The organism is Sphingomonas fucosidasi, assembly GCF_036663855.1.
Classification (GTDB): Bacteria; Pseudomonadota; Alphaproteobacteria; order Sphingomonadales; family Sphingomonadaceae; genus Sphingomonas; species Sphingomonas faeni_B.
Genome location: NZ_JAXOJR010000007.1, coordinates 172229 through 286112, shown reverse-complemented (window position 1 = coordinate 286112; position 113884 = coordinate 172229). Strand labels below are relative to the sequence as shown.

Below are 113884 nucleotides of genomic sequence, written 5' to 3'. Positions count from 1 at the left end.
CCTTCGATCGACATGCGGCGGATGACGCTGCCGGTAAATTCGATGACGTGGCCGGTACCGCCGGCCGCGCCGATCTTGCCGATGATCGCCAGGATGACGTCCTTCGGGGAGACGCCGAAGCCGAGTTCGCCGTCGACGCGGACTTCCATCGTCTTGGCCTGCGACAGCAGCAACGTCTGCGTGGCGAGGACGTGCTCGACCTCGCTGGTGCCGATCCCGAACGCCAAAGCGCCGAGTGCGCCGTGTGCGGACGTGTGGCTGTCGCCGCAGACCAGCGTGATGCCGGGGAGCGTAAAGCCCTGTTCCGGACCGACGACGTGAACGATGCCCTGCTCGACGGCCATTGCGTCGATATAGTCGATGCCGAACTCGGTCGTATTGCGGCGGAGCGCGTCGAGCTGCTGCGCGCTTTCGGGGTCGGCGATCGGCAGGACACGACCGGCGGCGTCCCTGCGCGCGGTCGTCGGCAGGTTGTGATCGGGGACCGCGAGCGTCAGGTCGGGGCGGCGCACCTTGCGGCCCGCCACGCGGAGGCCTTCGAAGGCCTGCGGGCTGGTGACCTCGTGGACGAGGTGGCGGTCGATATAGATCAGGCAGGTGCCGTCGTCGCGGCGTTCGACGACGTGCTCCGCCCAGATCTTTTCGTACAGCGTTTGCGGAGTGGCCATGATGGGGCGGCGTTAACCGAAACTTGCTGCGACGCCAAGGTTGCAAGTAATTTTCGGTCGTAAGAATGCTTCGACGCGCCGCGTACCCGTCGTCATCCTGACGAAAGTCAGGACCCAGGGTTACGGGCGCCGTCTTTCATGGCTCTGGGTCCTGACTTTCGTCAGGATGACGGAGGGGCGCGCGGCTACCGCGCCGGCATCGCGCGATCGAGGAACGCAACGCTGTCGGCCAACACGGGCGCCTTGCCGCGGAACGGTTTCGACAAGGCCATCGCAACGTTCTCGTGGCTCAAACCCGGGTAATCGATGTGCGTCACCGGTGCGCCGAGCGCCTTCAACCGCGCGGTGAGGTTGATCGCATTGTGCGGCTTGACCTGCGTGTCGTTACCGGCGGTGATCAGCAGCATGGGCGGCGCATCCGCCCGCGCGAAGTGGATCGGCTGGGTCATCACCGGGTCGGAGGCGCCCTGCATCGCGTCGATCGCCCGCTTGGCGGTGAAGGGATAGAAATCATAGGGGCCGCACAGGCCGACCGCGGCCTTGATGACGTGCGGATCGACGCCTTCCGCTTTCAGCCAGCGCTGGTCGAGCGTCAGCATCGCGACGGTATAGGCGCCGGCGGAATGGCCGGCGACGGCGATCCGGTTCGGGTCGCCGCCCGACTGCGCGATGTGGTCGCGGGTCCATTTCACCGCTTCGGCGCCGTCTTGGACGAAGGCGGGGAAGCGGACGTCGGGAACCTTGCGGTAGTCGGGCATGACGACGACGTAGCCGGCCTTCGCATAGGCGCGCGCCGCGAACGCGTAGGCGCCGCGCGAGCCGTGCACCCAGCCGCCGCCGTACCAGAAGATCAGCACCGGCAGACCGGTCTTCGCGCCACCGGACGGCCGCCACACGTCGAGCTTCTGGCCGTGCGTGCCGAACGGAACGCCCTCGCGCACCCGCGCCGTGCCGCGCCCGCCGCCCATCACGCCGTCGAGGACGCTGAGCGTGCCCGGCCCGGCCGTGAACGCCGTGCCCGCGATCAGGATCGCGATCAGCGCTATGACGATGGCGGCGCGTTTCATCAGGCGGTATAGTGCGCCGTCGTCTTCGCCGCGACCTCGTCCGCGGTCACGCCGGGGGCGAGTTCGACGAGCTTGAACGGGGTGTCGTGATCGGGGCGCTGGAATACGGCGAGGTCGGTGACGATCATGTCGACGACGTTCTTGCCGGTGAGCGGCAGCGTACACGACGGGATAAACTTGGGGCTGCCGTCCTTGGCATTGTGGTCCATCACGACGATGATCTGCTTGACGCCCGCGACGAGATCCATCGCGCCGCCCATGCCCTTGATCATCTTGCCCGGGATCATCCAGTTGGCGATGTCGCCGCCTTCGCTGACCTCCATCGCACCCAGCACCGTCAGGTCGATATGCCCGCCGCGGATCATCGCGAAGCTGTCCGACGAGCTGAAATAGACCGACGACGGGAGTTCGCTGATCGTCTGCTTGCCGGCGTTGATCAGGTCGGCGTCCTCTTCGCCCGCATAGGGGAACGGGCCGATCCCGAGCATGCCGTTCTCGGACTGGAGCGTGACGGTCATGCCCTCGGGGATGTTGTTCGCGACCAAAGTCGGGATGCCGATGCCGAGATTGACGTAATAGCCGTCCTTCAGTTCCTGCGCCGCGCGCGCGGCCATCTGGTTACGGTCCCAGGGCATCAGTGCATTCCTTCCTGGATGGTGGTGATGGTCGTGAATTGTTCACGGAGCTCGGTGCCGACGCCGTCGACGATCGCCTGCAACGCGGCATCCTCGTCGAGGCCCCAGGTGCCCGCATAGGCGCGCGCGGCGTGGCGGATCGTGTCGGCGATCAGGTAGCCGAACACGGTCGGGTCCTCGAGTATGCCCGCGTCGATCAGCACGTTGCTGCCCGCGCCGTTGGTGATCCAGATGCGTGCAACCTCAACCGAGTCGCTCGTCAGCTGCGCGCCCTTGTCGAGTGCGATCGAATTGGGGTGGTCGGCCATTAGCGTACGCCTCCAGTCGGAGCCCAGCGGACTGCTGGCGGGAACACCTCGTCGCGATTGCCTTTGAGCGCGGTGCCGTAGACGGGGTTGGGCAGGACGAACCACCCTGCGCCCCATTTGGCCGTGATCGCGGGTGACTGCACCACGGCGCGGCGGGCGGCGGGGGTCTGGCCGGCGTTGAACAGGTCGCTGAAGTCGCCGAGTTGGTCGCCACCCATCGCGACGACGCAGTATTTCGCGGCGATCGTCGCGCGGCGGCCGTCCTTCTTCGAACCGGTCGCGTCGTCGCCGGCGAGGAACAGGGTTTCGCCGTGGCGAGCGGGGCCTAGGCCTGCGGCTTCGATCGCGGCCTCCGTCTGTGCGGCGTTGGCGGCGGAGCGGTTGGTGTTGAAGATCACCGTGACGCCCATCGCGCGGAGGGCGGTTAGTGCGTTGAGGGCGCCCGGGACGGGGGCGACTTGCTTGATGCCGGTGCGTTCCCAGTCCTGCCAACGAGGGTCGGACCAGGGCTGGCCGGAGGAGGCGTCGTATTCGAAGCCGAGGTTGAGAAGGACGGTCTCGTCGACGTCGAACACGGCGGCTTTGGGTTTGGTGCCGCAGGATGTCCAAGTGGGGGCGGCTAGCGAGGCGCCTTGCGCGAGGACGACCGAGGTCGGCGTGCGTTGCGCGCGGACGTAGCCGACGAGCGCGTTCCAGGCCTGGATGCTGACAGCTGCGGCTTCGCCCGAGGCGTAGAGATACTGCATGCCGGCGGAGACGCCGTCCACGGCGACGGGGGCGGCGATGCTAGGCGAGGACGCGATCGAGGTCGGTGCGGAAACGCTCACGCATCCCTGTAGAGCCAGTGCCCCTGCGAACGCAGGGGTCCAGGATATTAACCGCAGCGCCCGTGACCCTGGGCTCCTGCGTGCGCAGGAGAACGGGCCACGCTTGCTGTACACCAACGGGCCTGACTTCACGCCGAGACCCGCTCGCGGACGGTCCGGAATTCGATCTGCTTGTCGTAGGGGGCGCCGACGATCATCCGCTTCACGTAGATGCCCGGCAGATGGATCGTGTCTGGGTCGAGGCTGCCGACGGGCACGATCTCCTCGACCTCGGCGACGCAGATCTTGCCCGCGGTCGCCATCGGCTGGTTGAAGTTGCGCGCCGTCTTGCGGAAGATGAGGTTGCCGCTTTCGTCCGCCTTCCAGCCCTTAATGATCGCGAGGTCGGCGCGGATGCCGCGTTCGAGGATGTATTCCTGGCCATCGAAGACCTTCGTTTCCTTGCCCTCGGCAACCTGCGTGCCGACGCCGGTCTTTGTATAGAAGCCGGGGATGCCTGCGCCCCCTGCCCGGCAGCGTTCGGCGAGCGTGCCCTGCGGGCAGAACTCGACCTCGAGTTCGCCGCTGAGATACTGCCGCTCGAATTCCTTGTTCTCGCCGACATAGGACGAAATCATCTTCTTGACCTGGCGGGAGCGGAGCAGTTTGCCGAGGCCCTGCCCGTCGATCCCGGCATTGTTGCTGGCGATCGTCAGGTCCTTGACGCCGGACGCCTCGATCGCGTCGATCAGCCGCTCGGGGATGCCGCACAGCCCGAACCCGCCCGCACAGATCGTCATGCCGTCGAACAGCACGCCTTCGAGTGCCGTTGCCGCATCGGTGTAGCGCTTGTTCGCCATGCATCCTCCTCTGGTCTTTGGCCTCGCATAAGGCGCTGGTGGTCGGTCGGCAACGTGGCGCGGTAGACTTCTCACGATCCTCCCCCGCCAGGGGGAGGGCACAACAGGGTCAATACGCCAGTACCAACCCTGGCCGCCTCCACCGCGTCTTCACCAGCCGGCCGCTGCCCGAGCAGGTTATGTACGCGTCCATGCCGTCCGCGCCACCCCAGCAGATGTTGGTGGTGAAAACGTCGTCGGTCGCGACGAACTCGACCAGGTCCCCGGCGGGCGAGATCACGCTGATCCCGCATTCGCCGATCGTCGCGACGCAGATGTTCCCGCACGCCTCGACCCCGAGCGAGTCGAAGAACTTGTAGCCGGCCGGGCGGTAGAGCGGCGTGCCCGCGGCGCTGGCAACCTTGCCCGGCGCGACGATGTCGAACGCCATCAGGCGACAGGTGTAGGTTTCCGCTGCGTACAACGTCTTGCCGTCGGGGGAGAGGCCGATGCCGTTGGGGTTTTCGCTCGGGAAGATCACTTCCTCCAGGTGGCTGCCGTCGGCTTTCGCGTAGAAGATGCCGGTGATGTCACGTTCGCGGTCGCGCGATTTGCCGTGGTCGGTGAACCAGAAGCCGCCGTGCGAATCGAAGACGATGTCGTTGGGTCCACGCAGCGAGCAGCCGAAATCGCCGTCCTTGTAGAGGATCTCGACCGCGCCGGTGGCGATGTCGATCCGCTCGATGCGGCCGCCCGAATAGTCGTCCGGCTGGCCGTGCGGGGTGAGGAAGCTGTTCGTCTCGCGCCACGCGAAGCCGCCATTGTTGCAGCAATACAGCTTGCCGTCGGGACCGATCGCGAGGCCGTTGGGGCCGCCGCCGGGTTCGGCTACGGTCGACTTGGTACCGTCTGAGGCGATGCGCGTGATCCGGCCGGCTTCGATCTCGACGAGGATGACGCTACCGTCGGGCATCGCCACCGGGCCCTCGGGGAAACGCAGGCCGTCGGCGACGGTGGTGAAGTCGGTCATGATCCTCTCCGGGCGAGTCGGGTTGGTCCCGGCTTCGATGTCAGCGTAACCGTTTCTCGACTTCGCGCACAACGGACGGCAGGATGCGCCGATGATCACACCACGCACCGGCGGCCGTATCCTGGTCGACCAACTCGTCGCACAGGGCTGCGACCGGATCTTCACCGTGCCGGGGGAGAGCTTCCTCGCCGTGCTCGACGCGCTGCACGATACGCCGGCCATCGACCTCGTGGTGTGCCGGCAGGAGGGCGGCGTCGGGTTCATGGCGTGCGCGGACGGGACGCTGACGCATCGGCCGGGGGTGGCGTTCGTGACGCGCGGGCCGGGCGCGACCAACGCGTCGATCGGCGTGCATGTCGCGATGCAGGATTCTCAGCCGATGATCCTGTTCGTTGGCGATATTGACCGCGGCACGCGCGACCGCGAGGCGTTCCAGGAGATCGATTTCCAGGCGATGTTCGCGCCGATCGCGAAATGGGCGGCGCGGATCGACGATGCGCGGCGGATCCCGGAATATGTCGCGCGCGCCTATGCGACGGCGATGTCGGGGCGGCCGGGGCCGGTGGTGCTGGCGTTGCCCGAGGATATGCTGCTCGACGTCGTCGACGCGGTCGATCGGCCGCGGGTCGAGCGGGTGGCGCAAGGGTCTGACGCCGATACGATGGACCTACTCGCCGATCTGCTGACGACCGCCGAGCGGCCGGTGGCGATCGTCGGCGGGGCGGGCTGGGATGCCGCGGCGTCGGGGGCGTTCTCGACCTGGGCCGATCGTAACGGCATTCCGGTGGCGGCGGCGTTTCGGCGGCAGGATGCTGTTCCGAACGACTGCCCGGTATGGGCGGGAAACTTGGGGTACGGCCCCAATCCGAAGCTGGTCGAGCGGGTGAAGGCTGCGGATCTGCTGCTGGTCGTCGGGCCTCGGCTGGGGGAAGCGACGACCGATGGCTATGCGCTAATCACGCCTGATCATCCGGGGCAGCGGCTGATCCATGTCCATCCCGATCCGGATGAACTGCACCGAGCGTACCGCGCGGATGTGGCGGTGTGTGCGGGGATGGCGGAGTTTGCGGAGGCGTTGCTGGTGGTCGACCTGCCGCCGCGGACTTCTGGGTCCGAGGCGCATGCGGAGTGGGTTGCGTGGTCGACGCCGGCGCCGCGCGATCTGGTCATGGACCTGGGGCCATGCGTGGCGGCGATGCGCGAGCGGCTGCCGGCGGATGCGATTATATGCAACGGCGCGGGAAATTACTCGGGGTGGTGGCATCGGTACTGGGCGTATGCCGGGCCGGGGACGCAGCTTGCGCCGACGGCTGGGGCTATGGGGTACGGGGTGCCGGCTGCAGTGGCGGCGTCGTTGCGGCATCCCGAGCGGACGGTCGTGGCGCTGGCCGGGGACGGGTGTTTCCTGATGAACGGGCAGGAACTGGCGACCGCGGTTGCGCATGGGGCGGACATGCTTGTTATCGTTGTGGACAACGGCGGGTACGGGACGATCCGGATGCATCAGGAGCGGGAGTATCCGGGGCGGGTGTCAGGGACCGGGTTGCGGAACCCGGACTTTGCCGCGCTGGGGCGGGCTTATGGGTGTTGGGCGGAGACTGTTTCCCGGACCGAGGATTTTGCCAGGGCGCTGGACCGGGCGATGGCGCGGAGTGGGGTGCGGTTGCTGCACTTGATGACGGATATCGAGGCGATTACTGCCGGGACTACGCTGGCGAAGGTGCGTGGCGGCTGAGCTTTTCGAGACCACCGCCAACCCACGAAGAGCACCACCCCGGCGAAGGCCGGGGCCCAGTTGGGGGACGGTGATAACGACGCACTGTCCTCCGTTACTCCGGACGTGCCAACTGGGCCCCGGCCTTCGCCGGGGTGGAGATAATTTTACTGCGCTATTTATTGTTCCCCGCGAAAGCGGGGGGCCAGGAGCCAGGGCAGCTACCGGTACTTAGCTGGGCCCCCGCGTCCGCGGGGGAACACGGCTTGAGGTTTGCGTACGACTTCGGCGAGTTTCAGGCGCCCGACGCCTCCAGCTTCGCACGCACCGCAGCAACCGCCTCCGCAGCCTTGTCGCCATCCGGGCCACCGCCCTGAGCCATGTCGGGACGGCCGCCGCCGCCCTGCCCGCCCAGCGTCGCCACCGCGATCTTGAGCAGATCGACCGCGTTGTGGCTCGCGACCAGATCGGCCGTTACACCGACTGCGACCGAGGCGCGGCCGTCGTTGATCGCGACCATCACCGCGATGCCGGAGCCCAGGCGCTGCTTGGCTTCGTCGACCGCGCCGCGCAGGCCCTTCGCCTCGAAATCGTTGAGCACCTGCCCGATGAACGCGACGCCGCCGACCTGTTCAGGGCCAGCCGCTTCGCCCGAACCACCGCCGCCCAGCGCCAGCGCCTTCTTTGCGTCGGCAAGTTCGCGTTCGAGGCGGCGGCGGTCTTCGAGTAACGACGCTACGCGCGCCGGGACCTCGTCGGGGGTCGACTTCAACACCGCCGCCGCTTCACGAAGGCGATCGTCGCGGCTAGTCAGGTAGGCACGCGCCGCTTCTCCGGTGAGCGCTTCGACACGGCGGATGCCGCTCGAGACCGCGCCTTCGCCGACGACCTTGAAAAGGCCGATGTCGCCGAGCGCGGTGACGTGCGTGCCGCCGCACAACTCGATCGAATAGGTCTTGCCGTCATCCTGCGAGCCCATCGACACGACGCGGACCTCGTCGCCGTATTTCTCGCCGAACAGCGCCATCGCGCCCATCGCGATCGCATCGTCGGGGGTCATCAGCAGCGTGGTCACCGCACCGTTGCCGCGGACCTGCGCATTCACGTCGGCCTCGACCTGCGCGATGTCGGCGGGGGTCATCGCGACCGGCTGCGAAAAGTCGAAGCGGAGGCGGTCGGGCGCGACGAGGCTGCCCTTCTGCGCGACGTGCGTGCCGAGCCGTTCGCGGAGAGCCTCGTGCAGCAGATGCGTCGCCGAGTGGTTGGCGCGGATCTGCGCGCGGCGGGCGACGTCGATCTGGAGCTTGACCGGGTCGCCGACCTTGATCTCGCCGGCGTCGACCATCGCGTGATGGACGAACACGCGGCCGAGTTGCTTCGAGGTCTCGGTGACGTTCGCGCGGAGGCCGGTGTCGTTGGAGATGTGGCCGGCATCGCCGACCTGCCCGCCGCTCTCGCCGTAGAAGGGCGTCTGGTTGACGACGATCGCGACGGTGTCGCCGGTCGTGGCGTGGTCGACGCGCGCGCCGTCCTTGACCAGCGCGACGACTTCGCCCTCGCCGGTGTCCGACGCGTAACCGAGGAATTCGGTGCCGCCGGTCTGCTCGACGATATCGAACCAGATGTCGTCCGAGGCCTTCGCGCCCGAGCCCTTCCAGGCGGCGCGGGCGGCGCGCTTCTGCTCGGCCATCGCGGTGTCGAAGCCCTCGCGATCGACCGCGATGTTGCGCTCGCGCAGCGCGTCTTCGGTCAGGTCGTACGGGAAGCCGAACGTGTCGTAGAGCTTGAACGCGACGTCGCCCGCCAGCGTGCCGTCGGTCATGTCCGCGGTCGCTTCGTCGAGCAGCTTCAGCCCCTTGTCGAGCGTCTGGCGGAAGCGCGTTTCCTCCTGCTGCAACGTCGCCTCGATCAGCGGCCGTGCGCGCGACAGTTCGGGATAGGCGGCGCCCATCTCGGTGACGAGCGCGGGGACGAGGCGGTGCATCAGCGGCTGCTTCGCGCCAAGAATGTGTGCGTGGCGCATCGCGCGGCGCATGATCCGGCGCAGGACGTAGCCGCGGCCTTCGCTCGCGGGCAGCACGCCGTCGGCGATCAGGAAGCCGGCGGTGCGCAGGTGATCGGCGATCACGCGGTGGCTGGCGGTGTTGGCGCCGTCGGTCGCGGTGTGCGTCAGGGCTCCGCTCGCGGCGATCAGCGCCTTGAACGTGTCGGTGTCGTAATTGTCGGTGACGCCCTGCATGACCGCGGCGATGCGCTCGAGCCCCATGCCGGTGTCGATCGAAGGCTTGGGCAGGTTGCCGACGATCTCGGCATTCTCCTGCTCGTACTGCATGAACACGAGGTTCCAGATCTCTACGAAGCGATCGCCGTCCTCGTCGGGGCTGCCGGGAGGGCCGCCGAGGATATGCTCGCCGTGGTCGTAGAAGATTTCCGAGCACGGACCGCACGGCCCGTTGTCGCCCATCGACCAGAAATTGTCCTTGGTCGGGATGCGGATGATGCGGTGATCGGGGAGGCCGGCGATCTTCTTCCAGAGATCGAACGCCTCGTCGTCGGTGTGGTAGACGGTGGCGGTCAATTTGTCGGGCGACAGGCCCCATTCGCGCGTGAGCAGCGTCCAGGCGTGGACGATCGCCCGTTCCTTGAAATAATCGCCGAACGAGAAATTGCCGAGCATTTCGAAGAACGTATGGTGCCGCGCGGTGTAGCCGACATTGTCGAGATCATTGTGCTTGCCGCCGGCGCGGACGCATTTCTGGGATGAGGTCGCGGTGGTGTAGGGGCGCGATTCGAGGCCGGTGAAGACGTTCTTGAACGGCACCATCCCGGCGTTGACGAACATCAGCGTCGGGTCGTTCTGCGGCACGAGCGGTGCGCTGGGCACGATCTGGTGCCCCTGCGATCCGAAATAGTCGAGGAAGCCGCGGCGGATGTCGTTCGTCGATGTCATGCGCGGGGACTTAGGCGAGCGAGGCGGTTCGCTCAAGTGGAGGTGTGAGAAGGCCGTGCAGTAGAGAAGGGTGTCGGCGAACGCCCGCGCTGCGCGCATCCAATTGAAACGAAGAGAGCTTGTTTCCCCGCGAAGGCGGGGATCCAGACTGGGCTCCCGCCTTCGCGGGAGAACAAGGAGGCAGGTGCTGCGGTTCGTTGAGGGCCGTCGTTTGCCCCGATGCACCACCCCGGCGAAGGCCGGGGCCCAATTGGAAAGGTGGAAATAATGGAGAGCAGCGCGTCGTTATCGCCGTCCCCCAATTGGGCCCCGGCCTTCGCCGGGGTCGTGGTGTTGGTGTTGGTGTTGGCGTTCCTTGGGCGTCCTTTACCCCAACGGCGCATCCAGCGACTTGGGCGGCTCGCTGAACCATTTAGGGCCCGCATCCGTCATGTGGAAACAATCCTCGATGCGGACGCCATACCTGCCGGGAATGTAGATGCCCGGTTCGTCGGAGAAACACATCCCCGTCGCCAGTTTCGTCGTCTCGTCGCGGACGAGGTTGACGGGTTCGTGGCCGTCCATGCCGATGCCGTGGCCGGTGCGGTGCGACAGGCCGGGGAGCTTGTAGCCGGGGCCGTAGCCTAGCATTTCGTAATGTCGGCGGACCGCGTCATCGACGCTGCCCGCGGTCCCGCCGATCCGGGCGGCGGAGAACGCGATCTGTTGGCCGCGGGCGACCTGGTCCCACGTCTTGCGCTGGTCGGCGGTTGCCGCGCCGTGGACCCAGGTGCGCGAGATGTCGGACTGATAGCCCTGCACGGTGCAGCCGCAGTCCATCAACACGACCTGTCCGTCGGCGACGCGGTGGATCTCGCGGCTGCCGTGCGGGTAGGCAGACGCCTCGCCGATCAGCGCGAGCGCGAACTCGGGGGCGCCGCCGAGCTTCTTGGTCGCGGCGTTCATCAGCGCGCCGATCTCCGGGCCGGTCATGCCCTTCTCGACCCGCGCGTAGGTCCAGCGATACGCGGCGAGCGTGACCTCGGTCGCGGCCTGCATCAGCGCGATCTCGGCGGGGGTCTTGATCATGCGGCAGGCGCGGACGACCGGGTCGGCGGACACGATCTTCGCCTCGGCGAGCACGCGCTGGAGACCGGCATAGGCGAAATAGCGCACCTCCGCCTCCAGCCCGATCGGCCGCGTGGCCAGTTTCCGGTCGCGCAGGAATCCGGCGACGACCGCGAGCGGGTTCTCGTCCTCCTGCCACACGCGCACCTCGGCGGGGACGGCGAGCGTCTCGCGCACCGACGGCTCCTCGAAAAACGGCGTGACGATGCACGGTTCGCCCTCGACCGGCAGGATCGCCAGCGTCAGCCGCTCGCTCGTGTGCCAGCGGACGCCGGTGAAGTATATCATCGACGATCCCGGCTCGATCAGCACCGCACCGATGCCCGCCGCCTTCATCAGCGACTGCGCGCGCACCAGCCTCGCAGCGCGTTCGGCGGCATCGATCGGCCTGGTCGCGCCGGTGATGTCGGACAGCGCCGACAGATCGGGTTCGGCGGCGCGGATGATCGCGGTGGTCGACAGCAACGGCGCCGCGATCGCAAGACCGATCAGGTCGCGGCGCGAGGGGCTGAAGACGGATTTTCGGAATGTGGTCGACATCGCCGGACGATAGGGTCCTTGACCCGGGCGCCGCAATCCCCTTCCCTGTCCGCACTTCTCGGGAGCGATTAATGGCCAAGCGGCTAACCTATTACATCTTGTTCGGCCTCGTCGCGGGGATGGTCGTCGGCTGGGTCCTGAACGCGTCGATCGACGACGGCACGGCCGAGTCCGCCGCGCAGTTGAAGGACATCGCCGGCTATTTCTCGATCGTGACGTCGCTGTTCCTGCGGCTGATCAAGATGATCATCGCACCGCTGGTCTTCTCGACGCTGGTCGTCGGGATCGCGCACATGGGCGACACCGGCGCGCTCGGGCGGGTCGGATTGCGCAGCCTCGGCTGGTTCATCTGCGCGAGCCTGTTGTCGCTCACCTTGGGCATGATCCTGGTCAACGTCTTGCAGCCGGGCGTCGGGCTGGAACTCGCGATCCCGCCGGCGACCGCGTCGAGCGGCGTCGATGCCGCGGCGTTCGACCTCGCCAAGTTCATCTCGCATATCGTGCCCGATTCGATGATCGCGGCGATGGCGAGCAACGAGATTCTCCAGATCGTCGTGTTCTCGGTGTTCGTCGGCGTCGCGATCACCGCGGTCGGCGAGAAGGCCGCGCCGCTGGTCAAGGCGATCGAGGCGCTGGTCGCGGTGATGCTCCAGATCACCAATTACGTGATGCGGTTCGCGCCGTTCGCGGTGTTCGCGGCGGTGACCGCGACGCTCGCCGAACGCGGGCCGACCATCCTCGGCCAGCTCGGCTATTTCATGCTGACCTTCTATATCGGCCTGGCGCTGCTGTGGGCAATGCTGATCGGGATCGCGTTCCTGCTGATCGGGCCGCGGACGCGGTTGCTGGTGCGCTATATCCGCGATCCGCTCATTCTCGCCTTCTCGGCGGCGTCGTCGGAGGCAGCGTACCCGCGGACGCTGGAGGCGCTCGACCGGTTCGGCGTGCCGCCGCGGATCGCGAGCTTCGTGCTGCCGCTGGGCTATTCGTTCAATCTCGACGGGTCGATGATGTACATGACGTTCGCGTCGCTGTTCATCGCGCAGGCGTACGGCATCGACATGCCGATCGGGCAGCAGATCGCGATGCTGCTGGTGCTGATGGTGACGTCGAAGGGGATTGCGGGCGTGCCGCGGGCTTCGCTGGTGGTGATCGCGGGGACTCTGTCGATGTTCAAGATCCCGGAGGCGGGGATCCTGCTGATCCTGGCGGTGGATCATTTCCTCGACATGGGGCGCTCGGCGACCAACGTCATCGGCAATGCGGTGGCGGCGACCGTGGTGGCGAAATGGGAGGGTGGGCTCGACGAGCGTGAGCCGGCCGATCGTGATCCGCCGGTGGCGCCGACCGGGCATGGGCCGAAGGTGAATGTGGACAGCTACGAGAAGATCGGGCCGGGGCAGGTTTGAAGCGATTGGCGATGTTGAGCCGATGACGTCCCAAGGATGCCCTTTTACGCTGGCGGACCACTGAAGAAGTACCGCCCCGGCGAAGGCCGGGGTCCAGTTGGGGGACGCTGATGGTGACCGGCGCGCCTCGTTACTCCAACCTTTCCAACTGGGCCCCGGCCTTCGCCGGGGTGGTGTTGAGGGAAAGGTCGCATTCTCGGCCTCGACGCGGCTCCTGGTCTGCAGCCCTCAAGAGTAGGCGTATGGCCCACCCTTCTTGAGTCCAGCCTGATATGCCGGCCGCGCGTGGACCTTGGCCAGCCAGGCGATCGTCGCGGGGCGCGACTCGTTCAGGCCGCCGCGGCTCCGCGCGGCTTCCAGGGGGAAGCTCATCATGATGTCGGCGGCGGTCATCTCCGCGCCGGCGAACCAGGGGCGCTGCGACAGTTCGGATTCGACATAGTCGAGATGGACGTCGATCATCGGCTGGATCTTCTTGACCGCGACCTTGCCCATGATCGGAATGCGCGCGAGGACGAGCTTCAGCAGCAGTGGCGGCATCATCGAGCCTTCCGCATAATGTAGCCAGAAGCGGTAGCGAAGCACGTCGGCGCGGTTAGCGGGGGCGCCGAGCTTTCCGTCGGCCTTGTCGACCAGATATTCGACGATCGCGCCGGTTTCGGCGACCACCTGGCCACCCTGAACATCGGCATCCTCGATCACCGGCGACTTGCCGAGTGGATGCACCTTCTTGAGTTCGGGCGGGGCGAGCATGGTCTGCTTGTTCCGCTCGTAGCGCTTGATCTCGTAGGGGAGGCCGAGCTCCTCGAGCATCCACAGGATGCGCTGCGATCGCGAGTTTTCAAGGTGGTGGACGATGATCATGCTGGCTTCCCGTTATTCTAATTCGCTGTTTTGCGGGCGGTCCAGATCCAGGCGGCCGCGGGGAATTCTACCGTGACGCCGTCGCTGTAATGCGCGCAGACTTCGGAGAGACGCGCGATGTGGCGCCCGCGTTCCTCGGGGGCCGCGTCGCGGATGGCGGAGGCGGCCGGGCCTATGCGGCGGAAATAGTCGACGGCATCGGCCTCGGGATTGGCGCCCTCGCCGGCTCGGTAGGCGAAATTCAGGCGCTGAGGCGGAGCGGCATTCCAGCCTGCGGTTGCTAGGATTCCGGCGACATATGTCGGATCGGCAAACGCGAAGGGGCCGGGTGCGGTGCTGGCAGGCGCGATGGGATCGCCGCCGGTCGCAGTGACGGTTTCGGTGGCCCAGCGATTGGCGGCGCGTTCGGCGAAACAGGAGAAGACGAGCGAAGCGTCGGGGGCCGCGGCTTCGGCGAGCGTGGCGAAAGCAACGAGGGGGTCGGCGAAGAACATGACGCCGTGGCGCGAGACGTAGAGGTCGATCGGGCCGTGGTTCGGGGCGGCAACGGTGATGTCGGCGCATTCGAAGCTGGCGTTGGACTGGGTTTCGGCGCGGTGTCTGGCGATATCGATCAGCGTTGGTGAGAGATCGATGCCGGTTACGGTCGCGTCCGGGACGGCTTGCGCGGTGGCGAGCGAAGTCGCGCCGGCGCCGCAGCCTATGTCGATGATCTTGCGCGTCTGGGGTGCGGTGGCGGCGAGGATCGCGGCGTTGAGGTGCGGGGTCAGGTTGGTGAAGCTGCGATCTGTCCGGCACCATTCCTCGGCCCAGACGTCGCCTATTCTGCCGGTCCAGTCGTAGGCGGTGGTCATGGGTCGGGATGCCTCATGGTCGGATCTGGGGGGCGACGGCTTGGAGCGAAGTATAGGAAGTATAGACGCTCGCGCGGGTTTGGCGCTGGGGAATTGGACGCTCTGCCGCGCCTGTTGCGCTATTTTTCTGCGGCAGCTCGCGCCTTCTTGTTTCCCCGCGAAGGCGGGGATCCAGACTGGGATCCCGCCTTCGCGGGAGAACAAGGGCGCGCGGGTGCTCCCGTTCGGTGGGAGCCACCACCTCTGCGGGGGCTGGAGATCGGTTGGGTGACAATCGCAACGATAGATCGCGCTTCGTTATTGCCACCTTTCCAATTGGCCCCCGGCCTTCGCCGGGGTGGAGGGTTGGGCGGGGCGGAGCGGTGCGGCGCGATCCAATGCCGATGTTGGTGCAAAGCCGATGCCGATGCCAACGCCGACGTCGCTGCAAAGCCAATCCAGTTGCCGCCACGCCACCGCGCATCATCTGCCGCGTGCCCTCACCCTCCCATTGCGACGGCAATGGGCCCCTCCCTCTCCCCTTAGGGAGAGGGGTGTAGGGGGTTATACGTCGTCTTCGGCGTCGGGGCCGGCCATCATTTCCTCGGCGACCTTGTCGGTGCGCGCGCGGATCTGCTTTTCGAGGCGGTCGGCGGTTTCGGGGTTGTCCTTCAGGAACGTCTTCGAGTTCTCGCGGCCCTGGCCGAGACGCACGCTGTCGTAGCTGAACCACGCACCCGACTTCTCGACGAGCCCGGCCTTTACGCCGAGATCGAGGATCTCGCCGAGCTTAGAGACGCCCTGCCCGTACATGATGTCGAACTCAACCTGCTTGAACGGCGGCGCGACCTTGTTCTTGACGACTTTCACGCGGGTCTGGTTGCCGGTGACCTCTTCGCCGGCCTTGATCGCGCCGATGCGACGGATATCGAGGCGGACCGAGGCGTAGAACTTCAGCGCGTTGCCGCCGGTCGTCGTCTCGGGATTGCCGTACATGACGCCGATCTTCATACGGAGCTGGTTGATGAAGATCACCATGCAGCGCGAGCGGCTGATCGAGCCGGTGAGCTTGCGCAACGACTGCGACATCAGGCGGGCCTGGAGACCGACATGGCTGTCGCCCATCTCGCCCTCGATTTCGGCGCGCGGCACGAGCGCTGCGACCGAGTCGACGACGAGCACGTCGATCGCGTTCGAGCGGACCAGCGTGTCGACGATCTCGAGCGCCTGCTCGCCGGTGTCGGGCTGCGAGACGATCAGCTCGTCGATGTTGACGCCGAGCTTCTTGGCGTAGACCGGGTCGAGCGCGTGCTCGGCATCGACGAACGCCGCGGTGCCGCCGCCCTTCTGCGCTTCTGCGATCACGTGGAGCGCGAGCGTGGTCTTGCCCGAGCTTTCCGGACCGTAGATCTCGATCACGCGGCCGCGCGGCAGGCCGCCAACGCCGAGCGCGATGTCGAGCCCGAGCGAGCCGGTCGAGATAACCTCGACCTGCATGGTTTCCTTCGAGCCCAGGCGCATCGCCGAGCCCTTGCCGAACGCGCGGTCGATCTGCGCGAGCGCGGCGTCGAGCGCCTTCTGGCGGTCGTTGGTTGCGGTTGCCATGCCGGTGTCGATCACTTTCAGATTAGCGGCCATTGATAAGCTCCCATCGCTAAAGCAAGCGCGCGTGCCATTCAACGCGTCAAACCGATGTATTCTATTTGTTCCCCTGGAACAAGTAGGGAACGTTGAGTTTGCGAAGAAAAGGACGCTTGCTTGACAGCAGCAGCCGTCGAGCGCCCCTGCCTTCTTCTGCCGTCATGCCGGGCTCGTATCCCGCCTCAACCGGCCCGCATGCTCAGAGACCGCGGATCCCGTGCCAACGTGGATCCCGGAACAAGTCCGAGATGAAGAGTGGGCTGGGCAGAGTTTGGTCGAGAACGGATCGGCTTGCTCGCGCGTGGGCTTGGCGGTGGTCGGCCCATCAACAGTCTTGAGATGGCGAAAAGACGCGCGGTGTCATTTGTGGCTCTGGGTCCTGACTTTCGTCAGGATGACGGATGTGGCGTGGTGGCGTGACCGCGCAATCGCGTCATCGCTGGTGGCATCTTTTCTTCAGGCCATGGTCGTTGCGAGGGTCCACCAGCCGCAGGCTTGCGCGGCGGTAGCCGCTGCGTCTCGGGCCTGGGTGGTTTCGAACAGGGCGAAGCAGGTGGCGCCGGAGCCGGACATTCTCGACAGGATGACGCCGCGCGCCGCGTCGAGAAGCGTGCGGACTTCGGCGATGATGGGGGCGAGCGTCAGCGCGGGGCGCTCGAGGTCGTTGCGGCCGGCTCTAGCGCGGTCGAGGAGGGGACCTTCCGGAATCGGGCCTCGGTCCTGGCCGTCCCAGGTCTTGAAGACGGCGGCGGTGGAAACCGCGACGCCCGGATTTACCAGCAGGAGTGGCGTGCCGGACAGGCCTTCGAGCGTGGTCAGCGTGTCGCCTTTGCCGGTGCCGAGCATGGTGCAATTGGCTAGGCAGGCGGGGACGTCTGCGCCTAGTTTCGCGGCGATTTCGTGGAGGCGGGGGTCGGTCGGATCTATGCCGTGGAGGCGGACCAGCGCGCGGAGCGTGGCAGCGGCGTCGGCCGAGCCTCCGCCTATGCCTGAGGCAATGGGGAGGTGCTTTTCAAGGGTTATGGCGTGATGGGTGTCGGGGGCGAAGGCGGTGGTGAAGGCGTCGGCGGCGGCGGTTACGAGATTGCCTTGCCAAGGCGCGGCGCCTCGCGCTGCGTCGGCCGAGCCGTGCGCGTCTTCAGGGGCCACCCCTAATTGGGCCCCGGCCTTCGCCGGGTTGGTGGTAGGGGTTGGGAGAAGTGCTGCGGCGAAGGGGCCGGTTATGGTAAAACTGTTAGCCTCGACGGCTTCTACCGTGATGAGGTCGCCGTCGGTGGCGAAGGCGAAGAGGGTTTCGAGGTCGTGATAGCCGTCGAGCCGGCGGCGGCGTACGTGGAGAGCCAGGTTGATCTTGGCGGGGGCGGGTTCGGTGATGGCGGGCATTGCGGTGTCTCGGGGTTTGGCGGCGGGCTTGGTGCGCGCTTTGCCGATTCGCTTAGCCAACAATCGACCGTCATCCCAGCGAACGCTGGGATCTTATCGTTGGCGGGCGATGCGCGCCTCGTGAGAGACCCCAGCGTTCGCTGGGCTGACGGATGTTGGCGGAGCAAGCCCCTTCCCTCTCAGCTTTCAGGGCAAGGGCCGTTGTTTCAGCGGCGAGCTTTTGGGGGGAGGGCGTTGGCGATCTTTGCGGTTATGCGTGCGGTTTCGGTGGGTTCGGCGGTGAGGAGCGCGGCGCGCCAGGCGTAGCGGGCTTCGTAGTTTCGGCCCGTGCTCCAGTATGCGTCGCCTAGGTGATCGGATATTTCGGCGTTGGTGGGTTCGGCCTGCGCGGCGGTTTCGAGCAGCGGGAGCGCGCGCGCGGTGTTGCCCGAGAGGTGGTAGGCCCAGCCCAGCGAGTCGGTGATCGACGCGTTGGTCGGGTCGAGGCGGGTGGCGCGTTCTAGCAACCGGATCGAGGCGGGGATGTCGTCGCCATGCTCGACCTTTGCGAAGCCGAGATAGTTGAGCGCAAGCGGTTGCGCGGGGCCTCGGGCGACGGCTTTTTCCAAAGCGTCGCGCGCTTCGGGCCAGCGACCGGCCTGATCGAGCGCACCACCATATTGCAGCCACGCGCCCCAAGTGCCGCCCTTGTCCCCGTCGGCGGCGATGATGCGCTGGTACCAGGTAGCGGCTTCGGCGGGGTTGCCGGTCGTCAGCAACAGGTCGGCGTAGCGTTGCCAGTCGGCGGGCTCCGCGCCCTGCTGGTCGATGCGGTTCTTGGCGGCCGCGAGTGCTTCGCCGTCGCGACCGGCGTTCGACAGGATATCGATGCGTTCGGCGCCGGCGGCCGCGGCGGATGGGCCCATTGGGTCGATCTCGTCGAGGACGGCGAGCGCACGGTCGACGACCTTGTTGCGGGCGAGCGCGTCGGCGAGGAGGATGCGCGCGCCGTCATAACGGGGGTCGGCGCGCAGCGCGGCCTGCGTCAAAGCGATCGACAGCGGCGAGGGTTCGCCGGCTGCGAGGTCGCTGGCGAGGCGCGCGAGCAGCCGCGAGACGCCGATCGCGAGCGGTTGCTTGGCCGGCGCCGCCGCGATCAGCACGCGCGTCTCGGTGGCGAAGCGATTGGCGACGGGGTCCTTCGCGGCCGTGGCGAGCGACGGTTCGGGGTCGCGTCCCTCGGCGTGCGCGACCCAGGCGTACAGCGAGGGCGCGAGCACCACGAGCGGGCCGGTGGCGAGCGTGGCGATGGCGGCGTTTGCGGCCTTGGTGTCGCCCTTCCGCGCGGCATCGGCGAGTGGCAGAAGCGCGGCGTCGGCGGGGGCGACGCCGGCCTTGTTGAGCACGGCTACGGCACGCGTCGCGAGCGGCATGTCGCCCGCCTCCAGCGCCTCGCGATAGGCACGGATCGCGACGACGGGATCGTCGGGCGATGCCGCCAGCACTTTGGCGTAGCTGGCGGCGGCAAGGTCCGGCCTGCCCGCGGCGTCGGCGGCGCGGGCCTTCAGATAGGCGGAGAGATCACCCGTTCCCGCCGTGGCGGGAGCCGCCACGGCAAGACCTAGTGCGAGAAACAGACGCTTACATGTTGGGATAATTGGGGCCTCCGCCGCCCTCGGGTACGACCCAGTTGATATTCTGGGTGGGGTCCTTGATGTCGCAGGTCTTGCAGTGGACGCAGTTCTGCGCGTTGATGACGAACTTCGGGTCGCCGGTTTCCTCGCCGACCACCTCGTAAACGCCGGCCGGGCAATAGCGTTGCGCGGGCTCGTCGTACATCGGCAGGTTGTATTCGATCGGCACCGCCGGATCCTTGAGCGTCAGGTGGACCGGCTGGTCCTCCTCGTGGTTGGTGTTCGAGATGAACACCGACGAGAGGCGGTCGAACGTCAGGACGCCATCGGCCTTGGGATAGGCGATCGGCTTGACGAGGTCCTTGCGCCACAGGCTCTCATGGTCGGGATGGTGGTGCATCGTGAAGGGCACCTTGATCCCCAGATGCTCGAGCCACATCGTGATGCCGGCGAGCCCCGAGCCGACCAGATCGCCGAACTTCTTGACCAGCGGCACGACGTTGCGGACGACCGACAGCTCCTTCTTGACCCACGACCGCTCAAACGCCTCGGGATAGGCGGTGAGCTCGTCGTGACCGCGCTGCGAGACGATCGCCTCGACCGCGGCCTCGGCGGCCATCATGCCGGACTTCATCGCGGTATGCGTGCCCTTGATCCGCGGCACGTTAAGGAAGCCGGCGCTGTCGCCGATCAGCGCGGCGCCGGGCATGACCAGCTTCGGGATCGACTGCAGCCCGCCGTCGCTGATCGCGCGCGCGCCGTAGCTGACGCGCTTGGCGCCCTTCAGCAGCGCGGCGATCTCGGGATGCGTCTTCCAGCGCTGCATCTCGTGGAACGGCGAGAGATGCGGGTTGGTGTAGTTGAGCCACGTGACGAAGCCGATCGAGACCTGGCCGTTCGCCTGGTGATAGATCCAGCCACCGCCGTTCGAACCGTCGGTTTCGGTCAGCGGCCAGCCCTGCGTATGGATGACGCGGCCGGGGCTGTGGAGCGCGGGATCGATGTCCCAGAGTTCCTTGATGCCGAGACCGTAAACCTGCGGATCGCTGTCCTTGTCGAGCGCGAACTTGGCGATCAGTTGCTTGGTCAGGTGCCCGCGGCACCCTTCCGAGAAGAAGGTGTACTTCGCGTGGAGTTCGAGCCCCGGCGTGTAGTCGCCCTTGTGCGTGCCATCGCGCGCGACGCCCATGTCGCCGGTGGCGACGCCCTTCACCGATCCGTCGTCGTTGAACAGGATTTCGGCGGCGGCAAAGCCCGGGAAGATCTCGACGCCGAGTTCCTCCGCCTTGCCCGCGAGCCAGCGGCAGAGGTTGCCGAGCGAGCCGGTGTACGTGCCCTTGTTGTGCAGGAACGACGGCGTGACGAAGTGCGGCATCTCGCTCTTCTTCGTCTTGGTCAGGATCCAGTGATGGTTCTCGGTCACCGGCACCTCGGCGAGCGGGCAGCCGTCGTCGCGCCAGGTCGGCAGGAGCTCGTCGAGGCTCTTCGGGTCGATGACCGCGCCCGAGAGAATATGCGCGCCGACTTCGGAGCCCTTTTCGAGCACGCAGACGCTGATCTCCGCGTCCTTCTCGGCTGCCAGTTGTTTGAGACGGATCGCTGCCGAAAGCCCCGCCGGACCTGCGCCGACGATCACCACGTCGTAGGGCATCGATTCACGTGTCGTCATCATCGTCTCCCGGGGATCTCCCCTATTTGCCCCACTTCCCGAACGTTACGTTCGTCCGGGCTCGGGCGGACACCGTCTTGGCTAATATGGCGATTGCGCGAGTTGACCGCCACGTCAACCGTGCAGCATAGGTTACCCGATGGGGGCGGACCAAACCATCGATTGGCGAAACGCCGCGGCGAGCGCGCTCGACTGGTGGCACGAGGCTGGCGTCGACACGCTGGTCGACGACGTCCCGCGCGACTGGTTCGCCGCGCCCGAGCCGCTCGTCGTTACCCAGCCCGCACCTGCTACACGGGTTGCTGCGCCGTCGGCCATGCCGCTTACGCTCGCCGATTTCCTCAACTGGCGGACCGGGGCCGAGGTTCCGGAAGCCGACTGGAGCGGGGTTTCGCTGACCGCGATCGGGCCGGCTGACGCTACGGTCATGGTGCTTGTCGATTGCCCTGACCGCGACGACGGCGATGCGGGCGCATTGCTCAGCGGCGCGTCGGGACGGTTGCTCGACAAGATGCTCGCGGCGATCGGGCTGACCCGCGACGAGGTGCACCTCGCGGCGGTCTGCGCGAAGCGGCCGACGGCGGGGCGGATCCAGAGCGAGGTCGAGGAGCGGCTTGCGGAAATCGCCAAGCATCACATCGGCTTGGTCGCGCCGAAGCGGTTGCTGCTGCTGGGCAATGCGGCGAGCCGTGCAATCCTCGGGACGGAATTACAGGCCGCGCGCGGGCGTTTACATGGGTTTAACCATAAGACCGCACAAACAGGGGTCGGTGACGCGTCGCACATGACGAACGTGGTCGCGAGCTTTCATCCGCGGTTTCTGATCGAGAAGCCAGCGGCCAAGGCCGAGGCCTGGAAGGATTTGCAGATGCTGATGCGCGAACAGATATCGCAAGAGGGCATGAGATGATTCGGACCCGATCGGTTTCCTGGGCGGCTATCGCGCTGGGGCTCAGCGCCCTCCCCTTCCCGGCGCTGGCGGCGGCCGTTGCGGGCGAGCCGGGCGGCGATGCGCGGCTCGGGACGCCGCAACTGGTCGGCGCACCGACGCTGGAGCAGATTCCGGACCAGCTCGATGCGGGCCAGCGCGAGGCGTACAAGACGGTGTTCGCGGCGATCCGCGACGGCAAGTGGACCGACGCGCAGATCCAGCTCGACACGATGAAGCCCGGCCCGCTGCACGCGATCGCGCGCGCCGAGATGTACACGGCGAAGGGCTCGCCCAGGATCGAGATGGAGCCGCTCGTCGCGCTGCTCAACGAAGCGCCCGAACTGCCCGAGGCCGAACAGATTTCACGGCTGGCCAAGGTGCGCGGGGCGGTCGATCTGCCGCCCCTGCCTACCGCGCAACGGCTGATCTGGCAGGACGGCGCGCCGCGTCGCGTCCGCGCCAAGAGCCTGCAGGGCGACATGATCGCCGCCGATCTCGCGCTCAAGATGCAGCCCTACGTCAAGGCGGACATGGGCCGCGAGGCGCAGTCGCTGCTCGAGAGCACACCCGGGCTCACCCCCGAGGCGCTGACCGAGTGGCAGCAAAAGATCGCGTGGATCTATTTCCTGCAGGGCGACGACGTGAACGCGCGCGTGATGGCGGCGAAGGCGCAGGACGGCGTCGGCGACTGGGCGGTCCAGGGCCGCTGGGTCGGCGCGCTGTCGGCATGGCGTCAGAATGATTGTGCGAATGCCGAATCCGGGTTCGAGGGTGTCGCGGCGCGGGCCGGTGACGTCGATCTTCGCGCGGCGGCACTATACTGGGCGTCGCGTGCGGACATGGTGTGCTCGCGACCCGACAAGATCGAGGGTCGGCTAAAGGCGGCGGCGCAGTTCGGCGAGAGCTTCTACGGCCAGCTTGCACGCCAGCAGCTCGCAATGAAGGACAAGGGAACGTCGGTCGGTGGCCTGGTCGCCAGCGACTGGAAGGTCGTCGGCAAGCGTCCCAACGTTCGCGTTGCGGCGGCGCTGGTCGAGGTCGGCGAGACCGATCTGGCTGACGACGTCATTCGTCAGCAGGCGAAGATCGGCGACCCGCGCGAGTTCGGTAACTTGGTCCGCGTGGCGGAAGCGTTGAGCCTGCCGGCGACCACCGTATGGCTCGCGCACAATTGCCCGCAGGGTGTGACGTCGACCGCCGAGGCGCGCTATCCGACGCCGAACTGGACGCCGGACAGCGGCTGGCACATCGACAAGGCGCTGGTCTACGCGCACACGCTCGAGGAATCGCGCTTCCGCAATACCGTGAAGAGCCCGGCCGGCGCGTACGGTCTCATGCAGATCATGCCCGCCGCCGCGACCGATTTCGCGCGCGAGCGTGGCACCTCGATCGACGTGAAAGCGCTGACCAAGCCCAGCACCAACATGGATGTCGGACAGCGCCATCTGGAGCGGCTGCGCGACATGGCGGGCGTTACCGGCGGGCTGCTGCCGAAGGTGATCGCGGCGTATAATGCGGGGCCGCGTCCGGTCGGCGACTGGAACGCGATCGTCCGCGATAACGGCGACCCGCTGCTCTATATCGAGAGCATCCCGTATTGGGAGACGCGTGGCTATGTGACCACCGTGCTGCGCAATTACTGGATGTACGAGGCGCAGGGCGGCAAGAAGGCGTCGGTCAGCCGCAATGCGCTAGCGCAGGGCATGTGGCCGCGCTTCCCCGGCCTGCCGGGTGCCACCGCGGTGCGGATGAACGCCCGGCCGAACGCGCGGGCGAGCGCCAGCACGGTTGCGGTGAACGCCAGCGTCGGACCGCAGTCCGCAACCATCACGCGCGCGGACTGAGTTTCATGCCGATCGACGAAAGCCGGATTTTCCTGCCGGTGCGGATTGCCGTGCTGACGGTGTCGGACACGCGCGGGCTGGCCGAGGATCGCTCGGGCGACACGCTCGTCGCGCGACTGACCGAGGCGGGGCATGTGCTCGCCGATCGCCGGATCGAGAAGGACGATGTCGAGACGATCGCCTCGCGGCTGCATGCGTGGATCGGCGATCCGGCGGTCGATTGCATCATCACCACTGGTGGCACGGGCGTGACGGGGCGCGATGTGACCCCCGAAGCGATCGAACAGGTCGCCGACAAGATGATTCCGGGCTTCGGCGAGCTCTTCCGCATGCTCAGCTACCAGACGATCGGGACGTCGACGGTGCAGTCGCGCGCGTGCGCGTGCGTGTCGAAGGGGACGTACATCTTCGCGCTGCCGGGCTCGACCGGGGCGGTGAAGGATGGCTGGGACGGGATCCTGCGCGATCAGCTCGACAGCCGCCATCGGCCCTGCAACTTCGTCGAACTCATGCCGCGGTTGTTGGAGCGCTAAACGCGCCAATATCCTGTATCTCGTGCCAGATGATGGTGCGACGTCCGGATCATGCATTCCATCGACACGGCGGTGCGCGGAAAAATACGCAAGAAGCTGAGTAGCTTGTCCCAGGTGTAGCGCTGTATTATTAAACTGGCACACTCAATGCATCGGTCGTTGCGTAGCCCAATCGGGTTACGCCACCAACGATCCGAAGGACGCCATCATGCCATCGCTCATCCTGAACAGCTTCATCGCCGCCGCCGTTCTCGTCACCGCTGCGCCGAGCCTCGCTGCCGAGACGCAGCCGACGACGAAACTCAAATACGATGCGAAGACGCAGAAATATTGCGTCACCGATCCCGCCGTCACCGGCAGTCATCTTCGGAAAACGACGTGCCGGACCGCAACGCAGTGGAGCGTCGCAGGGCTCAACATGCCGAAGACCGACCTGGCGCAGACGGCGATCCCGAACACCAGCGTGGTGGTGGCGCAGAAGTAGACATAACGGATAGCGCCTGAGGGCGGCACCTTGCCGGTGCCGCCCCGCTCTTCGCAGCGGCCCCCCTGCTGATGAGGGACGCTATATCCGTCGTGAGCCGCCGATCAGTTCGCCAGCAGACGCTCGGCAAACTGCCGCACGGCCGGACCGATGTCGTCGCGCGACAGGGCGATCGCCAGATTTGCCTGGATGTACCCAGCCTTGTCGCCGCAGTCATAGCGCTGGCCATCGAAGGTGAAGCCGTGGAACGGCTGGTTGCCGATCAGCTGCGCCATCGCGTCGGTCAGCTGGATCTCGCCGCCGGCGCCCTTCTCCTGCGTCTCCAGGATTCGCATAACCTCGGGCTGGAGGATGTAGCGGCCCGGGATCATCAGGTTCGACGGTGCGGTGCCGCGCTTGGGTTTCTCGATCAGTGCGGTGACTTCGGTCAGGCGCCCGTCGATCGCGCCCGGCGAGATGATGCCGTATTTGCCGGTCTCCGAATCGGGCACTTCGAGCGCGCCGATGACGTTGCCGCCGACCTGGTTATACGCTTCGACCATCTGCTTCATGAAGCCGGGCTTGCCGACCATGAGTTCGTCCGGCAGCAATACCGCGAACGGCTCGTCGCCGACGATCTCGCGCGCGCACCATACGGCGTGGCCGAGGCCGAGCGGTTCTTGCTGGCGGACATAGACCGGCGAACCCGGTTTCATGCGGATATGGCTGATCGCATCGAGCGACTTGCCGCGCGCGCGCATCGTCGCCTCGAGCTCGTACGAGATATCGAAATGATCCTCGAGCGCGCCCTTGCCGCGCCCGGTCACGAAGATGATCTGCTCGATCCCCGCCTCCAGGGCTTCCTCGACGGCGTATTGAATCAAGGGCTTGTCGACGACGGTGAGCATTTCCTTCGGCATCGACTTGGTGGCAGGCAGGAAGCGGGTACCGAGTCCCGCGACCGGAAACACAGCCTTGCGCAATGGCTTTATGGTCATTCGGATCTCCAGTGATATCTTTGCATCAACACTCCAGCCACCAATTACCGATCGTTACGGTCCCGTGCAAATCGGACCGCCCGATCGAGGAAACGTCGTAGCCGGTTAGCGCGTCATTAAACGCGGTGGGTTAGGAAGGTTCCATGTCAAAGATACTCGTAATTTTCGGGACGCGTCCCGAAGCGATCAAACTCTTTCCCGTCATCCGCGCCCTGGCCGAAATTCCGGGACTTGCGGTGCGGACGTGCGTCACCGCGCAGCACCGGGGGTTGCTGGATCAGGTGCTGGCGATCGCCGACATAACGCCCGATATCGACCTCGACCTGATGGAACCGGGCCAGACCCTGGACCGCCTGACGGCCCGCCTGCTCACCGGGCTGGGCGAAGTGATGGATGCCGAGCGACCCGATCTGGTCATCGTCCAGGGCGACACCGCCACCGCGATGACCGGCGCGCTCGCCGCCTATTACCGGAAGGTCCCGGTCGCCCATGTCGAGGCCGGATTGCGATCGGGCGACATCTATCATCCCTGGCCCGAAGAGGTGAACCGCCGAATCGTGGCGCCGATCGCCGCGCTGCATCTGGCGCCGACCGAAACGTCGGCAGACGCCCTGCGTCGCGAGACGATTCCGGCCGACCTGATCCACGTCACCGGCAATACCGTGATCGACGCGCTGCACTGGACCAGCGCCAAGGTCGCCGCGGACCCCTCGCTCGCCGCCGGGCTCGACGAGATCGCCACGCGGTTCGCAGGTAAGCGGATCATCCTGGTCACGACGCACCGCCGCGAGAATTTCGGCGACGGCATGGCGTCGATCGCACGCGCGATCGGACGCATAGCGGAACGCGACGATGTCGCCGTCCTGTTTCCCGTCCATCCCAATCCCAACGTCGTATCGGTCATGGACGCGATCCTCGGCGATCGCGGCAACGTCGCGCGGATCGAGCCGCTCGACTACCCGCATTTCGTCCGGGCGCTGAGCATGGCCGATATCGTCCTGACCGATTCTGGCGGCGTGCAGGAAGAGGCGCCGGCGCTCGGCAAGCCGGTGCTGGTGATGCGTGAGACGACCGAGCGCCCCGAAGGCGTGGCCGCCGGTACCGCCCGGTTGATCGGGACCGACGAGGCCCGGATCGTTTCCGAAATCTTCACCCTGCTCGACGATCCTGTCGCCTACTCGGCGATGGCGCGCGCGCATAACCCGTTCGGCGACGGCCAAGCAGCCGCACGCATCGCCGCCATCGTCACCGACTTCGTCGGTCTCGGCACCATCGCCACCACCGCACCCGAGACCGCAAAGGGAAACGCCAAACATGCTGACCGAGACTGAACTCACCGTCGTCGTCATGGGCCTGGGCTATATCGGGCTGCCGACCGCCGCGGTGATCGCGCGCACCGGTGCGCGCGTACTCGGCGTGGACGTGACCGAATCGGTGGTCGAGACGATCAACTCGGGACGCGTGCATATCGAAGAAGTCGACCTCGACGGGCTTGTCTCGGGCGTGGTCGCCCGCGGCACGCTGCGCGCGTCGATGACGATCGAGCCTGCGGACGTGTTCGTCATCGCGGTGCCGACGCCGTTCGACGACAATCACGCGCCCGACATCGGCTATGTCCTGGACGCGGCGACGACGATCGCCGGCGTGCTGAAACCCGGCGATACGATCATTCTCGAATCGACTTCGCCGGTCGGCACCACCGAACAGGTCCGCGATCTGCTGGCGACGCTGCGCCCCGATATCCGCGTGCACGGCCGGACCGGCGAACAGGCGGACATTGCGATCGCCTATTGTCCCGAACGCGTCCTGCCCGGTCGCATTCTGGTCGAACTGATAGACAATGACCGCGTCATCGGTGGGATCACGCCACGATGCGCGCGCAAGGCCCTAACCTTCTACCGCCGGTTCGTCCGCGGCGCCTGCGTTACGACGACGGCACGGGCGGCGGAAATGACGAAGCTGACCGAGAACGCGTTTCGAGACGTCAACATCGCGTTCGCAAACGAATTGTCACTGATCGCGGACACGATGGGGGTCGATGTGTGGGAGGTGATCCGCCTCGCCAATCGCCATCCGCGCGTGAACATCCTTCAGCCAGGGCCGGGCGTCGGCGGGCACTGCATAGCGGTCGACCCCTGGTTCCTCGTCCATGCGGCGCCCGACCAGACACCGCTGATCCGAACCGCGCGCGAAGTGAACGACGGCAAGACCGACCACGTCATCGCGCAGGTAGCCGCGCTGGTCGAATCGATGCCGGATGCAAAGGTCGCCTGCCTGGGCCTGGCGTTCAAGGCCAACATCGACGATTTCCGCGAAAGCCCCGCGCTAAAGGTTGCGCAAGCCGTCGCCCGCGCTTTTGGCGACCGCGTACGGATCGTAGAGCCCTATGCCCGAACGTTGCCCGCAGCCCTGGCGGACACCGGCGCGACGCTGATCGACGTCGACACCGCAATCGAAACCTGCCCGATCATGGTCGTTCTGGTCGACCATGACGTTTTCAAATCGATTCCGCTTGAGGAGCGCGTCGACAAGGCGGTGCTCGACACACGCGGAATCTGGCCCGACCAACCGCGACCCTCCGTCAGCGCAACGGCACGTCCCGCGTCGCGACAACCGGCGGGATGATCGGCCGGACCGGGTTCGCCGCGATCGACCGCGCGACGGCTTCGAGCGTGTCTGCACGCGCCTTGGACGACGCGTGCGTACGGCTTCGGAATAGTCCGCCGTCGACCATGCCACCCTTGCTCCGCCAGAAACTGGGTGCCGACATCGGGTCGTAACCAGCGTTGGCGAGGAGATAAATTCCAAGCAGATCGGCCTGGTCCTCGGTCTCGCGGATCAGCCGGCCATTGCGGCCAAGCTCTGCCAGCAACCCGCGATTGATCTTCGCCGCGTCGAGGCGGGCCCGGTGGCGCAGGATATTGTGCGCGAGTTCATGCGACACGACGACCGCGATCTCGGCATCGGTATAGCCATCGAAGAAACGCTCGCCGATCTGTACCACCGACCCGTCCGCGCTGGCATCGAGACCACTGCCGAGCAGGATTTCGAACCGCGATCGGCAGCCCGTTACCGGCATTACGGCGATCGATTGCCGCTGACCTTTCCGCAGCACGGTCAGCCGCAGTGCCTGGCGCAGCGGGGTGTCGGCGATCGCCGCCTCCGCAACATCCCGGCTCGCTGCGTTTTCCGGCACGTTCGCCGCCGGCAATCCCGGCAAGGCGAGATCGCCGATCGCTACCAGCGAGTCGTTCGCGACGACCCCGGCACGATCCGCAGGCCCGCCAGCCACCACGCCCTCCACGCCGATCAGCGATTCGAACCCGAATGCCGCCGCCGCCGCATCGCGGGTGCCAGGACCATATTGGGTCAGCGCATGGATCGGCATCCCAACCTGCGGCTGAAGCCTGTCGCACAACGGCGCGTTGGCCGTCGTGAGGCGATACGCGATCGTCGCCAGGCGCAAATCGGCTGCCCGCAGCGCCTCGAAGAACCCCGGTGCAGGGGCCGCATCCTTGGCAGGGGCCGCAGCGGTCAGCAGGAGAAGCGGCAGCAGTCGGGCGATGAGGGTCATCCACGGGCATTAGACCTGTTCGATCGGCACGTCATGCGCTTCGCAGCGCAAGGGCCGGCAGATCGACACGCGTACATTGCGACCCGCCGCTTTACCCCGTATGCGCCGCGTCTCTACGGTATTGCCGTTCGATACCGGCCTCCACACATTGTTGGCACCATGATCTCCAAGCTTTTCAAGTCCCGTACCGCTTCCAAGGCCTCCACGTCTGTCGTGCCGGAAGGGCAGCGGGTCTATGCCGTCGGGGACATTCATGGCTGTGTCGAACTGCTCGATGAACTGATCGCGCTGATCGATGCGGACGATGCCCAACGCGGGCCCGCCGAGACGACGCTGATCTTCCTAGGCGATATCGTCGATCGCGGTCCGGCTTCCGCCGCCGTCATCGATCGGTTGATCGACCTTTCCAAAACCCGCGGCACCGTCCGTTTTCTGCTCGGCAATCACGAGGAGATTTTCCTGGGCGCGCTCGACGGCGAGCCAAAGGCGCTCCGTCTGTTCTGCCGGATCGGCGGGCGGGAGACCATCCTGAGCTATGGGATGGACGCGACCGAATATGAGCGCTTGGACTATGAGGAACTCGTCCATCGCCTGGCGGAACTTGTCCCTCAGGAGCACCGCGCATTCATCAGCGCGTTCGAGGACATGATCGTCATAGGCGACTATGCGTTCGTCCATGCAGGGGTTCGACCGGACGCGCCGCTGGATCGGCAGCGCTCCTCCGATCTTCGATGGATTCGTGATCCATTTCTCGACCATCGCAACAAGCTCGAGAAAACCATCGTCCACGGTCATACGATGACGGACGAGGTCGAGCATCGCAACCATCGCATCGGCGTGGATACCGGTGCGTACGCATCGGGCAAGCTTACCGCGTTGGGATTGGAAGGCGGCGATGTCTGGCACTTGCAGACGAACGGCTCGGACAGGTCGGATCCGGCCCTCGAGCATCCCGCGAGATAGCCGCGATTTTTGGTAAGGGTCTTATCGGTTTTGCCGCGAAACTAGCCTTTCTCAAACGCCTGCCAGCCGCTATGGATAGCAGGAGGCAGATGCGTGTTGCACTGCCGCAACAGTGCGGAACACTTCGGTTTCGTACCGGTTACCTCGGTTGCCTCGCAATTGGTTTCGTGCCAAGTGCGACGTGACGAGCACAAAGGGAGTTCATCATGCGTCTTGGGAAGTACATCCTGACCGCAGCAGCAGCCACGATGGCAGTTGCTCCGGCCATGGCAGCACCGGCAAATCTGTCGGTTGCAAAGTCGGTTCGTTCGGGTTCGGTTTCGGCTGACAAGAACGAGCTGGCCGGCGGCGGCATCATCGTCGCAGTTCTGGCAGCGGCAGCAGTCGTCGCCGGGATCGTCATCGTTGCAGACAACGACGACGATTCGGACAGCAACTAAGTCTAACGACTTCGTTGAAGGAAATAGCGGTCTTCGGGCCGCTATTTTTTTGCCTGCTGCCTGGGGCCTTGCGGGATAGGCTTGGCCGTCCGAATCATTGCGCCTAAGGAACGCGGCAATCCGCCACCGCCTGCATGCAATCGAAAGGTCAGCGGCATGGACGAATTGACGCTCAGCGTGGTCGGCATCGACTTTCCCAACCCCGACCGCAGCAAGAGCAACCGGCGGATGGAACTCCTGCTCTGCGCGCCAGGCGAGCCCGTCGCGCTGCGCCGCGAGCCGAAGAACCCGCATGACGCCAATGCCATCGCCGTATTCAGCACGAGGGGTGTGCAGATGGGCTATGTTTCCGCCGAGCGCGCGCCGCTGATCGGGCGGCGAATGCAGCAGGAGGAGCATGTCGCGGTGTTCCAGGCGCTGCTCGGTAGCATGGGCTATGTCCGCATCCGCTTCGGCGGCGGCGCGCCGACCTTGCCCGATCTGGCGGAGGGCGAACTGGCGGCACGCTCAAGCAGTCGCGTCGCGCCATTCGATCCGGACGCGTTCTATCCCGATCCCGAAGGCCCGGAGTGGGGGGCGTGAAGCGGCGGTTCCTCACCCTCCCCCGCCAGGGGGAGGTGGCTGGCGCTTGCCAGACGGAGGGGGTGGACACGCAACAGAGGTCGGCACCTCCTCCCCTTCCGTCGCTACGCGCCACCTCCCCCTTGGCGGGAGAGGATAATTAAAAAGCCTAGATACCCTGCGCCGTGACGGTTCGCCCGGTGGCTTCGAGATCGCGCGTCAGGTCCGCGAGGCAGCGATCGACCAGCGCTTCGTCCGAACTCCGCACCACGAAGTTCGCACCCGTCTTGCCGTCGCGGAAGAACGGATAGCTTCCGATCGCCACGCCTTCGTGAGTCTTCTCGGCATCGCGCAACAGGTCGGCGACCTCGCTCTCCGCGACCCAGCAGCCGATCGTCTTCGACACCACCGGGCGCCCGCCCTCGAGCGTGCCCGTCAGCGCGTCGAGCATCCCCGCCGTAATGTGCGGCACGCCCGCCATGATGAAGACGTTACCGATCCGGATCCCCGGCGCGCCCGACACCTTGTTGTCGATCAGGTCTGCCCCGACCGGCACCCGCGCCATCCGCGCCCGCGCTTCGGTCAGCCCGCCGCGCGTCGCGTAATACGCCTCCAGCACCGCCATCGCACGCGGATGATGCTCGACCGCGACGCCCAGCGCCTCGGCGATCGCATCGACCGTGATGTCGTCGTGAGTCGGCCCGATCCCGCCGGTCGTGAACAGATAGTCGTTGCGTTGGCGCAGGATGTTGACCGCCTCGACGATCGCCTCGGTCTTGTCGGCGACCACGCGCACTTCGGCGAGGCGGATGCCCTGCACGTTGAGCCAGGCCGCGATCTGCGCGACGTTCTTGTCTTGCGTGCGGCCCGACAGGATCTCGTCGCCGATGATCGTCAGCGCGGCCGTCCAGATGCGTTCCTCTACCATGCCCCTCGCATAGCCTCGCAAAACCGCCGCCGCCACGCTATATCGCGCGACATGACCGAATATGTAACCGTCACCTCGGACCAGCCCGACGCGCGCACCGGCGCCATCAAGCTCCACGGCCCCGCCGCCTTCGAAGGCATGATGAAGGCGGGTCGCCTCGCGGCCGAGACGCTCGATATGATCGTGCCGCACATGGTGCCGGGCGTGACCACCGCCGAGATCGACCGGCTGATCTACGACTTCATTATTGCAGGCGGCGGCGTGCCCGCGACGCTCGGCTATCGCGGTTACACGCACAGCGTCTGCATCTCGATCAACCATGTCGTCTGCCACGGCATCCCGAGCGAGAAGACGCTGAAATCGGGTGATATCGTCAACGTCGACGTCACGCCCCTGCTCGACGGCTGGCACGGCGACACGAGTCGGATGTACCTGATCGGCGACGTGCCTATCAAGGCGCGCCGCCTCGTCGAAGTCACCTACGAATGCCTGATGATCGGCATCGAGCACGCCAAGCCTGGCAACCGCATGGGCGACGTCGCCAACGCGATCCAGCGCCACGCCGAGAAGCACCGCTACGGCGTGGTCCGCGATTTCTGCGGCCACGGCGTCGGCCGGCTGTTCCACGACGCCCCCGAAGTCGTCCATGTCGGCAAGCCCGGCACCGGCCCCGAGCTGCGGCCGGGCATGATCTTCACGATCGAGCCGATGATCAACATTGGTCGCCCCGATGTGAAGCTGCTCGACGACGGCTGGACGGCGGTCACGCGAGACCGCTCACTGTCTGCGCAGTTCGAGCATTCGATCGGGATTACGGAGACGGGCTGCGACATCTTCACGCTGAGCCCGAAGGGGTACACGCAGCCGCCTTACGGTTGATACGGCGATCGGGAGGGCGTCGCAAACCGCGGTTCTGGCCTATGGTCGCTCATTCACCGCGCCACTCTCACCCCAACCGTCATCCTGACGAAAGTCAGGATCCAGAGCCACAAGGCTCCGCACTCGGTTACCCTGGATCCTGACTTTCGTCAGGATGACGGGATTTTGAGAAGGCCAACGCTGTCCATCGCAACGGACGACGCTTTCGTTTAAACCAATCTGCGCCACGCCCATGCGAAGGAGTTGCGCCGTCATGGCTGGTGATACCCGCAAGGTCGCGTTCGAACACGACAATCCCGAATTGACCGAAGCCGATTTCGCGCGGTCGCGGCCGATCGCAGACTTCCCGGAATTGGCAGCGGCCTTTCCGAACGGCAGCAAGCCGCGCGGTAGGCCGAAGGGCTCCGTCACCTCTGGCAAGTCGCTCGTCTCCCTACGGCTAGACAACGACGTGCTCGAAAGGTTTCGCGCGAGCGGGCCCGGCTGGCAGTCGCGGATCAACGAAACGTTGCGCGCCGCCAAGCCATAACCATAAGCGGCGCAATTACGGTCCCAAACCACATTGTCGTGGTTCGCACAGGTGACGGATGCGTCCCACCCCGCTAAAGCCCGCCCCATGACCGAGATCACACCGCAGATCGTCGCCGACCACGGCCTGTCCCCCGAAGAATATGAGCGCGTCCTTCGCGCGATCGGCCGCGAGCCGAACATGGTCGAGCTCGGCATCTTCTCGGTCATGTGGTCCGAGCATTGCAGCTATAAATCCAGCAAGATCCACCTGATGAAGCTGCCCACCAAGGGTCCGCGCGTCATCTGCGGTCCGGGCGAGAATGCGGGCGTCGTCGATATCGGCGACAACCAGGCGGCGATCTTCAAGATGGAGAGCCACAACCACCCGTCGTACATCGAGCCGTACCAGGGTGCGGCGACCGGCGTCGGCGGCATCCTGCGCGACGTCTTCACGATGGGCGCGCGGCCGATCGCCAACCTCAACGCGCTGCGCTTCGGCCGGCCCGACCACCCCAAGATGCGCCACCTGATCTCGGGCGTCGTCCACGGCATCGGCGGCTACGGCAATTGCGTCGGCGTGCCGACCGTCGGCGGCGAAGTGAACTTCCACGCGGCCTATGACGGCAACATCCTGGTCAACGCGATGACCGTCGGCATCGCCGACCAGGACAAGATCTTCTATTCGGCCGCCAGCGGCATCGGCAATCCGATCGTCTATGTCGGCAGCAAGACCGGCCGCGACGGCATCCACGGCGCGACGATGGCGAGCGCGGACTTTGGCGAGGATTCGGACGCCAAGCGTCCAACCGTCCAGGTCGGCGATCCCTTCACGGAGAAGCTGCTGATCGAGGCCTGCCTCGAACTGATGGCGACCGACGTGATCGTCGCGATCCAGGACATGGGTGCCGCCGGCCTCACCTCGTCCGCGGTCGAGATGGCGTCGAAGGGTGGCGTCGGCATCGAGCTGACGATGGACGACGTGCCGCAGCGCGAGACCGGCATGACGCCGTACGAGATGATGCTCTCCGAATCGCAGGAGCGCATGCTCATGGTCCTGAAACCCGGCCGCGAAGCCGAGGCCGAGGCGATTTTCAAGAAATGGGAGCTAGATTTCGCGGTGATCGGCCGCGTCACCGACACCGGCCGGATGGTGCTGACGTTCAAGGGTGAGACCGTCTGCGACATCCCGCTCGGGCCTTTGGCTGACGAAGCACCACTGTACGATCGCCCGCATGTGCCGACTCCGAAGCCCGCGCCGCTCGAAAACGCGCCGCACAGCAATGACATTGCCGCCGACCTGCTCACGCTGATGGGCTCGCCGGACATCGCCTCGCGCCGCTGGATCTGGGAGCAGTACGACCACATGGTCGGCGCCGACACCGTGCAGCGCCCCGGTGGCGACGCCGCGGTCGTCCGCGTCCACGGCACGCAGAAGGCGCTGGCGATGACCACCGACTGTACGCCGCGCTATTGCTTTGCCGATCCCGTCGAGGGCGGCAAGCAGGCGGTCGCCGAAGCGTGGCGCAACCTGACCGCGGTCGGCGCGCTGCCGCTCGCGGTGACCAACTGCCTCAACTTCGCCAACCCGCAGCGTCCCGAGATCATGGGCCAGATCGTCGGCTGCCTCGAAGGCATGAGCGACGCCTGCATCGCGCTCGATTTCCCGATCGTGTCGGGCAACGTGTCGCTCTACAATGAATCGAAGGCAACGGGCGGCGGGTCCGCGATTTTGCCGACGCCGGCGATCGGCGCGATCGGCCTGCTCGCGGACTGGCAGAAGAATGCGACGATCGCGTTCAAGGGCTCGGGCGACATCATCCTCGCGGTCGGCACGCGCGGCGGCCATCTCGGCCAGTCCTTGTGGCTGCGCGAATGCCACGGCCGTGAGCAGCTCGACGCCGGCCCGCCGCCGCCGGTCGATCTCGCCGCCGAGCGTCGCGTCGGCGACCTGATCCGCGAGGCGATCGCGCTGGGCCAGCTGACCGCGGTTCACGACGTTTCCGACGGCGGCATTGCGGTGACGCTCGCCGAGATGGCGCTGGCCGGCGGGATCGGCGCGATGATCGACCGCAAGCAGCCGTTCGACTGCGCGCGCGCGTTCTTCGCCGAGGACCAGGGCGTCTACATCGTCACCGTCGAAGACCATGCGCTGCTCGACTTCCTCGGCGCGGCGCATGCTGCCGAGGTCGAGGCCGAGCCCTTGGGCCGCACTGGCGGCAAGCGCCTGATCTTCGAACGCCCCGATCGCGACGACGTGATCGCGCTGGATACGCTGCGGACTGCGCACGAGGGGTTCTTCCCGAAACTGATGGGGGTCGACGCGGCGTTGGCTTGATGCATGGCTGCGCTGGTTAATTGAGAGAGCGCCCCACCCCACCGCAAAGCTACCACCCCGGCGAAGGCTGGGGCCCAATTGGGGAAGGCAGCGGTAACGAAGCGCCGCCCCCCCCCAGCCATCACCGTCCCCCAATTGGGCCCCGGCCTCCGCCGGGGTGGTTGGTTTCGGGCTAAGGAAAGTAACCGAGAGCCATAGCATGTGTCCCCGCGAAGGCGGGGACCCAGTCTGGGCTCCCGCCTTCGCGGGAGAACAAGAAGGCGAGCGATGTCGTCCGTTCGAACACCGACGCGCTGTCGATGACGCGCTGAACCTCGGTAAGTATTGTTGCCGCCGGTCCGTTCGCTGTCCGCGTTACCCTATGCCGTTGCGATCGCGTTCACTCGACATCCGTCGCTCGTCACCAAATTCAAGTCGCTCACCACCGAGCTCCGTCACCCATTCCCCCCCCCGTCATCCCAGCGAAAGCTGGGATCTCCCTATTCGGGTCGCAGCACGCGCCAACGGGGATCCCCCAGCTTTCCCTGGGGTGACGGTTGGTGCGGGCCAGAGCTGGGTCAGAGTGCCGAATACGAATACGAGTACGAGTACGAGTTGGCCGGCGACGAACATTTGCCGCTGTGCAGGTGTCGCCAGGAGTTATTCTGTCACGGCAGCCCTGGTACAGTGGCGCGTCGCGTCGGCCCGTCGCTCGGGCTGTCCTACGTCACCCCAATGTGCCAGCGTTGGACTGATGATCGAAGCAGTCCTCCCCTCCCGCACGAACCTCGCGCGTCTGCGAATCCCATGCACCCGCAAAGCGTCAAAAGAGGGTGACACTTCCCGCTTGATCCGCCGCGCCCCCGCCACATCAAAGCGCCACCACGCCGCATCCCAGCCGCCAACTCGCCCCTGCGAAACACCCCCAGAAATGCTGTGCGAGCATCTGCACCTCCGATACTTCACTTTTCCCGCATGACCCCCGCCCCCGCCAGAATCGCAACGCTCGACCTCATCCGCGGCGTCGCCGTCATGGGCATCCTCGCCGCCAACATCGCCGCGTTCGGCTTCCCCGAATTCGCCTACATGACCCCGGCCTCGATGGGCTGGCCGAGCACGCCGGACCTGATCGCCTGGACCACGACCTTCATCGTCATCGACGGCAAGATGCGCGGGCTGTTCTCGTTCCTGTTCGGCGCGTCGATGCTGCTGGTGATCGACCGCGCGGAGGCGAATAGCGAGGATCCGGCGACCGTCCACCTGCGCCGAATGGCATGGCTGTTCGTGTTCGGCCTCGCGCACCTGTACCTGCTGTGGTGGGGCGACATCCTGGCGCATTATGCCTTGGTCGGCGCGATCGCGTACATGTTCGCACGGCTGCCTGTCCGTTGGCTGGTCGCCGTCGGGCTGGCCTGCATCGCCCTCCAGACGGTCGAACTCGCGACGCTCAGCGCGTACACATTCGACCTGCAGGCCTCCGCGCACAGGCCCGGTGCGACTGCGCGCGCGATAGCGAACTGGCAGTCGCTGGCGGATCAGTTCGGGCAACCCTCCCGTACCTCCATCGCGCGAGAGCTTGCCATAGGGAGCGGCGGATGGCGTGATCTGGTCGCGTGGCGTTGGACGCACGCGGTCGGGCCGATCACATCCCTGACCGCCACCGGCCCGGAGACGCTCGGGTTCATGCTGTTCGGCATGGCGGGCCTGCGATCGGGCTTCCTGACCGGCGAATGGCCCCGGCGGCATTATGCCGTGATCGCGGTCGCCGGAGTCGGAAGCGGCTGGCTCGCCTATGCGGGCATAGCGACGTTCGACATCGCCCACGGATTCGACGCGCGGTATGTCGCACTGTCTTGGCTGGCCCTGGCCACGCCGTTCCGCCCCCTCACGATCATGGGCTATGCCGCGGCGATCATCCTGCTCGCTCGCCCCGGCGGCTGGCTGACGACCCGCGTGTCGGCAGCAGGCAGGATGGCGTTCTCCAACTATCTCGGGACGACCGTGATCTGCACGACGCTGTTCTACGGCTACGGGTTCGGACTGTACGGCGCATTGTCGCGTGCGCAGCTCTATCTGGTGGTCGTGCCGATCTGGCTCCTGATGCTCCTCTGGTCGAAGCCGTGGCTAGATCGCCTACGCTACGGTCCGCTCGAATGGGTCTGGCGCAGCCTGTCCCGGTTCGAATGGCAACCGATGCGCGGTTCCGCGTTTACGACTAGCCGATAACGCTATTTGCGAATAAGACGCAAAAGATCTTGCGAGTGGTTCGCATTATCCGTATCCCCGGCTCACAGCTAGGGAGTTCCCATGGTCGTCTGCGTTTGCAATGCCATACGAGAATCCGACGTTCGCAACTGCGCACGCGGCGGTTGCACCACACCCTGTCAGGCGTTCCGTTCGATGGGCCGCCAGCCGAAATGCGGTCAGTGCACATCGGTAGCGCGAGCGATTATCAATGAGGAACGCGCTGCTGCATAAGCGTCGCAACAGCTAAGAAACCGCAGAAATCCGCCATTTTTCGGGTTGCGGTTGCGATATTGCCGGCGCTACATGTTCGTCAGAGGTGACGGAGATATGGCCATGCGCGGCGACCCCCAAGTAATCGAATTTCTGAACGAGGCGCTCAAGAACGAGCTGACCGCGGTCAATCAATATTGGCTCCATTACCGGATGCTCGAGCATTGGGGCGTCTACAAGCTCGCCCAGTATGAGCGGATGGAATCGATCGACGAGATGAAGCACGCCGACTGGCTGTCGGAGCGCATCCTGTTCCTCGATGGCCTGCCGAACTTCCAGCTGCTCGGCCGCCTCCGCATCGGCGAGACCGTCGAAGAGGTCCTGAAGTCGGATCTGGCGCTCGAAGTCGAGGCGACCGTCCAGCTCAAGGGTGCGATCTCGTACTGCGAGGAGGTCAAGGATTATATCAGCCGCGACCTGTTCGCGCGTATCCTCGCCAGCGAGGAAGAGCATGTCGACACGATCGAGCGTCAGTTCGAGATGATCGCGCGGATGGGGATCCACAACTACATCCAGCTCAACTCGATCTCCGAGCATGATTCGCCCAAGGCCGGCGCTGCGCCGTATCTCAAGGGGTGAGTCTTCCCCGTCATCCTGACGAAAGTCAGGATCCAGAGCCACGTGAGACGACATTTGTGGCTCTGGATCCCAGCTTTCGCTGGGATGACGGACGGGATCAATAGTAGGCGCCGAGCAGTAGCACTCGGCGGCGTGTTACTCTTCGCCGAACCCGGTCGGGACGGAGCGACGCCCGAAGCCGCCGGCGGCGGGCTTGCGGGCCACGATCGGATTGGCTTCGCGCTCCAGCAACGTCAGCGTCTCGACGAACAGCGGTCGCAACTGGACGATGTGCTCGAGCGCTTCTTCGGGTGTATCCTGCATCTCCAAGCAGTTGCGCGCGATCACTTCGATCGCCTCGGCAAGGTCTGCCAGCGGTTCCGCCCCGAACTGCCGCGCTTCGCCCTTCAGCGTATGCGCCGGGATCACCATCGCCGCCGCATTGAGCGACCGCATCGCCGCCTCGATCGCGGCGACCGACTTCACGCCGTCCTCGCGGAAATAGCCCAGGATACGGACGAATCCCGCACCCAGCTCACTGCGCGCCTGCGAATATGCCGGCCAGTTGATCAAGGTGCTTCCTTCGAACGACAAGTCGCCTTCTCCTGTTGAGCAATAGCGCCATGAAGATTTGAACAGCATCTTACCCGTTTCAGGTAAACACACTGTTGTCATACTACCGACAAGTTACGACAAAGGTCCGGTAAAATTCATCCAAAATGATCTCTAGCGTCGCGTCGGCTGCCTCGGCGACCGCGGCGATTTCAGTCGGCGCCTGCGGATCGTCCGCTAAAACCTCGACCCGCCGCGCGCCGTCACGCAGCGCGCGGGCGAGCCGCACCGCCGGCCAAGGGCAACGCATACCCCGGGCGTCGATGCGAACCATCCCGGACGCCGCCGCTTAATTGCCGCCGCCGCCCCTGCCATTGTCGTCGTACGGGTTCTTCGGCGCGCGGAACATCAGCCGGACCGGTACCGCGCCGAACCCGAGGTCCTTGCGCATCGAATTGACCAGATAGCGTTCGTAGCTCGCTGGCAGCTGATCGACGCGCGTGCCGAAGATGACGAAGCTGGGCGGGCGAGTCTTGACCTGCGTGACGTAGCGCATCTTGATCCGCTTGCCGCCTGGGGCCGGCGGCGGTGTCGCCTCGATCGCGCGCTCGAACCAGCGGTTGAGCTCGCCGGTGCCGACCCGCTTAGACCAGGCGTCGCGGGTGTCGAAACAGGCCTGGAGCAACTGGTCGATGCCCTTGCCGGTCGCGCCGGACACGGTCATCACGGTGACGCCCTTGACCTGGCTCAGGCCGTCTTCGAGCGCGCGCTTGACGCCGTTGAACAGCGACGAGGCGCTCTCGGCGATATCCCATTTGTTGAGCGCGATGACGAGCGCGCGGCCCTCCTGCAGCACCTTGTCGGCGATCCGGAGATCCTGCGCCTCGAGGCCCAGCGTGGCGTCGAGCAGCAGCACGACGACCTCGGCGAAGTCGACTGCGTGGAGCGCGTCCTCGACCGACATCTTCTCGAGCTTGTCCTGCACCTTGGCGCGCTTGCGCATACCGGCGGTGTCGATCAGGCGGACTTTGCGCGCTTCGCCACCGGTCGGATGCCAGTCATAGTCGACGCTGATCGAATCGCGGGTGATGCCGGCTTCGGGGCCGGTGATCATGCGGTCTTCGCCGAGAATGCGGTTGACGAGCGTCGACTTGCCCGCGTTCGGACGGCCGACGATCGCGAGCTTCAACGGGCCCTCATATTCGTTGTCGGGCTGTTCCTCGGGGGGCTCTTCCTTGCCTTCGAGCAGCGGGAGCAGGCCTTCGAACAGGTCGCCCATGCCTTCGCCGTGCTCGGCCGAGAGCTGGACCGGGTCGCCGAAGCCGAGCGCGAGCGATTCGAGGATGCCGTCTTCGCCCGCGCGACCCTCGGCCTTGTTGGCGACGAGGAGGACGGGGACGTCGGCGGTGCGGAGCCAGCGGGCGATCTCCTCGTCGAGCGGCACGATGCCGGCGCGTGCGTCGAACAGGAACAGCGCGACGTCGGCCTGCGCGACGGCCGCCTCGGTCTGCTGTCGCATCCGGCCGGGCAGCGTCTGCGCGTCGTGGTCTTCGTAACCAGCGGTGTCGATGATGCGGAATTCGAGACCGATCAGCGACGCGTCGCCTTCGCGGCGATCACGCGTAACGCCGGGCCGGTCGTCGACCAGCGCGAGCTTCTTGCCGACGAGGCGGTTGAACAGAGTCGACTTGCCGACATTTGGGCGGCCGACGATCGCGACCACAGGGAGTTTGGACATGGCAGGCCCTTAGCGCGGGAACGCGCTGGCGTCACCTACGCTGGATCGACATTAGAATCCTACGATCCTCCCCCGCAAGGGGGAGGTGTCGCCGAAGGTGACGGAGGGGGAGGTTACGGAACACCGGTTACCCCTTTCCTCCCCCTTCGTCTGGCAAGGGCCAGCCACCTCCCCCTAGCGGGGGAGGATTTCGTGCACCCTCGTTCAGATCACCTGTAGGCGGTGACTTTGCCCTTCTGGTCGAGCGTGTAGAGCGTCGAGTTCGCCACGATCGGCGGCAGCGAGAACGGCGTCTTCGTCTCGATCGTCGAACTTACCGTGCCATCGGTAGGCGAGACGAAATTGATCTCGCCGCGCGAGTTGGTGAGGACCAGGCGGTTGCCGGCCAGGATCGGACCGAACCAGGTGATCGCATTGCTGCGCTTCTTCTCGTTCTGGAAGCGCGGAAGCTGGGCGATCCAGCGGGCCTTGCCGTTCGAGCGCGACAGGCAGACGAGGCGGGCGTCGTCGGTGACCACGAACAGCCATTCGCCCGCGATCCACGGCGTCGAGATACCCGCGAAGTTCTGCTCCCACAGGCGCTGACCGGTCGACAGCTCGAGCGCGACCATGCGCCCCCCCTGCCCGACCGCATAGACGCGGCCGCCGTCGATCACTGGTGCGGCATCGATGTCCGACAGGCTCGACACCGAGGTGGTAACCGAGGTGCGCGACAGCGCGTCCTGCCACAGGATACGGCCATTCTCGTAGCGATAGGCGCTGAGTTCGCCGCTCGAGAAGCCGGCGACCACGGTGCCCTGGCTGACCGCGGGGGCCGCGACGCCGAACACGCCCTGCGTTTCGAGCGTGCCCGACTGGACCCACTGGACCTTGCCGTCGGCCTGGTTGAGCGAGAACACCTGGTTGTCCTGCGTCAGGACGTACACCGCGCCGTTCGCTACGGTCGGCGATCCACGCAGCGGTGCACCGGGCTTGGCCCGCCACAGGATCGCGCCGTCGGCCGCATTCATCGCGACGACGTCACCGACGCCATCGGTGGCATAGAGCTTGCCGTCGTCATAGCTGACCCCGCCGCCGAAGCGGGCCGCGCGGTTGAGCTTGCCTTCGGTGACCCCTGCGCTCCACAGCGCAGCACCGGTATCGGCGGCAAACGCGTGCACCGTCGCGGTGACATCGGTCACGAACAGCTTGTTGTCGGCAACGACCGGTGCCGCGCCGAGGCGCTGGCGGTTCGAGCCGCCGTCGATCGAGGCCTGCCACGCCCGCTGGGGCTGATCGCCGAGCGCGAGCTGGCCCAGCGACTTCGCCGGGTTGCCGCCGGGCTGAGTCCAGGCGTCGTTGACGGCGGGCGCGGGCAGCAGGACCTGGACGTCGGCGATCGTCTTGTCGGTCTCGACCTCGTTCTCGGAGACCAGAATGGAGACGCGGTCGCCGACAGTCGGCGTCTTCTTCACGCCACCCTTGAAGATTCCGCAACCGCTGAGCGCCACGAGCGCGGCGACGGCGACCGTCACCCGATATGTCTTCATCATTGCGCCTTGGTATCCTCGTTTGATGCAGCCGGAGTGATCACCCTGGCAGTAGCGCCCGTGCTGGCAACAGCGTCCACACCCAGTACGCCGGCCATCTGAACCGCGCGTTGACGGATCGTCTCCGGCACGCCGGTATCGCGCGCGATCTGGCCGAACAACGTCCCCGCCTGCTGGCGCTGGTTCATGCGGAGATAGGAGATCGCGACCATCTCGCCCGCGCTGCCGAGCCACGGCCCACCGGGGACAGCGAGCGGACGAAGTCGCTCGACGATGACCTGCGGCTTCAGCGTGTCGAACTCGGCCGAGGTCTGGCGAACGAGTGCGAGATCGCGGAACGGCTTGGCCAGCGACGTGTCCGCGGCGATCGCACCGAGCTTGGCGGCGGCGCCCTTCAGGTCGTCCTTCTGGAGCAGGACGTCGGCCTGCGTGAACAGCGCGAGAGCGCGGTAGCCGTCGCGGTTCGACTTGGCGAGTTCGGCAAGCGGCTTGGCCGCAGCTGCGGCGTTGTTGGCGCCGAGCGAGTCGTAGGCGGCCTGAAGCTGCTCACCCTCGACGCCGGCAGCCTCGCCATTGTGATGCTGCCAGTAAAGGAAGCCGGCCAGTGCGGCGAGCGCGGCGACGACGCCGATCGCGACCCAGATACCCCAGTTCGTCCAGAACCCGGCGAGTTTGTCGCGACGGAGTTCTTCGTCGACCTCGCGCAGGAATGCTTCATCGGTTTTCGGCGGGAGGGCCAAGGACAACTCCGGAATGTTGGGGGGATGGACGGCGCGGACCTTAGCCGCGCCGGGACCGAAACGGAAGCGGATCAATCCTTGGGCACGTAGACCTGCTCGGGCCCCGGGAATGTGCGCGATCGGACATCGTCCGCATAGGTCTGCGTCGCGGACGAAATGGTGTCGGCGATGTCGGCGAACCGCTTCACGAACTTCGCGGTACGCTCGAACATGCCGAGCATGTCTTCGGTTACCAGCACCTGGCCGTCGCACTGCGCCGAGGCACCGATGCCGATCGTCGGGCACGCGATGGTGTTGGTGATCTCGATCGCGATCGGCTCGACCACGCCCTCGATCACGAGTGCGAAGGCGCCTGCCTCGGCGATGTGCTGCGCGTCGGCGACGATCTTGGCGGCTTCCTCGGGCGTGCGACCGCGGGCGCCATAGCCCCCGAGCACGTTCACCGCCTGCGGCGTGAGGCCGACATGACCCATCACCGGGATACCCCGCTCGGTCAGAAACTTGACGGTCGGCGCCATCGCGGTGCCGCCCTCGAGCTTCACCGCCGCCGCGCCGGTCTGCTTGAGCAAGAACGCCGCGCTCTCGAACGCCTTTTCGGGCGACGCCTCATAGCTGCCGAACGGCATGTCGATGACGACGACCGCGTGATAGCTGCCCCGCACCACCGCCGCGCCGTGGGCGGCCATCATTTCCAGCGTGACGGGCACGGTCGACGGCAGGCCGTAGATCACCTGCCCCAGGCTGTCGCCGACGAGCAGCATGTCGCAGTGCGGATCGAGCAGTTGCGCCGTACGAACCGTGTAGGCGGTGAGCATGACGAGCGGCGTCTTGCCCTTTTGGCGGCGGATCGCGGGGATCGTCAGCCGCTTCAGCGGGGCTGGCGTGGGGTTTGCGCGACTCGTCGCGGTGTCGAGGGTGTAAGTCGTGGACATGGCGATGCTAGTAGCGCGCGCGTCGGGGCTCGCCCAGCCTTCGGATCATTGGCCCGGGGGCGATCAAACCGCCCATCCCTTCTGCCGGGCATGGCCGACGAGCCAGAGCGTGAACGCCGCGATCCCGACGACGACCAGGGGCAATCCGAGCGTTTCGCCGGCGCCCTTGCGCGCGACGATATCGGTCGATGCGAACAGCCAGCCGAACTGTACGATCGTGGCACCCAGCGATGCGATCAGGAACGGGCGGGCGCTGGCACGGCGCATGAACAGCAGCACGGCGCCGATCAGTCCGGCCAGCACCGCGACGGCGAACAGCGGAACGTACCAGTTGGGCAGGGCCGCATAGAGTGCCCGGTCATAGGCACTCGCCCTCCCCACGGCATCGGCGCCGAGCCGCACCTGTTGCAGGAACATGAAGCAGCCGATGAGCGCCCAGGCGACCAAGGCGCCCGTGGTCAGACGAAACCACAATGGCCCCTGTCGTACGAAGAACATGCCGCCACCCTTGTTAACCCGGCCCGATGGGCCTGCGCCTATTGCTTTAGATCAACAGACTGCGCTTCGAAGGGGCTGCGTGCAAGGGGATGGCATCGGACGCACGTCGAGACAGCGTAAGCATGTCGATTGCGCCGAACCGGAGAGACATCGGGAGCTTCCGACTGCGATGCCTCTCCGGGCCGTATCCCGCTCTATAAAACGTCAAACCTGAACGCGCCGTGACGATCAGGGGGCGACGATCAGGGGGCGACGATCGGGGGGCGACGATAAGGTGTGACGATCAGGGCGTGACGATCAGAACGACCGCGAGACGGTCAGGCCATAGGTGCGCGGATCACCGGGCTGGCCGACGATCAGGCCGGTGCTGCCCGACTGGAGCGCGAGCACTTCGTAATAGTTCTCGTCGAACGCGTTGCGGAGCCAGCCGAAGACGTTCCAGCTGTCCTTCGCTTTGAACCCGAGGCGGAAGTTGCTGAGCGCGTAGCCGTTAATGTCGGTATAGGCCGAGCGCGACGGGTTGGACGAGAAGGTCGACCGGTAGCTGCGGTCATAACCGAGATAGACCTGGCCATCGAGGCCGCCAAGCGTTGCCGGCAGGTCATATTCCGCCCCGTACGAGAACGCCCATTTCGACACGCCGGGCAGGCGCTGGCCGGAGATGTCGCAATTCTGCGGGCTGATCCCGCCGGCGGTGCCGGGTGCGCTCGGCGTCTGGCTGGCGGTCGCGGTGGTGCCGCCGGAAAGTTCGGGCGGGCATGGCGCATCGACGAACTTCACGTATTTCGCGTCGGTGTAGGCGCCGTTCGCGTAGACACTGAACCGGTCGGTGGGGCGGAACGCCGAGTCGAATTCGAGACCGCGGGTGCGGACCTTGCCGGCATTGGCGAGATAGCCGCGCAGCACGCCGAGCTGGCCGTTGGTGACGGTTGCCTGGTAATCGCTGATTTCGGTCCAGAAGCCGGCGAGGTTCAGCGTCAGCCGGCGATCCAGGAACTGGGTTTTCAGGCCAAGCTCGAAATGGTTCACTTTTTCGGGCTTTACCGTCGCGGCGGACAGGATCGGGTTGTTGCTGGCGTCGAGCGGCAGGCCGGACAGGTTGATCCCGCCCGATTTGTAGCTGCGTGCGTAGGTCGCATAGGCGTGGATGTCTGACGTTACGGTGTAGGCCGCCGTGATATCCCCCGACAGGTTCCAGTTGTCGAAATCGGGCTGATAGCTCTGCGGCGCGAGCACGCCGCGCTGGTCCGCGGTCAGCGCCGTGCCCGTGCCGTTGGTGACGACCGAGACATAGTCGCCCTTCTTCTTGTCGTAGTTCAAACGCAGGCCCGGCGCGATCTGGAACCGGTCGCTGACGTTCCAGGTCAGCTTGCCGAACAGCGCCGCGCTGGTGTTTTTGAAGCCGATCGTGTTGCGTGCGGTCAGGCCGTTTAACGTCGCCGGATTGCGCCCGCCCGCGCTGGTCGGATTGAGCAGGAACGCACTCGCCGCCGGACCCTGCACCTGAAGCCCTTGGGTATCGATCGTCTGGTAGAAATAGAACGCACCGAGCACGTAATCGAGCGTGTGCTTGCCGTTCGAGGCGATCCGCAGTTCCTGGCTATACTGCGCCTGCTGTGACGGATTGGCGGAGACGGTGGTGATCGGCAGGCCGATGAAGTCGCGATCGTTCGACGGATCCCAGTTCCAGAACCGCCACGCGCTGACCGAGGTGATCGTCGACGCGCCGAGGTCCAGATTGCCGAGCAGCGATACGCCGCCCAATTCCTGCCTCGCGCGGAGCGGCGTATCGACGTCGGTCACCCGGTCGAACGCGTTGGTGGACGGCACGACATAACCCTGCGCGGCGGCGAGTGCAGCATATTGCCGGTTGAGCGGCCGCTGGGTCGCGCCGGTGCGCGCGTAATATTGCACGCAGCAATTCGGGTTCTGCTGGCCATAATCGCCCGACAGAGCGAGATCGAGATTGTCGGTCGGCTTCCAGTAGAGCTGCCCGCGGATGCTCTTATTGTCCTGCGCATTCAGATCTTTGCCGGTCACGACGTTGTGGATCGTGCCGTCACGTTCGGTCACAGATGCCGACAGCCGGATCGCGAGCGTGTCGGGGATCAGCGGCCCCGACACCGAGGCCTTGGCCTGGATGAACTGGTGGTTGCCCGTGGTGAGTTCGATCCGCGCCTCGGGCGTGAAGCTGGGCTTGCGCGTCGTGATGTTGATCGCGCCGGCGGTAGTATTCTTGCCGTAGAGCGTGCCCTGGGGCCCGCGGAGGACTTCGATCCGCTCGGTATCGGTGAAGTCGAACGTCGCCGAGGCGATCCGGCTGTAATAGACCTGGTCGACATAGATGCCGACGCCCTGCTCGATCCCGTCGTTGGTCAGGCCGAACGGCGCGCCGAGGCCGCGAATGTTGGCGGCGGAATTGCGTGGGTTGGTGGAGTAGAATTGCAGCGTCGGCTGGAGTTGTGTGAGGCGGCTGACATTGTACGCGCCGGTCTCCGCCAGCGCGGTGCCGCCGATCACCGACATCGCGATCGGAACGGTCTGGATGGTCTCTGCGCGACGGCGTGCGGTGACGACGATATCGCCGCCACCCTGTTGCTGATTGCCGAGACGGCCATTGGCCGGCTCGGGCGCCTGATCCGCGGCGGGCGTCTGGGGGGTGACCGATGGCGGCGTGACGGTAGCGGCCTGACCGGCGAGCAACAGCGCGAGCGTAAGCGACATGAATTTTTTCCCCTGAACCTCGGCGGACAAAGTCTACCGATTTGGGGGATATTCAATGCGAGCTTGTCTTTGGGGGCGGAAAGCGCGGCTTCGCGGCGCTCGTGCCAGGCTTAAAAAGAGACGAAGCTAAGTGAAGTCTGTCACCCCGGACTGGTTCCGGGGGCCACGGTTCCGCGAACTCACGACTCTCGACTGTGCGGAGCCCTGGGTGCCGGAACGAGCCCGGCATGACGGAGGGAAACAAGGCGGGGCTTGCTTAACACTGGCTGCGATCCTGCCCCGCCAGGGGGAGGTGTCTGGCCCTTGCCAGACGGAGGGGGAGGTAAGGGTAACGGCTGTTCCGTATCCTCCCCCTCCGTCACCTTCGGTGCCACCTCCCCCTGGCGGGGGAGGATCGAAGGTCAGACCAGGCGGCTCTGTTTCACCGCGGCTTCGATGAAGCTGGCGAACAGCGGATGCGGGTCGAAGGGCTTGGACTTGAGTTCCGGGTGGAACTGGACGCCGACGAACCAGGGATGATCCGGACGTTCGACGATCTCGGGCAGCGTGCCGTCTGGGGACATGCCGGAGAAGACGAGGCCGCCCTGCTCGAGCGCTTCCTTATACCCGGTGTTGACCTCGTAACGGTGACGATGGCGCTCCGAGATTTCGGTGCCCCCATAGATCGAGGCCACCACGCTGTTGCCGGTGAGCTTCGCGTCATACGCGCCGAGCCGCATCGTGCCGCCCATGTCGCCCTCGGCCGCACGCGTTTCGAGGCCTTCGCGGCCCATCCACTCGGTGATCATGCCGACCACCGGCTCGTCGGTCGGGCCGAACTCGGTTGACGACGCATTGGGGATGCCGCCGAGATCACGCGCACCCTCGACGCAGGCCATCTGCATGCCGAAGCAAATGCCGAAATACGGGATCTTCCGCTCGCGCGCGAACTTGACCGACGCGATCTTGCCCTCCGCACCACGTTCGCCGAACGCGCCGGGGACAAGGATCGCATCGCATGGTTCCAATTGTCCGGCGATGTCGCTTTCGGCATTCTCGAACAGCTCGGCGTCGATCCAGCGGACGTTGACCTTCACGCGATTCGCGATGCCGCCGTGGACCAGCGCCTCGTTGAGCGACTTGTACGCGTCCTGGAGGCCGACATATTTGCCGACCACGCCGATCGTGACTTCGCCCTGCGGGTTGGTCAGTCGGTCCATGATCTCGGTCCAGCGCGACAGGTCGGGCGCCTCGGCGGGTTCGATCCCGAACGCGCGGAGCACTTCAATGTCGAGGCCTTCGCCGTGATACTGAAGCGGCACCGCGTAGATGCTCTTCGCGTCGAGCGCGGGGATGACCGCGCTGGCCGGCACGTTGCAGAACAACGCGATCTTGGCGCGCTCCGACGGCGGCAGCGGGTGTTCGCAGCGGCAGACGAGGACGTCAGGCTGCACGCCCAAGGCGGCAAGTTCGCGGACCGAATGCTGGGTCGGCTTGGTCTTCAGTTCGCCCGCGGCGGCGATGTACGGCACCAGCGTCACGTGGATGCTGATCGCGTTGCCGCGACCTTCCTCGTTCTTGAGCTGGCGAATCGCTTCGATGAACGGGAGCGATTCGATATCGCCGACGGTGCCGCCGATCTCGCAGAGGATGAAATCGATGCCGTCGGTCTCGGCGCGGGCGAACGCCTTGATCGCGTCGGTGACGTGCGGGATGACCTGCACGGTGGCGCCGAGATAATCGCCGCGACGCTCGCGGGTGATGATCTGCTGATAGATGCGGCCGCTCGTCACGTTGTCCGACTGGCGCGAGGGAACGCCGGTGAAGCGCTCGTAATGGCCGAGGTCGAGATCGGTCTCGGCGCCGTCGTCGGTGACGTAGACCTCGCCGTGCTGATACGGCGACATCGTGCCCGGATCGACGTTAAGATACGGATCGAACTTCCGAATCCTGACGGTATATCCGCGTGCCTGGAGGAGAGCGGCAAGCGATGCCGCCATGAGACCTTTACCGAGCGACGAAACCACGCCCCCGGTGATGAAAATGTACCGAGCCATGGGAAGAGTCTCGTAGCGTGTGTTGGGGACGAACGACAAGAGCCCCGCGGTTCACGCAGGGTCATTTGTCGGCGAATGGAGTGTTTAGTTGGCTAGCGGGACCGCGCCGTTATCGGCCGGCGTGGTCGTGCCGGCGGGGACCCCGGCGTTTTCTGCGCCACCGGCGAACGGTGCAGCGTCGCCCTTTGGCTGCGCGGTCGGAACGGCGGTTGCCGCCGCCGGAGTACGCGCGAGCGACGTGTCGATGGTGGTGGTGCGGTGATTCGCCGCGAGGACCGCGAGCAGGATCGAGAACAGCACGAACATCGTCGCCAGGACGCCGGTCGCGCGGGTCAGGAAATCGGCCGCGCCGCGGGCCGACATCAGGCCGGACGGGCTACCGCCCATGCCAAGACCGCCGCCTTCCGACCGCTGCATGAGGATCACCGTGACGAGGGCGGCCGCGATGATCGCGTGGATGACGAGCAGAAAGGCGAACATTGCGCGGAAAACCCCGGAACTTTTGCGAAGGCGCGCACATAGGCGACACCGAGGTTTCGATCAACCGCAACACGGGCTCCGCATATCGCAAGCCAATCGCAAAACGACGGAAACATGACGTCCGGGGGGCGTTGTGACCCCGTAATGACGCTCATGACTGGGTATCGTGCATATAAATTCAGATGGCGGATCAACGCTGTGGCATCAATGGCAGCCAATACCTTATCGACCTGGATGACCGCTCTGGTGGATTATGTCCGCTCGGGTGAACCCGATCTGACCAATCGTCAGATGGCATTGCTACTGCTCGTCTACCTCAAACCGGGGCCGCACACGGTGCGCGGCCTTGCCCGTGCGCTGAACGTATCGAAGCCGGTCGTCACGCGCGCCTTGAACAGATTGGGTGCCCTCGGCTATCTGCGCCGGCAACGCGACGACAGCGACAAGCGCAACATCTTCGTCGCGCGCACCACCGAAGGGGCAGATTTTCTTGAAGAGTTCGGGCAATTCATCGGCGACGGCCCCGCCCCAGCCGGCTCCAACGGTCACGCCGCTCACGCTTGAGCCGTTCGACGACAAGGCCCGGACCAGCTTCGCGCTGACGGGCCGTTCGGTCGAGCTCGACCCGCGCACACACGCCGTTCGCCGCGATATCGCCGATATTCGCCTCGCCGAATACGTATTCGCTCCACACTATGCGGTGCCGATGATACGTCCCGTCGCGCGCACAGCTTTGTTGCGCAGCGGACGAGACGAAGCGAGCGATACGATGGTCGACCTCAAGCCTGGCGACAGTTTCGAAGTGCTGGAGATTGCCGGCGTTTCCGCATGGGGCGTTGCGCGTCCGAGCGGGCTGGTCGGCTATGTCAAGGCGGCGGCACTCGACCTTTCGACGACTGACGCTGCATGACCACGGTCTTCATCGACGGCGCGGTCGGCACCACCGGTCTCGAAATCCGCGAACGACTTTCGGGTCGGACCGACATCACGCTGGCGTTGTTGTCGGAAGATCGGCGCAAGGATCCTGCGGCGCGGCGGGAGGCACTGAACGACGCCGATTTCGTCATCCTCTGCCTGCCCGACGACGCGTCGCGCGAAGCCGTCACGTTGATCGACAATGACCGCACCCGAGTCATCGATGCATCGAGCGCACACCGCGTAGCCGCTGGCTGGACTTACGGCTTCCCCGAATTGCCGGGGCAGGCGAAGAAGGTGGCGACCGCGATGCGCGTGTCGAACCCTGGTTGCTATCCGACCGGCTTCCTCGCGCTCGTCGCGCCATTGGTCGGCGCCGGGCTTATCCCCGCCGACCTCCCACTCAGCGTCAACGCGACCTCGGGCTATTCGGGTGGCGGCAAGGCCATGATCGCCGCGTTCGAGAATGGCGAGCCCGCGACGGCGTTCCGCGCCTACGCGCTAGGCCTCGCGCACAAGCATATCGCCGAGATGACGCAGCATGCGGGCCTCACCCATGCGCCTATCTTCGCACCTGCCGTGGCGAACACCTATCGCGGGATGGTCGTCGAGGTACCGTTGCATCTGCACGCCCTGCCCGGCCGCCCGTCGCTCACGGCGATCGAAGACGTGCTGCGCGCGGCGTTCGATGGCTCGAAGCTCGTCTCGGTCGCCCCCGGCGATATCGGCACGGTCGATATCGAGGAGAATGCGGGGACCGATCGGCTGACGCTGCGGGTCTGCGGCAACGATGCGGTCGGCCATGCAAGGCTGGTCGCGACGCTCGACAATCTGGGCAAGGGCGCCGGCGGCGCCGGGGTCCAGAACCTCAACATCATGGCCGGGGTCGACCCGGTCGCCGGCCTCGTTTTCTAAGATCCGCGTTTTCTAAAGAAACCGGCTAGTTCCAGGAGCTTTCATGCACCGTAATCCCGTAGCCAAGCTGCTCCTGTTCGGCGCGACCGGCGATCTCGCGCAGCGCATGCTGCTGCCGTCGCTCTATGGCCTGCACGCCGACGGCCTGCTACCCGAAGAACTGACGATCACCGGCGCCGCGCGTCACGAGCATGACGACAAGGATTACCGCAAGTTCGCCAAGAAGGCGCTCGACGAGTTCCTGCCCGAGGATCGCAAGGACGAGAGCGCGATCGGGACGTTCCTCGACCGGCTATTCTATCAGGCGACCGATCTGTCAGACCCCGCCGCGTTCCAGCCGCTGGCGGACAAGATCGGCGATATCTCCGGCGGCCTCGCAATCTACCTCTCGACCGCGCCGTCGCTGTTCGAATCGGCGATCGAAGGGCTGCACAAGGTCGGCCTCGCCGGCGAAACGGTCCGTGTCGGACTCGAGAAGCCGCTCGGCTACGACCTCGACACCAGCCGCGAGATCAACGACGCGGTGGCGAAGGCCTTCCCCGAGGACCGGACCTATCGAATCGACCATTATCTCGGCAAGGAAACCGTCCAGAACATCCTCGCGCTGCGCTTCGGCAACTCATTCTTCGAGCCGGTGTGGAACGCGCAGGGGATCGACAACGTCCAGATCACGATCTCGGAGACGGTCGGGCTGGAGGAGCGCGCCGGTTATTACGAGAGCGCCGGCGCGCTGCGCGACATGGTCCAGAACCATATGCTGCAACTGCTCGCGCTGATCGCGATGGAGCCGCCCGCACGCTTCGAGGGCACCGACGTCCGCGACGAAAAGTCGAAGGTTTTCCGCTCGCTGCGCCTGATCAAGCCCGAGGAAGTGCCGAACGTCACGGTCACCGGCCAGTACGGCGAAGGCGCGGTCAAGGGGAAGTTCGTCAAGAGCTACTCCGACGAACTCGGCGAGGCCTCGAACACCGAGACGTTTGTCGCGATCAAGGCGCATGTCGACAATTGGCGCTGGCGCGGCGTGCCCTTCTATCTGCGCACCGGCAAGCGCATGGCCGCGCGCCGCAGCGAGATCGCGATCCAGTTCAAGTCGGTGCCGCATTCGATGTTCGCCGGGCGCGGCGGGCTGTTGCAGCCCAACATGCTGATCATCCGCCTCCAGCCGGAGGAATATGTCCAGCTGCTGGTGATGGCGAAGGAGCCGGGTCTTGACCGCGACGGCGTCCGCCTGCGCGAAGTGCCGCTGAACCTCAGCATGGACGCCGAGTTCGCCGGCACGCGTCGGCGGATCGCGTATGAACGCCTGCTGCTCGATCTGATCGAGGGCGACCAGACGCTGTTCGTGCGCCGCGACGAGGTCGAGGCGCAATGGACCTGGATCGACGCGATCCGCGAGGGCTGGAAGGCCAACGCGATGAAGCCCAAAAGCTATGCGTCGGGCAGCTGGGGTCCGTCCGCCGCGATCGCGCTGACCGAACGCGATGGCGTGACCTGGCAGGACGACTAACCGTCACCCCGGACTTGTTCCGGGGTCCACCGTGCAACATGAGCGCGGTGAGTTTGGATAAGTGGATGCCGGAACAAGTCCGGCATGACGAATGGATTGATATATGACCGAAATCGAATGGTGGGATTACGAGGATTCCGATGAGCTCGCCAACGCAGTCGCGGGCGATATCCAATTCGTCATCGAAAGTGCACTCGACGCACGCGGCTCGGCGGTGATCGCGCTCGCGGGCGGCAAGACGCCGTTCGCGGCATATGAGAAGCTCGCGCAGGCGAAGCTCGACTGGAAGAAGGTCACGATCATCCCCGGCGACGAGCGTATCGTGAAGCTCGGCGATCCGCTGTCGAACGTCACCGCGCTGGCGAAGATCTTCCTCCCCAAGGGCGCGCGCGTGAAGCCGATCGTTCCCGAGGCGATGTCGGACTACAAGGCTGCCGGTCGCTCGGCGGATGCGCTGATGCAGGACCTGCACTGGCCGCTCGACTTCTGCCTGCTCGGCATGGGCGGCGACGGGCATACCGCGTCGATCTTCCCCGGCCCCGATTACGACGAGGCGCTGAGCGGTCCGAAGGAACGTCGCGCGCTGGGCGTGATGCCCGATCCGCTGCCGCCCGAGGCGCCGCTGGCGCGCGTGACGCTGTCGGCGGCGGCTATCGCATCGTCGAAGGCACTGATGATCATGATCACCGGCGACGCGAAAAAGAAGGTGCTGGAGCAGGCGATCGAACAGGGGCCGTCGTCGTCCTATCCGATCGGCCGCGTGCTCGCTGAAGTCGAGCTGCCAGTCGACGTGCACTGGGCGCCGTGACGATGCTCAACGCCGTCGTCTCCGCGGTCACCGACCGGATCATCGAACGCTCGCGCGACAGCCGCGCCGCGTATCTCGCGCTGATCGAGCGCGAGGCGGCGGCGCAGGTCCGGCGCCCCGGCCTCGGCTGTGCGAACCTCGCGCATGCCTATGCCGGGACCGAGGAGGACCGCGACGCGATGAAGGCCGATGCCGGCATGAACATCGGCATCGTCACTGCGTATAACGACATGCTGTCGGCCCACGCCGTCTATTATCGCTACCCCGAGCTGATGAAAATCTGGGCACGCGAGGCCGGCGCGACCGCGCAGGTCGCGGGCGGCGTGCCGGCGATGTGCGACGGCGTGACGCAGGGCTATCCGGGCATGGAGCTGTCGCTGTTCAGCCGCGACACGATCGCGCTGAGCACCGCGATTGCGCTGTCTCATGGTACGTTCGAGGGTGCCGCGTTGCTCGGCATCTGCGACAAGATCGTCCCCGGTTTGCTCATGGGCGCGCTGCGGTTCGGGCATCTGCCGATGGTGCTGATTCCCGGTGGACCGATGCCGACCGGGCTGCCGAACAAGGCCAAGGCCGCGGTTCGCGAGAAGTTCGCTGAGGGGCTGGTCGGGCGCGACGAACTGCTCGAGGCCGAGATCGGCGCGTATCATTCGAAGGGCACGTGCACCTTCTATGGCACGGCCAACACCAACCAGATGATGATGGAGGTCATGGGCCTCCACATGCCCGGCGCGGCGTTCGTCAATCCAGGCACCAAGCTGCGCCAGGAACTGACGCGGGCGGCGGTGCACCGCTTGGCGAAGATCGGCGCGCGCGGCGATTCGTATCGGCCGCTCGGGCATTGCGTCGACGAGAAGGCGATCGTGAACGCCGCGGTCGGCCTGCTCGCGACCGGTGGCTCGACCAACCATCTGCTCCATGTGCCAGCGATCGCTCGCGCGGCGGGGATCATCATCGACTGGGAGGATTTCGACCGCCTCTCTTGCGCGGTCCCGCTGATCGCGCGCGTGTATCCCAACGGCTCGGCGGACGTGAACGCGTTCGAGGCGGCGGGCGGCATGCCCTATGTGATCCGCGAACTGCTCGGCGAAGGTCTGCTCCACGGCGATATCATGACGATCGGCGGCGACGACCTGTCGGCGTACGCGAAGACCGCGGTCGTCGAGGGCGACACGCTCGCCTGGCGCGATACGCCCGATAGCGGCGACGAGACGATCCTGCGCCCTGCCACTGCGCCGTTTTCTCCGGACGGCGGGATGCGGATCCTCGCGGGCAATATCGGCCGGGCGTGCATCAAGGTGTCTGCGGTCGAGCGCGAGCGGTGGATCGTCGAGGCGCCTGCGATGGTGTTCGACGACCAGCTCGATGTGATCGAGGCGTTCAAGCGCGGCGAACTGGAGCGCGACGTCGTCGTCGTCGTCCGCTTCCAGGGGCCGCGCGCGAACGGCATGCCGGAATTGCACAAGCTGACACCGCCGCTGGGCGTGTTGCAGAATCGCGGGTTCAAGGTGGCGCTGGTCACGGACGGCCGCATGTCGGGCGCGAGCGGCAAGGTGCCGTGCGCGATCCATTGCTCGCCCGAGGCGCTGCTCGACGGCGCGATCGGGTTGATCCGGGATGGCGACATGATCCGGGTGGATGCGGTCAATGGAACGCTGGAGGCGATGGTCGATGCGGATGTATGGGCCACGCGCCAGATGGAGGCAACGCCGCCGCCGGTGAGCGGCATGGGTCGTGAGCTGTTCGGCATGTTCCGCGGGCTGGCCGACGAGGCCGAGAAGGGCGCGTCGGCGATGCTGGCGGGCGCTGGGCTTTAAAACGCATCTCACACGCCGCCGTCGCCTCAGCCACACCCCCGTCATCCCGGCGAAAGCCGGGACCTCGCGCCACGGGGACGGACTATGCGGCCTGAGATCCCAGCTTTCGCTGGGATGACGGGGAACAATAATAACGGACGGAGGATGACATGGAAATCGTAGCGGCAGATATCGGCGGGACGCATGCGCGCTTCGCGATCGCCGAGGTCGAGAATGGCCGCGTCGTGTCGCTCGGCGAGCCGGCGACGCTCAAGACCGCGGACCACGCGTCGCTCCAGACCGCGTACCAGGCGTTCGAGGCGGGGCTCGGCCGCCCCCTCCCCCGCGCGCTCGCGATCGCGGTCGCGTCGCCGGTCGCGAACGACGTCATCCGGCTCACCAACAACCCGTGGATCATCCGCAAGTCGCTGATCACCGAGCGGCTGAAGGCGGACCAGTGGGTGGTCGTCAACGATTTCGGCGCGGTCGGCCATGCCGTCGCGCAGGTGCCGAGCAGCGACTTCATCCACCTCTGCGGCCCCGATACGCCGCTGCCCTCCGAGGGCATCACGACGATTTGCGGCCCCGGCACCGGGCTCGGTGTCGCGCAGTTGCTGCGCCGGAAAAACGGCTATCAGGTCCTCGAAACCGAGGGCGGGCATATGGACTTCGCCCCACTCGACGGGATCGAGGACGCGTTGCTGAGCCGCCTGCGGAAGACTTTCACGCGCGTCTCCGCCGAGCGCGTTGTCGCTGGGCCGGGCATCGTCGCGATCTACGAGACGCTTGCCGCGCTGGAGGGCCGCGCGGTTCCCAGCCATGACGACAAGACGATCTGGACCGAGGCGATCGACGGCACCGATTCGATCGCACTCGCCGCGCTCGACCGCTTCTGCCTCGCGCTCGGCGCGGTCGCGGGCGATTTAGCGCTCGCACAGGGCGCCAAGGCGGTCGTGATCGCCGGCGGCCTGGGCTTCCGGATCAAGGATCGCCTCATTCGGTCGGGCTTCGACCAGCGCTTCGTCGCCAAGGGCCGCTTCCAGGGCATGATGGCGGCGATGCCCGTCAAGCTCATCACCCATCCCCAGCCCGGCCTGTTCGGCGCCGCGGCCGCCTTCGCACAGGAACACACCCAATGACCGTCACCCCCTCGCCCACAATTGCAGACATCATGCAGACCAGCGCCGTCATCCCGGTGCTGGTGATCGAAGACGCGGCGCTCGCCCGTCCGCTCGCCGAGGCGCTCGTCGCCGGCGGCCTGCGCGTGCTCGAAGTGACGTTGCGCACCGGTGCCGCGCTTGAGGCGATCGCCGAGATGAAGAAGGTGCCGGGCGCGATCGTCGGTGCCGGTACCGTCGTCAACACGCAGCAGTTCGCGCAGGTCCGCGATGCGGGCGCGGAGTTCATCGTCTCGCCGGGGCTGACCGAACGCCTCGCCATGCCGATCATCGAGAGCGGTATTCCGTTCCTGCCGGGGATCGCCAATGCGGCGGATATCATGATCGGGCTCGACCTGGGTCTGACGCACTTCAAGTTCTTCCCGGCCGAGGCGAATGGCGGGTTGAAGGCGCTGAAGGCATTGGCCGCGCCGTTCTATCAGTGCAGCTTCTGCCCGACCGGCGGGATCACCGAAGCGAGCGCGCCCGAGTGGCTGGCGTTCAAGCCGGTGCTCTGCGTGGGCGGGAGCTGGGTGACCGGCGGGACGATGGCCGAGATCGAGATCAAGGCACGCGCGGCGAACGCGTTGCGGGCCTAGTCGTCATCCCAGCGAAAGCTGGGATCTCGTGCCATACATTCCGTCCCTGCCGCATGAGATCCCAGCTTTCGCTGGGATGACGAGTGTGTGTCGGAACGCCTCGCCCTACATCTCGCCGCGGGCTTTGCGGATGGCGTACCATTTCTTCACGTTGGCGTTGTGTTCGGCCAGCGTGTTGGCGAACACGTGGCCGCCGGTGCCGTCTGCTACGAAGTAGAGCGCTTGCGTCTGCGCCGGGTCGAGCACCGCGTCGATCGAGGCGCGGCCGGGGTTGGCGATCGGGCCGACCGGCAGGCCGGCTTCGGCATAGGTGTTGTAGCCGTTCTTCGCATGCAGCTCGGACCGCAGGATGCGGCGGCCTAGCGGGCGGCCCTTGGTAATCGGGTAGATCACGGTGGGATCAGCCTGAAGCGGCATGCCGTTGCGCAGGCGATTGCCGTAGACCGCGGCGACGGTGCGGCGTTCGGAGGGCTTGCCGGTTTCCTTCTCGACGATCGAGGCGAGGATGATCGCCTGTTCGGGCGAGCTCACCGCGATACCGGGTTTGCGCGCCGCCCATGCCTTGGCGAGGTAGGTCTTCATCGCCGCCTGCATCCGCGTGACGACCGATGCGCGGGTGTCGCCGGCCTGGAAGGCGTAGCTGTCGGGGAGGATCGAGCCTTCCGCCGGGACGGGCACGGTGCCGGTCAGACCGTCGGCCTTTATCAGCGCGTCGTGGACAAGGACCGAGGGATAGCCTTCGGGGACGACGACGAGGCGCTGGACGACCTTGCCGCCCTGCATCAGCTTGAGGATGTCGGACTGGCTGGTTTGCGGCGCGATGCGGTATTCGCCGGCCTTGATCGGATCGCCCGAGCCGAACACCCGCGCGTAAAGGCGAAAACGTCGGGCCGAGGGGATCGCGCCGGCCTTTTCGAGTTCGGTGGCAGCACCGGCCAGCGTGCTGCCTTCGCCGATCTGCACGGTCAGCGTGCGAGGGGCTGGGCCTGCGCCGCCCCAGCCCTGGACGACCAGGAACAGCGCGACAACTGCCGCCAGGCCTAAGACGAGTCCGAAACAGCCGACCTTGCGCATCACTACCTCTTGTTCTCCCGCGAAGGCGGGAGCCCAGTCTGGGCCCCCGCCTTCGCGGGGGAACAAACTTATTTAGCGGACCTTCGTCATCACCAGCGAGGCATTCGTGCCGCCGAAGCCGAACGAGTTGTTCAGTACCGCACGCACTTCACGCTTCTTTGCGACATGCGGGACGAGGTCGACGCCCACGCAGCTATCGCTCGGATTGTCGAGGTTCAGCGTCGGGGGCACGATCTGGTCGCGCAGCGCGAGGATGCAGAAGATGCTCTCGACCGCACCGGCACCGCCGAGCAGATGGCCGATCGCCGACTTGGTCGACGACATCGACAGACCCGAGATCGCATCGCCGAACAGGCGACGGACCGCACCGAGTTCCAGCTCGTCACCGAGTGGCGTCGAGGTGCCGTGCGCGTTGATGTAATCGATGTCCTCGAGCGCGAGGCCCGACTTCTTGATCGCCATCTGCATCGAGCGGAACGCGCCGTCGCCTTCGGGATGCGGTGCCGTCACGTGGTACGCGTCGCCCGACAGGCCGTAGCCGATCACCTCGGCATACATCTTCGCGCCGCGTGCCTTGGCGTGCTCGTACTCCTCGAGCACCAGCACACCGGCGCCCTCGCCCATTACGAAGCCGTCGCGATCCTTGTCGTAGGGACGCGAGGCCTTTTCGGGCGAATCGTTGAAGTTGGTCGACAGCGCGCGGGCCTGCGCGAACCCGGCGATGCCGAGCGGGCAGACGGTGCCCTCCGCGCCGCCCGCAAGCATCACGTCGGCGTCATCCATCGCGATCATCCGCGCGGCGTCGCCGATCGCATGCGCGCCGGTCGAGCAGGCGGTGACGACCGCGTGATTCGGACCGCGCAGGCCGTATTTGATGGAGACCTGGCCCGAGATCAGGTTGATCAGGCGACCATGGACGAAGTGCGGCGAGACGCGGCGCGGGCCCTTGGTGTGGAGCACGATCGATTCGCTTTCGATCCCCGGAAGCCCGCCGATGCCCGAGCCGATCGAGACGCCGGCACGCCAGCTCTCTTCCAGCGTCATCTCGGTCAACCCGGCGTCTTCCAGAGCCTGGCCGGCGGCGTCGATGCCGTAGATGATGAACGGATCGACCTGGCGCTGAACCTTGTGGTCGACGCGCTTGCCGGGGTCGAAGCCATATTCGTGGTCGGCGGGCTTCACCTCGCAGGCGATGCGGCACACCTGATCCGACGCGTCGAAGCGCGTGATCGGGCCCGCGCCCGACTTGCCGGCGAGGATATTCGCCCAGGCCGTTTCAACATCCGCCCCCAGGGGGGTGACCAGGCCTAGCCCGGTTACGACGACACGCCGCATGGCTTCAAACTCCGTCTGCTCTCAAAACGAAACGGCTCCCCGCCCTCTTTGCCCAAGGACGGGGAGCCGCTCAAATCACACCCTTCAGGGCAGGTCCAAAGGTTTGAACCCTAGACCCTGATCAGGCCTTGTGCTCGTCGATATAGGTGATCGCATCCTTGACGGTTGCGATCTTCTCGGCGGCATCATCGGGGATCTCGACACCGAATTCTTCCTCGAACGCCATGACGAGTTCGACGATGTCGAGGCTGTCTGCGCCCAGGTCGTCGATGAAGCTCGCGTCCTCGGTCACCTTGTCGGCTTCGACGCCGAGATGCTCGACGACGATCTTCTTCACGCGGTCAGCGGTCTCGCTCATGGTAGTTCCCTCTTCAAATCTGGGGGTTTTCGGTAATTCCTGAACGCACCTAGAACGCGGCAGTTCAGCGCGCAAGTTCAGATCATCGCCATCCCACCGTTCACGTGCACGGTTTGTCCCGTGACGTAGCCGGCTTCACGGCTTGCCAGATACACGATCGCCGCGCCGATGTCTGCGCCTTCGCCGAGGCGACCGGCCGGAATCCTGGTCGTCAGCGCGGTCTTCTGCGCCTCGGGCAGCGCGTCGGTCATCGGCGAGGTGATGAAGCCGGGCGCGACGCAGTTTACGGTAATGCCGCGGCTGGCGAGCTCCTGCGCCATCGATTTCGACATGCCGATCAGGCCGGCCTTCGACGCGGCGTAGTTGGCCTGGCCGGGATTGCCGGTGACGCCGACGATCGAGGTGACCGAGATCATCCGGCCGAAGCGCGCCTTCATCATCGGCTTGGCGGCGGCGCGCATGAGGCGGAACGCGGCTTCGAGATTGACGCGGATGACGCTGTCCCACTCGTCGTCCTTCATCCGCATCGCGAGATTGTCGCGGGTGACGCCGGCGTTGTTGACGAGGATGTCGAGCTTGCCGAGCTTCTCCACCGCCTGAGGCACGAGCGCGTCGACTGCGGCTGCGTCGGAGAGGTTGCAGGGGAGCGCGACGTGGTCGCCTTTCAGGGTGGCGCGGAAGGCTTCGAGCTTGTCGGCGTTGGAGCCGGATACGGCGAGGCGCGCACCTTGGGCGGCTAGGGCCTTGGCGATCTCGGACCCAATCCCGCCGGATGCCCCGGTGACGAGGGCGGTCATGCCTGTGAGGTCGAACATTTTAACTCCGATCTAGATTTGTTCGCGCAGAGGCGCGGAGGACGCAGAGGGGCGGTAGTTGTTGACGAGGCGGCGGACGCCTTCTTTTAGGGTTGCGCCACCGAAGTTGATAAGCAGCCCGACGGGCTGTTTGGTCAGTCTGAGATAGGTCAGCAATTGCTTGGCGTGGACGGGAAGGACGCACTCGACCGATTTGATCTCGACGACCAAACGGTCGTCAACAAGCAGATCGATCCGGAACGCTGCCTCGAAGCGCAAGCCTTCGAACTCGATATCGATCGATCGTTGCCGCGCCACAGTGTAGCCCATTGCAACCAATCGACCGGCAAGGACTGCTTCATAAACGCTTTCCAGTAGCCCTGGCCCAAGATCTCGATGCAGTCGCAGAGCGACATTCAGGACGTCGCCGCTAACCACATCGATATCTTTCATGGGCTCTGCGTCCTCTGCGCCTCTGCGCGAAAATCTACAGTACCTTAATCAACGCCTCGATGTCGTCCATCGTGATGACGCTGGTCGTCTCGACGTCGGGGGTGATGCGCTTGACCATCGGGCTGAGCACCTTGCCGCCGAATTCGACGAAGTGGCCGACGCCCGCCGTATGCATGGCCAGCACTGATTCGCGCCAGCGGACCATGCCGGTGACCTGTTGCACCAACAGGTGACGGATCGCGCCGGGGTCGGCGACGGCGACCGCGTCGACGTTGGCGAAGACCGGGACCAGCGGCGCGCGGAGGTCGGCGTCGAGGAGGGCGGCTTCCATCGCTTCGGCGGCGGGTTGCATCAGGGGGCAGTGGAAGGGGGCGGAGACGGGCAACAATACCGCGCGCTTGGCGCCGAGGTCCTTGGCCAGCGTGATCGCCTTTTCGATGGCGAGGCGGTGGCCGGAGATGACGACCTGCGACGGGTCGTTGTCGTTGGCGACGGTGCAGATCAGGTCGGGGCCGCCTTCCGCGAGAATCGCGTCGACTGCGGCGCCGGCGATCAGCTGCGCCTTTTCGAGGTCGGTGCCGAGCAACGCGGCCATCGCGCCCTCGCCTACCGGAACGGCGGCCTGCATTGCGCGGCCGCGGAGTTTCAGGAGGCGCGCGGTGGTCGACAGGTCGAGTGCCCCTGCTGCGCACAGGGCGGTATATTCGCCGAGGCTGTGGCCGGCTACGTAGTCGGCCTTGTCGGCGAGGCGGAGGCCGCCTTCCTTCTCGGCGACGCGCAAGGTGGCGATCGCGTTCGCCATGATCGCGGGCTGCGCGTTCTCGGTGAGGAGCAGGTCGTCGGCGGGCCCTTCGCTCATCAGGCGGAACAGATGCTGGCCGAGCGCCTCGTCGACTTCGGCGAAGACCTCGCGGGCGGTGGCACTGGCGTCGGCGAGCGCCTTGCCCATGCCGACAGACTGGCTCCCCTGGCCGGGGAAGATGAACGCGCGCATGACCTCTCCTCTGTGTTCGGTCTTCGTTTGAGCGCGGGGCCTATAAAGGTGCGGGCTGAGTTGCAACTGCGCGAACCTGAACGAAGCCCATGCGTTTGCGACAAATGGCGACCATTTCGCGCAGGCTGCGACATGCACCTGCGACAATCGGGTCCCAGATTAGTGATGACGCCGCACAACGGCGCCGTGTTTCAAACGGGAGATTACCCATGAAGAAGTTCATCCTCAGCGCGCTTGCCGCCACCCTCGTCGCCAGCCCGCTGCTCGCCGCCGCCCCGGCCGAAGCGCAGCAGCGCCGCGAAGTGACCACCGTGCGCCAGAACAACAACGGCCGCACCGTCGTCACCAGGAAGACCGTCGCCCGCCCGAACCAGTATCGCAACTGGCGCGCTGGTCAGCGCTTCGATCGCCGCTATGCGCAGAACTATCGCGTCATCACGACGTACCGGAACTACCGTCTCGCCGCCCCGCCGCGTGGCAGCCAGTGGGTCCGCTCGGGCAACGACGCGATCCTGATCAACGCCCGCGGCAATGTGGTCCAGGTTCGTGGCGGCGCGTTTCGCCGGTAACGCCCACACCAACCTTGCCTTTGCCGGGTAATCGGCTAAGGCCACTGCAACCGGGGGGAGAGATTCGCGTCTCTCGCCCCTGTTTGCATTCTAGACGACAGCCGGAGGGGTGCACGCATGGGGCGTGTATCAGCGATCGGCCAAGACGAAGGACAAGACATGGCTCTTTACGAGCACGTGTTCCTTGCGCGCCAGGATCTGGCACAAGCGCAGGTGGACGCACTGGCGGAAATCGCCACCAAGATCGTGAACGACAACGAAGGTCGGGTCGTAAAGACCGAGAACTGGGGCCTGCGTTCGCTGGCGTACAAGATCGCCAAGAACCGCAAGGCGCACTATGTCATGCTCGAGATCGATGCCCCGGGCAGCGTGATCGCAGAGCTGGAGCGCCAGACCCAGATCAACGAAGACATCATCCGTTACATGACGGTCAAGGTCGACACCCTCGAAGAGGGCCCAACCGTGATGATGCGCAAGCAGGATCGTGACCGCGAGCGTCGTGGCGACCGTGAAGGTGGCCGCGAGGGCCGTCCCGATCGTGGCGATCGTCCGGACCGTGGTCCCCGTCGTGACCGCGAAGAGGGAGCTGAATAATCATGGCACGTCCATTCTTCCGCCGCCGCAAGAGCTGCCCGTTCTCCGCCAAAGACGCTCCCCGGATCGACTATAAGGACGTCCGGTTGCTGCAGGGCTTCGTGTCCGAGCGTGGCAAGATCGTCCCGTCGCGTATCACTTCGGTGGCCGCAAAGAAGCAGCGCGAACTGGCCCAGGCCATCAAGCGTGCGCGTCATCTGGGCTTGCTGCCCTACATCGTTAAGTAAGGACACGCCCACATGGACGTCATTCTGCTTGAGCGCGTCGAAAAGCTTGGTGCTATCGGCGACGTGGTGAAGGTCAAGGACGGTTACGCGCGTAACTTCCTGCTTCCCAACAAGAAGGCGCTTCGTTCGAACGAAGCCAACCGCAAGGTGTTCGAGTCGAACCGTGCGAAGATCGAATCGGACAACGCATCGCGTCGCAGCGATGCCGAAGCCGAAGCGAAGACCTTCAACGACGCGACCGTGACCCTGATCCGTCAGGCGTCGAACACCGGTCAGCTCTACGGTTCGGTCGCGGTTCGCGATCTGGTCGATGCGCTGGTGGCCGACGGTCACAAGGTCGGCAAGTCGGCGATCGTGCTCGACAAGCCGATCAAGGCGATCGGCGTGTACACCGTCAAGGTCGCGTTGCATCCTGAAGTGTCGGTGGCCGTCAAGGTCAACGTCGCACGCTCGCCTGAAGAGGCCGAGATGCAGGCTTCGGGCGTCGACGTGATGTCGTCGATGTTCGAGCGCGACGAAGCCGGCTTCGTCGAGGATTACGATCCGAAGGCAGAGCCCGGCGCCACCGCCGAAGCCCCGCGCGACCAGGAGGAAGAAGCGCAGGGTTGATCCCTTCGCTTCCCTTCTAGCCGATACAGAAAGGCCCGCCCGGAGTGATCCGGGCGGGCCTTTTCTTTTGTGTCTGCGCGACGGCGGTTAGGGGCAGGTAACGCAGGCGCCGATCATCGCGGCGAAGGGGATCAGGGCGCAGAGAACAGGGACTAGGGTTTTCATGACCTGGCGACTCTTTGGGGGTGTTGCCGGAGTTAATGCGCGGGGTCGGGAAAGGTTTCCGGGAGGTGAACGAATTTTGTACCGATCGGTTTTTGGTACGGCCCCTTCGTTTTTCCCCAACCTCCCTCCGTCACCCCGGACCTGTTCCGGGGTCCACGGTTCCGCAATCTCTCCGGCCGTTGAGTTCGCGGAACGGTGGATGCCGGAACGAGCCCGGCATGACGGAGTGGTACAGTACCGCGGCCCTAGCTGTTCCCCCGCGAAGGCGGGGGTCCAGGATAATGGAACGCAGCACTGCTTGATCCTGGGCTCCCGCCTTCGCGGGAGAACATTAAGTGGTGGCGTCTTCTGGCTTCTCGATCAGCGCTGGCCCCTCGCCTAGCGCCAGCGCGTCTACCGACGACACATCCTCCAGGTCACGCGCGCCGGTCTCGATATTCAGGTCGCGGAACTTCCGGCCCGTCACCATCAGGCGCCCGTTGAACGAGTTGGTGAAGCCGTTGAAGTTCTTCACCGCGCTGTTGAGACCGACGCCGACCTTGCGCAGATCGTCTGCAACCTTCGCGAGTCGATCGTGCATTTCCTTGCCGAGTTCGCCGATCTTTCGGGCTTCGTTGGCGAGCTTTTCCTGGCGCCAGACCGCAGCGACCGTGCGGGCGATCGCGATCAGGTTCGTCGGGGTCGCGAGCAGCACGCGCTTTTCGAACGCGAAATCCCAGAGCGTCGGATCGTGTTCTAGTGCGGCCGAGAGGAAATGCTCGCCGGGGACGAACATGATGACGTAGTCGGGCGTGTCGGCGAACTGGCTCCAATAGGCCTTGTTGCCGAGGCCGTTGACGTGGGCGCGCATCGACGCCGCATGGGCGGCGAGTCCGATCAGGCGTTCGGCGTCGTCGACCGCCCCGAACGCATCCTGGTACGCGTTGAGCGAGACTTTTGCGTCGATCACCAAAGCGCGGCCGCCGGGGACGCGGATGATCGCGTCGGGACGCAACCTTGCCCCGTCGTCGCCTACCGCGACCGAGACTTCGGTCTGGAAGTCCGTGTGCTCGCTGAGACCGCAGGTTTCGAGGACGTTCTTCAACTGCTGCTCGCCCCAGCGACCGCGCGACTTGGGGGCGTTGCGGAGCGAGTTGACGAGCTTGGCGGCTTCGGTGGAGACCTTTTCCTGGCCGAGGCGCATCTGTTCGATCTGCCCCTTGAGGTCGCCGAACGCGTCTCGGCGCTCGGCCTCGACCTTGGCGACGCCTTCTTCATAGCGTTGCAGGCGGTCGCTTACCGGTTGGAGCATCGACTTGAGGTTGAGGCCGGCGGATTCCTCGGACTGGCGGAAGCGGGCGTCGGCACGTTCTAGGAAGGTCTTTTGCGCGTCGCTGAGCAGCTTGTTGGCGACGTCGCCGAACTGTGCGGCCATGACGTCTTTTGCCTCGCGGAGTTCGAGGAGGCGCGCTTCGAACGCCTCACCTTGTGCCTTCAGCGTCGCGATTTCGGTGCGGGCTGCGTCGCGGTCGGCGCGGATCGTCGCGAGGTCTATGCGGAGGCGATCGGTGTCGGTGGCGCGCTCGGCGTTCTGCGCGCGGAGCGTGGCGAGGTCCTGCATCGCGGCGTTGCGTTCGCGCTCCACGGCGTCGCGCGCGGTGCGGATTAGCTCGGCGTCGGCAACCTTGGTTTGGGCGACCGCGAGTTCGCTGGCTAAGGTGGCGGCTCGGCGGGAGGCCAGGAGCCAGCCGAGGAGGAGGCCGGCGGCTAGCGCTAGGACGGCGATGATGGCGAACTCAGCCATTTTGCGCGGCCGGGATCGGAGTGAAGTATAGGAAGTATAGACGCTGGCGAAGCATTTCCTGGGGGGGAGATGGACGCGTGAGCGTGCGAGCTTGGGAGGGGGATGGAGACGTCATGCGTGGAACATACGTCGAACGGTTGATGTAGGACAATCGGAATATTGTACGCTGCGGTGGCGGGAGTCTGGGGTTACGGGCGGTGGCGTTCGTGGTCCTGGGCCCCCGCCTTCGCGGGGGAACTAGGGGGCGCTTCCGCTTCCACGGAGAAGAACACCACCCCGGCGGAGGCCGGGGCCCAATTGGAAAGGTCGCAGTAATGGAGAACTGCGCTTAATCAGCACCGTTCCCCAATTGGGCCCCGGCCTTCGCCGGGGTGGTTGCGTTTGGGGTAAACGAGCCGCGCTGTCAGGCACGCACTTTCAGCGCAGACAGCGCCGACACCCACGCTCCCTCACCCCAGCTTGCGCTGCTTGGCCAACTTCTTCAGCACCATGTCGCGCTTGAGGCGGCTGATGTGGTCGATGAACAGGACGCCGTCGAGATGGTCGATCTCATGCTGCATGCAGGTCGACAGCAGTCCGTCGAAATCCTCTTCATGCGCCGCACCGGTCTCGTCGAGCCACTTCACGCGGCACCGCGCCGGACGCGCGACCTCGGCATATTGCTCGGGAATCGAGAGGCAGCCCTCGTTGTAGGTGGAGACTTCGTCGCTGACCGACAGGATCTCGGCGTTGATGTACGCCTTGGGGTTCTTGATCGGCTTGTCCTCCTCGTCCTTCTCCTCCTGGAGATCGATGACGAGGACGCGCTTCTGGACGCCGACCTGGGTCGCGGCGAGGCCGATGCCGTTGAAGTCGTACATCGTCTCGATCATGTCGGCGACGAGCGTGCGGATGGAGTCGTCGACCGTCTCCACCGGCTCGGCGACGAGGCGCAGGCGGGGATCGGGGACTTCGAGAACGGTCATGACGGTCATAGCGCGTCCGCTAAGGTACGCATGCCGGGTGCGTCAAGCCATTGGCCTTCTGGCCCTTAGTGCCTGCGCCAATGTGCCTTCGTCGAGATAGTCGAGTTCGCCGCCAACTGGGAGGCCATGCGCAAGCTGCGTGACGCGGACGGGGAAGCGTGCGATGCGCTCGGCGATGTAGTGCGCGGTGGTCTGGCCTTCGAGCGTGGCGTTCATCGCGAGCACGACTTCGTCGATGCCGCCAGCTTCGATGCGGCGGACGAGGCTGTCGATGCTGAGATCCTCGGGGCGGATGCCTTCGAGCGCGGACAGCCGCCCACCGAGGACGTGGAAGCGGCCGGGGAACAGCCGCGAGCGATCGAGGGCCCATAGATCGGCGACTTCCTCGACCACGCAGAGCGAGCGTTGGTCGCGACGCGGGTCGGCGCAGATCGCACACGGGTTGGTGGTGTCGACGTTGCCGCAGGTGCTGCAGTTCTCCAGCCGCTCGTCGACCGCGGTCAGTGCCTCGCGCAAAGGCCCCAGCGCCGCGTCGCGCTTCTTTAGCAGATGCAGCACGGCGCGACGTGCGGACCGGGGGCCGAGGCCGGGGAGCCGGGCCAGCGCCTGCGTCAGCGCCTCGATCTCGGGGGATGCCATATGGAACAGATAGGGGGTTGCGCGGCTCCCCGCCAGCGTGTTCGAGAGAGGCCATGCGGATCATCTTCATGGGAACGCCGGACTTCGCGGTACCGGTGCTGGAGGCCCTCGTCGCGGCGGGGCATGAATTGGTGGCGGCGTATTGCCAGCCGGCGCGACCGGGCGGGCGGCGCGGGCGCGAGCTGGTGCCGTCGCCGGTGCAGGTTCGGGCGGAGGCGCTCGGGATCGAGGTGCGAACGCCGGTGTCGTTCAAGGCGTCGTTGCCGGACGGGCTGGAGGCTCGCGAGGCGTTTGCCGCCTTGAACGCGGATGTGGCGGTCGTTGCGGCCTATGGTCTTATTCTGCCGCGCGCGGTGCTGGAGGCGCCTCGGTTCGGCTGCCTGAACGTGCATGGGTCGCTGTTGCCGCGGTGGCGCGGGGCGGCGCCGGTGCAGCGGGCTATCCTCGCGGGCGATGCGGAGACGGGGGTCGGGATCATGCAGATGGAGGCGGGGCTCGATACCGGGCCGGTCCGGCTCGAGGGGCGGACGCCGATCGTTGGAAAGACCGCAGGCGACTTGACCGCCGAGCTGTCCGCAATGGGGGCGCGGTTGATGGTCGAGGTGCTGGGCGATCTCGACGCCTACCCTGCTCGGCCGCAGCCCGAGGAGGGCGTCACCTACGCCGCCAAGATCGACAAGGCGGAGGCGCGGATCGATTTCGAGCGGTCGGCGGTCGAAGTCGAGCGGCTGGTCCGGGCGATGAACCCGGCGCCGGGGGCGTGGTTCGAGCATGCGGGCGAGCGGGTGAAGGTGCTGGCGGCGGACGTACTGCCGTTCACGTTTCTTGGGTGCGAGGGGCTGACGGTCAATGCCGAGCTGACGATCGGGTGCGGCGACGGGGCGATCCGGCCGACCTTAGTGCAGCGGGCGGGGCGCGGGGTGACCTCGGCGACGGACTTGCTGCGTGGGTTTGCGATCCCGTCGGGGACGCAGCTTTGACGCGGTTCGCGTTGACGGTGGAGTTCGACGGGCGGCCGTTCATGGGCTGGCAGCGGCAGAAGCACGGGCCGAGCGTGCAGGCGGCGCTGGAAGCCGCGGTGCTGAAGATGACCGGCGAGACCGCGTCCGTGCAGGCGGCGGGGCGGACTGACGCCGGGGTGCATGGACTCGCGATGCGCGCGCATGTCGATATCGAGAAGCCGGTCGCGGCGTTTCGGCTGATGGAGGGGCTGAATGCGCTGGTGAAGCCGGCGCCGGTTTCGGTGCTGGCGTGCGAAATGGTCGACGACGATTGGCATGCACGGTTTTCGTGTGTCGGGCGGTCGTACGAGTACCGGATCGTCAACCGGCGCGCGCCGCTGACGTTCGAGGCGGGGCTGGCTTGGCAGGTGCCTCAGCCGCTTGACGCTGATGCGATGGCAGAGGCTGCGGGCGCGCTGGTCGGGCGGCATGACTTCACGACGTTTCGGTCGGCGCATTGTCAGGCTGATAGTCCTGTGCGGACTTTGGATCGGCTTGAGGTGGTACGCCAGGGGGAGCGTCTATTCGTTTATGCGGCGGCGCGGTCGTTTTTGCATCACCAGGTGCGGTCGATGGTCGGGTGCCTCGCGCTGGTCGGTATGGGGCGTTGGGCGGTTGGCGATGTCGCCAAAGCGCTGGCGGCGAAGGATCGGGCAATGCTGGGGCTCAATGCGCCGCCCGATGGGTTGTTCTTCGTGAGCGCCGTGTACCCTTCTCCGTCATCCCGGACTTGATCCGGGACCCAGAGTTACGAAGCGCAACGTTCGGTACCCTGGGTCCTGACTTTCGTCAGGATGACGGCTAGGGGGCCTCGCGGACGAACTTCGCGGCGAGTTCGACATGCGTCGACCAGCGGAACTGGCCGACCGGCTGGACCCAGTCGATCCGCCAGCCGGCATCGCACAGCTCCTTCGCATCACGCGCGAAGCTGGCCGGGTTGCACGAGACATAGACGATTACCGGCGTCTTGCATTCCGCCAGCGCGGTCGCCTGTTCGCGCGCGCCGGAGCGTGGCGGGTCGATCACTACCGCGTCGAAGCGGTCGAGTTCGGCGACAGTCAGCGGGCGGCGATAGAGATCGCGGTGCTCGGGGTAGACCGGACGCTGGGTGCGATGCGCGGCGGCTTTCAGCGAGCCTAGCGCGTCGCGCGCGCCCTCGGCCGCGTAGACCTTGGCGGGGATCGCGAGCGTGAAGGTACCGAGGCCAGCGAAGAGGTCGGCGACTGTGGCGGGCTTCCCGATCGCTTCAAGAACTGCGGCGGTGAGTGCGGCTTCGCCATCGGGCGTTGCTTGGAGGAACGACGCGGGCGGGAGCGGTACGGGGACGCCGCCAAGCGTGATCGTGACCGCGTCCGGCTCCCAGCGCGTCTCAGGGCCGAGGCCGTCATCGAACGCTACGCGGGCGATACCGTGGTCTTCGCAGAATTTAGTGAGTGCTTCGGCGGCGGGGAGGCCTTCGGGGGCGAACCCGGTGATCAGGATGTCCGCACCCTGGTCGGCGAGCGTCAGGTGGATGTCCGCGCGGCGGCGGAAGTTGAGACGCTTGAGCAGCTGGCGCAAGGGTTGGACGAGCGCGAACAGGCGCGGATCGAGGATCCAGCATTCCTTGATGTCGACGATCGTGTGCGCCTTTTCGGCGGTGAAGCCGAGCGTGATCTTGCCGCCCTTGCCCTCAGCGTGGAGCGTCGCGCGGCGGCGGCTACGTTCGGGGGAGATGTGCGGGGTGCGGATCGGGGCCGACAGGTCCTGGCCGTCGAGCGCGGAGACGATGCGGTCGGTGACGAACTCGGCATAGGCCTGGTCGTCGAGATGCTGGAGCTGGCAGCCCCCGCAGGTCGGGAAATGCACGCAGGGGGGAGTCTGGTGGTGCGGGCCTGGGATCACGGTGCCGTCGGGCGCGAGCGTGTCGCCGGGCGCCGAGAAGGCAGCGTGGCGGCCGTCGGCGGTCATGCCGTCGCCGCGGGCTGCGACGCGGATGATTGTGTCGATATTCGATTCAGAGGTCATAACGATGCTCTGGCGGACCGAAGCGCTTCCGCCAAGTCGTCGGCGATGAACGCGGGCCCCAATCGGCGGGCAGCGTCACCGTGGAGCCACACTCCGGCGGCCGCGGCCTGCAGCGGTTCGAGCTTCGCGGCGAACATCGCGCCGATCGCGCCGGCGAGGACGTCGCCTGTGCCGGCGGTGGAGAGCCAGTTGCTCGCATCCTGCGCGATGCGGACGCGGCCGTCGGGGGCGGCGATGACGGTGTCGGCGCCTTTGAAGACGACGACCGCGTTGGCGCGGACAGCTGCGTCTCGGGCTCGCGTGATCTTATTGGCCCCCTTGGAAGATGGGTCGGATTTGCCGAAGAGCGCGTCGAACTCGCCTGAATGCGGGGTGAGGATCACGGGGACCCTGAGCGCCTTGATCCGGTCAGGGTCGAGCAGGCGGAGGGCGTCGCCGTCGATGATCAGTGGGTGGTTTGAGGTCAGCGCCGCTTCGAGACGGGCCTTGGCGACATCGTCGCGGCCGAGGCCCGGGCCGATCACGAGCGCACCGATCCGGTCGTTGGCGAGGGCTTGGTCGGAGAATGGCGCGCGGACGAGCGCGTGCGGGGGGCCTTGGCTGTCGCAGAGCAGGGTTACGTAGCCGGCGCCGGCACGCATCGCGGCGAGCGCTGCGAGGTCGGACGCGCCTGACATGGTGCCGGCGATGATCGCGACCATGCCGCGGGTATATTTGTGCGAGTCCGGGCCGGGAGTTGGGAGGCTCGGGGCTTTCAGGACTTCGGCTCGGCTGGCGGAAGCGACGCCGATGTCGAGGAGGCGAATATGGCCGCAATAGCGCGCGGCGGGTTGGAGGAGGTGCGCGGGTTTCACTGCGCCGAGGGCTAAGGTGAGGTTGAAGACTGGCGGTTTGCTGAGTGCCTCCCCAGAGTCGGTCGCAAGGCCACTGGGAAGGTCGACGGCAATGCTGAGCTGCGCGGAGTTGGCGAGGAAATGGAGGCGCCCGACAACAGACTGTTCCCCCGCGGACGCGGGGGCCCAGAATAGGCCGTTGAGTGAGCGCTCGGGACTTAGCTGGGCCCCCGCGTCCGCGGGGGAACTGATTAGGGTGGGGGCGGGCTCGGAATCGAGCGGGCGGGTCAGGCCGGTGCCGAACAGCGCGTCCACCAGGATCGCCGCAGGTTTTGCCGCCGCCAGTGTCTCGACCGGGCCGGACCACCCTGCCCTCGCCGCCTTCGCCGCATCCGTCTTCGGCGCCGACAACGCCGCCACGCGGACCGACATCCCCATCTCCGCCAGCACCCGCGCCGCGACGTATCCGTCCCCGCCGTTGTTGCCGGGGCCGCAGACTATCAGGACTTCGTTCGTACCCGCCAACCGACGAACCGCGTGCGCAATCGCAGTGCCGGCGCGGTCCATCAGCGTTTCGACCGAGACGCCGGTGGCGATTACCGCATCCTCCGCCGCGCGCATTTCGGCGGCGGTCAGGATCGCGTGGCCTTCGATGCGGATCATGACGTCTTGGTCACGCTCTTAACGGTGGCCGGGAGGCGGTAGCGAGCGTCGCCGATCGACACCTCGATACCGTTGCCCTCGATCAGGCCGACCTTGGCGACCTCCGCTCCGTCGGCCGCGACGACGCCGCGGCCGTCGTCGGTGATCAGGAGGCGGCGGAACGCGCCATCGGGGTGGCGGATCGTCAGGATTGGACCAGCCTCACCCTTGGCCTGTTCGATCGTGCAGACCGTTTCGAGCGCGGCGGTCCCGCGGGCGCAGGGGATGCGGAGGTCGCCGGCGGACTCCTTGGTCTGTTCGGCTGCGACCTGTCTGCTGGATGGCTTGCCTGGCCCGCATGCCGCGAGGGGGAGCGAGATGAGGGCTAGACCGAGAAGGCGGTTGAGCGTCTTACCGAAGTTGACGAACACCCTACCCCCCGTCATCCCAGCGAAAGCTGGGATCTCCCCGTTCGGGTCGCGGCGCGCGCCAAGCGGGAGACCCCAGCTTTCGCTGGGGTAACGGGTGGAGCGCGTGTCTCGTTTACCTACCCGCGTGGGCTCAGATATCCGCGTAGACATGGGTTTCGGCTGCGGCTCCAGGGTGCGTGACGGCACCCTTGTAGGCCGGGCCGACGGTCTTCGCATAGCGCCACAATGCGCCCGAGCCGTAATCGGTCTTGCGCGGAACCCAGGCCGCACGGCGCGCCGCCATCACGTCCTCGGGAACGTCGAGGTCGATCGTGCCCGCTTCGGCGTCGATGTGGATGATGTCGCCATTCTCGACCAGCGCGATCGGGCCGCCGTCCGCGGCTTCGGGGCCGACATGGCCGATGCAGAAGCCGCGGGTGCCGCCCGAGAAGCGGCCATCGGTGATCAACGCGACGCTCTCGCCCATGCCCAGGCCGTAGAGCGCGGCGGTGGTCGACAGCATTTCGCGCATGCCGGGGCCGCCTTTGGGGCCTTCGTAGCGGATGACGATGACTTCGCCTTCGTTGATCTCGCGGTTTTCGACAGCGGCGAAGGTGTCTTCCTCGCAATCGAACACGCGCGCTGGCCCGCTGAACTGCAGGCGGTGCATGCCCGCGACCTTCACGATCGCGCCATCGGGGGCGAGACTGCCGCGCAGGCCCACGACGCCGCCGGTCGGGGTCAGCGGGGTGTTGATGTCGTAGATGACCTTTTGGTCGGGGTTCCACGTCACCTGGTCGATGTTCTCGCCGAGCGACTTGCCGGTCACCGTCAGGCAATCGCCATTGAGGAACCCGCCCGCGAGCATCGTCTTCATGAGCATGTAGACGCCGCCGGCCTCGTACATGTCCTTGGCGACGTACTTACCACCGGGCTTGAGGTCGGCGATGTATGGCGTGGTCTTGAAGATCTCGGCGACGTCGAACAGGTCGAACTCGATGCCGGCTTCGGACGCCATCGCAGGGAGATGCAGCGCGGCGTTGGTCGAGCCGCCGGTCGCGGCGACGACGCGGGCGGCGTTGATGAACGCCTCGCGCGTGCAGATGTCGCGCGGACGGATATTGTCGGCGAGGCATTCCATGACCTGCGCGCCGGCAGCGACGGCGATCTGTTCGCGCGTGGTGTAAGGTGCCGGCACCATGTTGCTGTTCGGGATCGACAAACCGATCGCCTCGGCGACGCAAGCCATCGTGTTGGCGGTGTATTGCCCGCCGCAGGCGCCGTGGCCGGGGCAGGCGACCTTCTCGAGCGCGTGGACTTCGGACAGCGGGCATGCGCCGGCGGCGTATTTGCCGACGATCTCGAACACATCGACGACGGTGACGTCGCGCTCCTGATAGCGGCCGGGGAGGATCGAGCCGCCATAGACGAACACCGACGGGATATTGAGGCGGAGCATCGCCATCATCATGCCGGGGAGCGACTTGTCGCAACCGGCGAACCCGACGAGCGCGTCGTAGCAATGGCCGCGGACCGAGAGTTCGACCGAATCGGCGATGACTTCGCGGCTGACGAGGCTGGCCTTCATGCCCTGATGGCCCATCGCGATGCCGTCGGTGACGGTGATCGTGTTGAACCGGCGCGGCATGCCGCCGCCCTGGATGACGCCCGCCTGCGCGGCATCGGCCTGCGCATCGAGCGTGGTGTTGCAGGGCGCGGAGTTGTTGCCGGCCGAGGCGAGCGCGACAAACGGCCGCGCGATCTGCTCCTCGTCGAGGCCCATCGCGTAGTAATAGCTGCGGTGCGGGGCGCGTTCGGGACCGACGGAGACATGGCGGCTCGGCAGGCGCGATTTATCGAATGTGCGGGTCATGGCGAACGCCTATGTCGCGGGAGGGGGTATTTACGCAAGAGAGTTGCGTCGAATTTTAGATGAGGAGGGTGATCCTCTTTTCATCATCCTGACGAAAGTCAGGACCCAGGGTTACGAACGATGCGCGGATTGGCTCTGGGTCCCGACTTTCGTCAGGATGACGGGGGAATGCGGTTGTCGTCATCCTCCCCAAGCGGCCGACCCACGCCCGGCCCCTCCCCTCCAGGGGTGAGAAGCAAAAACGGTAGCGTTCTCAGCGCACCGCCACGATGATCAGAGGCCTTCGAGGGCCTTGGCCACGCCGTCCATCGTGAACGGCTTCTGCAAACGGGGACGGTCGCGGAATTCTGGCGCAACACCGTCGTCGCCGCCGCCGGTGGCGAAGACGAAGGGGACGCCCTTGGCCGCCAAGGCTTCGGCGACAGGGGTGCTCTTTTCGCCACCGCGAAGGTTCACGTCGAGGATCGCGCCGTCGACGCCACCCTCTTCGATCCGCTTCAACGCGTCCGCGACGGTGTCGACAGAGCCAGCCACGCCCTTGTCCAGTACCTCGAGAAAGTCCTCGAGCATCATGGCGATCAAGGGTTCGTCCTCGACGATAAGGATCTGCGGGGTAGCGTTCATACTCTGCGCATAGTCGGGATTGTTACGACTTGCCAACATCTTGTTCGAGTCAGCGCGCGGCCAGCACGTCTCGCGCTGCTTCGGCGAGTTCCTGCACCGAGAAAGGCTTTGGCAGGAACGCGACGTTGTCGAGATCTATGGACTTGCGCAACTGCTCCTCGGCATAGCCCGACATGAACAGGATCGGCAGATCGGGATATTTCTCGCGTGCATGGCGGACCATCGTCGGGCCGTCCATCTGCGGCATCACGACATCGCTGATGAGCAGGTCCGGGCGCCCGTGTTTCTCGAGCACTTCCAGCGCGATCTCGCCGTTCTCCGCGGTAAGCACGGTATAGCCCTGCCGCGCGAGCGCACGTTCGGCGACCGCGCGGACCATGTCCTCGTCCTCGACCAGCAGGATCGTGCCGGTGCCCCACAGGTCGACCGGCTTCGGCGCGGGCTTCACGACCGCGGCGCGCGTCGCCGCCGGCGCCGAGTGAACCGGCAGGTACATGGTAAAGGTGGCGCCCTGCCCCAGCTTGCTGTCGGCGAAGATGTAGCCGCCGGATTGCTTGACGATGCCATAGACGGTGGACAGGCCGAGGCCTGTGCCCTTGCCGAATTCCTTGGTCGTGAAGAACGGCTCGAAGATCTTGGGCAGCACGTCGGGCGGGATGCCGGTGCCGGTGTCCTGGACGATCAGCGCGGTATAGTCGGCGACGGGCAGGATGTCGGACGCCATCGCGCGGACTTCGGACGCCGGTACCGCGCGCGTGGTGATCGTGAGCACGCCGCCGCCACGCGCGTTCGCCGAGACGATCGCGTCGCGCGCATTGACCGCGAGGTTGACGACGACCTGTTCCAGCTGGCCCGGATCGGCGCGGACCGGGCCGAGATTGCGGCCGTGGGTCATGTCGAGGCGGACGTTCTCGCCCATCAGGCGCTTGAGGAGGTTGGAGACTTCGGAGACGACGTCCGGGAGCTGGAGGATTTGGGGACGAAGCGTCTGCTGGCGCGAGAAGGCGAGCAGTTGCCGCGTCAGGCTGGCGGCGCGGTTCGAGTTGGTGCGGACCTGCTGGATGTCGTCGTAGTCGCTGTCACCGGGCGAGTGGCGCATCAGCATCAGGTCGCAGTGCCCGATGATCGCGGTCAGGATATTGTTGAAATCATGCGCGACGCCGCCCGCGAGCTGACCGACCGCCTGCATCTTGGTAGCCTGCGCGACCTCGCGCTTGAGGCGGCTTTCCTCGCTATTGTCCTTGAGGCTGAGCAGCACGGCCGCGTCGCCGAGCCCGCGCGCGCCGGCGATGGTGAGCGCGACCGGCTCGTCGGGGTGATCCTTGAGACGGACCGCCATGTCGGCGGAGTGCGTCGCGCCGTTTGCGAACTTGCGGATCGCGTCGGCGACCGCGGCCTTGTCCTCGCGGACAACCAGGTCGCCCGGATAGAGCGGCGGGGCGACCGCGTTCACGCCGGCCGCGCGCAAGAACGAGTCGTTCATCTGCAGGAAGCGGCCGTCGCGATCGACCAGCGCCATCCCGAACGGCATCATGCTGACCAGGCTGCGGACGTGCGCGGAGGCACTGGCGCCGAGTGCGGGCGCGTCCTCCTCGTCGTCGAGCAGCGCGACCAGCACGGGCGCGTCGTCGCCTTCGAGGAACGGGATCTGCAGGACGCGGAGCGGCGTGCCTTCGAGGCCTTCGCGCTCGAACCGGACGAGGCCGCGGCTGTCGGTGATCAGGAAGCGGGCGAAGTCGCGGCCTTCGATCGGGTCGTATTCGTCGCCGCACGCACGCGCTCTCAGCACGCGGTTGGCGGAGCGGACGCGGCCGTCGGGGGACAGCAACGCGGCCATGATGCCGCTGCCGCCGAGCCGGTCTCCGGTCGGTCCGGTCAGCAGCGCGGCGAGCGTCTCGGCGAGGTCGTGCTCCTGCGCGGTGACGAAACGCCAGACGAGCATGTCGGCGTCGTCGCCGGCGCGGGCGATCTGCGCGGAGAGCTGGATGCCCTGCGTGTTGAGGCGCTCGACCTGCGCGGTGCCGTCGCGCCACGCGGAACGGCCGGCGTCGGCGAGCGCGGCGATGCCGGCTTCGTCGAGCGGCAGGCCGGGGGGCGTGGGGAAGCCGGCGAACAACGCTTCGTAGGCGTCGTTGGCGCAGACCAGGCGACCGGCGCGGTCGGTGATGGCGATGGCGTCGGCGCCGGCTTCGGCGACGGTGCGGGTCAGGTCCCAGTCGACCGGACGGGGGGCATCCTTGGCGACCGGATTGAGCAGGCGCCAGGCGATCAGCGCGCCGATGACGATGATGGCGGCGGCGAAGAAACCGGCGGCGGCGATCCAGCTGCCGACGAGCAACAGCACGATCGCGGCGGCGGCAATCCCGGAGGCGATAGCGACGAGCGCAGCGTTACGGGCCGGGGTGGATAAAGCGAACGATGCCATCGGGGGAGTCATCCGCTCAAGCGGGGCTGGGCGTCAAGCGGGATGCTTGATTTGGGCGTGTTCCGAGCACGCACGGCGTTGCGCGTTGGAAGCACCACTCAGGCGGGCGTCATAATCCGAGCGGAACACGGCGTTCAAGCGAAGCACGTCCCCCACCCAACCCCGTCATCCCAGCGAAAGCTGGGATCTTGTCGGTAGGCGCGCGTCGCGTGCCCCGAGGGATACCCCAGCTTTCGCTGGGGTGACGTTGATCAGGTTGCGATGTCCGCCGCGTTGCGAGGCGCTTGTGATCCTGGGCCCCCCGCTTTCGCGGGGGAACAGGGCTTACGGTAATCTCCGGAAAGCCCTTTACCAGATCCGGACGCGCTGCTCCGGGGTCAGATACAGCTTCTGCCCCGGCGTCGGCTTGTACGCTGCATACCAGGGGTCGAGGTTCCGCACGACCCACGCCCGCTGCTGCGACGGCGAGTGAGGATCGGTCAGCAAACGATTGCGCAGGTTCGCTTCACGGTAGTTGCGGCGCCAGACCTGCGCCCAGCCGAGATAGAAGCGCTGGTCGCCGGTGAACCCGTCGAGGACGGGCGCGGTCTTGCCGCCGAGCGCCGTGTGGTACGCGTCGTACGCCACCGTAAGGCCAGCGAGATCGGCGATATTCTCGCCCATCGTGAGTTGGCCCTTCACGTGCATGCCAGGGAGCGGCTCGTACGCGTCGTACTGCGCGCCGAGCTTGCCGGTGAGCGCGTTGAAGCCGGCGATGTCCTTGGCTGTCCACCAGTCGGTGAGCTGGCCCTTTGCGTCGTACTTCGAGCCCTGGTCATCGAAATGATGGCTCAGTTCGTGGCCGATCACCGCACCGATGCCGCCGTAATTGACCGCGTCGTCGGCCTTCGGATCGAAGAACGGCGGCTGCAGGATCGCGGCGGGGAAGACGATCTCGACCATGCCGAAATTGGCATAGGCGTTCACCGTCATCGGCGTCATGCCCCATTCCCAGCGCTGCAACGGCTTGCCGAGCTTGGAAATATTGTCCTGGTGCTGCCATTCGTTCGCGCGCCATTCGTTGCCGAACGCGTCGCCCGACGTGATCGTCAGGCCGGAGAAATCCTTCCACTGGCTCGGATAGCCGATCTTCGGCGTGAACGCGGCGAGCTTGGCGTGCGCCTTGACCTTCGTCTCGGGCGCCATCCATTCGAGCTTGTCGATCCGACGGCCCATCGCGGCGAGCACGTTCTTGACGAGCTTGTCCGCCGCGGCCTTGGTCTCGGGCGGGAAATACTGCGCGACGTAGAGCTTGCTGACCTCGTCATCGAGCGCGCCCGAGGTGAACTGCACGCCCCGCTTCCAGCGCGCCTCCTGCTCGGGCGTGCCGCCGAGGACGGTGCCGTAGAACGCGAACTGCTCGGCGTCGAACGCCTTGGGGAGGACGTCGGCATAGCCGTCGAGCGAGCGGAGGATCAGCTGGTCCTTGAGCACGCCGATCGGCGCGGTCGAGACGAGCTTGGCGATGCCGGTGATCGCGGAGGGCTGCGCGACGATGACGGTCGGGACGGGCGTGCCGATGCCCCTGAAATAGGCGACGAAATCGAAGCCGGGCGCGCGCTTGGCGAGATCGGCGACGGTCATCTTGTTGTAGGTCTTGGTGGCGTCGCGGCTGTCGACGCGGGTCCAGCTGACCTTCGCGATCTCGGTCTCGAACGCGAGCAAGGCGGTGGCGCGGGCCTCGGCATTGGGTTCGCCGGCGAGCGTCAGCATCTTGACGATGTGCGCGCGGTAGGCGTTGCGTGCCTCGACGAGCTTGGCGTCGGTGCTGAGGTAGTAATCGCGGTCGGGGAGGCCGAGGCCGGACTGGCCGAGCGAGAGCGCGTATTGCTCAGGGGACTTGTCGTCCTGGCCGACGCCGCCGCCGAACGGGCCGCGAATGCCGGCGCGGTCGGCTTCGGCGAGGAGGGCGGGATATTGCGCGCGGTCGGTCAGCGCGGCGATTGTCTTCAGCCACGGGCGGATCGGCGCGAGACCCTTCGCCTCGATCGTACCGGTGTCGAGGAAGGTCGCGTAGGCGCGGCCGATCTTCGAGTTCGGGTCCTTCGCGGCGGTGTCAAGGATGCCGCGGGTACGTGTTTCGGACAGGTCGGAGAGGAGGTTGAACGAGCCGTAGTTCGACTTGTCGGCGGGGATCGGGTTGGTCTTCGCCCAATTGCCGTTGGCGAAGGTGTAGAAGTCGTCACCGGGCTGGACGGTCTTGTCCATGCCCTTCTCGTCGAAGCCGAACGTGCCGTATTGGGCGCCGGTCGAGGTGGCTGGAGCGGCTGGCGTTGGCTCAGCCGTTTGCGAGATGGCGGCGGTGACGCCGGTGATGGCGGTTGCGGCGAGCAGGCCGGCGACGATGAACGACTTCATGTTTCTCTCCAAACTTCGTCATCCTGACGAAAGTCAGGATCCAGAGCCGACAGCGGCGCGCGCGTGGCTCTGGATCCTGGGTCGAGCCCAGGATGACGGGGCTCTATGGGACGGCGTCAGTTACCAGATACGGACGCGATTGGCTGGGGCGAGGTAGCTCTTCTCACCCGGCTTGGCGCCGAACGCGGCATACCAAGGATCGAGGTTGCGGACCGTCAGGACGCGCTGATGGCCCGGCGAATGCGGGTCCGACAGGAGCGCCTGCTGGAGCGCCGCGTCGCGGAACTTGGTGCGCCAGACGCCCGCCCAGCCGTAATAGAAGCGCTGGTCGCCGGTCGTGCCGTCGATGATCGGCGCAGGCTTGCCGCCGAGCGACTTGTGATACGCGTCGTAGGCGACCGTGAGGCCGGCAAGATCGGCGATGTTCTCGCCGAGCGTCAGGCCACCCTGGATGTGCTGACCGGGCAGCGGTTCGTACGCGTCGTACTGCTTCACCAGCGCATCGGTGAACACCTTGAAGCGCGCGACGTCCTGCGGCGTCCACCAGTCGGTGAGCTTGCCGTTGAGGTCGTATTTGCGGCCCTGGTCGTCGAAGTGATGGCTGATCTCGTGGCCGATCACCGCGCCGATGCCGCCGTAATTGACCGCCGGGTCCGCCTTTGGATCGAAGAACGGCGGCTGGAGGATCGCGGCCGGGAAGACGACCTCGTTCATCGTCGGGTTGGCGTAGGCGTTGATCGTCATCGGCGTCATGAACCACTCGCCGCGATCGATCGGCTGGCCCAACTTCTTCAGGTCGCGGTCGTATTCGAACGCATTGGCGCGCGCGACGTTACCGACGAGATCGCCGCGCTGGATCTGGAGCGCGGAATAATCGCGCCACGTGTCGGGATAGCCGATCTTCGGGGTGAAGGCGGCGAGCTTGGCGAGTGCCTTGGTCTTGGTCTCTGGCGCCATCCATTCGAGGTTGCGCAAGCGCTCGCCCATCGCGGCGATGACGTTCTTGACGAGGTCGTCGGCCGCGGCCTTCGATGCGGGCGGGAAATACTTCGCCACGTACTGCTGGCCGATCGCCTCGCCCATCGCGCCCGACACGGTCGACACGCCGCGCTTCCAGCGGACCTGCTGCTCGGGCGTGCCGGACAGCGTGGTGCCGTAGAACGCGAAGTTGGTCTTGTCGAAATCGCTCGACAGATACGGCGCGTACGACCGCAGCACCTTGAGCATCGCATAGTCCTGGAGGACATTGATCGGCGTATCGGCGAACACCTTCGCCTCGCCGGTCAGCGCGCTCGGCTGTGCGACGAGGTAGAACGGACGGCCGGTGACGCCCATCGCGGTCATGTACTGCGCCCAAGGGAAGCCCGGTGCCTTCGCGGCGAAATCGGCGGCGGTCCATTTATTGTAGGTCTTGTCCGCGTCGCGGCTCTCGATCCGGGTCCAGTGCGCGGTCGCGAGGCCCTTCTCCATGGCGAACACGGCGGCGGCGCGGGCGGCGGCGTTGGGCTCGCCGGCGAGCGTCAGCATCCGCGTGAGATACGCCTGGTAGGCGGTACGGATGGTGGCGAGCTTCGCGTCGTCCTTGAGGTAGTAATCGCGGTCGGGGAGGCCGATACCGCTCTGGCCTAGGCCGACGACATAGGTGGTGGGGTCCTTATCATCCTGCTGGACGCCGACGCCGACGAGGCCGCCGACGCCCTGGCGCTGGAGCTTTGCGATCTCGGTGACGAGCGCGGTCTTGTCCTTGGTCGCCTTGATCGCGGCGAGCATCGGCTTGACCGGCGTTGCGCCCTTAGCGTTGACGGCGGTCTCGTCCATGAAGCTGGAGTAGAAATCTCCGACCTTGTCGCCGGGCGTCTTCGCCGCGGCATCGAGGATCGTACGGGTGCGTTCGAGCGACAGGTCCTGGAGGACGTGGAACATGCCATAGGACGAGCGATCAGCGGGGATCGGCGTGGTCTTCACCCAGCCGCCATTGGCGTAATCGAAGAAGTCGGTACCCGGCGTCACGCTGGTATCGCGGCCCGCCATGTCGAAGCCGAAATCGCCGATCTGCGGCTTGTTGGCATCCTTTGGCGCGACGGGGCCTTTGGCGGCCTTGGCGAGCGTCGGCGACGGAGCAGCCTGGTTGGTCTGCGCGAAAGCGGAAGCGGCGGACGCGAGCAGGATCACGGTAACAATCGACTTACGCATCAAGGGACCTCGGGAGAAGACTTCAGGATGCGGCGTGTTCTACGCCGATAGGACGGTCCGTCAATTCCAAGCGGTGTCAAATGTTACGAAATACTACGCCGCACGATTATCGTGCCGATGCCGCCACTTGCGCGCGATCCACAGCCGCCAGCCGAGCGCGCTGAGCGCATAGCCGCCGACCGAACAGACGACCGTGATGACCAGAAGACCCAGCGCGGTGGCGGGCCCCGCCTGCATCAGCCACGGGATCCATTCGGTGCGCGCGGCGGCGTTGGCAACGGGCTGGCCGGGAACATGTTCGTCGAGCCGCAGCATCGACGAGCCGATCCAATAGGCGGCGATCCAGAGCGGCGGCGTGGTCAGCGGATTGGTGATGAAGGTGGTCAGCGCCGCGGTTGGCACGTTAGCGCGAAACGGCAGCGCGAAGATTGCGGCTACCGGGGTCTGCGCAACCGGGATCAGGATGCCTGCGACCATGCCGAGCGCAACGCCGCGGGGAACCGATCGCCGTGTGAAGCGCCAGAGTTCGGGCGCGAGCACGCGGTGCGCGACCGGACGCAGCAGCCGGTTCCGCTCCATCGATTCGCGGGTCGGCAAGTTGCGACGCGACCACGCCGCGAGGCGCCCGAAGATACTGCCCGGCGCCTTCGACACAGGCTATCCGCGATCCCGCATGATCCGGCCCTGCTCGCGCTTCCAGTCCTGTTCCTTCACCGAATCGCGCTTGTCGTGGTTCTGCTTGCCCTTGGCGAGCGCGAGTTCGATCTTCGCGCGACCCTTCGAATTGAAGTAGATCATCAGCGGTACGAGCGTCATGCCCTGGCGTGCGACCGCGCCGAACATCTTGTTGATCTCGCGCTCGTGGAGCAGCAGTTTGCGCGGCCGCTTGGGCTCGTGGTTGAAGCGGTTGCCGTGGCTGAATTCGGGAATGTTCGAATTCACCAGGACGACGTTCTTGCCCTTCACCTCGGCATAGGCCTCGGCGATCGATCCCTCGCCGCCGCGCAGCGCCTTCACCTCGGTGCCGGTGAGCGCGATGCCCGCCTCGAACACCTGCTCGATATAATAGTCATACCGCGCGCGCCGGTTCTCGGCGACGATCTTGGTCTTCTCGAAGGTCGGGGGTTTGGGACGTGCCATGGGACGCGCGATGTAGGAGGTCGCGAGGCTTAGGGGAAGCGGGCGCGGTGTTTGCGCTTCCGTTTATTCCCCTGCGCGCCGTCATCCTGACGAAAGTCAGGACCCAGGATTACGGAGCGACGCCCTGCTTGGCTCTGGGTCCTGACTTTCGTCAGGATGACGGAGTGGGTTTCAGGCGAGACGCGCGTGCGCCACGGCCGCATCAACCGCCGCGCGTGACGCCTCACCGGCGGGGGTCATCGGCAGGCGCAGGGTCTCCGGGAAACCTGCCCGTACCTTAGTCATCGCGTATTTCACCGGCCCGGGCGAAGCGTCAGTGAACAGCGCCTCGTGGAGCGGGTAAAGCTGATCCTGATACGCCAGCGCCTTGACGAAATCGCCGGACTGACACGCCGCCTGGAACTCGGCGCAGAGCTTCGGCGCGACGTTGGCCGTCACCGAGATGCAGCCGGTGCCGCCCATGACGTTGAACGCCAGCGCCATGTCGTCATTGCCCGACAATTGGCAGAAGTCGGGACCACACGACGCGCGGTGCTGGGAAACGCGGGCGAGGACGCCGCTCGCATCCTTCACGCCGACGAACACGTCGGGGAACGCCTTCACGATCCGCGCGAGAGTCGCGGGCTGGATGTCGGTCACCGTCCGCGCTGGCACGTTGTAGAGGATGATCGGCAACGGCGTCGTCTGCGCGAGCGCTTCGAAATGACGGAAGATGCCCTCCTGCCCCGGCCGGTTGTAATAGGGCGGCACCATCAGCGCGGCGTCGGCGCCGGCTTCCTTCGCGGCGCGCAGGTTCGCGGACGCGACGCGCGTATCGTTCGAGCCTGCTCCGGCGATCACCGGCACGCGGCCTTTCGCCTGGTCGACGCAGACGCGGACGACGTGGAAATGCTCGTCATAGGACAAGGTCGCCGCCTCGCCGGTGGTGCCGCACGCGACGAGGCCCGACGAGCCCTCGGCGATCTGCCATTCGATGAAGTCGCGGTAAGCCGGTTCGTCGAAGCTGCCATCGGCGGCGAACGGCGTGACGAGCGCGGGAATCGATCCTGAAAACATGCGGTAGCCTGCGTCCATACTAGAAGAGAAGTCTGGCCTGTTGCGCCAAATACCGGGCGAAATCCGGATTTCGTTCAGGACAGATACGGGTTGGAGGCGTATGCTGTCCACATGGTAGCATCGATGTTGAAAACGAGCCTTCTTCTTGCAGTCGTCGCACAGACCGCTGTCTCCTCAGGCGCCATTGGGGATGGGGGTCAGCAGACGCTAGATCGATACAGCACGCAGCTCGCCAATATGGGGCCCAACGCGCAGCCGATGGCGACCGACGGCGCGATCGCCTCGACCATCGCACAGTGGCGGGCGTTGCAACAGACCGACGCGCTGCCGTTCGACAGTTATGCAGGCTTCCTGATGGCGCATCCGGGCTGGCCGAACGAAGCGGCGAACCGGCGTGCGGCTGAGCGCAAGGCGACGACGGGTTCGCCGACCAGCGTGGTCGCGTTTTTCCGCCGCTATCCGCCGCAATCGGCTTCGGGCGGGGTCGCCTATGCGCGCGCTTTGCAGGCAACCGGTGCGCGGGATCAGGCCTATGCCGCAGTCCGGACAGCATGGCGCAGCGCCGGGCTGACGCCGACCGACGAGGCGATGGTGACGTCGGGCTTCCCCGGTGCGCTGAGGCCGGACGACCAGGACGCCCGGATGGATGCGCTGTTGTGGGCGGGTCAGACCGGCGCGGCGCAGCGACAGATCGTTTGGACCAGCGCTGCGCGACGGCCGATATTCCAGGCGCGGCTGGCGTTCCGGATGAATGCGCCGAACGCGTCGGATATCTCGGCCTCGACGCAGAGCCTGTATGCGAACGACGCGGGCTATGTCGCCGACCGGGCACAGTGGTTGCGCAATTCGGGGGCGAGCCCTTCGGCACGGGCGTGGCTGGCGCGGCCACGGTCGCTTGTGACGCGGCCGGGCAATGCGGCGGAATGGTACGAGGTGCTCGTCACCAACGCGAACGGCGCGGCGAACGACGGGCAGTATCAGGTCGCCTACGACATCGCGCGGCAGATCGACGACGCGTATCCGGTTGGTACCGACGTCTCGACGAAATCCTATGCCGAGCGCGACGAATACACCAATCTCGCGTGGCTCGGCGGACGAGTGGCGATGAAGCAGCTCGGGCGGCCGGCGGATGCGATGACGCTGTTCGACCGGTACGCGCGCGGCTCGCGCTCGCCTCAGGTGCGGTCGAAGGGCTATTACTGGGCGGGCCGTGCGGCGGAGGCAGCCGGGTTGGCGCCTCAGGCGGCGGCATTCTACGGCCAGGCGGCAAGCTACCGCGATCAATATTACGGGCAGCTGGCGAACGAGCGGACCGGGCGCCCGCTGGTCGCACCGCCCTCGGTCGCTTCGGTGGCAGTCGATCCAGCCGCACGCGCCGCGTTCGAGCGGCGCGAGACGGTGCGCGCGGTCAAGTTCCTCGGGCAGATCGCCGACTGGCAGGACCAGACCGCGTTCGTCCGCCAGATCGCGGCGGATGCGACGACCGACACCGATCACCTGCTCGCCGCGGAACTGTCGAAGAGCATCAACCGGCCGGATCTGGGCGTAATGGTCGGGCGCAGCGCGCTGGCGAACGGGCTCAGCGATTACTCCGCGGTCGGCTTCCCGATGGTGTCGGTGCCGGCGGGGTATGAGAATAACTGGACAATCATCCACGCGATCTCGCGGCAGGAGAGCCAGTTCGATCGGGCGGCGGTGTCGCATGCAGGAGCTCGTGGGTTGATGCAGCTAATGCCGGCGACCGCGCGCGAGCAGTCGGGGAAGATCGGGCTGGCGTATAACCAGGCGGCGCTGACGACCGATCCGAACATGTCGATCATGCTGGGGTCGAGCTATTTTCAGCGCGTGTACGCCAATTACGGCAGTTATCCGTTGGCGGTGGCGGCGTATAATGCGGGCGGCGGCAACGTGAACAAATGGCTCCGCGCGAACGGCGACCCGCGGACCGGCTCGGTCGATATCATCGATTGGGTCGAGGCGATCCCGTACCAGGAGACGCGCAACTACGTACAGCGCGTGCTGGAGAATGCGGTGGTCTACGACCTGATGAACCCCGCGCGGGCGAAGAGCCGGGGGGCGGCGCGGCTGTCGTGGTATCTGGGGAAGAACCGGCCGGGCTGATCACTTAGTTGATCACTTAAGAGTGTTCCCCGCCCCAAACACTCGTCACCCCAGCGAACGCTGGGGTATCCCGGTTGTCGGTCGGACTGGAGCCGCGGGAGGCCCCAGCTTTCGCTGGGGTGACGGGCGTTGCTGCCGAGATGACAGATGTTGCGGTCGATGTGACGGGCGTTGTGGTCAAGAAGACGGTTGTTGCGGCTAGGGTGACCGATCTCGAGGCGGTATAGCCTCGCGCATGGACCGCCCGAACTACATCACCCCTGCCGGCTACGCCGTGCTCCGCACCGAATACGAGCAACTCCTGTCGACCGAGCGGCCCGCCTTGGTCGAGGTCATCTCCTGGGCCGCGGGCAATGGCGATCGCTCCGAGAACGGTGATTATATCTACGGCCGCAAGCGTCTGCGCGAGATCGACCGCCGGCTTGGCTGGCTGTCGAAGCAGATGAAGGCGGCCAAGGTCGTCGATCCCGCGCAGCAGGAGGACCGCTCGCGCGTGTGGTTCGGGGCCTGCGTGACGGTCGCGGACGAGGATGACGTCGAGCGCGTGCTGACGCTCATCGGTGACGACGAGACGGATGCGAGCAATGGGCGGATCGGCTGGAACTCGCCGTTCGCGCGCGCTCTTCGCGGTGCGGCGATCGGCGATGTGCGCCGGGTGGACCTGCCCGCCGGCGAACGCGAATATGAGGTGATCGCGATCGCGTATCCCTGACTTCACGATCCTCCCCCGCAAGGGGGAGGTGGCTGGCTCTTGTCAGACGGAGGGGGAGGAAAGGGAAACGGTCGTTGCGCGTTCCTCCCCCTCCGTCACCTGCGGTGCCACCTCCCCCTGGCGGGGGAGGATCGTGAGTTGCCCTCGCGAACGATCCGTTTCGATTTACGCGAATTGACCCTGCCCCGCGCCCGTGTGACGTTTCGCCCTCGCAACGACACCCAAGGACGTCCGCCATGCCGATACCCGCCACCTGGTCCGCCCGCCTGCTCAGCGTCATGCGCATCGTCGTCGCACTCGTCTTCTTCAGCCATGGCATCTCGAAGTTCTTCGGCCTGCCCCCCTTCCCGATGCCGATGAACCCGCTGCTCTACGTCGCGGGGATCCTCGAAGTCGTCGGCGGCGGCATGCTGATCATCGGCCTGTTCACGCGACCGGTGGCGTTCGTGCTGTCGGGGATGTCCGCGGTCGCCTATTTCCTAGCGCATTTCCCGCAAGGCCCCTTCCCGATCGCCAATGGCGGCGAGCCAGCGGTGCTCTACTGCTTCGTCTTCCTGTACCTCGCCGCAGCGGGTGGCGGCGCGTGGAGCGTGGACGCGGGGCGCGGGCGCGGCTAATCCTGCGCGCATGATCGATACCACAACGCGCAACGTCGCCCTCCTGATCGACGCGGACAACGCGTCCGCCGCCACGCTCGACCCGGTGCTGACCGTCCTTGCCGAACTCGGCACGGTCAACGTCCGGCGGGTCTATGGTAATTGGTCGAAGCCTGCGCTGAAGGCGTGGAGCGACATGTCGATCAAGCATGGCATCGAGCCGCAGCAGCAGTTCGACCTGACCAAGGGCAAGAACGCGACCGACATGAAGATGACGATCGACGCGATGGACCTGCTGTTCCGCGGGCGCATCGACGGCTTCGGCATCATGTCGTCGGACAGCGACTTCATGCCGCTCGCCACGCGCATCCGCCAAGATGGCATCCCGGTGTACGGCTTCGGCACCAGCCGCACGCCGGAGGGATTCCGCCAGGCGTGCACCCGGTTCATCGACGTCGGCGCGCTGAACGAGACGTCGCAGGCGATGCCCGCCCCGGCCCCCGCCGCCGTCGCTGGCGAGAAGGCAGCGGCGCCAGCGCCCGTCGCTCGGCCGAAGACCGCACAGCCGATCGACGAGCAGGTCATCAAGCTGCTGATCGACGCCTACAACGCCGTAAAGCGCGACGAGAAGGGCTATGCCAGCGTCGCCGAACTCGGTCAGCTCGCAGGCAACCGGTCGAGCTTCGACGCGCGCAACTACGGGTTCAATCGGCTGTCGGACCTGATCGAGACGATCCCGAACTTCCAGCATGAGCGCCGCGAAGGTGGCCGGTCGTTCGTCAAACGCCTGCGGTAATCTTCCCCCCTCCCTGGAAGGGAGGGGTCGGGGGTGGGTCGGCTTCCGTATCATCGAACGTCGGCGGCAAAGCTGCCCTACCTACCCCCAGCCCCTCCCTTTCAGGGAGGGGAGCGCGTTTCGCCTTAACCCGTCGGGTGCAACCGCCCGCCCGGCTCGCTCATGCCGTGCGCCTGTTCCTCGCTGTCGTCGGGAACCACCAGCGCGCCCTTTCGCCAGTTGCCATAGCGATAATACCACGCCGCGATCGCCAGCGTCGCAAGCGACCCCAGCGGGAAGCTCCACCACAACGCATCCGCCCCGAGCCACGGTTTCGCCAGCAACGCAAAGCCGATCCGCACCGGATACAGCGCAACGATCAGCGCGATCAGCGGCGCGATCACCGCCCCGTTCGCGCGGACCGTCGAGAACAGCACCATCGTCATGCCGAACAGGATGAAGTTCCAGCTCGCGATCAGCTGGATATGCCGCGCGATCGGCAGCGCGGGGCTATCGCTGCCGATGAACAGCGTCATCACCGGGCGGTCGAACAGGATCACCACGCCGACCATCGCGCCGGTCAGCGCCACGTTGAACAGCAGGCCGTACTTCGTGATGTCGCCCACCCGGTCCCAGCGGCCTGCGCCGATATTCTGCGCCGCCATCGAACTGACCGCAGCCCCGATCGCCAGCGCAGGCATCTGGATATAGGTCCACAACTGCTGCGACACCGCATAGGCCGCCGCGGTATCGACACCGAGTCGGTTGACCAGCCCGACCATCGCCAGCCCTGCGGTCGACATGACGAGCATCTGCGCGCCCATCGGCAGGCCCTTCCGCACGATCGTCCCGGCCAGCGCGCGCTCGGGGATCAGGTAGCGGAGTTCGTTGCCGCGCAGCCGCAGCGGCAAGTCGCGCTTGTAGATGTAGACGATCAACCCGAGCAGCGAGACGTGGCTTGCGATCAGCGTCGCCATCGCCGAGCCGGCAATGCCCATCTGCGGGAACGGGCCGATTCCGGCGATCAGCAACGGATTGAGACCGCTGTCCAGCAGCGCGCTGAGCAGCATGAACCAGAGCGGCGTCATCGAATCGCCGGTGCCGCGCAGGCCCATCATCAGCAGCACCATCATCATCGACGCGGGCAGCCCGAGGAAGATCACGCGCAGATAGGCAAGTGCAAGCGGCATCGCGTCGCCGGGTGTGGCGAGCAGATGCAGGATTTCGGGCGCGAACACCCAGCCGAGCGCGGCGATGATGATCGCCCCGCCCAGGACCAGGCCGACGGCGGAGCCGAACGCGCGGCGTGCGCCTTCGAGATCGTGGCGGCCGAAGCTCTGGCCGACCAGGATCGTCGCAGCCATGCCGAACCCGAACACCGCGCCGAAGGTGAGGAACATGATGATGTTGGCGTTCGAGGTGGCGGCGAGTGCGCCCTCGCCGAGATAGCGCCCGACCCAGATCGCGTTGATCGAGCCGTTGAGCGACTGGAGGATGTTCGAGCCAAGCGTCGGGAGCGCGAACGCCAGGAGTGTGCGGCCGATATGCCCGGTGGTGAGGTCGCGCTGGCCGGGTTTGCCGCGGGGACGACTAGGCGATCCCGCGTTGGAGGGCTCGCTTGGGACGGCGCCAAGCTGCCGGTCGGATTGCAGATCGCTCACACAGTCACTCCGTCATGCCGGACACGTTCCGGCATCCACCGATGTACGCGCGCGCCTTATCGGCGGTACGCCTAGCCGCGGAGTGAACGCCGGGACAAGCGGGTAGGTCCCCCGCTCCGAACTAAGCGCGCCTTGTCTCCCCCGCGAAGGCGGCGATCCAGATTGGGCTCCCGCCTTCGGGGGAGAACAATACGTAGGGCGTGGCATGGCCAGCACACACAATCCAACGTTCCACCCAAACCGTCACCCCAGCGAAAGCTGGGGTATCCCCGTTGTCGGGTAGCCGTTGCGTTTACTCACCGGGATACCCCAGCTTTCGCTGGGGTGACGGGCGGATGGACGAACGGACGAACGGACGGATGGCCGATTGGACGTACGGGCGGATGGTTGGTTAGCGCGGGGCTCTGTCCAACCACGCATTCCCCTCCCGCTCGCGGGAGGGTCAGGGGAGGGCGCGACGTACGTACTGGCGTCCGGTTCTTGAGGCACGCCCCTCCCCCAACCCCTCCCGCAAGCGGGAGGGGAGCAGGTCAGCCCAGTCGTCCCAATGCTGCGTGCAACCGGGCGGCCTCGGCGGCCTTGTCGGCGTGGTCGGCCTTGGCCTTTTCCACCGCTTCGGGCTTGGCGCGTTCGACGAAGCTGGCGTTGCCGAGACGGCCGGACAGCGCATCGCGCTCCTTCTCCGCCGCCGCGATCGCCTTGGTCAGGCGCGCGCGTTCGGAGTCGAGGTCGATGACGCCTTCGAGGGGCAGGACGAAGGTCGCCTCGTCGACCACGACCTGCGCCGCGCCGCCGGTGGCTTCACCGTCCGCGTGCGTGACGCGGGCGAGACGGGCGAGCGCCGGCGCCTGGCGTTCGAGCCGCGCCAACGTCGCCGCATTCGCATCGCGGACGTGAAGCGGCAGGCGCGCGCCCGGCGGCACGTTCAGTTCGTTGCGCGCGGTGCGGATTTCCTGAACCAGCCGGATCAGCCAATCGACCTCCTTGCTCGCTTCCGGATCGAGCGACCGCGCATCCGCCATCGGCCACTGCGCGACGATCAGGTCGTGCTCGCGAGCGCCCATCGCGTGCCAGAGTTCCTCGGTGATGAACGGCATGAACGGATGCAGCAGGACCAGTATCTGGTCGAGCACCCAGCCCGCGACCGCCTTCGATTCGTCGTCGATCTGCCCGCGCTCGTCACCGACCATCTGCGGCTTGATCAGTTCGAGATACCAGTCGCAGAACCGGCTCCACGCGAACTGGTAGATCGCGTTGGCGGCACCGTCGAAGCGGTAGTCGGCGAGCGCGAGGTCGACCGTCTGGACCGTCGCGATCGTCTCGGCGATGATCCACTTGTTGACCGCGAGTTCCGCCCGCGGAGCCTCCAGCGTCGTACTGGCGACGATGCCGTTGGCCTGTGCGAACCTAGCCGCGTTCCACAGCTTGGTCGCGAAGTTGCGATAGCCCTCGACGCGCTTCTCATCCATCTTGATGTCGCGCCCCTGGCTCTCCATCGCCGCCATGAAGAAGCGCAGCGCGTCGGCGCCGTACTGGTCGATCAGCCCGAGCGGGTTGACGACGTTGCCCTTCGACTTCGACATCTTCGCGCCGTCCGCCGCTCGGACCAGGCCGTGGAGGTAGAGCGTGCGGAACGGCACGTCCTTCATGAAGTGCAGCCCCTGCATCATCATCCGCGCGTTCCAGAAGAACAGGATGTCGAAGCCGGAAATGAGCACGTCGTTCGGGTAGCGCCCGCCGAGCGTCGGATCGGATTCCTCCGGCCAACCCATCGTCGCAAACGGCCAGAGGGCGGACGAGAACCACGTGTCGAGCACGTCGGGATCGCGCGTGAGGCTTACGCCATCGCCGGCAAGAGCCTGCGCTTCCGCCTCGGTTTCTGCTACGTACGGCGTACCGTCTGGCGAGAACCACGCCGGGATCTGGTGCCCCCACCAAAGCTGGCGAGACACGCACCAGGGCTGGATGTTCTCCATCCAGTTGAAGAACGTCTTCTCCCACGTCTTCGGGACGATATCGATCGCGCCGGTCCGCACCGCCTCGATCGCCGGCTGCGCGAGCGTCTTCGCGTCGACATACCATTGGTCGGTCAGCCACGGCTCGATCACCACGCCCGAGCGGTCGCCATACGGGGTCTGGATCGTGCGCGGCTCGGCGTCGTGCTCTTCGCCGTCCTTGTCGACGTGCGGGATCAGAAAGCCCTCTGCCTTCAACCGCGAGACGACGGCCTTCCGCGCCTCCGCCGTCGTCAGCCCGAGCAGGTCGTCTGGGATCAGCCCGTCCGACACCTGTACGACGCGCGCCTTCGCATCGAGCATGTTGAGCATCGTGCCCGCGGCCATTCCGGCGCGCTTGCCGACCTCGAAATCGTTGAAATCATGCCCCGGCGTGATCTTCACCGCGCCCGATCCGAGTTCGGGATCGGCATGGTCGTCGGCGATGATCGGGATCAGGCGTCCGGTGATCGGCAGCTTCACCTGCTTGCCGATCAGATGCGTGTAGCGTGCGTCCGACGCGTTCACCGCGACCGCCATGTCGGCGAGCATCGTCTCGGGCCGCGTCGTCGCCACCTCGATCAAGCCCGACCCGTCGGCGAGCGGATAGCGGAGGTGCCAGAAACTCCCCTTGATCTCGCGCGTCTCGACTTCGAGGTCGCTGATCGCGGTGCCGAGGCCCGGGTCCCAATTCACCAGGCGCTTGTCGCGGTACAGGAGCCCCTCCTTGTGGAGGTCGACAAACACCTTCAGGACGGCCTTCGAAAAGCCCTCGTCCATCGTGAAGCGTTCGTTCGCCCAGTCCATCGAGCAGCCGAGCCGGCGAAGCTGCTGCGTGATCTCGCCGCCGCTCTCTTCCTTCCACGCCCAGACCTTCGCGACGAACGCCTCGCGCGTCAGGTCGGTGCGCTTCTGCGGCGGAGTCAGCGCGCCCATCTGGCGCTCGACCACCATCTGCGTCGCGATGCCGGCGTGATCGGTGCCGACCACCCAAAGCGCATCCTTGCCCTTAAGCCGCGCGTGGCGCGTCGAAATGTCCTGCAGCGTGTTGTCGAGCGCGTGGCCGATGTGCAGGCTGCCCGTGACGTTGGGCGGCGGGTTGACGATCGTCCACGGCTCGGCGTCCGGGCGATCGGGACGGAACTGGCCGCTCGCCTCCCAATGCGCATACCAGCGCGATTCGATGGAGGCCGGGTCGAAGGTTTTGGGAAGCTCGCTCATGCACGGAGCCTTAGCGAGCGTGTCCGGGCTAGGCCAGCCTCACGTCCGCGCGCCGGGCTTGTCGAGCACCTGGCGAATCCGCTCGTTCAATTCGTTGCGCCGATACGGCTTGCGGATCAGTTCGAACGACCGGCTGCCCTCGTCGATCGCCTCGTCCGCAAAGCCGGTCGTCAACAGCACGGCGGTGCGGGGATAATCGCGCCGTACCGACTGCGCCAAGGTGACGCCGTTCATCCCGCCGGGCATCAGGATGTCGGTGAACAGCAACGCAAAGTCCGAATCGCGCGCCAGCGTGTCGAGGGCCCCGCGCGCGCTGTTGACCAGCACGACGTCGTAACCGAGATCCTCCAGGATCGTGCGCCCGAGCTCGCCGACTTCCGCCTGATCCTCGACCATCAATACCCGCTCGGCGCCACCGGACCGCGGCGCGACGGGTACCGAAGGCTTGCGTTCGACCGCGCCACTCGCACGCGGGAAATACAGCGAGAACTCCGCCCCGCCATGGTCGCCATTTCGCACGGTAGCGAGGCCGCCCGACTGGCGCATGAAGCCGTAGACCATGGCCAGCCCAAGCCCGGCGCCCTTGCCCATTTCCTTGGTCGTGAAGAACGGCTCGAACAGCTTGTCGGCGGTAGCGAGGTCGATGCCCGGGCCGTCGTCGCAGATGCTGACGACGACATATTCGCCGGGTTCGAGCTTCGCGACGCTGGCGTCCTCGGGAAGCACCGCGTTGCGCGTCGCGATCGTGACCTTGCCCGTGCCGCCGGTCGCGTCGCGCGCATTCGAAACGATGTTCAGCAGCGCCATCTCGGCCTGGACCGGATCGACACGGCAGTTCCACAGGTTAGCGGCCAAATCGCGCTTGAGCGTAATGCCGGTGCCGATGCTGCGCTCCAGGATCGCACGGAAGTCGCCGATCAGCTGGTTGAGGTTCATCAACCGATCGCGCAATTCCTGCTTTCGCGCGAACGCGAGCAGTTGCTGCGTCAGCGTGGCCGCGCGCGAGGCCGAAGTCGAGATCGCGTCGACCGCGCGTCGGGCCGAGCGATCGTTCGCATCGATCCGCGCGTCGAGGATATCGGCATAGCCCTGGATGACCTGCAACAGATTGTTGAAGTCGTGCGCAATGCCGCCGGTCAGCTTGCCGACCGCCTCCATCTTCTGCGCCTCGTGCAGCGCTTCCTCGGCCTCGCGACGGCGCGAAATGTCGAGCTGGCTGGCGAAGAAATAGCGCAGCTCGCCATTTTCGGCGAAGACCGGCGACACGAACAGCGCGTTCCAGAACGTCGATCCGTTCTTGCGGTAGTTGAGCAGTTCGACCGCGACTTCCTCGCGCTTTTCGATCGCCACCCGGACCTCGGCGACTGCAGCCCGGTCCGTCTCGGGTCCCTGAAGGAAGCGGCAATTCTTGCCGAGGATCTCGTCCTGCGAATAGCCGCTCATGAACGAGAACGCCTCGTTGCAGAAGATGATCGGGTTGTCGTCGCGGTGCGGGTCGGTCACGACCATCGGCATCCGCGTGGTCTGTACGGCGGCAAAGAAGATGTCGCTGCCCGCGTCGGCCGGCGCGATATGATTGCTCGCCCTTGCCCCGACCGGAGCAACAGTCGGGGCATGCTGGGCTACCGGATTTCGCGTGCTCGGATCGGACATGGAAAGCGTAACCCCGGCGGAACCACGCTGGTTCCCGCTGGGACGACGCGGAGATTAAGGCTGCTGGTTCATGATCTTGGCGATTTCTCGCGCGACCATGTCCTCGACCATATGGGGCAGGTTCGCATCGATCCACTCGCGCAGCATAGGCCGCAGCATCTCGCGGACGAGCCCCTCGAGCGTACCGTCGCTGTTGGTGTCGGGTTTGATCATCATCCGCGTCAACGCTTCGAGCGGCGCGCGCGTTGCGGCGGCGGTTTCGCGCGACACGATCGACTCGGACGTCGCCTCCGCGGGCGGCGCATGGACCTGTGCCTGCGGCTTGGCTGCTGCCTGACGCGGTTCCGGCGCGGCATCGACCGACGTCAGTACCGGGGATTTCGGCGTGCGGGGTGTACGGTCGACCATCGGCATCGGATCGCTCAATTCGAGAATTTCATCGTCGTCGATCTCGTCGTCGAGATACGCGGCGTCCCGATAGGCGGGCTCCTGATAACCCTGGGCAGGCTCGACTGGTGCCGACATCGTCCGCGACGGACGGCGCGACCGGCCGGGCGTGTCGCCCTCTTCGGCGATGATGCGTTTGATCGACGAGAGGATTTCCTCCATCGACGGCTCGCCGTTCACGTCCCCCATCCGGACCATCCCAAACCCCGTAGCCGCGCGCACCCCTATTGGCGGCTCGGCGCCGCCATACCTGTCGTCAAGGCGGGGTTCCTGTCAACCGGCGTATCGAGCAGCGGGTCGCGTTGCGGCGCGACGCGCGCATCCTGTGCGGGCGATTGCGCTGTACGGGTCGCGACCGGCACCGGCTCGCCATCGCCGCCGAAATCCCAGATCTTGTGGCGGACGCGCTGATAATTGGCGACCGGATCGTACAGCACGCCGCCGTCGAGCCCGAGATCGCGCGCCTCGGCCTGCCCCATCGCCGCCAGCAACGCGAAGCCCGCGACATACGCGTCGCGTCGCGCGGTCACGAGAGTGACCTGGCTGTTGAGCAATTCCTGCTCGGCGTTGAGGATGTCGAGGATCGTGCGCGTGCCGACGCTGTTCTCGGCGCGGACGCCTTCTAGGCTCAGCTTGTTCGCGCTGACCGCGGTCTCGGACGACTGGATCACCTGTTCCGACGAACGCCAGACGGCGAAGGCGGATCGCGCCTGCGAGATCACGTTGCGTTCGGTCGCGGTGACGTTCTCGATCGCGCGGCTCTGGAACGCCTCGGCCTGGCGGACCTGCGCGGCGGGGCGTCCGCCTTGGAACAACGGCAGAGTCAGCGACAGCCCGGCCTGGACCGCCTTGTTCACGTTGGGAAACGTGTTGATGCTGCCGTCGGTCGTCGATGCCGAACCCAGATAGTTGGTGTAGCTTGCCCCGCCCACTGCACTGATCTGCGGCAGGCGGCTCGCGCGCGCGACACCGACATCGTAGCGGGTCGCATCGCGCTCCTTGGCGGCGGCGATCAGGACCGGGTTGTTCTCGATTGCGACGGTTACGGCCGAAGCAGGGCTGTCGGGCAGATGCGGCAGGGTCGGCGGCGTCTCGAGCGTACCGGCTGGCGTGCCGACGTACCGGATGTAATTCTCGCGGCTGGAGATCAGCTGCGCCTCCGCCGACTGGAGCTGCGCACGGGCAAGCGCGAGCCGCGCTTCGGACTGGGCAACGTCGGTACGGGTGAGATCGCCGACCTGGAAGCGATCCCGGCTGGCTTGCAGGTTGACGTCGAGGACGCGGACGTTTTGCGTGTTGAGTCCAACGATCGCCTCGTCCCGGATCACATCCATGTACGCCGCGACGACGTTGGTGAAGAGATCGGCCTCGGTGCCGCGCAGCGTAGCGCGGCCCGCCTCGACGCGCGTTTTGGCGGCGGCGACGGAATTGCGGACCTGCCCGCCCTGATACAGCGGCACCGACACGTTGGCGCGCGCCACGGCCTGCCGGGGCAAAGCGATAAAGCTGTTCGCCGCGGTCACGACGAATTCGGTATAGTCGCCGGTCGCATTCGCCGATGGCAAACCGGCGGCGCGCGCGATCGGCACGTTCTCGTCGGTCGCGCGCAACGTCGCGCGCTGGCCGGTGATGATCGGGTTGGTGGTGTAGGCCTTGGCCAGCGCCTCGCGAAGCGTCTCCGCACTTGCTGGTGCAGCGATATAGATCAGCGCAACACTCGCAAGCAAGCGGCGGCAACGAGCGGTGCGCAACATCATAGGCTCAGAACCTGAAAGGCTTGGGGGTTTCGAAACCGGGGAGCACGACGCACTCGACATCGACGAACGCGACAAGCGCGAAGCCGCCATCGGTCTTACGTCCCGACGCCAGCCGGGTGAGCCCGCGCTCGGCGATGCCGGCGGTCACGCGACCATCCGGGCGGACCTGCGCGATCAGCGCGTCGGGCACCGACTCGACCGCGCCGTCGACGATCAGCACGTCATACGGTGCCCCGGCAGCGTGACCGTCCTGCATCGGGCCCTCGACCAGTTCGACGTTGCCGACACCGGCAAGCGCAGTGCGCGCGATCGCCAGCAATGCGGGATCGCTTTCGACGGCGACGACCGACCCGACGATCTCGCTCAGTACCGCGGCGGTGTAGCCGGTGGCGGCGCCGATAAGCAGCACGCGGTCGGTCGCGGTCAGATACGCCTCGGTCAGCAGCCGGCCGGTCGCCATCGGCACGTTGACATGACGACCGCCACCGAGCGGGATAGCCGCGTCGCGATAGGCGATCGAGCGCACGCCCTCGGGCATGAACTGCTCGCGCGGCACCCGCGCCATCGCCGCAACGACACGCTGGTCGTTGACCGCGTTGGTCCGGAGCTGGCTCGCGACCATCGCGTGACGCATGGTCTCGAACGCCGAAGCGGGCGCCAAAATAGGGTTTTCGGTCTCGAGGCTCATCGTCGTCATAACCCATCCTGTCGCACAACTGTTTTAGTTGCGCAATACACTAGTTGTCGCGTCGATGTGTATCGCGCACCAGCGACCGCGCCAAGCCGGAGTTACGCTCAGCGGGTCCGAGATAGAACGATTTTGCGATGTAGACGCCCCGCCCGCCCGTGTGACACCGAAGATGTCGCGGGCGGGACGTCGAGGGCGCATGCGGAAGTCCACGGCACTACCTCTGCGCCGATTATTAGCAGCAAACGCCGCCCCCGTCGCCAAAAATGGGACATGGGTGGCTTTCGGACCATCGCAAAGCGGCTTGCCAACCTTCATTGTCCGTGCGCCGGACATCCTTCGCACGCTATCGGATCACGATAATTCGCGACATGCAGCACGTCACGGTTGACCGCGCGTACAAAACGAAGCATTTGCGCCGTCCGCATCGAGGCCCGATGGCGGAGTGGTGACGTAGAGGACTGCAAATCCTCGCACCCGGGTTCGATTCCCGGTCGGGCCTCCAACTTCTGCAGCGCCAGACCGCGGCATACCCGAGCAAATTGTACGATGGGCTTCATACGCCGACTGACCGCGCACGATTTCGGCGGTCATCGAGCAGGGTGTCGACGAGAAGACCGAAAACGGCTCGCTCGAGAAAAGGGAATATCTCGCGCGAGCCGCGGTCCAACGCCCGCGTGCGGTCTTGGGGACGCACGCTGGAGGTCGTGGTTTGCGACACGGGTCGCACCAGATCAAGCGCATAGTGTCCTACTCAAGGCGTGCCGGGCGCATGCAGTCGACATTGTCCGATTTCGGCACATTGTGCTGTCAGATCAAAGCGTCCAGCAATCCGATCAACGGACGATCAGCCGGTGGCATCGGCAAGGCATGCATCGCGCTGGGCCGCACCCACTGCAACGCCGTTGCCTCGAGCGCGCGCGGGACCCCCGTCCATTTCCGCGTGACGTATAATAAGAGCACGAGATGGCGATCCCCGAGCGGCGCGCTTGCAAAGGCCGCGGGGGCGAGGCAGGCCTGCGGTACCGCAATGCCAAGCTCTTCTTCAAGCTCGCGGATCAGCGCGCCCTCTGGCGTCTCGCCGGGTTCGATCTTGCCGCCGGGAAACTCCCAAAGTCCCGCAAGCGACTTACCCTCGGGACGTTGTTGAAGGAGCACGCGCCCCTCCAGATCGACCAGCGCGGCGGCAACGACCGGCAGGAGCGACGATGTGGTCGAACGGAGACGATCGTTGGTCATTCCTTAATTCACCTCGGTTATACTGTTGCTTATGAAGGCTGTACTCTCCGTGGCGACGATCGCCGGTCGAACGCTCTCGCGTTTTTTGCGCAACACTCGAGGCGCGACCGCGATCGAATATGGCTTGATCCTGGCCTTTGTCGTGATCGCGATGATCGTCGGTCTGACCGCCTTGGCCAACTCGACCACGGGTATGTGGAACACCGTCGACACCAAGGTCAGGACCGCTCGCTGACCCGAAAAAAACCGGGCCAGCTTAAGCCTTTCTCAACGCACGGCTCGTAATTCTTGGTCTGCTGACCCGGCCTGTCCGGTCCAGCCGGGTGACACTGAAGCAATCCAACCATGGAGACCGGAATGAAGACGATTCGCAAGTTTTTCAAGAATTCCAAGGGCGCGACCGCAATCGAGTACGGCCTGATCGCCGCACTGATCGCCGTTGCCGCGATCGCTGCCATGCAGGGCCTGGGCAACAGCCTGAACAAGACGTTCAACAACGTCGCGACCCAGCTCAACAAGTAAGCGTACCGCGATTCACATCGCGGCCGATCAGGGCGGCTGGACTACGGTCCAGCCGCCCTTTTCATTGGGCATTCACCTCAGTCGCTGCAGCGCAACGCTTAGAGTCGGCCCATCTTCAAGAACTTGGCTTGGCGATCCTTCCGCAGGTCGGCAGGCGCAAGCGTCACCAGATCGTCGAGCGCCGATGCCAAGGCATCGCCCAGCGCATCGATCGCCGCGACCCGGTCGCGGTGCGCGCCACCCAGCGGTTCGGCGACGATGTCGTCAATGACGCCGAACGCCTTCAGGTCCTGCGCGGTGATCCGCATCGCTTCGGCCGCCTCGGGTGCCTTATCGGCGGTACGCCACAGGATCGACGCGCAACCCTCGGGGCTGATCACCGAATAGACCGCATGTTCGAACATCAGCACGCGGTTGCCCGCGGCAAGCGCGACCGCGCCGCCCGAGCCGCCTTCACCGACGATCGCCGCGACGATCGGGACGCCCGCATTGAGGCAGGCTTCGGTCGAGCGGGCGATCGCTTCTGCTTGGCCGCGCTCTTCGGCCTGAATACCGGGAAACGCGCCGGAGGTATCGACCAGCGTGACGATCGGCAGGCCGAACCGGTTGGCGAGTTCCACCAGACGGATCGCCTTCCGGTAACCCTCCGGTTTGCCCATGCCGAAATTGTGACGCAGGCGGCTCGCAGTGTCGTCGCCCTTCTCGTGGCCGAGCACCATGATTTTCCGCCCGCGAAAGGTCGCGAAGCCGCCGATGATCGCCTGGTCGTCGCCGAACGCGCGGTCGCCGGCGAGCGGCACGAACTCGTCGAACAGCGCGGCGACGTAATCCTTGAAGTGCGGACGCTCGGGATGGCGCGCGACCTGCGTCTTCTGCCACGGGGTCAGCCGCGCGAAGGTGTCCTTCAGCAGCTTGTCGGACTTCGCCTGCAAGCGAGCGATGTCGGCGGCGAGGTCGACGCTGCCTTCGGCGGCGGTGTCGCGGAGTTCGTCGATCCGGCCCTGGAGTTCGGCGATCGGTTTCTCGAAGTCGAGGAAGCTTGGCATAGGCGGCGGTTACGGCGCGGGATCGCTCGCGTCAACGCGGCGGCAAGTCCGCCAGAGGGTGGCGGGTGTTGACGAGCTCGACGAGGCGGCTCGAATCGACGTGCGTGTAGATCTCCGTGGTGGCGATATCGGCATGGCCGAGCATCGATTGCAGCGCGCGCAGATCGGCGCCGCCTGCGAGTAAATGCGTGGCGAAAGCGTGACGCAGGACGTGCGGGCTGACGCGATCAGGCGGGATGCCGGCCTCGGCGGCGAGCGCCTTGACGAGCTGATACAGGCGGATGCGTGAGAGATGCCCCTTGCCCGAGGGGAACAGCCACAGGCGATCCGTCGCGACATGGGTTCGCCACACCGCCACCGCCGCGCGCGCGCGATCGGAAATCGGGACGAGCCGCTCGCGCCCCCCCTTGCCGCGCAGGATCAGGAACGGACGATCGGGGTGAACCGCATTGCGCGGCAGGCTGACGAGTTCGGTCGCGCGCAGGCCGGAGCCGTAGAGCAGCTCGAACAGCGCGGAGAGCCGCAGGTCGTTGGGGTCGAGCGGATCGCGCACGGCGCGCTCGGCGATCGCGGCGAACAATCGGTCGATATCGGCGTGGCTCAGCACTTTGGGCAAAGTGCGTGCGGTGCCGGGTCGCGGGAGTGCCTTGCCGGGATCGTCCGCGCGGTGACCTTCGTCGGCCAGGAACGCGAAGAAGCGGCGGAGCGAGGCGGACTTTCGTCCAACGGTCGAGCGGGACAGCGCCGACCAGCCACCGGCGAGCGTCGCGAGCGCATCCACATCCGCCTCGACCAACCGCCCTTCGAGCACCTGCGAAGCGAGCGTCAGGTCGCTGCGATACGCGGCGACGGTGTTGGGCGCCGCCCCCGTTTCCGCCGCCATCATCTCCAGAAACCGGTCGATCAGTGCGCGGTCGGTGGCGTGGGTCACGCCCGTGCGCCCGGCGTGATCACGCCCGCGCAATCGCCTCGGCAGCGATCATCCGCGCCTCGCCACCGAGCCCGACTGCGCGCAAGGCGCCGACGATCCGGTACAGCGCCTCGGGCGGGATGCCCTTCCAGTCGGGCGCCTGCATGCCGATAGCGGCGAGCACGACCACCGTACCAGCCTGCCCGTCGCGCGCGGCGCGATCGAGCGCACGCGTCCACGCATTGTCCGCGCCGATCCGGACGCCGAGCGATTGCGCGGCACGTTCGATGTCGCCCGAGTTGAGACGCCCTAGCCCTGCCAGCCCCGCGAACAACATGCGCTGCTTCAAGGCCGAATCACCTTCGCCGCCCGAATAGGAGGCGAGGTCGGAGTAGCTGAGGCGACGATATGCGTCGGGATCGCTGAGCATGATCATCGCCCATGCGTCCCCGCCAGCCGGAACGGTCCCAAGCCAGCGCGCCGCAGTGCGATCGAGCCCGGCGGACAGCATCGACGCGACCAGATGATCCGCCTCGTCCTTCGCCAGCGTCGGGTTCATCCGCGCCGCCGCCCGCGCGGTCAGCACGAGGCGCGCATAGGGCGGCTGCGTGGCCGCGCCGCCCCACAACTGGCGGAGCGCATTCAGCCGGGCATCGGGACTGCGATCGGCATAAGCGGTCTGCAAATCGTTCGCGGTCGCCGCCGCCGCACTCTGCGCATCGTCGTCGTTGGCGGTCGCCGCATACAGGTCGACCAGCGCCGCGCTGGAAAGCACGCCCTGCCCCGCCGCAGCCTCCGCAGGTGCCAGCCGAGCATTGAGTGGGACCGAAGGTGACAGTGCCTGCCAGTATCGCACCTGCGGGCCGGCACTCGCATAAAGCTCGTCGGGCACCGCGACACCGGTCGCCATCGCCAAGCCGAACCGCCATGCGGTAAGCTGGTCGACGCCGTCCCATTCTATCGTCACCGCCTGTCGCCCCTGCGCACCGGCCCCGACGACCTTCTGCGAGAGCAGCATGTCGACGCCGCTCGCAACGTTGCGGCGCTTGGCGGTCGCAATCAGCGGCGTCGCCTGCGCAGGGTTACCCGACAGCCCCGCGCACATCGCCTGCGCCATCGTCCAGCCCCGCGCCGGCGCATAGCGCATCGCACCGGGAACGAGCGGGCAGAACCCCGCCGGATCGCCCGTCGCCAGCGAGGCGTTCATCGCGACCTGATATAGTTTCGGCGTATAATTGTCGGTGTCGACGCTCTGCGTGACCGCCCGCGCCGCGACCGATTCACCCATCCGCAGCAACAGCCACGCGCGTTCGGCGGCGAAGTCCGCGCCGTTGGTGCGACTCGGCGTATCGACGCGCGACACCAGCGCACGTCGCAACAGGATCGACATCCAGCGCGACGGCAGCGGCGCAGTCAACCGCCGCATCAGCGTCTCGACATACTGGCCGTCCACGGCGCCGAACGCATCTGTATCGAGCCCGCCTTCGCTCGCCATAACCGGACCGACCGTCGCGAGCGAGCGACGCGCGGACTCCGGCATCTCGTACTGCGCTAGCACGGCCGGATCGATCACCGCCGGGGGTGCGACAGGCGGCACCAGGGGTGCGTCGCCCGGCGTCGTCGGCGGCAAAGGCTGGATCATCGCGCCCGGCTGTGCCGGTGCGGCGCTGGGCGGCGGGGTAGTCGGCTGCGATGGCCCCGTCGGGCGCGTTGGCTGCGTCCCCGCCGGAGTGGTCGGGCGCGGCGCAGGCGCGGGCGTCGGCTCGCCGAACCCCGGCGGAAGGATCGATTCAGGCCGGTCCTGCCCGATTGCGGGAGCAAGCGCGATCAAGGCGCCGACGGCAACGGCCGCCGTCAGGGACGCCTTAAGAGAGGTTCGCAAGCGTCACGGCCTTTTCGACGCGGCTCTGCGGGCGCTCGGTGACGCGCCCTGCCAGCAGGAACAGGCCGCCGACCACCACGACAAGAACGACGACGACCGAGACGATGAAACGGGACATACGACGTAACCTTGTAGTGGACGGGGTAGTGGACAAAACAGGCGCCAAGAGCTTTTGCCCTCGCGCGGTGCCGCTGTATAGCGCCCCTCACGATGTTGCAAAGCCACAACCCCTCAGGCGGGCCCGCAGGCGGCCCCGCCCCAGCCCCGATCGATCGACCGATCGTGCTCGTCGGGCTGATGGGCGTCGGCAAGACTACCGTAGGCCGCCGGCTCGCGTTGCGCATGAACCTGCCATTCGTCGACGCCGACCACGAGATCGAGGCGGCGTCGGGCATGACCGTAGCCGAGATCTTCGCCAAATACGGCGAGGAGTATTTCCGTGACGGCGAACGCCGGGTGATCGCGCGGCTGATCGACGGTACGCCGAAAATCATCGCGACCGGTGGCGGCGCGTTCATCAACGACGACACGCGGGCGCTGATCCTGCGCGACGCCATCTCCGTCTGGCTCAGTGCGCATCCCGACATCCTGGTCGAGCGCGTCGGGCGGCGCGATACGCGACCGCTGCTCCGCAACCGCGATCCGGGCAAAGTGCTCGCCGAACTGGCGCGCGTGCGCAACCCGATCTACGCGCAGGCGCATATCCATATCGTCAGCAACAAGACGCCGCACGAAGCGACCGTCGCCGCAATCCTGAGAGCGCTTGGCCGATGAAGACCGTTATTGTTGAGCTGGGTTCGCGGACCTATCCGATCCATATCGAAGCGGGGATTCTCGCACGGGCCGGCGAGTATCTCGCACCGCTCGCGAAGGGCCGCCGTGTAGCGATCGTCACCGACGAAAATTTGTTGCTGCATCTGGCGACGCTGCAGGCTTCGTTGAGCGCGGAGGGGATCGAGTCCGAGGCGATCGTCCTTGCGCCGGGCGAAGGCAGCAAGAGCTGGGCGACTCTGGAGACACTGTGCGACCGGCTGCTCGAACTCGGCGTCGAGCGCGGCGATCATGTCGTCGCGCTCGGCGGCGGTGTTATGGGCGATCTTGTCGGGTTCGCCTGCTCGATCATCAAGCGCGGGTGCAAGTTCGTGCAGATCCCGACGAGCCTGCTCGCGCAGGTCGACAGTTCGGTCGGCGGCAAGACCGCGATCAACACGAAGGCCGGCAAGAACTTGATCGGCGCGTTCCATCAGCCGGTGATGGTGTTGATCGATCCGCAGGTGCTCGACACGCTGCCGCTCCGCGAACTCCGCGCAGGCTATGCCGAGGTCGTGAAATACGGCCTGATCGACGACTTCGCGTTCTTCGAATGGTGCGAGGCGAATGGCGCCGCGTTGCTGGGCGGTGACATCGGCCTGCGCGAATACGCGATCGCCCACAGCGTGTCCGCAAAGGCGCGGATCGTCGCGGCGGACGAGCATGAGACCAACGGGACGCGGGCGCTGCTCAACCTCGGCCACACGTTCGGGCACGCGCTCGAGGCGGAGACCGGGTTCTCACAGGCGCTGATCCACGGCGAAGGCGTAGCAGCGGGCTGTGCGCTGGCGTTCGGCTTCTCGGCCTCACAGGGCATCTGCTCGGGCCAGGACGCCGCGCGCGTGGCGGCACATTGGCGCGATGTCGGTCTTCCCGACGGGCTCGCCGCGGCGAAGATCGGCGCGAGCGGTGCGCGGCTCGTCGATCACATGCGCCACGACAAGAAGATGGCGGCGGGCACGCTGCCGTTCCTGCTCGCGCGCGGCATCGGCCAGACCTATCTCGACAAGACCGTCGACCTCACCGATGTCGAAACCTTCCTCGACGCGCAGCCCCGCTGATGCCCAACGGTATCGCCAAGCAGAATTTGCCGACCAAGATCTGCCCGGCGTGCGAGCGCCCCTTCACCTGGCGGAAGAAATGGGCGCGCGACTGGGACAGCGTGATCTATTGCTCGGACGCGTGCCGCAAGAAGCGGTGACGCGCGCCGGTCAGACCGCGTGGGCCGGATTGCCGACGTCGCTCCTGCGCCGGCCATAGGCAAAATACAGCGCCAGCCCCGCCGCGTTCCAGATCACGAACCGAACCAGCGTCGAGGTTGGCAAACTCGCCAGCAGATACAGGCAACCCAGCACCGTCACCGCACCGACCGCATAGGCCGCCGGGCAGCGGAACAGGCGCGGCAGTTGCGGCGCGGTCCGGCGCAGCACCATCAGGCACACGCCGACCGAGATGAACGCGATCAGCGTGCCCGCATTGGCGAGTTCGGCGATCTCGTCGAGCCGGAAGAAGCCCGCGACCGCGGCGATCGACAGCCCGGTCAGCAGCGTGATCAGCGTCGGCGACCCCGTCCGCTTGCTGATCTTGGCGAGACCGCGCGGTAGCAGCCCGTCGCGCGCCATCACGAAGAAGATTCGGCTCTGCCCGTACATCATCACCAGGATCACCGACGGCAGCGCGATCACTGCGGCCAGCGCGATGATCTGCGCCGCGAATGGCTGGCTCAACTGGCGCAGCACGAGCGCGAGCGGCTCGGGCGAATTGGCGAGCTGCGTGAACGGCAGCGCGCCGATCGCGCTGACCGCGACGGCCATGTAGATCACCGTGCAGACCAGCATCGAGCCGACGATGCCGATCGTCAGGTCGCGCTTGGGGTTCTTGGTCTCCTCCGCCGAGGTCGCGACCGCGTCGAAGCCGTAGAACGCGAAGAACACGATCGCCGCCGCCGCCATCACGCCGCGCTTATGCCCGCCAAGCTCGGTGGAGCCGAAGCCGTAGGGCATGAACGGATGGAGATTGTCGGCCTTGAACGCGGGCGCCGCGTAGACGACGAAAATCGTCAGCGCGACCAGCTTGATCAGCACCAGCACGATGTTCAGCGTCGCGCTCTGCCGCGTGCCGAGGATCAGCATCCCCATCACCGCCAGCGACACCAGTACCGCGGGCATGTTGACGAGCCCGCCGCCATGCGGCCCGACCAGCAAGGCGTGGGGCAAATGGATCCCCGCCGCCTCGATCCAGCCGACCAGATAGCCCGACCAGCCGACCGCGACGGTCGAGCACGCCAGCGAATATTCGAGGATCAGGCTCCACCCGACCACCCAGGCGATCCCCTCGCCCAGCGCCGTATAGCTGAAGGTATAGGCGCTGCCCGCTGCCGGGATCAGCGTCGCGAGTTCGGTATAGGCGAGCGCCGCGCACGCGCAGATCACGCCGCAGATCACGAACGCGAGGATCACGCCCGGCCCTGCCCGCTCGGCACCGACGCCGACCAAAGTATAGATCCCGGTGCCGACGATCGCGCCCACCCCGAGCGCGATCAGATGCGGCCAGCTCAGCGTCTTGGCGAGGCTGTGTTCGCGGCTATGGGCTGACGATTCGAACGATTTACGCGGTCCAAACATAGCCCATCCCCTGTGATCTCTAGTCGCGCGCTGTTGCGAACTGGAAGCGCAGATCGGTCAGCGTCGATTGAATATGGCTGTTCAGCAGCGTCAGCATGCGATCGTCGTCGCGCGCGAGCCACGCATCGAGCATTTGCCGATGCTCGAGATGCGCACGATCCTCGCGTCCCGCCGGCCGCAGATGCGCGACGACGTAACGCTCGGCGAGGATCGCCAGCCGCTCGACCATCTGCGTGGTCAGCAGGCGACGGCCCGGCCGGACCAAAGCGGTGTGGAACACGCGGTTGCGGATCGCGACTTCGGCGAGCCGCTCGCTCGCCGCACTGTCGAGCTCCTCGAAGGCGAGGATCGCCGCATTACGGTCGTCGTCATTGGCGACGGTCGACGCATAGGCGGCCGCCTGCGGCTCGATCGCCAACCGTAGCGCGAAGATATCGTCCGCCTCGTCCGCCGACATCGGCTGGACCGAGTACCCCCGGTTCGCGTGGCTGGTCAGCAGGCCCTCCTGCTCCAGCCGCGCCAGCGCCTCGCGCAACGGGATCTTGCTGACGCCGAGTTCGGTCGCCAGCGCATCCTGGCGGATCGCGGTATGGCCGGCGAGCTTGCCGGTGACGATCTGCTCGCGGACGATCTCGAACACCTGCTCGGACAGGGTGCGGACGACGATGCTCATGGATGGACGGCTCCGAAAACGGGAAGACCGCACCAGCATAGCCGAAATGTCATGAAACTTGGAAACCGTTCCAGAAACGATCGTCGCGATCGATCCAGATTGTGTTGAACCCGGTCGCGATCGCCGATCCCTCGATCGACGGGATGATCGCCGGAGTGTCGCCAAGCGACGTTTCCGCCTCGACGCGGCCGATGAAGCGGCTGCCGATATAGCTCTCATGGACGAACCGGTCGCCGACGCCCAATCGCCCCTTGTCCGCCAGATGCGCGAGCCGTGCCGACGTGCCGGTGCCGCACGGGCTGCGGTCGATCGCCTTGTCGCCGTAGAACACAGCATTGCGCCCGTCGGCTCCGTCTCCACGGGGCACGTCCGCCCACAGCACATGACTGACACCACGGATCGTCTGGTCGAGCGGATGGACCGGCTCGAACTGCGCCCGCACCGCCTCGCGAACGCGGCCGCTAAGGGCGATGATCTCTGCGGCACCGAGGTCGTCGAGCCCGGTATAGCGCCCCTGCGGCTCGACGATCGCGTAGTAATTGCCGCCATAGGCGACGTCGATGCTGAGCGGACCGATACCCTCGATGTCCACCGCGATCCCGCGCGCCGCGACATAGGCCGGCACGTTGGTGATCCGTACCGAGGTCACTTTCGCGCCCTCGGTCTCGTACGCCACGTCGATCACGCCCGCAGGCACCTCGATCCGCAGCCGGCCCGGTGTGGCCGGCTGGATCAGCCCATGTTCGAGCCCGAACGTCACCATACCGATCGTGCCATGCCCGCACATCGGCAGGCATCCGCTCGTCTCGATGAACAGGATGCCGATATCAGTATCGTCGCGCGTCGGCGGGTAGAGGAACCCGCCGGACATCATGTCGTGGCCGCGCGGTTCGAAGCAAAGCCCGGTGCGGATCCAGTCGAACCGCGTCATGAAGTCCTGTCGCCGCTCCGACATCGACGCGCCCTTCAGCAGCGGCGCCCCGCCCGCGACGAGGCGGACCGGATTGCCGGCGGTGTGGCCGTCGATGCAGAAGAACGTGTGGCGCATCAGTTCGAGAGAGTCGGGCGCGTCGCCGCAGCCTTCTCGACCATCGCGATAACCTCGGCGCGACGTTCGCCGATCAGCGGATAGCGCGGCGGCAGGACGCGCTCGGAGCCGCGCCCCATGACCTGCTCGGCGAGCTTGATCGACTGCACCAGGTCATGCTCGGCATCGAGATGGAGCAGCGGCATGAACCAGCGATAGATCTCCATCGCCTTGGCATGATCGCCGCGCGCGAACGCGTTGACCAGCTCGACCGATTCCCGCGGAAACGCATTGGTGAGCCCGGAGACCCAGCCCTGCGCGCCCAGATACAGCCCCTCGAGCGCAACATCGTCGAGCCCGGCGAACAGCACGTAGCGATCCCCGAACGCGGTCTTCACGTCGGTGAAGCGCCGCGTGTCGGGAGCCGATTCCTTGACCGCGACGATATTGGCGACGTCGACCAGCGCAGCGAGCACGTCGTTGTCGATCAGCGTGCGATACGCTGGCGGGTTGTTATAGAGCATGATCGGCAGACCAACCGCGGTCGCCACGCCCTTGAAATGCGCGACCAGCTCGTGCGGCTTCGGCACATAGACCATCGGCGGCAGCAGCATCAGGCCATCCGCACCGACCTTCTCAGACGCCTGCGCATACCGTACTGCGCGGCGCGTGTCGTATTCGGAAACGCCGGTGATGACCGGCACGCGGCCGTCGACCGCCTCGACGATCGCGGTCAGTACCTCGACCTTTTCCTCATACTCGAACGAGTTGTTCTCGCCCACCGTGCCGAGCGCGATCACCCCGGTCACGCCGTCGCGGATCAGGTCGTCGACGACACGTTGCGTATCGGCGAGATCGACTGTCATATCCTCGCGGATCTGAGTCGTTACGGCCGGAAATACACCCTTCCACTCGACAGACATTCGGTATCGACCTTCCTGCGTTTCAATATATATACCGTATACGAAAACGATTGATGCGGTGCAACAGGAGAAATGGGTTGGAAACGGTCAAGCCCACGATCGGGATAGTCGGCGGCGGCGTGATCGGCTTGTGCTGCGCCGTCGCTCTGCTCGATCGCGGATATGGCGTGAGTGTGTTCGAACGCGACGCCGATTACAACGCCGCATCCTGGGGCAATGCCGGCCACATCGCGGTCGAACAGGTCGAGCCGCTTGCGTCGCCAAGCGCGCTTAAATCCGTGCCGAGGCGCCTGTTTAGCGCGGGCGGGGCGCTCGGGCTGCCACCGTCGATGGCGCGACGCTGGCTGCCGTTTGCCGCACGGCTGGTCGCTGCGTCGACGCCGGCGAGGTTCGCGGCGGGAACGGCTGCGCTGACGCCGTTGCTGGCTGGCGCGATGCCCGCGTGGCGCGATCTGGTCGCAGCGATCGACGCACCGGATCTGTTACGCGAGGAAGGCCATATCCTGGTCTGGGATTCGGCCGCGAGCGCACGGACCGGCCGGCAGCGCTGGTCGCGAACCGCGATCGGAACCACGCGGATCGTCGATGCCGAGCCCGAACTGCTGCGCCGGCTAGGCTTCCTCGCCGATCCGGTCGGCGGTGCGATCCGATTTACCGGCAGCGGCCAGATCGCCGATCTCCGCCGTCTCGCGACGACACTCGAAGCTGCGGTCGAGGCGCGCGGCGGTCGGATCGCCCGCGGAGGCGTGCACCTGATCGACGACGGCGGACGGATCGTCGTACCCGGCCACGATGTCGATCAGGTGCTGGTGACCGCCGGGGTCCGGTCCCGCGATCTGCTCGAACCGCTCGGCTACCGCGTACCGATGATTGCCGAGCGCGGCTATCATATCCGCGCGCGCGCCGATGGCTGGCCCGCGGATTTGCCCCCGATCGTGTTCGAGGACTGTTCGATGATCGTCACGCGCTATGCCGATTGTGTGCAGGCGGCGAGTTTCGTCGAACTCGGCGATCCCGACGGCCCGCCCGATCCGCGCAAATGGGAGCGGCTGGAACATCATGTCCGCACGCTCGGCCTGCCGATCGAGGGGCCGTTCACGCGCTGGATGGGGGCCAGGCCGACGCTGCCCGACTATCTCCCCGCGATCGGCCGCTCGACGCGTCACGCAAATCTCGCTTATGCGTTCGGTCATCAACATCTCGGGCTGACGCTCGCGCCGGTGACCGCGACGCTCGTCGCGGCGATGCTGGCAGGAGAAACTCCGGCGGTGGCGCTCACGCCGTTCGACCTCGATCGTTTCGGTAAAAAAGGACCTCACGCATGACCATCGGCGGATCTTCCATAGCCGACGAACTCGCGACCATCGTCCCCTGGGCGGACCCCGCGCCGCGCATCACGTCGACCGAGCGCACCACGCGGCTGGACAAGGCGCGCGCGCTCACCGAGGCGGCGGGTGCCGACGCCCTGCTGATCGGCGCCGGGGCGAGCTTGCGCTATTTCGCGGGCATCCCGTGGGGGCCGACCGAGCGCCTCGTCGCGCTGCTGCTCCCCGTAAAGGGCCAGCCGATCCTGATCTGTCCACGCTTCGAACAGCGCTCGCTGGACGCGGCGGTCGAGATCGACGCCGACCTGCGCCTCTGGGAGGAGGACGAGAGTCCGTACGCGCTGGTCGCCGATGCCGTCGGCGGCAAGCTGCTACTCGAACCACAACTCCCTTACGGCATGGCGACCGGACTTGCCTCGACCGGTCTCGAACTTGGCGATGGCGCTTCGGTGATCGACGCGTGCCGCATGATCAAAAGCCCGGCGGAGATCGCGCTGCTCGCGCAAGCCAAGGCGATGACGCTCGACGTCCAGCGCCGCGCCGCGCGCATCCTCCAGCCCGGCATCGCCGCCAGCACGGTGATCCGCTTCATCGACGAGGCGCACCGCGCAATCGGCTCCTCGGGCTCGTATTTCTGCGCCGTCCAGTTCGGCCGCGCGACTGCCTTCCCGCACGGCATCCCCGGCGACCAGCTGCTCGAGGAGGACCAGCTCGTGCTGATCGACACCGGCTGCCAGGTCGAGGGCTATCATTCCGACATCACGCGGACCTATGCGTTCGGCAACGTCGGCGACGAGGCCCGCGCGATCTGGGACATCGAACACGAGGCGCAAGCCGCCGCGTTCGCCGCGGTCCAGCCCGGAATCCCGTGCGAAGCGATCGACACCGCCGCCCGCGTCGTACTGGAGAAAGCCGGTCTCGGCCCCGACTACCGCCTCCCCGGCCTGCCGCACCGCACCGGCCACGGTATCGGCCTGTCGATCCACGAACCCGCCTATCTGGTCCGCGGCGACCGCACGCCATTGGCGCCGGGCATGTGCTTCTCGAACGAACCGATGATCGTCGTCCCCGACCGCTTCGGCATCCGGCTGGAGGATCATTTCCACGTCACCGAAACAGGCGCCGCCTGGTTTACCGAACCGCAGCCCTCGATCGACCGCCCGTTCGGCTAACGCAGGATACCCCGCTCTCCGTCATCCTGGGCTCGACCCAGGATCCAGAGCCACGCAAGCCAGCGTTCGTGGCTCTGGATCCCAGCTTTCGCTGGGATGACGGGGGGGTGACGGCGCGGTGACGATCGCCAGCCCGCCCTCACTCCTCGTCGGGATACGGCCCCTTGCCGCCTGCCGCGATCAACTGGTCGGTCCGCGCCTCGATCACCGGCACCGGTACCGATCCCATCTCCAGCATCGCATCGTGGAACGCGCGGATGTTGAACTTCGCGCCGAGCGTGTCCTGCGCCTTCTTCCGCGCGGTCTGGAACGCGATCTGCCCCATGTAATAGGACAGCGCCTGCCCCGGCCACGCGATGTAGCGATCGACCTCGGTCTCGATCTCGTGGTTCGACAGCGCGGTATTGTCGTGCAGATAGTCCTGCGCCTGTTTCCGGCTCCAGCCCTCGGCATGGATCCCGGTATCCACCACCAGCCGCGCCGCGCGCCATGCCTGATAGCTCAGCATCCCGAACAGGTCATACGGCGTCTCGTACATCCCCATGTCCTCGCCGAGCGTCTCGCAATACAGCGCCCAGCCCTCGCCATAGACCGACAGATACGTGTCGCGCCGGAACGCCGGCAGGGTCTTGTTCTCGGACGCGAGCGGCATCTGGAACGCGTGTCCAGGTGCACTTTCATGCAACGTCAGCGCGACCTGCGAATAGAAGGGCCGCGACGGGAGGTCGTAGGTGTTGACCAGATAGATCCCCGGCCCGCCGCGCCCACCGGTGTAGAACGGCGCGATGTCGGCGGGCACCGGCTTGATTGCGAACCGGCTGCGCGGCAGATGCCCGAACCACTGCGACGCCTTGCCGTCGAACGTCTTGACGATCCACGCCGCCCGGTAGAGCAGCTCGTTCGGCGTCTTGGGATAGAATTGCGGATCGGT

The 113884-nt window shown here is 66.2% G+C and carries 106 protein-coding genes and 1 tRNA gene (2 of these 107 cut by a window edge); 43 read left to right on the top strand and 64 right to left on the bottom strand.

Annotated features, from left to right (window positions below; genetic code table 11):
- From leuC to U1737_RS14610, 7 genes are all read right to left on the bottom strand, one after another.
- Positions 1-668: the beginning of a 3-isopropylmalate dehydratase large subunit gene (gene leuC / locus U1737_RS14640; RefSeq protein WP_443027133.1), read on the bottom strand. 769 nt of this gene lie to the left of the window's left edge; 668 of the gene's 1437 nt are visible here — the first part of the coding sequence; its start codon is at positions 666-668; the stop codon falls past the left edge of the window.
- Positions 669-853: 185 nt separating this feature from the next.
- Positions 854-1735 carry an alpha/beta hydrolase gene (locus tag U1737_RS14635; RefSeq protein ID WP_332797270.1) on the bottom strand — a complete coding sequence of 294 codons (882 nt, stop codon included), beginning with the start codon at positions 1733-1735 and terminating at the stop codon, positions 854-856.
- Positions 1735-2370 (bottom strand): 3-oxoacid CoA-transferase subunit B, encoded by a 636-nt coding sequence (locus U1737_RS14630; RefSeq protein ID WP_332797269.1) that lies wholly within the window; start codon positions 2368-2370, stop codon positions 1735-1737. Before U1737_RS14630 ends, U1737_RS14635 begins: the two co-directional genes overlap by 1 nt.
- The gene (locus U1737_RS14625; protein ID WP_332797268.1) at positions 2370-2678 is read right to left on the bottom strand and encodes a DUF5076 domain-containing protein; all 309 of its coding nucleotides are present in this window, start codon (positions 2676-2678) and stop codon (positions 2370-2372) included. Before U1737_RS14625 ends, U1737_RS14630 begins: the two co-directional genes overlap by 1 nt.
- A complete protein-coding gene (locus U1737_RS14620; protein WP_332797267.1) occupies positions 2678-3505 on the bottom strand; it encodes an HAD family acid phosphatase in 828 nt (275 codons plus the stop codon). Before U1737_RS14620 ends, U1737_RS14625 begins: the two co-directional genes overlap by 1 nt.
- A gap of 128 nt (positions 3506-3633) precedes the next feature.
- Complete coding sequence (locus U1737_RS14615; RefSeq protein ID WP_277983031.1) at positions 3634-4344, bottom strand: CoA transferase subunit A; 711 nt, start codon at positions 4342-4344, stop codon at positions 3634-3636.
- Positions 4345-4453: 109 nt separating this feature from the next.
- Complete coding sequence (locus U1737_RS14610) at positions 4454-5353, bottom strand: SMP-30/gluconolactonase/LRE family protein (protein ID WP_332797266.1); 900 nt, start codon at positions 5351-5353, stop codon at positions 4454-4456.
- 91 nt (positions 5354-5444) lie between these two features.
- Here U1737_RS14610 and U1737_RS14605 point away from each other — a divergent pair, with 91 nt between their 5' ends.
- Positions 5445-7088 carry a thiamine pyrophosphate-binding protein gene (locus tag U1737_RS14605; protein WP_332797265.1) on the top strand — a complete coding sequence of 548 codons (1644 nt, stop codon included), beginning with the start codon at positions 5445-5447 and terminating at the stop codon, positions 7086-7088.
- A gap of 274 nt (positions 7089-7362) precedes the next feature.
- Here U1737_RS14605 and alaS read toward each other — a convergent pair whose 3' ends face one another.
- Together alaS and U1737_RS14595 are read right to left on the bottom strand one after the other, a co-directional pair.
- Positions 7363-10017, bottom strand: coding sequence for an alanine--tRNA ligase (gene alaS, locus U1737_RS14600; RefSeq protein ID WP_332797264.1), 2655 nt, complete (start codon positions 10015-10017; stop codon positions 7363-7365).
- Between the two features lie 366 nt (positions 10018-10383).
- Positions 10384-11664 carry a M24 family metallopeptidase gene (locus U1737_RS14595; protein ID WP_332797263.1) on the bottom strand — a complete coding sequence of 427 codons (1281 nt, stop codon included), beginning with the start codon at positions 11662-11664 and terminating at the stop codon, positions 10384-10386.
- A gap of 71 nt (positions 11665-11735) precedes the next feature.
- On the opposite strand from U1737_RS14595, the gene U1737_RS14590 reads away from it, so the two are divergent.
- Complete coding sequence (locus tag U1737_RS14590; protein WP_248523206.1) at positions 11736-13073, top strand: dicarboxylate/amino acid:cation symporter; 1338 nt, start codon at positions 11736-11738, stop codon at positions 13071-13073.
- A gap of 228 nt (positions 13074-13301) precedes the next feature.
- Here the strand turns inward: U1737_RS14590 and U1737_RS14585 are convergent, their stop codons facing one another.
- The 6 genes from U1737_RS14585 to U1737_RS14560 form a co-directional block, all read right to left on the bottom strand.
- Positions 13302-13937, bottom strand: a complete 636-nt coding sequence (locus U1737_RS14585) for a glutathione S-transferase family protein (protein ID WP_248523204.1) — start codon at positions 13935-13937, stop codon at positions 13302-13304.
- A 17-nt stretch (positions 13938-13954) separates the two neighbouring features.
- A complete protein-coding gene (locus U1737_RS14580; RefSeq protein WP_248523202.1) occupies positions 13955-14791 on the bottom strand; it encodes a class I SAM-dependent methyltransferase in 837 nt (278 codons plus the stop codon).
- Between the two features lie 543 nt (positions 14792-15334).
- Complete coding sequence (recA, locus tag U1737_RS14575) at positions 15335-16408, bottom strand: recombinase RecA (RefSeq protein WP_132739051.1); 1074 nt, start codon at positions 16406-16408, stop codon at positions 15335-15337.
- 459 nt (positions 16409-16867) lie between these two features.
- On the bottom strand, positions 16868-17794 hold the full coding sequence (locus U1737_RS14570) for a 4-(cytidine 5'-diphospho)-2-C-methyl-D-erythritol kinase (protein WP_248523200.1): 927 nt from the start codon (positions 17792-17794) through the stop codon (positions 16868-16870).
- A 206-nt stretch (positions 17795-18000) separates the two neighbouring features.
- A complete protein-coding gene (locus tag U1737_RS14565; RefSeq protein WP_332797262.1) occupies positions 18001-19386 on the bottom strand; it encodes a tetratricopeptide repeat protein in 1386 nt (461 codons plus the stop codon).
- 28 nt (positions 19387-19414) lie between these two features.
- Positions 19415-21076 (bottom strand): electron transfer flavoprotein-ubiquinone oxidoreductase, encoded by a 1662-nt coding sequence (locus U1737_RS14560; protein WP_332797261.1) that lies wholly within the window; start codon positions 21074-21076, stop codon positions 19415-19417.
- 139 nt (positions 21077-21215) lie between these two features.
- Here U1737_RS14560 and U1737_RS14555 point away from each other — a divergent pair, with 139 nt between their 5' ends.
- From U1737_RS14555 to U1737_RS14540, 4 genes are all read left to right on the top strand, one after another.
- Positions 21216-21986 carry a uracil-DNA glycosylase gene (locus tag U1737_RS14555; RefSeq protein WP_332797260.1) on the top strand — a complete coding sequence of 257 codons (771 nt, stop codon included), beginning with the start codon at positions 21216-21218 and terminating at the stop codon, positions 21984-21986.
- A complete protein-coding gene (locus U1737_RS14550) occupies positions 21983-23851 on the top strand; it encodes a lytic transglycosylase domain-containing protein (protein ID WP_332797259.1) in 1869 nt (622 codons plus the stop codon). The genes U1737_RS14555 and U1737_RS14550 overlap by 4 nt, the downstream gene beginning before the upstream one ends.
- Before the next feature lie 5 nt (positions 23852-23856).
- Positions 23857-24384 (top strand): molybdenum cofactor biosynthesis protein B, encoded by a 528-nt coding sequence (gene moaB / locus U1737_RS14545; protein WP_332797258.1) that lies wholly within the window; start codon positions 23857-23859, stop codon positions 24382-24384.
- Between the two features lie 208 nt (positions 24385-24592).
- Positions 24593-24868, top strand: a complete 276-nt coding sequence (locus U1737_RS14540) for a hypothetical protein (RefSeq protein WP_248523190.1) — start codon at positions 24593-24595, stop codon at positions 24866-24868.
- Between the two features lie 104 nt (positions 24869-24972).
- On the opposite strand, the gene galU is transcribed toward U1737_RS14540, so the two are convergent.
- Positions 24973-25845, bottom strand: coding sequence for a UTP--glucose-1-phosphate uridylyltransferase GalU (gene galU, locus U1737_RS14535; protein ID WP_332797257.1), 873 nt, complete (start codon positions 25843-25845; stop codon positions 24973-24975).
- 143 nt (positions 25846-25988) lie between these two features.
- On the opposite strand from galU, the gene wecB reads away from it, so the two are divergent.
- Complete coding sequence (wecB, locus tag U1737_RS14530; protein WP_248523179.1) at positions 25989-27176, top strand: non-hydrolyzing UDP-N-acetylglucosamine 2-epimerase; 1188 nt, start codon at positions 25989-25991, stop codon at positions 27174-27176.
- Positions 27160-28470 carry a UDP-N-acetyl-D-mannosamine dehydrogenase gene (gene wecC, locus U1737_RS14525; protein ID WP_332797256.1) on the top strand — a complete coding sequence of 437 codons (1311 nt, stop codon included), beginning with the start codon at positions 27160-27162 and terminating at the stop codon, positions 28468-28470. Before wecB ends, wecC begins: the two co-directional genes overlap by 17 nt.
- Here wecC and U1737_RS14520 read toward each other — a convergent pair.
- Positions 28427-29419 (bottom strand): M48 family metallopeptidase, encoded by a 993-nt coding sequence (locus tag U1737_RS14520; RefSeq protein ID WP_332797255.1) that lies wholly within the window; start codon positions 29417-29419, stop codon positions 28427-28429. The genes wecC and U1737_RS14520 overlap by 44 nt on opposite strands.
- A gap of 33 nt (positions 29420-29452) precedes the next feature.
- Here U1737_RS14520 and U1737_RS14515 point away from each other — a divergent pair, with 33 nt between their 5' ends.
- The 3 genes from U1737_RS14515 to U1737_RS14505 all read left to right on the top strand — a co-directional run bounded on the left by U1737_RS14515 (position 29453) and on the right by U1737_RS14505 (position 31404).
- The gene (locus U1737_RS14515) at positions 29453-30382 is read left to right on the top strand and encodes a metallophosphoesterase family protein (protein ID WP_332797254.1); all 930 of its coding nucleotides are present in this window, start codon (positions 29453-29455) and stop codon (positions 30380-30382) included.
- A 206-nt stretch (positions 30383-30588) separates the two neighbouring features.
- Entirely contained in the window at positions 30589-30822 is a 234-nt protein-coding gene (locus tag U1737_RS14510) for a hypothetical protein (protein ID WP_248523174.1), read from the top strand.
- A 156-nt stretch (positions 30823-30978) separates the two neighbouring features.
- Entirely contained in the window at positions 30979-31404 is a 426-nt protein-coding gene (locus U1737_RS14505) for an HIRAN domain-containing protein (RefSeq protein WP_332797253.1), read from the top strand.
- 148 nt (positions 31405-31552) lie between these two features.
- Here the strand turns inward: U1737_RS14505 and U1737_RS14500 are convergent, their stop codons facing one another.
- Entirely contained in the window at positions 31553-32311 is a 759-nt protein-coding gene (locus U1737_RS14500; protein WP_248523170.1) for a competence/damage-inducible protein A, read from the bottom strand.
- Positions 32312-32362: 51 nt separating this feature from the next.
- On the opposite strand from U1737_RS14500, the gene map reads away from it, so the two are divergent.
- The 6 genes from map (at position 32363) to bfr (ending at position 39110) form a co-directional block, all read left to right on the top strand.
- Positions 32363-33190: a type I methionyl aminopeptidase gene (map, locus tag U1737_RS14495; protein ID WP_248523168.1), complete on the top strand. Its 828-nt coding sequence runs from the start codon at positions 32363-32365 to the stop codon at positions 33188-33190.
- 253 nt (positions 33191-33443) lie between these two features.
- Positions 33444-33719 (top strand): BrnA antitoxin family protein, encoded by a 276-nt coding sequence (locus tag U1737_RS14490; protein ID WP_248523166.1) that lies wholly within the window; start codon positions 33444-33446, stop codon positions 33717-33719.
- 87 nt (positions 33720-33806) lie between these two features.
- The gene (gene purL / locus U1737_RS14485) at positions 33807-36035 is read left to right on the top strand and encodes a phosphoribosylformylglycinamidine synthase subunit PurL (RefSeq protein ID WP_332797252.1); all 2229 of its coding nucleotides are present in this window, start codon (positions 33807-33809) and stop codon (positions 36033-36035) included.
- A 954-nt stretch (positions 36036-36989) separates the two neighbouring features.
- The gene (locus U1737_RS14480; protein WP_332797251.1) at positions 36990-38240 is read left to right on the top strand and encodes a DUF418 domain-containing protein; all 1251 of its coding nucleotides are present in this window, start codon (positions 36990-36992) and stop codon (positions 38238-38240) included.
- A gap of 81 nt (positions 38241-38321) precedes the next feature.
- Positions 38322-38492, top strand: coding sequence for a (2Fe-2S)-binding protein (locus U1737_RS14475; RefSeq protein ID WP_248523161.1), 171 nt, complete (start codon positions 38322-38324; stop codon positions 38490-38492).
- 102 nt (positions 38493-38594) lie between these two features.
- Positions 38595-39110, top strand: coding sequence for a bacterioferritin (bfr, locus tag U1737_RS14470; protein ID WP_128454522.1), 516 nt, complete (start codon positions 38595-38597; stop codon positions 39108-39110).
- Between the two features lie 135 nt (positions 39111-39245).
- Here bfr and U1737_RS14465 read toward each other — a convergent pair whose 3' ends face one another.
- The 10 genes from U1737_RS14465 to secG all read right to left on the bottom strand — a co-directional run bounded on the left by U1737_RS14465 (position 39246) and on the right by secG (position 50318).
- Positions 39246-39683: an Hpt domain-containing protein gene (locus U1737_RS14465; RefSeq protein WP_248523159.1), complete on the bottom strand. Its 438-nt coding sequence runs from the start codon at positions 39681-39683 to the stop codon at positions 39246-39248.
- An 82-nt stretch (positions 39684-39765) separates the two neighbouring features.
- The gene (locus U1737_RS14460; RefSeq protein ID WP_248523157.1) at positions 39766-39975 is read right to left on the bottom strand and encodes a sulfurtransferase TusA family protein; all 210 of its coding nucleotides are present in this window, start codon (positions 39973-39975) and stop codon (positions 39766-39768) included.
- A 15-nt stretch (positions 39976-39990) separates the two neighbouring features.
- Positions 39991-41379, bottom strand: coding sequence for a ribosome biogenesis GTPase Der (der, locus tag U1737_RS14455; protein ID WP_332797250.1), 1389 nt, complete (start codon positions 41377-41379; stop codon positions 39991-39993).
- Positions 41380-41588: 209 nt separating this feature from the next.
- Positions 41589-42911, bottom strand: coding sequence for an outer membrane protein assembly factor BamB family protein (locus U1737_RS14450; protein ID WP_332797249.1), 1323 nt, complete (start codon positions 42909-42911; stop codon positions 41589-41591).
- On the bottom strand, positions 42908-43648 hold the full coding sequence (locus tag U1737_RS14445) for a tetratricopeptide repeat protein (protein ID WP_187503217.1): 741 nt from the start codon (positions 43646-43648) through the stop codon (positions 42908-42910). The genes U1737_RS14450 and U1737_RS14445 overlap by 4 nt, the downstream gene beginning before the upstream one ends.
- A gap of 71 nt (positions 43649-43719) precedes the next feature.
- Entirely contained in the window at positions 43720-44580 is an 861-nt protein-coding gene (panB, locus tag U1737_RS14440) for a 3-methyl-2-oxobutanoate hydroxymethyltransferase (RefSeq protein ID WP_248523149.1), read from the bottom strand.
- Positions 44581-44643: 63 nt separating this feature from the next.
- Positions 44644-45078, bottom strand: a complete 435-nt coding sequence (locus U1737_RS14435; RefSeq protein ID WP_332797248.1) for a hypothetical protein — start codon at positions 45076-45078, stop codon at positions 44644-44646.
- A 297-nt stretch (positions 45079-45375) separates the two neighbouring features.
- Positions 45376-47802 (bottom strand): TonB-dependent receptor, encoded by a 2427-nt coding sequence (locus U1737_RS14430; RefSeq protein WP_332797247.1) that lies wholly within the window; start codon positions 47800-47802, stop codon positions 45376-45378.
- Between the two features lie 401 nt (positions 47803-48203).
- Positions 48204-49838: a CTP synthase gene (gene pyrG, locus U1737_RS14425; protein WP_332797246.1), complete on the bottom strand. Its 1635-nt coding sequence runs from the start codon at positions 49836-49838 to the stop codon at positions 48204-48206.
- Positions 49839-49922: 84 nt separating this feature from the next.
- Positions 49923-50318, bottom strand: a complete 396-nt coding sequence (gene secG / locus U1737_RS14420; protein WP_332746268.1) for a preprotein translocase subunit SecG — start codon at positions 50316-50318, stop codon at positions 49923-49925.
- Between the two features lie 234 nt (positions 50319-50552).
- Between secG and U1737_RS14415 the strand changes: the two genes are divergently transcribed.
- The 8 genes from U1737_RS14415 to eda all read left to right on the top strand — a co-directional run bounded on the left by U1737_RS14415 (position 50553) and on the right by eda (position 58015).
- Positions 50553-50882 (top strand): MarR family transcriptional regulator, encoded by a 330-nt coding sequence (locus tag U1737_RS14415; RefSeq protein WP_132897785.1) that lies wholly within the window; start codon positions 50553-50555, stop codon positions 50880-50882.
- Positions 50809-51228 carry an SH3 domain-containing protein gene (locus U1737_RS14410; RefSeq protein WP_332797245.1) on the top strand — a complete coding sequence of 140 codons (420 nt, stop codon included), beginning with the start codon at positions 50809-50811 and terminating at the stop codon, positions 51226-51228. Before U1737_RS14415 ends, U1737_RS14410 begins: the two co-directional genes overlap by 74 nt.
- Positions 51225-52148 (top strand): N-acetyl-gamma-glutamyl-phosphate reductase, encoded by a 924-nt coding sequence (gene argC, locus U1737_RS14405; protein ID WP_332797244.1) that lies wholly within the window; start codon positions 51225-51227, stop codon positions 52146-52148. The genes U1737_RS14410 and argC overlap by 4 nt, the downstream gene beginning before the upstream one ends.
- Before the next feature lie 43 nt (positions 52149-52191).
- Positions 52192-53655 (top strand): glucose-6-phosphate dehydrogenase, encoded by a 1464-nt coding sequence (zwf, locus tag U1737_RS14400; RefSeq protein ID WP_132739127.1) that lies wholly within the window; start codon positions 52192-52194, stop codon positions 53653-53655.
- Between the two features lie 103 nt (positions 53656-53758).
- Positions 53759-54463, top strand: a complete 705-nt coding sequence (pgl, locus tag U1737_RS14395) for a 6-phosphogluconolactonase (protein ID WP_132739130.1) — start codon at positions 53759-53761, stop codon at positions 54461-54463.
- 2 nt (positions 54464-54465) lie between these two features.
- Positions 54466-56280, top strand: a complete 1815-nt coding sequence (gene edd, locus U1737_RS14390) for a phosphogluconate dehydratase (protein ID WP_332797243.1) — start codon at positions 54466-54468, stop codon at positions 56278-56280.
- 149 nt (positions 56281-56429) lie between these two features.
- On the top strand, positions 56430-57398 hold the full coding sequence (gene glk / locus U1737_RS14385) for a glucokinase (RefSeq protein ID WP_132739136.1): 969 nt from the start codon (positions 56430-56432) through the stop codon (positions 57396-57398).
- Positions 57395-58015, top strand: a complete 621-nt coding sequence (eda, locus tag U1737_RS14380; protein WP_332797242.1) for a bifunctional 4-hydroxy-2-oxoglutarate aldolase/2-dehydro-3-deoxy-phosphogluconate aldolase — start codon at positions 57395-57397, stop codon at positions 58013-58015. Before glk ends, eda begins: the two co-directional genes overlap by 4 nt.
- Positions 58016-58120: 105 nt before the next feature.
- Here the strand turns inward: eda and mltG are convergent, their stop codons facing one another.
- The 6 genes from mltG to fabD form a co-directional block, all read right to left on the bottom strand.
- On the bottom strand, positions 58121-59089 hold the full coding sequence (gene mltG / locus U1737_RS14375; protein WP_332797241.1) for an endolytic transglycosylase MltG: 969 nt from the start codon (positions 59087-59089) through the stop codon (positions 58121-58123).
- 72 nt (positions 59090-59161) lie between these two features.
- On the bottom strand, positions 59162-60424 hold the full coding sequence (gene fabF / locus U1737_RS14370) for a beta-ketoacyl-ACP synthase II (RefSeq protein ID WP_060526942.1): 1263 nt from the start codon (positions 60422-60424) through the stop codon (positions 59162-59164).
- Between the two features lie 121 nt (positions 60425-60545).
- Complete coding sequence (locus U1737_RS14365) at positions 60546-60782, bottom strand: acyl carrier protein (RefSeq protein WP_031393971.1); 237 nt, start codon at positions 60780-60782, stop codon at positions 60546-60548.
- Between the two features lie 77 nt (positions 60783-60859).
- Complete coding sequence (gene fabG, locus U1737_RS14360) at positions 60860-61597, bottom strand: 3-oxoacyl-[acyl-carrier-protein] reductase (protein WP_248523131.1); 738 nt, start codon at positions 61595-61597, stop codon at positions 60860-60862.
- Positions 61598-61609: 12 nt separating this feature from the next.
- Positions 61610-62029 carry a GxxExxY protein gene (locus U1737_RS14355; protein WP_248523129.1) on the bottom strand — a complete coding sequence of 140 codons (420 nt, stop codon included), beginning with the start codon at positions 62027-62029 and terminating at the stop codon, positions 61610-61612.
- Positions 62030-62063: 34 nt separating this feature from the next.
- Positions 62064-63023, bottom strand: coding sequence for an ACP S-malonyltransferase (gene fabD, locus U1737_RS14350; protein ID WP_332797240.1), 960 nt, complete (start codon positions 63021-63023; stop codon positions 62064-62066).
- A 209-nt stretch (positions 63024-63232) separates the two neighbouring features.
- Here fabD and U1737_RS14345 point away from each other — a divergent pair, with 209 nt between their 5' ends.
- From U1737_RS14345 to rplI, 4 genes are all read left to right on the top strand, one after another.
- A complete protein-coding gene (locus U1737_RS14345) occupies positions 63233-63592 on the top strand; it encodes an RcnB family protein (protein WP_248523126.1) in 360 nt (119 codons plus the stop codon).
- Between the two features lie 159 nt (positions 63593-63751).
- Complete coding sequence (gene rpsF / locus U1737_RS14340) at positions 63752-64186, top strand: 30S ribosomal protein S6 (protein ID WP_056050884.1); 435 nt, start codon at positions 63752-63754, stop codon at positions 64184-64186.
- Between the two features lie 2 nt (positions 64187-64188).
- Positions 64189-64413 carry a 30S ribosomal protein S18 gene (gene rpsR, locus U1737_RS14335; protein ID WP_031393978.1) on the top strand — a complete coding sequence of 75 codons (225 nt, stop codon included), beginning with the start codon at positions 64189-64191 and terminating at the stop codon, positions 64411-64413.
- Between the two features lie 12 nt (positions 64414-64425).
- Positions 64426-65022 (top strand): 50S ribosomal protein L9, encoded by a 597-nt coding sequence (gene rplI / locus U1737_RS14330; RefSeq protein ID WP_332797239.1) that lies wholly within the window; start codon positions 64426-64428, stop codon positions 65020-65022.
- Positions 65023-65518: 496 nt separating this feature from the next.
- On the opposite strand, the gene U1737_RS14325 is transcribed toward rplI, so the two are convergent.
- The 3 genes from U1737_RS14325 to recR form a co-directional block, all read right to left on the bottom strand.
- Entirely contained in the window at positions 65519-66970 is a 1452-nt protein-coding gene (locus U1737_RS14325) for a DNA recombination protein RmuC (RefSeq protein ID WP_332797238.1), read from the bottom strand.
- A 449-nt stretch (positions 66971-67419) separates the two neighbouring features.
- On the bottom strand, positions 67420-67944 hold the full coding sequence (gene def / locus U1737_RS14320) for a peptide deformylase (RefSeq protein WP_332746280.1): 525 nt from the start codon (positions 67942-67944) through the stop codon (positions 67420-67422).
- Positions 67945-67977: 33 nt separating this feature from the next.
- Positions 67978-68574 (bottom strand): recombination mediator RecR, encoded by a 597-nt coding sequence (gene recR, locus U1737_RS14315; protein ID WP_332797237.1) that lies wholly within the window; start codon positions 68572-68574, stop codon positions 67978-67980.
- A gap of 53 nt (positions 68575-68627) precedes the next feature.
- On the opposite strand from recR, the gene fmt reads away from it, so the two are divergent.
- Both fmt and truA read left to right on the top strand, forming a co-directional pair.
- On the top strand, positions 68628-69554 hold the full coding sequence (fmt, locus tag U1737_RS14310) for a methionyl-tRNA formyltransferase (protein ID WP_332797236.1): 927 nt from the start codon (positions 68628-68630) through the stop codon (positions 69552-69554).
- Complete coding sequence (gene truA, locus U1737_RS14305; protein WP_332797235.1) at positions 69551-70309, top strand: tRNA pseudouridine(38-40) synthase TruA; 759 nt, start codon at positions 69551-69553, stop codon at positions 70307-70309. Before fmt ends, truA begins: the two co-directional genes overlap by 4 nt.
- 67 nt (positions 70310-70376) lie before the next feature.
- Here truA and U1737_RS14300 read toward each other — a convergent pair whose 3' ends face one another.
- From U1737_RS14300 to dapA, 11 genes are all read right to left on the bottom strand, one after another.
- Positions 70377-71582 carry a class I SAM-dependent RNA methyltransferase gene (locus U1737_RS14300; protein WP_332797234.1) on the bottom strand — a complete coding sequence of 402 codons (1206 nt, stop codon included), beginning with the start codon at positions 71580-71582 and terminating at the stop codon, positions 70377-70379.
- Entirely contained in the window at positions 71579-73078 is a 1500-nt protein-coding gene (locus U1737_RS14295) for an NAD(P)H-hydrate dehydratase (RefSeq protein WP_332797233.1), read from the bottom strand. The genes U1737_RS14300 and U1737_RS14295 overlap by 4 nt, the downstream gene beginning before the upstream one ends.
- Positions 73075-73488, bottom strand: coding sequence for a hypothetical protein (locus tag U1737_RS14290; protein WP_332797232.1), 414 nt, complete (start codon positions 73486-73488; stop codon positions 73075-73077). Before U1737_RS14290 ends, U1737_RS14295 begins: the two co-directional genes overlap by 4 nt.
- Before the next feature lie 130 nt (positions 73489-73618).
- Positions 73619-75340, bottom strand: a complete 1722-nt coding sequence (gene ilvD, locus U1737_RS14285; RefSeq protein WP_332797231.1) for a dihydroxy-acid dehydratase — start codon at positions 75338-75340, stop codon at positions 73619-73621.
- A 273-nt stretch (positions 75341-75613) separates the two neighbouring features.
- The gene (locus U1737_RS14280) at positions 75614-75964 is read right to left on the bottom strand and encodes a response regulator (protein WP_248523108.1); all 351 of its coding nucleotides are present in this window, start codon (positions 75962-75964) and stop codon (positions 75614-75616) included.
- Between the two features lie 49 nt (positions 75965-76013).
- A complete protein-coding gene (locus U1737_RS14275) occupies positions 76014-78389 on the bottom strand; it encodes a hybrid sensor histidine kinase/response regulator (RefSeq protein ID WP_332797230.1) in 2376 nt (791 codons plus the stop codon).
- 348 nt (positions 78390-78737) lie between these two features.
- Positions 78738-80786: a M13 family metallopeptidase gene (locus tag U1737_RS14270; protein ID WP_332797229.1), complete on the bottom strand. Its 2049-nt coding sequence runs from the start codon at positions 80784-80786 to the stop codon at positions 78738-78740.
- Positions 80787-80906: 120 nt separating this feature from the next.
- Positions 80907-82979 (bottom strand): M13 family metallopeptidase, encoded by a 2073-nt coding sequence (locus tag U1737_RS14265; RefSeq protein ID WP_332797228.1) that lies wholly within the window; start codon positions 82977-82979, stop codon positions 80907-80909.
- A gap of 93 nt (positions 82980-83072) precedes the next feature.
- A complete protein-coding gene (locus U1737_RS14260; protein WP_187503981.1) occupies positions 83073-83558 on the bottom strand; it encodes a DUF2062 domain-containing protein in 486 nt (161 codons plus the stop codon).
- Positions 83559-83636: 78 nt separating this feature from the next.
- Complete coding sequence (gene smpB, locus U1737_RS14255; RefSeq protein ID WP_055879372.1) at positions 83637-84119, bottom strand: SsrA-binding protein SmpB; 483 nt, start codon at positions 84117-84119, stop codon at positions 83637-83639.
- Between the two features lie 171 nt (positions 84120-84290).
- Positions 84291-85175 carry a 4-hydroxy-tetrahydrodipicolinate synthase gene (gene dapA / locus U1737_RS14250; protein WP_248523093.1) on the bottom strand — a complete coding sequence of 295 codons (885 nt, stop codon included), beginning with the start codon at positions 85173-85175 and terminating at the stop codon, positions 84291-84293.
- A 111-nt stretch (positions 85176-85286) separates the two neighbouring features.
- Here dapA and U1737_RS14245 point away from each other — a divergent pair, with 111 nt between their 5' ends.
- The 4 genes from U1737_RS14245 (at position 85287) to U1737_RS14230 (ending at position 89400) form a co-directional block, all read left to right on the top strand.
- A complete protein-coding gene (locus U1737_RS14245; protein WP_332797227.1) occupies positions 85287-87296 on the top strand; it encodes a lytic transglycosylase domain-containing protein in 2010 nt (669 codons plus the stop codon).
- Between the two features lie 235 nt (positions 87297-87531).
- Complete coding sequence (gene greB, locus U1737_RS14240; protein WP_332797226.1) at positions 87532-88008, top strand: transcription elongation factor GreB; 477 nt, start codon at positions 87532-87534, stop codon at positions 88006-88008.
- 236 nt (positions 88009-88244) lie between these two features.
- Positions 88245-88625, top strand: coding sequence for a DoxX family protein (locus tag U1737_RS14235; protein ID WP_332797225.1), 381 nt, complete (start codon positions 88245-88247; stop codon positions 88623-88625).
- Between the two features lie 10 nt (positions 88626-88635).
- Positions 88636-89400 carry an NYN domain-containing protein gene (locus U1737_RS14230; RefSeq protein WP_248523087.1) on the top strand — a complete coding sequence of 255 codons (765 nt, stop codon included), beginning with the start codon at positions 88636-88638 and terminating at the stop codon, positions 89398-89400.
- Between the two features lie 125 nt (positions 89401-89525).
- Here U1737_RS14230 and U1737_RS14225 read toward each other — a convergent pair whose 3' ends face one another.
- The 6 genes from U1737_RS14225 to U1737_RS14200 form a co-directional block, all read right to left on the bottom strand.
- Entirely contained in the window at positions 89526-91031 is a 1506-nt protein-coding gene (locus tag U1737_RS14225) for an MATE family efflux transporter (protein ID WP_282580534.1), read from the bottom strand.
- Positions 91032-91570: 539 nt separating this feature from the next.
- A complete protein-coding gene (locus U1737_RS14220) occupies positions 91571-94255 on the bottom strand; it encodes a valine--tRNA ligase (protein WP_332797224.1) in 2685 nt (894 codons plus the stop codon).
- Between the two features lie 39 nt (positions 94256-94294).
- The gene (locus U1737_RS14215) at positions 94295-95908 is read right to left on the bottom strand and encodes a histidine kinase famiy protein (RefSeq protein ID WP_332797223.1); all 1614 of its coding nucleotides are present in this window, start codon (positions 95906-95908) and stop codon (positions 94295-94297) included.
- Positions 95909-95962: 54 nt separating this feature from the next.
- Complete coding sequence (locus U1737_RS14210) at positions 95963-96553, bottom strand: DUF2497 domain-containing protein (RefSeq protein ID WP_443027132.1); 591 nt, start codon at positions 96551-96553, stop codon at positions 95963-95965.
- A 26-nt stretch (positions 96554-96579) separates the two neighbouring features.
- Positions 96580-98112: a TolC family outer membrane protein gene (locus U1737_RS14205; RefSeq protein ID WP_443027131.1), complete on the bottom strand. Its 1533-nt coding sequence runs from the start codon at positions 98110-98112 to the stop codon at positions 96580-96582.
- Between the two features lie 4 nt (positions 98113-98116).
- Positions 98117-98800: a protein-L-isoaspartate O-methyltransferase family protein gene (locus tag U1737_RS14200; RefSeq protein WP_248523304.1), complete on the bottom strand. Its 684-nt coding sequence runs from the start codon at positions 98798-98800 to the stop codon at positions 98117-98119.
- 431 nt (positions 98801-99231) lie between these two features.
- Here U1737_RS14200 and U1737_RS14195 point away from each other — a divergent pair.
- Positions 99232-99305, top strand: a tRNA-Cys gene (locus U1737_RS14195).
- 305 nt (positions 99306-99610) lie between these two features.
- Here U1737_RS14195 and U1737_RS14190 read toward each other — a convergent pair.
- Entirely contained in the window at positions 99611-100039 is a 429-nt protein-coding gene (locus U1737_RS14190; RefSeq protein WP_248523081.1) for a (deoxy)nucleoside triphosphate pyrophosphohydrolase, read from the bottom strand.
- A gap of 49 nt (positions 100040-100088) precedes the next feature.
- On the opposite strand from U1737_RS14190, the gene U1737_RS14185 reads away from it, so the two are divergent.
- Together U1737_RS14185 and U1737_RS14180 are read left to right on the top strand one after the other, a co-directional pair.
- Positions 100089-100274 carry a Flp family type IVb pilin gene (locus tag U1737_RS14185; protein WP_443027130.1) on the top strand — a complete coding sequence of 62 codons (186 nt, stop codon included), beginning with the start codon at positions 100089-100091 and terminating at the stop codon, positions 100272-100274.
- A gap of 122 nt (positions 100275-100396) precedes the next feature.
- Entirely contained in the window at positions 100397-100561 is a 165-nt protein-coding gene (locus U1737_RS14180; RefSeq protein ID WP_132897650.1) for a Flp family type IVb pilin, read from the top strand.
- A gap of 98 nt (positions 100562-100659) precedes the next feature.
- Here U1737_RS14180 and U1737_RS14175 read toward each other — a convergent pair whose 3' ends face one another.
- The 4 genes from U1737_RS14175 to U1737_RS14160 form a co-directional block, all read right to left on the bottom strand.
- Positions 100660-101607 carry an acetyl-CoA carboxylase carboxyltransferase subunit alpha gene (locus U1737_RS14175; protein WP_332797221.1) on the bottom strand — a complete coding sequence of 316 codons (948 nt, stop codon included), beginning with the start codon at positions 101605-101607 and terminating at the stop codon, positions 100660-100662.
- 31 nt (positions 101608-101638) lie between these two features.
- Complete coding sequence (locus tag U1737_RS14170) at positions 101639-102493, bottom strand: tyrosine-type recombinase/integrase (RefSeq protein ID WP_443027136.1); 855 nt, start codon at positions 102491-102493, stop codon at positions 101639-101641.
- A gap of 64 nt (positions 102494-102557) precedes the next feature.
- The gene (locus U1737_RS14165) at positions 102558-104399 is read right to left on the bottom strand and encodes a hypothetical protein (protein ID WP_332797219.1); all 1842 of its coding nucleotides are present in this window, start codon (positions 104397-104399) and stop codon (positions 102558-102560) included.
- Positions 104383-104517 carry a hypothetical protein gene (locus U1737_RS14160; protein WP_332797218.1) on the bottom strand — a complete coding sequence of 45 codons (135 nt, stop codon included), beginning with the start codon at positions 104515-104517 and terminating at the stop codon, positions 104383-104385. The genes U1737_RS14165 and U1737_RS14160 overlap by 17 nt, the downstream gene beginning before the upstream one ends.
- A 92-nt stretch (positions 104518-104609) precedes the next feature.
- Here U1737_RS14160 and U1737_RS14155 point away from each other — a divergent pair, with 92 nt between their 5' ends.
- The 3 genes from U1737_RS14155 to U1737_RS14145 are packed head-to-tail and all read left to right on the top strand — an operon-like array spanning position 104610 to position 106410.
- The gene (locus U1737_RS14155) at positions 104610-105173 is read left to right on the top strand and encodes a shikimate kinase (protein ID WP_132897648.1); all 564 of its coding nucleotides are present in this window, start codon (positions 104610-104612) and stop codon (positions 105171-105173) included.
- Complete coding sequence (gene aroB / locus U1737_RS14150; protein ID WP_332797217.1) at positions 105170-106270, top strand: 3-dehydroquinate synthase; 1101 nt, start codon at positions 105170-105172, stop codon at positions 106268-106270. The genes U1737_RS14155 and aroB overlap by 4 nt, the downstream gene beginning before the upstream one ends.
- Complete coding sequence (locus U1737_RS14145) at positions 106270-106410, top strand: DUF2256 domain-containing protein (RefSeq protein ID WP_248523077.1); 141 nt, start codon at positions 106270-106272, stop codon at positions 106408-106410. The genes aroB and U1737_RS14145 overlap by 1 nt, the downstream gene beginning before the upstream one ends.
- Positions 106411-106420: 10 nt before the next feature.
- Here U1737_RS14145 and U1737_RS14140 read toward each other — a convergent pair whose 3' ends face one another.
- From U1737_RS14140 to U1737_RS14125, 4 genes are read right to left on the bottom strand one after another with little or no spacing between them, the layout of a single operon-like run.
- Positions 106421-107833, bottom strand: coding sequence for an amino acid permease (locus tag U1737_RS14140; protein ID WP_248523076.1), 1413 nt, complete (start codon positions 107831-107833; stop codon positions 106421-106423).
- Between the two features lie 19 nt (positions 107834-107852).
- Positions 107853-108506 carry a GntR family transcriptional regulator gene (locus U1737_RS14135; protein ID WP_332797216.1) on the bottom strand — a complete coding sequence of 218 codons (654 nt, stop codon included), beginning with the start codon at positions 108504-108506 and terminating at the stop codon, positions 107853-107855.
- 49 nt (positions 108507-108555) lie between these two features.
- The gene (locus U1737_RS14130; RefSeq protein ID WP_332797215.1) at positions 108556-109554 is read right to left on the bottom strand and encodes a 4-hydroxyproline epimerase; all 999 of its coding nucleotides are present in this window, start codon (positions 109552-109554) and stop codon (positions 108556-108558) included.
- Entirely contained in the window at positions 109554-110456 is a 903-nt protein-coding gene (locus U1737_RS14125) for a dihydrodipicolinate synthase family protein (RefSeq protein ID WP_248523073.1), read from the bottom strand. Before U1737_RS14125 ends, U1737_RS14130 begins: the two co-directional genes overlap by 1 nt.
- 77 nt (positions 110457-110533) lie before the next feature.
- Between U1737_RS14125 and U1737_RS14120 the strand changes: the two genes are divergently transcribed.
- Positions 110534-111781 carry an NAD(P)/FAD-dependent oxidoreductase gene (locus tag U1737_RS14120; protein ID WP_332797214.1) on the top strand — a complete coding sequence of 416 codons (1248 nt, stop codon included), beginning with the start codon at positions 110534-110536 and terminating at the stop codon, positions 111779-111781.
- Positions 111778-112953 (top strand): M24 family metallopeptidase, encoded by a 1176-nt coding sequence (locus tag U1737_RS14115; protein ID WP_332797213.1) that lies wholly within the window; start codon positions 111778-111780, stop codon positions 112951-112953. The genes U1737_RS14120 and U1737_RS14115 overlap by 4 nt, the downstream gene beginning before the upstream one ends.
- Positions 112954-113092: 139 nt before the next feature.
- Here the strand turns inward: U1737_RS14115 and U1737_RS14110 are convergent, their stop codons facing one another.
- Positions 113093-113884, bottom strand: the 3' portion of a protein-coding gene (locus U1737_RS14110; protein ID WP_332797212.1) for a DUF885 domain-containing protein. It continues 972 nt past the right edge of the window; the window shows 792 of its 1764 coding nt (coding positions 973-1764); the start codon falls outside the window, past its right edge — the gene reads right to left on this strand; its stop codon occupies positions 113093-113095.

Excerpts from the sequence above, each read along its gene's own strand:
- U1737_RS14215 (WP_332797223.1), bottom strand. The coding sequence starts at position 95,908 with ATGTCCGATCCGAGCACGCGAAATCCGGTAGCCCAGCATGCCCCGACT.
- U1737_RS14365 (WP_031393971.1), bottom strand. The coding sequence starts at position 60,782 with ATGAGCGAGACCGCTGACCGCGTGAAGAAGATCGTCGTCGAGCATCTC.
- U1737_RS14180 (WP_132897650.1), top strand. The coding sequence starts at position 100,397 with ATGAAGACGATTCGCAAGTTTTTCAAGAATTCCAAGGGCGCGACCGCA.
- U1737_RS14125 (WP_248523073.1), bottom strand. The coding sequence starts at position 110,456 with ATGTCTGTCGAGTGGAAGGGTGTATTTCCGGCCGTAACGACTCAGATC.
- U1737_RS14355 (WP_248523129.1), bottom strand. The coding sequence starts at position 62,029 with ATGAAAGATATCGATGTGGTTAGCGGCGACGTCCTGAATGTCGCTCTG.
- U1737_RS14510 (WP_248523174.1), top strand. The coding sequence starts at position 30,589 with ATGCGTCTTGGGAAGTACATCCTGACCGCAGCAGCAGCCACGATGGCA.
- mltG (WP_332797241.1), bottom strand. The coding sequence starts at position 59,089 with ATGCGCAAGGTCGGCTGTTTCGGACTCGTCTTAGGCCTGGCGGCAGTT.
- fabG (WP_248523131.1), bottom strand. The coding sequence starts at position 61,597 with ATGTTCGACCTCACAGGCATGACCGCCCTCGTCACCGGGGCATCCGGC.
- U1737_RS14560 (WP_332797261.1), bottom strand. The coding sequence starts at position 21,076 with ATGACGACACGTGAATCGATGCCCTACGACGTGGTGATCGTCGGCGCA.
- moaB (WP_332797258.1), top strand. The coding sequence starts at position 23,857 with ATGCCGATCGACGAAAGCCGGATTTTCCTGCCGGTGCGGATTGCCGTG.
- secG (WP_332746268.1), bottom strand. The coding sequence starts at position 50,318 with ATGTTCGCCTTTCTGCTCGTCATCCACGCGATCATCGCGGCCGCCCTC.
- U1737_RS14460 (WP_248523157.1), bottom strand. The coding sequence starts at position 39,975 with ATGGTTCGCATCGACGCCCGGGGTATGCGTTGCCCTTGGCCGGCGGTG.
- map (WP_248523168.1), top strand. The coding sequence starts at position 32,363 with ATGACCGAATATGTAACCGTCACCTCGGACCAGCCCGACGCGCGCACC.
- U1737_RS14450 (WP_332797249.1), bottom strand. The coding sequence starts at position 42,911 with ATGATGAAGACATATCGGGTGACGGTCGCCGTCGCCGCGCTCGTGGCG.
- U1737_RS14200 (WP_248523304.1), bottom strand. The coding sequence starts at position 98,800 with ATGAGCCTCGAGACCGAAAACCCTATTTTGGCGCCCGCTTCGGCGTTC.
- wecB (WP_248523179.1), top strand. The coding sequence starts at position 25,989 with ATGTCAAAGATACTCGTAATTTTCGGGACGCGTCCCGAAGCGATCAAA.
- U1737_RS14160 (WP_332797218.1), bottom strand. The coding sequence starts at position 104,517 with ATGTCCCGTTTCATCGTCTCGGTCGTCGTCGTTCTTGTCGTGGTGGTC.
- U1737_RS14300 (WP_332797234.1), bottom strand. The coding sequence starts at position 71,582 with ATGACCTCTGAATCGAATATCGACACAATCATCCGCGTCGCAGCCCGC.
- U1737_RS14275 (WP_332797230.1), bottom strand. The coding sequence starts at position 78,389 with ATGGCATCGTTCGCTTTATCCACCCCGGCCCGTAACGCTGCGCTCGTC.
- U1737_RS14205 (WP_443027131.1), bottom strand. The coding sequence starts at position 98,112 with ATGATGTTGCGCACCGCTCGTTGCCGCCGCTTGCTTGCGAGTGTTGCG.
- U1737_RS14135 (WP_332797216.1), bottom strand. The coding sequence starts at position 108,506 with ATGAGCATCGTCGTCCGCACCCTGTCCGAGCAGGTGTTCGAGATCGTC.
- U1737_RS14515 (WP_332797254.1), top strand. The coding sequence starts at position 29,453 with ATGCGCTTCGCAGCGCAAGGGCCGGCAGATCGACACGCGTACATTGCG.
- glk (WP_132739136.1), top strand. The coding sequence starts at position 56,430 with ATGGAAATCGTAGCGGCAGATATCGGCGGGACGCATGCGCGCTTCGCG.
- greB (WP_332797226.1), top strand. The coding sequence starts at position 87,532 with ATGGACCGCCCGAACTACATCACCCCTGCCGGCTACGCCGTGCTCCGC.
- fabD (WP_332797240.1), bottom strand. The coding sequence starts at position 63,023 with ATGCGCGCGTTCATCTTCCCCGGCCAGGGGAGCCAGTCTGTCGGCATG.
- alaS (WP_332797264.1), bottom strand. The coding sequence starts at position 10,017 with ATGACATCGACGAACGACATCCGCCGCGGCTTCCTCGACTATTTCGGA.
- rpsF (WP_056050884.1), top strand. The coding sequence starts at position 63,752 with ATGGCTCTTTACGAGCACGTGTTCCTTGCGCGCCAGGATCTGGCACAA.
- U1737_RS14155 (WP_132897648.1), top strand. The coding sequence starts at position 104,610 with ATGTTGCAAAGCCACAACCCCTCAGGCGGGCCCGCAGGCGGCCCCGCC.
- U1737_RS14590 (WP_248523206.1), top strand. The coding sequence starts at position 11,736 with ATGGCCAAGCGGCTAACCTATTACATCTTGTTCGGCCTCGTCGCGGGG.
- U1737_RS14280 (WP_248523108.1), bottom strand. The coding sequence starts at position 75,964 with ATGAACGCTACCCCGCAGATCCTTATCGTCGAGGACGAACCCTTGATC.
- U1737_RS14415 (WP_132897785.1), top strand. The coding sequence starts at position 50,553 with ATGACCGCTCTGGTGGATTATGTCCGCTCGGGTGAACCCGATCTGACC.
- U1737_RS14430 (WP_332797247.1), bottom strand. The coding sequence starts at position 47,802 with ATGTCGCTTACGCTCGCGCTGTTGCTCGCCGGTCAGGCCGCTACCGTC.
- U1737_RS14580 (WP_248523202.1), bottom strand. The coding sequence starts at position 14,791 with ATGACCACCGCCTACGACTGGACCGGCAGAATAGGCGACGTCTGGGCC.
- fabF (WP_060526942.1), bottom strand. The coding sequence starts at position 60,424 with ATGCGGCGTGTCGTCGTAACCGGGCTAGGCCTGGTCACCCCCCTGGGG.
- rplI (WP_332797239.1), top strand. The coding sequence starts at position 64,426 with ATGGACGTCATTCTGCTTGAGCGCGTCGAAAAGCTTGGTGCTATCGGC.
- U1737_RS14475 (WP_248523161.1), top strand. The coding sequence starts at position 38,322 with ATGGTCGTCTGCGTTTGCAATGCCATACGAGAATCCGACGTTCGCAAC.
- U1737_RS14260 (WP_187503981.1), bottom strand. The coding sequence starts at position 83,558 with ATGGAGCGGAACCGGCTGCTGCGTCCGGTCGCGCACCGCGTGCTCGCG.
- U1737_RS14630 (WP_332797269.1), bottom strand. The coding sequence starts at position 2,370 with ATGCCCTGGGACCGTAACCAGATGGCCGCGCGCGCGGCGCAGGAACTG.
- panB (WP_248523149.1), bottom strand. The coding sequence starts at position 44,580 with ATGTCCACGACTTACACCCTCGACACCGCGACGAGTCGCGCAAACCCC.
- eda (WP_332797242.1), top strand. The coding sequence starts at position 57,395 with ATGACCGTCACCCCCTCGCCCACAATTGCAGACATCATGCAGACCAGC.
- zwf (WP_132739127.1), top strand. The coding sequence starts at position 52,192 with ATGCACCGTAATCCCGTAGCCAAGCTGCTCCTGTTCGGCGCGACCGGC.
- recR (WP_332797237.1), bottom strand. The coding sequence starts at position 68,574 with ATGGCATCCCCCGAGATCGAGGCGCTGACGCAGGCGCTGGCCCGGCTC.
- U1737_RS14610 (WP_332797266.1), bottom strand. The coding sequence starts at position 5,353 with ATGACCGACTTCACCACCGTCGCCGACGGCCTGCGTTTCCCCGAGGGC.
- smpB (WP_055879372.1), bottom strand. The coding sequence starts at position 84,119 with ATGGCACGTCCCAAACCCCCGACCTTCGAGAAGACCAAGATCGTCGCC.
- wecC (WP_332797256.1), top strand. The coding sequence starts at position 27,160 with ATGCTGACCGAGACTGAACTCACCGTCGTCGTCATGGGCCTGGGCTAT.
- U1737_RS14130 (WP_332797215.1), bottom strand. The coding sequence starts at position 109,554 with ATGCGCCACACGTTCTTCTGCATCGACGGCCACACCGCCGGCAATCCG.
- U1737_RS14615 (WP_277983031.1), bottom strand. The coding sequence starts at position 4,344 with ATGGCGAACAAGCGCTACACCGATGCGGCAACGGCACTCGAAGGCGTG.
- U1737_RS14595 (WP_332797263.1), bottom strand. The coding sequence starts at position 11,664 with ATGTCGACCACATTCCGAAAATCCGTCTTCAGCCCCTCGCGCCGCGAC.
- U1737_RS14605 (WP_332797265.1), top strand. The coding sequence starts at position 5,445 with ATGATCACACCACGCACCGGCGGCCGTATCCTGGTCGACCAACTCGTC.
- def (WP_332746280.1), bottom strand. The coding sequence starts at position 67,944 with ATGACCGTCATGACCGTTCTCGAAGTCCCCGATCCCCGCCTGCGCCTC.
- U1737_RS14270 (WP_332797229.1), bottom strand. The coding sequence starts at position 80,786 with ATGAAGTCGTTCATCGTCGCCGGCCTGCTCGCCGCAACCGCCATCACC.
- U1737_RS14190 (WP_248523081.1), bottom strand. The coding sequence starts at position 100,039 with ATGACCAACGATCGTCTCCGTTCGACCACATCGTCGCTCCTGCCGGTC.
- U1737_RS14585 (WP_248523204.1), bottom strand. The coding sequence starts at position 13,937 with ATGATCATCGTCCACCACCTTGAAAACTCGCGATCGCAGCGCATCCTG.
- U1737_RS14625 (WP_332797268.1), bottom strand. The coding sequence starts at position 2,678 with ATGGCCGACCACCCCAATTCGATCGCACTCGACAAGGGCGCGCAGCTG.
- U1737_RS14145 (WP_248523077.1), top strand. The coding sequence starts at position 106,270 with ATGCCCAACGGTATCGCCAAGCAGAATTTGCCGACCAAGATCTGCCCG.
- U1737_RS14325 (WP_332797238.1), bottom strand. The coding sequence starts at position 66,970 with ATGGCTGAGTTCGCCATCATCGCCGTCCTAGCGCTAGCCGCCGGCCTC.
- U1737_RS14490 (WP_248523166.1), top strand. The coding sequence starts at position 33,444 with ATGGCTGGTGATACCCGCAAGGTCGCGTTCGAACACGACAATCCCGAA.
- recA (WP_132739051.1), bottom strand. The coding sequence starts at position 16,408 with ATGGCCGCTAATCTGAAAGTGATCGACACCGGCATGGCAACCGCAACC.
- pyrG (WP_332797246.1), bottom strand. The coding sequence starts at position 49,838 with ATGGCTCGGTACATTTTCATCACCGGGGGCGTGGTTTCGTCGCTCGGT.
- purL (WP_332797252.1), top strand. The coding sequence starts at position 33,807 with ATGACCGAGATCACACCGCAGATCGTCGCCGACCACGGCCTGTCCCCC.
- edd (WP_332797243.1), top strand. The coding sequence starts at position 54,466 with ATGCTCAACGCCGTCGTCTCCGCGGTCACCGACCGGATCATCGAACGC.
- U1737_RS14140 (WP_248523076.1), bottom strand. The coding sequence starts at position 107,833 with ATGTTTGGACCGCGTAAATCGTTCGAATCGTCAGCCCATAGCCGCGAA.
- fmt (WP_332797236.1), top strand. The coding sequence starts at position 68,628 with ATGCGGATCATCTTCATGGGAACGCCGGACTTCGCGGTACCGGTGCTG.
- U1737_RS14505 (WP_332797253.1), top strand. The coding sequence starts at position 30,979 with ATGGACGAATTGACGCTCAGCGTGGTCGGCATCGACTTTCCCAACCCC.
- U1737_RS14115 (WP_332797213.1), top strand. The coding sequence starts at position 111,778 with ATGACCATCGGCGGATCTTCCATAGCCGACGAACTCGCGACCATCGTC.
- ilvD (WP_332797231.1), bottom strand. The coding sequence starts at position 75,340 with ATGACCCGCACATTCGATAAATCGCGCCTGCCGAGCCGCCATGTCTCC.
- dapA (WP_248523093.1), bottom strand. The coding sequence starts at position 85,175 with ATGTTTTCAGGATCGATTCCCGCGCTCGTCACGCCGTTCGCCGCCGAT.
- U1737_RS14550 (WP_332797259.1), top strand. The coding sequence starts at position 21,983 with ATGATTCGGACCCGATCGGTTTCCTGGGCGGCTATCGCGCTGGGGCTC.
- U1737_RS14570 (WP_248523200.1), bottom strand. The coding sequence starts at position 17,794 with ATGCCCGCCATCACCGAACCCGCCCCCGCCAAGATCAACCTGGCTCTC.
- U1737_RS14555 (WP_332797260.1), top strand. The coding sequence starts at position 21,216 with ATGGGGGCGGACCAAACCATCGATTGGCGAAACGCCGCGGCGAGCGCG.
- U1737_RS14635 (WP_332797270.1), bottom strand. The coding sequence starts at position 1,735 with ATGAAACGCGCCGCCATCGTCATAGCGCTGATCGCGATCCTGATCGCG.
- U1737_RS14540 (WP_248523190.1), top strand. The coding sequence starts at position 24,593 with ATGCCATCGCTCATCCTGAACAGCTTCATCGCCGCCGCCGTTCTCGTC.
- aroB (WP_332797217.1), top strand. The coding sequence starts at position 105,170 with ATGAAGACCGTTATTGTTGAGCTGGGTTCGCGGACCTATCCGATCCAT.
- U1737_RS14235 (WP_332797225.1), top strand. The coding sequence starts at position 88,245 with ATGCCGATACCCGCCACCTGGTCCGCCCGCCTGCTCAGCGTCATGCGC.
- U1737_RS14435 (WP_332797248.1), bottom strand. The coding sequence starts at position 45,078 with ATGTTCTTCGTACGACAGGGGCCATTGTGGTTTCGTCTGACCACGGGC.
- U1737_RS14245 (WP_332797227.1), top strand. The coding sequence starts at position 85,287 with ATGGTAGCATCGATGTTGAAAACGAGCCTTCTTCTTGCAGTCGTCGCA.
- U1737_RS14500 (WP_248523170.1), bottom strand. The coding sequence starts at position 32,311 with ATGGTAGAGGAACGCATCTGGACGGCCGCGCTGACGATCATCGGCGAC.
- U1737_RS14230 (WP_248523087.1), top strand. The coding sequence starts at position 88,636 with ATGATCGATACCACAACGCGCAACGTCGCCCTCCTGATCGACGCGGAC.
- U1737_RS14345 (WP_248523126.1), top strand. The coding sequence starts at position 63,233 with ATGAAGAAGTTCATCCTCAGCGCGCTTGCCGCCACCCTCGTCGCCAGC.
- U1737_RS14480 (WP_332797251.1), top strand. The coding sequence starts at position 36,990 with ATGACCCCCGCCCCCGCCAGAATCGCAACGCTCGACCTCATCCGCGGC.
- U1737_RS14170 (WP_443027136.1), bottom strand. The coding sequence starts at position 102,493 with ATGATGGCGGCGGAAACGGGGGCGGCGCCCAACACCGTCGCCGCGTAT.
- der (WP_332797250.1), bottom strand. The coding sequence starts at position 41,379 with ATGTCCAAACTCCCTGTGGTCGCGATCGTCGGCCGCCCAAATGTCGGC.
- U1737_RS14175 (WP_332797221.1), bottom strand. The coding sequence starts at position 101,607 with ATGCCAAGCTTCCTCGACTTCGAGAAACCGATCGCCGAACTCCAGGGC.
- pgl (WP_132739130.1), top strand. The coding sequence starts at position 53,759 with ATGACCGAAATCGAATGGTGGGATTACGAGGATTCCGATGAGCTCGCC.
- bfr (WP_128454522.1), top strand. The coding sequence starts at position 38,595 with ATGCGCGGCGACCCCCAAGTAATCGAATTTCTGAACGAGGCGCTCAAG.
- argC (WP_332797244.1), top strand. The coding sequence starts at position 51,225 with ATGACCACGGTCTTCATCGACGGCGCGGTCGGCACCACCGGTCTCGAA.
- U1737_RS14210 (WP_443027132.1), bottom strand. The coding sequence starts at position 96,553 with ATGGTCCGGATGGGGGACGTGAACGGCGAGCCGTCGATGGAGGAAATC.
- U1737_RS14265 (WP_332797228.1), bottom strand. The coding sequence starts at position 82,979 with ATGCGTAAGTCGATTGTTACCGTGATCCTGCTCGCGTCCGCCGCTTCC.
- U1737_RS14520 (WP_332797255.1), bottom strand. The coding sequence starts at position 29,419 with ATGACCCTCATCGCCCGACTGCTGCCGCTTCTCCTGCTGACCGCTGCG.
- rpsR (WP_031393978.1), top strand. The coding sequence starts at position 64,189 with ATGGCACGTCCATTCTTCCGCCGCCGCAAGAGCTGCCCGTTCTCCGCC.
- galU (WP_332797257.1), bottom strand. The coding sequence starts at position 25,845 with ATGACCATAAAGCCATTGCGCAAGGCTGTGTTTCCGGTCGCGGGACTC.
- U1737_RS14295 (WP_332797233.1), bottom strand. The coding sequence starts at position 73,078 with ATGATCCGCATCGAAGGCCACGCGATCCTGACCGCCGCCGAAATGCGC.
- U1737_RS14220 (WP_332797224.1), bottom strand. The coding sequence starts at position 94,255 with ATGAGCGAGCTTCCCAAAACCTTCGACCCGGCCTCCATCGAATCGCGC.